Source organism: Francisella halioticida (assembly GCF_002211785.1).
Taxonomy (GTDB): Bacteria; Pseudomonadota; Gammaproteobacteria; order Francisellales; family Francisellaceae; genus Francisella; species Francisella halioticida.
In genome coordinates this window covers 920,034-1,035,376 of record NZ_CP022132.1, presented here as the reverse complement: position 1 = coordinate 1,035,376, position 115,343 = coordinate 920,034, and the positions used below count along the sequence as shown (strand labels likewise).

Sequence of the window (115,343 nt, the reverse complement as noted above, 5' to 3'; positions counted from 1 at the left end):
GTCTTTTATGACATTCCAACCATAGGCTTCAAATCTCTCAACCGTATTATCTGTAAACCATCCTTTAGTATCTCCATCTATAGAAATACTATTATCATCCCAAAATGCTATTAATTTATTTAAACCTAAAGTCCCTGCTAAAGAACACACTTCATGAGAGATTCCTTCCATTAAACAACCATCACCTAAAAACACATAGGTATGATGATCTATCACTTTAGTATCAAGTGCATTGTATCTTTTTGCTAAAAGTTTTTCTCCTAAAGCCATTCCAATAGCATTTGCTAAACCTTGACCTAATGGTCCAGTAGTAGTCTCAACACCAGCTGTATAACCATACTCTGGATGACCAGGAGTTTTTGAATTAAGTTGTCTAAAATCCTTGATATCATCAATCGACACATCATAACCAGATAGATGTAACAATGAGTATAAAAGCATAGAACCATGACCGTTCGAAAGCACGAATCTATCACGATTTATCCAATTTGGGTTTTTGGGATTATGTTTAAGGAATTTTGTCCATAGAACCGTAGCAATATCAGCCATACCCATAGGCATACCAGGGTGTCCTGACTTAGCTTTTAAAGTTGCATCAATAGACAAAAATCTTATAGCGTTTGAAATTTCTTGAGAAATAGATAAAGACATTATTGTTTGACCTTTTATTCGTGATTATTAAAATACAAAAACATAAGTTATTACGATAATACAGCAGAGACTTCCATAAAACAAGAAATCACGATAGAATATCTTCTAATCAAAGCTTATAATCTATAAAAATGAAAAGTAGTTTCTATAATAATAAATTATTTTTTTATATACGCTAAACAAAAAAGAGAATTAGAAAACTACAAAATAATAATTGATGATATTGGACAGGTTTCCGACCTAATAAATAATGAACATCATACATTCATGTGTAACTTTTCTTTCTTTGAGGAGAAAAAACACGCTTGTATTAAGTATGCCATTCATGGAGTAATAAAACTTATTTGCCAAAATACTTTGGAGCATTTTGATTATGATTTCAATGTATCAAATAGCATAATAATCGTCGAGGATGACAGATTAGCTGCTGATAGCTTAAATGATCCTTTTATATGCGAAAACTCAACTATTGATTTACGAGACATTATCAAAGAAGAAATTATCTTGGACCTACCTTTAGTGCCAAAAAAAATTCTAACACTTGTAAAAAAGTAAAAAAAGATCCATACTATAGCGGACAAGAAAATGTTACAAAAGAAAAAAAGAATCCTTTTGAGGTTCCTAAAAACTTTAAAACGTAGTTTTTCAATAAAAATAAATACAAAATAAGAGGTTATCTAAAATGGCTGTACAACAGGTTAAAAAAAGCAGATCAAGAAGAGACATGAGAAGATCTCACGATTCTTTAACAGCTTCTACTTTATCTACTGACAAATCAACAGGCGAGTTACACTTAAGACATCACGTGTCACCTAATGGCTTCTATAAAGGCAAAAAAGTTGTAGATACAAAATCAGAAGACTAATATTTCACAAATTACTTCATAATCCGTTTATTAGATTTAATATTTTAATAAGCAAGACTAACTATCTATATAGGAAATTTTACTTATCATGAGTTATAAAATATCTATAGATGCTATGGGTGGTGACAATGGTTTAAATACCACAATCCCTGCAGCTCTTGAAGCAGTAAAGAAAGATTCTAACCTACAAATTGTACTTGTTGGTGATCATCACAAAATTAAAAGAGCTTTAGACAGATACTCAAAGGTAAAAAGAATAAAACTGCCAGTTCTGCAAAGAGTGGCTATTCATCACGCTAGCGAGACTGTTGCTATGGGCGAGTCTCCGTCTATCGCGGTTAGAAAAAAGAAAGATTCATCAATGCGTGTAGCTATAAACCTTGTCAAAGATGATACAGTTGATGCTTGTGTTAGTGCTGGAAATACTGGTGCTTTAATGGCTACATCAAAATTTGTTTTAAAAACTGTAAATGGTGTTGATCGCCCTGCTATTGTATATGCTTTACCTGCATATAATAGAGAAACTAGACAATTAAGTAAAACTTATATGCTTGACCTTGGTGCTAATGTTGTTTGTTCGTCAGAGCAACTTTTCCAATTTGCAATAATGGGGTCAATATTAGCAGCCAGCTCAAAAGGAGTTACTGAACCTAAAGTTTCACTACTTAATATTGGTGAAGAAGAAATGAAAGGTTTAGACAATATCAAAAATGCTGCAAAACTATTACAAAACTGTGACTTCATTAACTACCAAGGTTACATTGAAGGTAAATATATTTTTGACGACTCCACAGATGTTATTGTTTGTGATGGTTTCGTTGGTAATGTATCTCTAAAAACTATGGAAGGTAGCTTAAGACTTATTGAATCACTAATTAAAAAGTCAATAAGAGAAACTTCTTGGCTAATGAAAGTTCCAGTAATAATGGCATTACCACTATTTAAAAAAATGAAAACTGGCATGAATCTAGATAGTTTTAATGGAGCTTCACTATTAGGATTAACAGGTATTGTTGTGAAAAGCCATGGCAGTGCAAGTGCAAATGCTTTTGAAACAGCAATTTATGAAGCAATCAAAGAAATCAAATATAACATCCCTAAAACAATTCAAGAATCCTTAGAAAAAGTTCTTTAATCTTTTTTTTCATGATACAATAATTTTTAAATCCCAAGTCGTTTTAAAATTGGCTTGAGATATTTTTTTTGTTATCAATCTAACTAAAGTAGGTATAACTATATAATGTTTTCACAAATACTAGGTACAGGAAGCTATTTACCTGAAAAAATCTTAACTAATGAGGATATAAGTAAATTTGTAGATACTTCAGATGAATGGATAAAGCAAAGAGTTGGAATAGAGAAGCGCCACTGCGCAAATGAAAAAGAAACAACTAGCTATATGGCTACTGAAGCGGCAAAAAAAGCTCTTGAGGCAGCCAACTTAGACGCTAATGAAATTGATACCATAATAGTTGCCACAAGTACTGCTGATTTTATAATGCCATCTACAGCATCTATTGTTCAACAGAATCTAAAAATAACAAATTTTAAGATTCGTTGTTTTGATGTTTCTGCAGCTTGTAGTGGGTTTGTTTATGCTCTTGACATTGCAAAACAATATATAGAAAGCTCTAGCTCAAAAAACATATTAGTAATTGGTGCAGAAAAGATGACACGTGTTTTAGATTGGAATGACCGTTCTACTTGCGTACTTTTCGGCGATGGAGCTGGAGCTGTAGTTCTTTCATCAAGCCAAGAAAAGAAAATCCTATCATCTTCATTATTTACAGATGGCTCCTGCTTGGATATGCTCAATGTTCCAAATAATCTTCCAAGTTCTAGAGGTCAAAACATTGATATTGACCCATATCTAATTATGGAAGGCAATAAAGTTTTTAAATTTGCCGTTTCTAGACTATCTTCTCTAGCTAATGAATTAATAAAAGAAGCTGGTATAGAATCTAATGATATTGATTGGCTAGTTCCACATCAAGCAAATTATAGAATATTGAATTCAACAGCAAAAAAAATCAATATGCCAATGTCTAAGGTTGTTACCACATTACAAGACCATGGTAATACTTCAGCAGCGTCTATACCTTTAGCTTTAGATCATGCTATAAAAAATAATCAAATTAAACCCGGAGATACAATAATTTCTGAAGCATTTGGTGCTGGATTTGTCTGGGGTGGGTTTATCGCAAAGATATAACCTAGCTAGCATCTAATAACTTTTGTTTAATAAGGAGATTTCATTATGTCAAAAATAGCTATAGTTTTTCCAGGTCAAGGTTCACAGAAGCTAGGAATGCTTCAGGATTACTATGATAAATTTGAAACTTTTAGAAACGCTATGAATGAAGCAAAACAATATCTTGGCTACAATATATGGAACATAATCCAAAACGATCAGGACACTTTAAATAAGACAGAGTTTACTCAGCCTGCCCTTCTTGCTACAAGTTACGCTATATTTAAAATTTTAAAAGAGCAAAAGCCTAGTCTTAATATAGAGTACTTTGCAGGACATAGTTTAGGTGAATACACAGCCCTTCTAGCTGCTGGGTGTATCTCATATAAAGATGCCTTGCAGCTTGTATCTACAAGAGGTAAGCTAATGCAGAGTGCTGTAACCAACAAAGACTGTGCAATGAGTGCTATATTAGGTCTTTCAAATGATGATGTAGTTCAGGCATGCCAAGAAGCTTCTGATATAGGTGTGGTTGAAGCCGCCAACTTTAACTCAACTGGTCAAGTGGTTATTTCAGGAGAGAAAACTGCAGTAGAAAAAGCCAATTTGATAGCTAAAGAAAAAGGTGCTAAACGTGCTCAAATTTTAGCAGTTAGTGTTCCTTCTCATTGCTCATTAATGAAAAATGCTGCTGATAAATTTGAAGCTGAATTAAACAAAGTAGAATTTAAAGAACCTTCTACGGCTGTTGTACAAAATTTTGATGCAAAATCACATAATAACCCATCAGAAATAAAATCAGCGGTTATTAAGCAATTATATAAGCCAGTATTATGGACTCACTCAATAAAAGAGCTCGTTAATCTTGGAGTTTCTGAAGTTATCGAATGTGGTCCAAATAAGCTACTGTGCGGACTTATAAAGAGAATAGATAAATCATTGACTATCAAAGATACAAACACAGTAGACAGTTTAGAAAACATTAAATAGGAGATATAAATGTCTTTAAATGAAAAAGTTGTATTAGTAACAGGCGCAAGTCGTGGAATTGGTTTTGAAGTTGCCAATACATTAGCAAGTAAAGGTGCTACTGTCATAGGAACAGCAACAACTCAAGCATCTGCAGAAAAGTTTGAAGAGTCTATGACAGAAAAAGGTTACAACGCTAAAGGTATGGTACTAAATATTTCTGATGCTGATAGCATCAAAAACCTTTTTGCTCAAGTTAAAACAGAAAATCTAACCATAGATGTATTAGTAAATAATGCTGGTATTACTCGTGATAATCTAATGATGAGAATGTCTGAAGATGAATGGAATGCTGTTATAAACACTAATCTTAGCTCTATTTTCCGTATGACAAAAGAGTGTATACGAGGAATGATGAAAAAAAGATGGGGAAGAATTATCTCTATAGGTTCTGTGGTTGCCTCAGCAGGTAATCCAGGACAAACAAACTACTGTGCAGCTAAAGCTGGTGTAATTGGTTTTTCAAAATCACTAGCTTATGAAGTTGCTAGTAGAAATATAACTGTCAATGTTGTAGCTCCAGGTTTTATCGTAACAGATATGACTGATAAGCTAACAGATGAGCAAAAATCATTTATTGCTACTAAAATACCATCCGGTCAAATGGGAACTCCTAAAGATATAGCTGCTACTGTAACTTTCTTAGCTTCAGAAGATGCAAGATATATCACAGGACAAACACTTCATATCAATGGTGGCATGTATATGGCTTAATTTTTGCAAATATATTGCAAAAATAGATAAAAAATAATATTATTAGGAATAAATGTAAATTTTTAATTTTTAAAACAAAAATAAGAAGGAAAAAAAGATGAGCGCGAACGAAGTATACGCTAAAGTAAACTCTATTATTGTTGAGCAACTAGGTGTTAAAGAAGAAGACCTTAAACCAGAAGCTTCTTTCATTGATGATTTAGGTGCAGATTCTCTAGATACAGTTGAATTAGTTATGGCTCTAGAAGAAGAATTTGATACTGAGATTCCTGACGAAGATGCTGAAAAAATCAGAACTGTTAAAGATGTTTACGACTATATTGATTCTAAAGTAAACTAATCTAAAATTATCCCATAGTCCGTACGGATTGTAATCCGTGCTTTTCTAAAAGTATATAAACAGGTTAATTTAAAAATTATGAAATCTAATCGTAGAGTAGTTGTTACTGGTCTTGGTATGGTAACACCTTTAGGAAATGATGTCCCTACGACTTGGGCTAATATTCTAGCTGGTAAAAGTGGTGTAGAAACTATAACTAGTTTTTATACTTTAGCACCGGATATTAGCGAGTTTAAAGTTAGATTTGCAGCAAGAATTAAAAATTTTGATGTAAATACACTTGTAGGAAAAAAAGATGCAAAAAGAGTAGATCCTTTCTGCTACTACGGTATCGCAGCGGCTAATGAAGCTTTAAAGGATGCTGGTATAGGTAAGGTATCTGAAGAAGACTCTTATAAATTTGGAGTTTGCGTTAGTTCTGGAATTGGTGGTATAGAAACCTTGGAAGGTACTAAGGCAACTATTGATAAAAAAGGTCCATCTAAAATCTCTCCTTTTTGCATACCATCATCTATTATAAACATGCTTTCTGGAATTATTTCTATAAATCATGGTCTAAGAGGTCCTAACGTACCAATAGTTACAGCATGTACTACCGGTACTCATAATATTGGTATGGCAGCTAGATTAATTGCTAGTGGTGATGCTGATGTTATGCTTGCAGGCGGTTCTGAAAAAGCAAGTAATGCTATTGGTATGGGTGGCTTTGCTGCTGCTAGAGCATTATCTACTAGAAACGATGATCCTCAAGGTGCATCTCGCCCATGGGACAAGGATAGAGATGGATTTGTTTTAGGTGATGGCTCTGGTGTTGTAGTATTAGAAGAATATGAAAAGGCTAAATCACGTGGTGCTAAAATCTACGCTGAAGTTGTTGGTTTTGGTATGTCTGCTGATGGATATCATATGACTATGCCATATGCTGCTGGGCAAGAAAGATGTGTACAAAATGCTCTAGCTGATGCTGATCTTGATAAAACTCCAGATGCTATTGACTATGTTAATGCTCATGGCACATCAACCCCTCTAGGAGATGTTCAGGAGAGTCAAGTTGTTGAGAAAACAATTGGTCAATATAGAAAAGATCTTGTAATGAGCTCTACTAAATCTATGACTGGACATTTACTTGGCGCAGCTGGTGCAATTGAATCTATATTTAGTGTATTAGCGATAAGAGACCAGATAGCTCCTCCTACAATTAACTTACAAAATCTAGATGACGGTTGTAATTTAGATTATGCTGCTAATGTTGCTAAGAAAATGAAAATAGACTACGTGCTAAATAATTCATTTGGTTTTGGTGGTACAAATGGTTCTGTAATTTTCAAAAAAATCTAATATTATTAGATTTAAATAGCATTTAAAATACTTAAAGCTACTTATTGTAGCTTTTTTTATACCCAGGAGAAAAAAATGCATATTCATATAATTAACTTAAATTATTTAGTAAGTGAGAGTGAAATAGCCAAAATCAGACCATCTCATAGAGATTTTTTAGATATAGGCTATAAAAAAGGCATACTTTTAGCATCAGGTCCAAAAATACCTAAGACTGGAGGTGTTATATTAGCATTAGGAGATATTGACGATATTAAAAAGTTTATTAAGAATGATCCTTTTTATATAAATAATATTGCCAAATATAGCTTTAGTAGTTTTGATGCAGTAAAACATATACCACAAATTAAGATTTAAGATACTTAAACATTATTTTTGCACATGCAATTATTTTTAGTAGATGTAAACCATCTTCTAATTTTAATAAATAACGTCATAAACCTTAGTTGTAGAAAATTATATGGACTTTCATCTATTCCAGATGTACTAAAAAAATAAAAATCATCTGATTTAAGAACATTCTTTCCTGGATCATTTTTGTAAAATCCATAAAATATAACCTTATTTCAAATGTAAAAGAGTTTCTATGACAGAATACTAAACAAGCCTCTTGCTAAAAATAATTGCATGTGCAAAAATAATGTTTTGATATCATCCATCCCAAAAACCATAATGGAAAATATAGTAAAGAATACAACACCTCTGAAAAATAAACTATTAATAACTTTAATCTGCTACCTCTGTTACTTTTATACAGCCAATGTTGTTTTAGTAACAGGATCTGTAATGCAACCGCTATCAAAATACTTTCATGATAGCGATATTGGCTTTGCATTTACTTTTATTAATGTTGCAATGTGGCTTTCTATATTAGTGATTGGCTTTTTAATGACTAATTTTTCTATAAAGCTACTACTTATAGCTGCTGTCGTGATCGGTGTTATATCATCATTAATCACAAACATACATCCTTCAATGTTTACATTAAAAATACTTTTAACAAGTGTGGGCATCACTGGAGGCTTATTAATGGCTATTGGTAGTTATATGATCGTTCGCATTTACAATGATCATAAAGTAAGAGCTATGAATGTGATATTTACAGACTTCTTCTTTAGTTTTGGTGGTGCCTTAACACCAATTTTTGCAGCATACTTAATAACAAAAAACTTTCAATGGTACACAATATATTCTATTTTGCAGATTACTGCAATTGTTATACTTATTCTAGCAATGTTAACTGATTTTACTATATTAAATAGACATAAAACAAATAAAAATTCTAAGTCAAGCTTAAGCTTTTTAACATGGAACTTTAGCCTTTACTGTATAGCTTTTGCTGCATTTTTATTTTTACTGGCTCAACTAACTATGACTAGTTATGCTCAAACTTATTTCCAAGAAATATTAGGTTGGGGAACTATTGATGCAAATAAACCACTATCATACTTCTGGATGGCCCAATGTGTCGGCCTATTTATAAGCCCTCTTATAACAAGAACCGTTCCTTTAAAATGTATTCTTCCAACATTTATGTTAATTGGGCTAGTTGCATTATCATGTATACTTTACATTCCTAATATAGATATAGTATTAAAGTCTGCTATAGTCTTTGGACTATTTAATTGCTACATTTATGCTGGATTATTAGCTTACGGGACTTTCCAAATAGAAAATGCTCCACCAACTTTAATTACAACAATTTTGCTTTTTGGTACAACAGGTACTGCCCTATCTACTACTACTGGTGCATTTATTAATAAATATTTTGGACTAACAAGCGTAATGCACGCTGTAGTGGCTTTCTATGTAATATCTTTCATACTTGTAGTATTAGCAGTTATATTTTCTAAAGAACAAAAAAAAGCTATCTAAGAAAGATCAATTATTAATTTTTCTAATAAGACATATTAATTCTTTTAGTTATATTTCCTTATAAATATAATATATAGTTATATAAAATTCTTAATAACTACAAAATATAATTATGAAAAACTACTTTACACAAAATATTATTTTTGGTGTGCTTCTGGTGGCAGCTCTTGCCGGTATAGCATACTTTATTGCTAAAATTCCAACGATAGAAAACCTTGGGATCAATAGGTATTGTTTTAGGTATGGCTTTAACACATACTCCAGCTGCTAAGGTAATTCATCAATGGAAAGAAGGTGTTATCTTTAGCGCTAAAAAAATACTTAGATTTTCCATTATTTTTTATGGTTTTAATTTAACTTTTCAACTTATTGCATCAGTAAGATTAGCGGGACTATCTGTATCTATAATCATGCTAGTTTCTACATTAATAATAGGTATTGCTTTAGGCACTAGAGTTTTTGATCTAGATAGAGATAGTTCTATTCTAGTTGCAGCTGGTAGTGCTGTATGTGGTGCTGCAGCTGTGCTAGCAACTGAAGGTACTTTAAAATCCGAACCATATAAAGCAGCTATGGCTGTTGGTACAGTTGTACTATTTGGTACAGCGGCAATGTTTCTGTACCCAATTCTTATGAAAGCTGGCATTTTAGGTCATATGAGCGACGCCCAATATGGTATATTTGCTGGAGGCTCTATACATGAAGTAGCCCAAGTTGTAGCTGCTGGCAGTGGAGTTAGCGCTCATGCTGAGGAAGTTGCCGTGACAGTTAAAATGATACGTGTAATGATGCTAGCTCCAATGCTAATTGTTATAGGAATATGGTTAGCAAAATCTGCAGCTAAAGCTACTGGGAAACTTGGAACTAAGCCAGAAAGAGGATCTATCAAAAAAATAATTCCATGGTTTGCTATAGGGTTTATTATCGTTGCTGGATTTAATTCTTTAGATCTTTTACCTGTAGCCACTGTAAATAGTATTAGACTCATTGATCAATTTTTTTTAGCTATGGCGATGACAACTTTAGGATTAGTAAATTTATCCAGGCTGGAATAAAACCTCTAGTGTTAGCTCTAATACTATTTGCATGGCTATTCTTTGGCGGTATAGCTATCACTTATGGCATAACTAGCATTATTTAACTAAAGCTATCCTCTTTTATTATTAAATAATGTATCATATAAAAAATAATTATCTTATAAAAACATCTACTATGAAACCCATTCTTAACGTTGTAACGACTATAGCAAGAAAAGCTGGAAAAATCATTCTTCAAGCTCAAAATGATCCTGATACCATAAAAATTTCAAAAAAAATTGATAACTCTATTGTATCAAATATTGATCTTGCAGTAGAAAATTTTATTATTGATAACATTAAAAAAGCTGGTTTTAATGATTATTTTATAACTGAAGAAAATGGTGAATTTGGTAATAAGGATAGCCGCTTTACTTGGATTATAGATCCAATTGATGGTACTAATAATTTTGTCCACGGATTACCACATTGTTGTATATCTATAGGTTTAAAGAAAGATAATGATATTGTTCTTGGAGTCATTTATAACCCTTTTTTAGACTTAATGTTCTGTGCTTATAAAGGTCAAGGAGCTCTTTTAAATGATAAGAAAATTCGCGTAGCACAAAGCAGAGACTTAACTGATACGCTTATATCAGCGTCACTTAAATATTCTCGCAAAATACTCAACGATAGCTATGTTGCTGAGATCATAAAATTACAACAAGTAATATCAGGATATAGATACTCCGGGAGTATTGCTATGGATATGGCATACTTAGCTGCTGGGTATATTGATGGTTTATGGGCTTGTGGTAATGTAAAAATTTGGGATTTAGCTGCTGGATATATTATTATGAAAGAAGCAGGTGCAATTGTCACAGATATTCATGGTACAAATAATCTCAGCTCAGGTTTAATAATCGCCGGTAATAAAAAAATTCAACCAAAACTTATTAAATTATTAGCCAAACATATTAAACAATAATGAATACTCGAGCTATAGCGGCTAAAGTTATTTTAGATATTTTAGATAAGAAGTACTCCCTCTTAACTATTGAGCATAAGTTATCAAGCTTAGATATATCTGATCAAGATAAATCTTTTGTTAAACTTTTATGCTATGAGTTTTTTAGAAACTATTTTTCTTTAGAAAAAGTTCTTAGCCTATATATATCAAAGAAAACTAAGCAAAAAGCTAAAATCTTGATAATGTTGGGTATTTTACAGCTTTTTGAGATTAATCAACCTCACTATGCAAGTATTAATGAAACAGTTTCAGCATGCCAAAAACTGAAAATTGTTTGGGCAAAAAAACTAGTTAACGGTGTTCTTAGAAAAATTCTTAGAAACATTGAAAACTTAAGCAAAGAATATAATAATTATAAAAAATTTGATATGCCTGATTGGCTTATTAATATGTTAAAACAACAGTATCCTAATAACTACTTAGATATTATACAAGCTAGCAACTCAAAAGCAGACATGTTTATTCGTCTTAATAATTCAAAGAATTCTGCTAAAGCTTTAAACTATTTTGATGAGAACAGTATTCACTATGAAGTTCAAAATGAAGTTAAAAATTCCTTCAAGCTTAAAAAACCAATATCTATAGAGAACAACTCATTTTTTCAAAAAGGTTACTTTACTATACAGGATATATCTGCTCAATATGCAGGTTGGATAATTGACCCTCAAAATGAAGATAAAATTCTAGATACCTGTGCTGCTCCTGGAGGAAAAACTTCACATATTTTGGAATTAGCTCCTAATGCAAATATTACAGCTATAGATATTTTAGATAAGCGACTAAAACTTCTTAGAGAAAATTTAAATAGAATATCTCATAAAAATAGTGTAAAAGTTATTAAGCAAGACTTGACAAAAAAATTTGCTGGGAAATTTAATAAAATAATACTTGATGCGCCCTGCTCAGCTCTAGGCACTATTAAAAGAAATCCTGATATTAAAGTATTACGCCGATTAGATGATGTAAATAATATTACAAATCTACAAGCTCAGATTTTACAAAATATCTGGGACAATAACTTAGAAAACAATGGTTACTTACTTTATATAACATGTTCATTTTTAAAGCAAGAAAACCAGAATCAAATAAAAAAATTCTTAGTGCAAAATAATAGTGCAAGTATCATTGATATAGATATACTTGAAGGCTACAAAAGCGAATATGGCTACCAAATATTACCTGGTATCCAAAAAGGAGATGGGTTTTACTATTGTCTGATTAAAAAGACTTCCTCTTTTTAGCAGCTATTTTTTCAGCAGCTTCTTTAGGAGAAACAGTTAGTTTTAATTTATTTAATTGATAAGCATTATCAAAGAAAATATCTTCTATTTTATCTTCGATAGCAAAACCTAAATTTGTGTAAAATGCTAAAGAATGCATATCGTTTGAATATACATAAGCTGTATCAACAGCATATTTTTCAAACAAGTATTTAACTGTAGTTTCACCAATACCTTTACCAAAAAAGCTTGGATATATTGGAGAAAAAAGAAGTTCTTTATCACGAATAGATGAAAACCCAACAACCTCATCATCTATAACCTGCACAAAAGATTTAACATTAGGGTTTCTAAAGTACTTTTCTTCGAGAACATCAACCTCTTTATTTATTTCACTAGTTGTCAGAAATTGACAAGTTTTAGATATACACTCTTCCCATATAATTAACATATCTTTAAAATCTTTTGGGGCCGCCTTTCTTATTTGCATTTTAATCCTTTAAATAGGTAGTTTTATAAAGTGTAACTTCGCATAATTCTACGGTAAAGTATTAAGGTTGTAAACTATTATTGTATATCTAAATAATATAATCACATTAAGAACTAGCTTAATTTTAATTAAATATTTTTTATTTAATAATTATCATCGACTATTGTAATACAGCAACCTTTATGCAAATCTTATGAATACATTTTATTTGCAAAAGTAAGAGAAAAGGAAAGTTATGCAATCATGGAAACCTCATCAAAAGCATACTGTTGCTGCAAGTTTTATTAGCTGGACTTTAGATGCCTTTGACTTTTTTATATTAGTTTTTCTATTTCATCGTATCTCAACCTACTTTAACACTAGTATTACAATAATATCTTTTACAGTAATGCTAACACTAATATGTAGACCAATAGGAGCTTTTATATTTGGTATACTTGCAGAAAAATATGGTCGTAAAAGAACTCTATTAATTAACGTTGCTAGCTACTCGATAATACAAATTATCTCTGCCTTCTCCCCTACTATTTCATTCTTTATGGTTACTAGACTCGTATATGGTATTGCTATGGGTGGAGTATGGGGTGTAGCATCAACACTAGCATTTGAGCAATCTCCTGTAAATGCTAGAGGAGCCATATCTGGACTATTCCAAGCAGGATATCCTTTTGGTTATCTATTAGCTTCTATAGTGTATGGTATCTTTATTAACTTTTTTGATTGGCAAGGTATGTTTATTTTAGCAGGTCTTATTCCTCTTATATTTTTGTTACCATACTTATATTTTAAAGTACCTGTTTCAGACGTATGGCTTAAACAAAAACAACAAAGACAGAATAAAAGTGTTGCTATTGATATTATCCATTCAATTAAGAATAATTGGAAAGTCTGCATCTTTATAGTAGTAATGATGGCTGTATTTAACTTCTTCTCTCATGGAACACAAGATTTATACCCTACATTTCTAACCATTCAACATCACCTAGATAGTACAACAGTTAGTATAATCGCCGTATGCTATAATATTTCATCAATTATTGGTGGTATATTCTTTGGTATATTCTCTCAGAAAATAGGCAGAAGAAATGCTATTTTAATAGCTGCTTTACTAGCATTACCAGTGATACCTCTTTGGGCATTTGCCGGAGCCTCTATTTGGTTTGGTTTAGGAGCGGTCTTAATGCAGTTCTTTGTTCAAGGCGCTTGGGGAATTGTTCCCACATACTTAAATGAGCTAACTCCTAAACAAGCTCAAACAACTTTACCAGGATTTGCTTACCAGCTAGGAAATGTTGTTGCTTCTATTAATGCTCCTCTTCAAGCAGTAATAGCTGCTCATTATAATGGTAACTATGGGATAGGACTAGCTTGGGTAGCTGGAATCGTAAGTATCGTTCTAGTAGCATTAATGTTAGTAGCTAGATTAATGCCTAATATTACTAATCCTAAAAATCTATCAACTATTTAGCTATAAAACTTTATTCATCACCTCATAAATAAATGATATATTTAATGGCAATATGCCTAGTCTTAAATTTTATAATAAAAGGTTAAATATGAAGAGTAACTACAATGTAGTAATTATTGGTGCAGGCATTATTGGATTATCTACAGCTTGGCAACTATTAAAAAAATACCCTTCATTAAAGGTTTGTATTCTAGAAAAAGAAAATAGTCTTGCAAAACATCAAAGTGGTCATAATAGTGGTGTAATTCATGCTGGCGTGTACTATACTCCTGGTAGTTTAAAAGCGAAGCTTTGCCTAGAAGGTTGTAGGTAAACTGTTTATTTGGATATTCCCCAAAATAAACTGTCCCTGTTATTCAATACCACTTTATAAAATATTTTTATTCCTTGCTTTTATGCAGCATCTAAAATACCAGAATATACTTCATCAGGAGTCATATATCCAATACTAGAATGTAGTCTTTCATTGTTGTAAATATCAATATATTTTTTGATACCTACTTTAGCCTCTTTCATAGTTATATATGATGCCGGATAAACATTTTCATATTTCAGTGTTCTCCAAAATCTCTCAATTGCAATATTATCTATAGATCTTCCTTTAGCATCCATAGATTTATTTATTTTATTATCAGATAATATTTTAATATGCTCTTTTGCTGTATATTGAGTTCCTTGATCAGAGTTAAAGATATCAGGTTTACCATATTTAAATAACGCTTCTTTTAACACACTAGTTGTTAGATGTGTATCCATAGTATTAGAAATCTTCCAAGCTAGTATTTTCTTGCTATGCCAATCTATTATGGCTGCTAAATATGCATACCCACATTCTAGTCTAATATACGTGATATCAGCACTCCATACCTTATTAGCTTTATCTATAACAACCTGATTCGTCTCATTTTTAAATACATTAAGTAAGTATGGATATTTCTTGTGTTGCTTATTAATGACAGTTCTCTTTTTTTTAGGATACAATGCCTTAATACCCATGAATTCCATAGCACTTTTGATTAGCTTCCTTCCAACTAGAAATCCTAATCTATTTAGCAACTTTACTAGCCTTCTCGTACCATAATATGGATGTTTAGTATGTATCAAATCTATTGCATTTAATAGTCTAATATCATCATTACTACTAAATTTTGATATTGGTGTATAATAGTACACACTCTTAGATACAGATAATAGTTTAAGCTGATTATTTAAAGATAATTCTAGCTTAGTATCTACAGAGTTTACTCTATCATTTGATGATACCAAGCTTTTTAGCTTTCCCATTAAAAAATCCCTCTCTACTATTACCTCGACTAGTTCTTTACTTGTTGCATCTTTATCTTTTCTAAGCTCATCTATTTCCTGCTTATACTCCTTAACAACAGAGCTTTTATCAAATGCTAAGCAAGCATTAGATAAAAATTGCTGCTTCCAATTGTGCACGTTTTTATGAAGTAAATCATACTTACTTGCTATCTCATTAACTGTCATATCGCCTTCTAGCAATTCTATAATTACTTTAGCTTTAAAATCAGCTGTATACGTTACTCTTTTTTTACTCATTTATCTATTTCCTAATTTATCTAGTTAAGTTTAACATCTAGGAATAAAAATCTTTCTAAAATCAGTAGCTTTTTCTGGGGACATTATATCTCATCTTGCCTCCTTTTCTTAACACCTAAGTGTCCCAAATAGGAGGGTATGATCAGTCTATTAAATATAAACTATAGTGAACAATAAATATTTAAAAAAATAAATAATATAGATACTCAGCGACACTTTCTGTATAATAAATCTCCATACTATGAAAAAATTATAAAATTTAAAAAAAATCAAAATATTATAATTTATTTAATTATAAATACAATCTTTTATCACCCTAAAATTTTATAACCTTATCAAAATTATCTAAAAGCTTAGCATTATGCGTAATAAAAATAACTGTCTTACTATTCATAAGCTCTAGTAGGTTTTTAAATACCAAGTTCTCAGTATTTTTATCTAGACCCTCTGTTGGTTCATCTAAGATAAGAATAGGTTTATCTTGTAAGAAAGCTCTAGCAAGAGCAAGACGTTTTTGTTGTCCTCCAGATAAATGCCTACCAAGCTCACCTGTCCATGTATCTAAACCTTTTGGTAATGACTCTAGATAATCTTTTAGCTGAACTTTTTCTAAAGCTGATTTAAGCTCTTCATCTGTTGCATCAGATTTAGCAAGTAATAAATTTTCTCTAATCGTTGTATTAAAAATATGTGGCGACTGGTTTATTATCGTCATTAAATTTCTTAACTGATCTTCACTAAATTCTTTAATATTTCTATTTCCAATAAAAATTTCTCCACTATTAGTATCCCAAAACCTCGCTAGTAGATTAATAATTGTCGACTTACCTCTACCAGTTGGAGCAAAAAAAGCAACTTTTTGATTCTCTATAATTTCTAAAGAAAAGTCTTTTAACACAGATTGCTCAGAAGTATAGCCAAAGCTAACATTTTTAAAATCAATATTAGACTGGTTAACATCTAACTCGGTATCTGAAAACTCAATATCTGGTTTTGCATCAGTAATATTTAAGATTCTTCTTGATGCAGATAAAGTTTTACCTAAATATTGATATGCTAGAGGTAAAGGCATAATTGACTCAAAAACAGCCATAATAGCAAGAAATATTAAAGCAATAAAAGCTCCGTTGATATATCCTTGTTGAGTTAGATTAACTGCAAATATAGTTACCATAACTACTGTTAAACCTAATGCTAAAGTCATCAGTGCACTACTAAAACCACTTATAATACTAATTTTTTCTTCTTGCTTGAGTAAGTTTGAATTTTGTTGTCTTATTTTTTCAAAATGTTTACCATCCAAATCAAATATTTTTAGCTCAGCAAGAGAGTTTACATGTTCTGTAATATTTGTTTTCAACTCTGCACTAATATTGTTAAGACTATATGATTTTTTCATAGCAAGGACACTACTAAATAAGGGAATAACAAAACCTATAAAGAGTAATGCTACAAAAGTTAATAAGGCTAATGTAAAACTAAAAAAACAGAATAATAGTGCTACGGTAACTGATGCCAAAATAAATACTATCGTTGGAGATAAAATACGCACATATAAATTATCTAAAGCAGCTATATCATTAACTAATCTTGTAAGTAAATCACCACTTTTATATTTATGTAAATGCGATGGGGCTAAAGGTTCTAATTTTTCATAAAACCAAACACGTATATCTGTTAAAATTCTAAAAGTAGCTTCATGAGTTAAGACTCTCTCGCCATATCTACTGACAATCCTACCCAGAGAAAAAGAGCGCACCCCAGCCGCTGGATAAAAATAATTAAATGATGTTGCTATAGCGTAGGTTGTTGTAGCTAGGTAACCAGTATACGAAATAAACCAGCCTGATAATGACATTAGTCCAATACCCATAAGTATTGCAGACCAAGCTAATAATGTACCTAATAGCATCCACTGAGCTTGATTTTTAAATAGTTTTATAAAAGGAATTAAATTTTTCATATTGTCACCTCATTCTTATAGAAATGATAAAAGTAGCTATTTTTATTGCTAACTAACTTATCAAAAGAACCTATTTCAGATATCTGCCCATTATTTAAAACAACTATTTTATCAACGCATTCTAAGAAATTTAATTTATGAGTTAGTATAATGACAGTCTTATCTTGCCAATTTTGTACTAATGAGCTAATAATTTTCTCTTCACTAGTTTTATCTAAGCTTGCTGTGGGTTCATCTAAAATCAAGATATCATGAGGTTTTAAGTAAGCTCTAGCTAAAGCAAGTCTTTGAGCTTGCCCTCCTGATACACCAATATTTTGCTCACCAACTTGTGTCAAAAAGCCTTTATCTAGTGAATCTATAAAATCTTTTAAATCAGTATCCATAGCTGCTTTATTAATATCATCATCTGTAGCGTTTATATTTGCTAATAATAAATTTTCTCTAATTGAACCTTTAAATAACGAAGAGTTTTGTCCAAGCCAAGATATATTTTTTAACCAAGATTTTTCCTCTATCTTATTAAGCTCCACATCATCGTTAATTAGAATGTTACCTTGATATTCTATAAAGCCAAGTAAAGTATTTATTAACGTAGTTTTACCAGCTCCACTAGCTCCTACTACTGCAACCTTTTCTCCCCTATTTATTTCTAGAGAAATATTATTAATTGCTATTTCATCTCCATATTTAACTGTTAAGTTTTGTAGATAAATACTATTGACCTTATCATTAAATATGGTATTCCTATCTATAGATGAAGGTCGCATCTCAAAGATCTTCGATATCTCCAAAGCAGCTCCAACAGCTTCAGCCTTTGCATGGTAATGAGTGCTTAATTCACGTAGTGGCATGAAAAATTCTGGTGCTAATAAAAGTACAAATAATGCCCCTTGAAGATTTAAGTTATGTAATGCCCACCAAATATTATTATCTGCTCCAGCATTTATAAAACCCATTCCTAAGTATATAGCTACCAAAGCAATTGAGGCTGCTGCAAAAAGCTCTAAGACAGCAGATGATAAAAAAGCTATCTTTAAAACTTTCATAGTCCGAACTCTATAAGTATCAGATGCCTCGTGGATTATTTGATTATGGGATTTATTTTTATTAAAAAGCTTTAATGTTGTAAGCCCTTTTAAAGTATCTAAGAAAGTCATACTCATTCTAGCGAGAGTTTTAAAATGTTTTTGATTTTCAGACTCTGCACCTAAACCAACAATTATCATAAAAAGAGGTATCAAAGGTGCGCATATTAATAAAATTATTCCGCAAACTATACTTTGTGGAAATATAAATACTAATATAGCTAAAGGCATAAGCCCTGAAAGAGTTATCTGAGGCAAAAATTTAGTTAAGAAACCTGTTAAACCCTCTACTTGCTCCATAGCACTGCTTATTACATTAGCATTTGAAGTTTTATTTAACTGTATTGGTCCAAGCTTATTTATATGCACAATAATATCTTCACGAATCTGCTTTTTAACAATTATTGCTGCTTTATAACTAACTATCTCCCTTAACCAGCTTAATCCTGCTCTAACAATAACAATCAAGACTATTCCAATGAAATAACTACTTAACTCCACTAAACTTGATTTTTGTAAATAAGCATCATATGAAATATGGGCCAATAAGTATAACTGACCAATTAGTAACATCCCACTTAAAAAGGCTATTGTTATTGTTAACTTAATCCATTTTTTAGCTGGAAGAGCAACATCTTTAAGCCAGCTTCTAGCTGATTTTTTATCTTCTTTTGAAGCTTCTGAAATCATTATAGGAAATTCTAAAAATTTTAACTTTTTAAATTATAGCATAACCAATAAGTAAACTTTATGTATAAGTATTACATAACCTTTTATAAATCTAGCAAATTTATAACTTTTATGGTAATTTTTCATATTGAAGCTATTAAAAATAAGTGAGGCAAAGATGAAAAAAAATACATACATCTAGTTGTATTAGGATTAATAAGCTTTCCTTTATTATCCCAAGCATACCAACAAAAAGTTTATACTGCTAACTCATCACTAGTGGATCCTACTCAAGCAAACCAAACTAGTCAGCTAGCTAACGATATTCAAGCTGAGGATGCAAAAGCTCAGCTTAATAAAGCTAATAGTCAAGTAAGTGGTGAAAATACAAACAGTTCTGTACAAGCGGCTCATGGAATGAGCTAATTGACTTTTAAAGGAGATATTCATGAAAAAATTATATATTAAACTAATAGCTTTAGCTTTTACAACGTTGCCTCTAGTAGCAAATGCATCACCAAATGAATCATACAATACTGGTGAAGCATTAGGTAATGCAATTAGTAATTCCCAAAACACCATGCAAGAATATTACAAAAACACTTCTGAGTCAGTCAAGTCAATGGCTAGTAAAACTAAAACAATTATACAAAATAAAGCCCATCAATCGTCAGCTTATATGAATCAAATTTCTAGTAAAATCAAAAATGAGTTTTCTAGAGCATCTGAGGCAGTAGTTAATAACTCAAATGAAGCTAAAGACTCAATTGTAGATAAAGCTAACCAAGCATCAGAATCTATAAATAAAACGACTAAAAATACACAGAATAAAATTAAAAATTTTAAAGAAGGCTTTGACAATGGAACAGACAAGAAAAGTAAACCTGCCCCATTCTAATTTAAAGTATTAAAATAAATAGTACTTTTATTATGAAAAAATATCTCAAAAAAATAATTGGAAAGTTAAATATACCTCTCATTATTTTATTGTTAATAGTAGGTTCATTGATTCTAGTATCTAACATAAAGAATGAAAAGGTAACCAAAGCAAAAAACAGCGTTAATTCAGCTGTAAATAACATCTCAAAAAAATTAAATAATGCTGCTCAAGATGATAATGGTGGCTCTGCTAAATAACTCTATCTAAATATAAAAATTGTTGGATTAACTTCAATCTTAGTAACCACCTTATAAAGAAGATGTATATTCCAATATATCATAGACAAACTAGAGGCTACTGCTAAACCATATACCCCGCCATAGATGGTAAAAATAATTCCAAATATAATATTAACAGCTAATGCCACATAAAAAGCAAAACATGTAGTTTTCTCAAAACCCGCCATGTTAAGTATTGTTGCAACACAACCAGAAAGGACATTTACAATTTGACCAACCATTAAAATACAAAATATGAAATATGAAACCACATATTCATCTCCATAAAGTAGAGTTATAGGGTAACCGCATATTATGAGTCCAACTATAGCAAATATAGATAAAATAAATATAATCTGAGTATAAGAGGTTATTCTTACTTGAAATTCTTCTCTAGAACAATTTTCATAATCATCTGCAATCTGTGATAAAACGTTCGAGTTAACTGCATTTAAGACGAAACTAACTAGTACGCCTAACTGTAAAGCTACTCCATACAATGCAACATTCGATGATGTTGATAAACCTTTAAGGATTAAAATATCAATTTGTGATAATAACAAAAGTCCCCATTGCATAAGAGCAAAAGACAGATTACTTCCTATCGGCTTTAGACTTTCAAAAGAGTATTTAGATGTTTGTAAAAGCCATACTGTTGTTATATAAACAGTCATAAAGATCATCATACAACCAACTAACATAGCTGTACTTGTTATATAAAAAAACATAAAAAATACTGTTAGAAACAACATAATTAATCTTAAGCCAAATTGCAACAAATTAGCAACAACAACAACTCTTTTTGCCACAAAAAAGGATTGAAATATATTTGCCATAAAAAATGGTACAGCAAATAAAAGCGCAAAATTTTCTACATAATTATAATCACTCTCTTGATGATTATAAAAAATAACAAGAATTACTATACAAATAATAAATGCAAAGCCTCTTTTAAAGTACCAGTTGTGTACTGAAAATGTTTCTTTATTCCTATCATAGCCTACTAAGTTTGATTTACCCCAGGTTCTAGCTAATATTCCACCGGCCCCCATCGTAGCAACAACAGCTAGAATTGTAGCAACTGTAACTCCAAAGATGTAGTATCCATAATCATTGACACCTAAGTGTCTAGCTAACAATATAGCTGTAATAAATGCACAGGCCTGACCCAAGGCTTGAACTACCATTGTTTGTAAAGATTTTGATAATATACGATTAGCAAGTACTTTTTTTATCAATGTTTCTTGGCTAAAAATTAATTTATTCAAAATTTTAACAGCAAATGTATCATAATATAAGAGTAATTTATTATTTAGAGTTATTAAATGTCTCTAAAGCTAAAGCTAATGATCCCTTAACACCAGTATTATCTCCAAAGGATGCTGGAACGATAAATTTTGACATATTTTTCAATGCTGGATAATCAAGATAGCCATTTAAATACTGTGCTACATTTTTGCGTATCATATCAAAAAGAATTGTTTTATGCATAACCCCACCTCCTAGAATTATTTTCTCAGGAGAAAACGCATATATATAGTTAACAAGAGCTTTTGCTAAATACTCTGCTTCAAATTGCCATGCAATATGATCATCTGGAAGCTTGCTAGCTGAACTAACTTGCCACCTTTTATTCAGTGCTGTACCAGATGCCAGTCCTTCAACACAATTACCATGAAATGGACAACAACCAGCATAATCATCATTTGGATTTTGTGATATAACTAAGTGACCAATCTCAGGATGCATCGCTCCTTGTACTAATTGATTATTACATATGATACCACCACCGACACCTGTACCTACTGTCAAGTATAAGAGATTATCTAAACCTTTAGCACATCCCCAGACATGCTCACAAATAGCTGCAGCATTCACATCGGTATTAAAACCGACTGGTCCTAAATAAACTGACCTTATAGCACTGACTATATCAAAATTTTGCCAAGCAATTTTAGGCGTATTTGTAATATAACCATAAGTTTCAGACTTAATATTAATATCAATTGGTCCAAAACATCCAACACCTACAGTATGTATATCATACTTACTTTGATAACCTTTTAAGATTTCTAAAACTTCAGCCATTGTTTGCTCAGGAGTTGTAGTATCTGTACGATGACGCTTTATAACATTACCATCTATGTCTCCAATAATTGTAAAAAACTTTGTACCCCCTGCTTCAATACCAGCTAAATGCATATTTAATCTCTTTGTCTAACAATATCTAATTTAGAAATAATATCATTATTAAAATAAGAATAGAATAAATCTAGCTCTAGAAATATTTACTAAGTTCTTTGAAATCATTCTTATAATAGTGCTTTCTTTTTAAAACTAAAGATTTTCTTTTAACCTTATAAACAATATAAAGAGAAATTAAAAGATATTTGATAATTTCAATATATAAAAATATAATAGTTAATATCTAGAGAGTTAATAAACATATAGTATAAATAAGCCATTAACATTATATAAATAGTTATTACAAATAAAAGCACTGTTATTTTTATTAGTTTAACAATACCAGGCTTTCTTATAATAGGCAATATAACCTATTTTTCCTTACCTAATTTAATAAGATCTAATAAAAACAATGAATTAATCTCATTATCAGTAAGAAAATTAATAAGATAAATACGTACAAAGATTTTTCGAATATCAGCGATATCAAATAAAAGTTTATATTTATAAGCTTTTATTTTTTTGACTGAACTTGGATTATTTTTATTTGAGCAATACTCAAATGTAACTTCAAGCTCATCATATCTATATTTATTAAAGCTATGTCTATCAAATCTTTCTTTAAAATAAGTCGATTTCAAAGCAATGGCAATAATTAGCGGTATTACTGCTGCTATTAATGTTACAAACATACTTATCATTTTTATTTAATAACTGAAATTCCACCCATATAATTTACAAGCGCCTCAGGAACCATAATAGAACCATCCTCTTGCTGATAATTTTCAATAACAGCTAATAAGGTCCTACCAACAGCTAAACCAGAGCCATTTAAAGTATGAACTAATTTGGGTTTTTTCATTGATGAATCTTTGTATCTAGCTTTCATTCTACGAGCTTGAAAATCACCACACCAACTACAAGAAGATATTTCTCTATAAGTATTTTGAGATGGTAACCAAACTTCTAAATCGTAAGTTTTCTTAGCACTAAAGCCCATATCACCAGTACACAACTTCATTACTCTATAAGGTAGATCTAGCTTTTGTAGAACTTTTTCAGCATGAGAAGTTAACAGTTCTAAGGATTCTTCACCTTTTTCTGGAATTGTTATATGAACTAGCTCAACTTTCTCAAACTGATGTTGTCGAATCATTCCTTTAGTATCTCTACCATAAGATCCTGCTTCACTTCTAAAACAAGGAGTATGAGCTGTATAATATTTTGGCAAAGATTCAGTATCTAATACTTCATCTCTAACTAAGTTTGTAACAGGAACTTCAGCTGTAGGTATCAAGCTATATTCAAAATCTCCTTCTAATTTAAAAAGATCCTCGGAGAATTTTGGTAACTGGCCTGTACCATACAAACTTTCATTATTCACCATATATGGTACATAAACTTCTTCATAGCCATGTTTCTCAGTATGCATATCAAGCATGAATTGAGCTAAAGCACGATGTAACTTAGCTATCTTGCTTTTTAAGACGACAAAACGACTACCTGTAATCTTTGCCCCCGCCTTAAAATCTATCATTTTAAGCATTTCACCAATATCAGCATGATCTTTTGCCTTAGCTTCAGGATGAAATTCACGTGGAGTTCCCCATCTTCTTACCTCTACATTCTCATCCTCATTCTTACCTACAGGTACATCGTCAGCCGGAATGTTTGACATACTTAATAAAACTTGATTAATATCCTCAAGCAGTATTTTTAAATCTTTTTCAACTATTTTGAGTTCTTCATTTATCTCATTAACTTTGGTAAAAACATCACTAGCATCTTCACCTTTTGCTTTTCTCTTACCAATCTCCTTTGAGATAGTATTTCTATCGGCTTGAAGTTCTTGGGTTCTTTCTTGTAACCGCTTTCTTTTCGCTTCTTTTGCCTCAAACTCTGAAACATCAAGTCTATAACCTCTTGTTGCGAGTTTCTCAGCTACCTCTTGTAAATTATCTTTAATATGTTTTGCATCAAGCATTTTGCATAAAATCCTTATTTTTCAAATTTAAAAATAGTTTTACCTGTCATTTCTTTAGGTTGAGGTATGTCCATTACATTGAGTATCGTTGGTGCAATATCAGAAAGTTTGCCATCTTTTATAGCTACTTCTGCTTCCTTATGACCTACATATACAAAAGGTACAAGGTTTGTTGTATGAGCAGTATAAGGCTTTTGAGTTTCTGGATTTAGCATCATATCTGCGTTACCATGATCAGCTGTGATAAACATATTACCATTATGCTCAAGTACTATATCTTTTAACTTGGCTAAGCACTGATCAAGATACTCTATTGCACGCATAGCGGCTTCATAATTTCCAGTATGCCCAACCATATCAGAGTTAGCATAATTACATATTATACAATCATATTTACTATTTTTTACAGCTTCAACCAAATTATCTGTAATTTCTGGTGCCGACATTTCTGGTTGTAAATCATATGTAGCTACTTTTGGAGATGGAATCAGAATTCTATCTTCACCTTCAAACTGATCTTCTTTACCACCGTTAAAAAAGAAAGTTACATGAGGATATTTTTCTGTTTCTGCTATTCTTAGCTGCGTTTTGTGATTTTTCATCAACACTTCACCAAGAGTATTAACTGGTTGATCTGGAAGAAATGCTACAGCACACTCAAGTTTAGAATCATATTCTGTAAGTGTTGTAAAATTAATATTTAAATATTTTGATCTTGGAAAATCATCAAAAGTCTTATCTACAAAAGCATGACTGATTTCTCTAGCTCTATCAGCTCTAAAATTCATAAAGATAACACTATCATTATCCTGAACTTTCACTAATTTATCGTCTTTTTTGATACAAGTAGGTATTACAAATTCATCAGATTGCTCACGAGCATACGATTGCTCTAATGCTTCTAAAGCATTGTTATATATAAATTCAGCTTTTGCATTTGCTATAGCATTATATGCTTTTTCTACTCTATCCCAACGATTATCTCGATCCATAGCGTAGTATCGTCCAGAAACACTAGCGATATATCCTAAATTTAAATCTTGCAATAGTTTATCGGCTTTTTTAATTGAGTCTTCTGCAGATCTAGGAGGTGTATCTCTACCATCTAAAAATGCATGTAAATATACCCTCTTCACACCTTTTTGCTTGGCAATTTTTATTATCTCAAATATATGCTCTTCATGAGAATGAACTCCTCCTGGAGAAAGTAACCCTATCAAATGCAAACTTGAGTCATTTTGTTTAACATTATCAATTGCCTGACAAATTACCTGATTTTCACCAAAAGTTTTATCTTCTATAGCTTTATCAATTTTTGTAAGCTCTTGATAAACAACTCTACCAGAACCTATATTTACATGCCCAACCTCAGAGTTCCCCATTTGCCCTCTAGGAAGACCTACTGATAAACTAGAGGCATCAATAAGTGTTTTGGGGAATTCTTGCCATATATTATCCCAAGTTGGAGTATTTGCATTTCTAATAGCATTGAAATAATCGCTCTCGCTATAGCCCCAGCCATCAAGAATTACGAGTAGAGTGGTTTGTTTCATAATTATCCTCAAAAAGTTTTAACTTTTGAAATCATTTTTATATACAGAGCTAATTATAACTTTATATTTAAAGTTTGTCTGCTTTGATATGAAAGTTTATGATATTTTTTTTTCAAGGACATACCTATAAAAAAATTAGAAAAAAATAAGGTTCTATATGTTTATGCTAAGACTTCTTCAATACTATTTAATCTTCGAATTTCTACTTGCTGATTGGGTATTATAATAGCTATAACCAACCCTATCACAGCAACTACTAGAAGAAGCAAACACAAGCCCACTGTTGGAGATAACCATCCCATAACAATAGTAGCTATCATTGGCGCAAAGCCTGATAAAGATGCTCCAAAACCAAAGCCTATAGAGCATCCTGTCGCACGGACTCTTGGCGGAAAGATTTCTGTATAATACGGTGTTTGATACTCCTTGGATTATAGAAGTCAGAGCGGCCATAGCTATAATCATGGCGGTAACCAATGCAACACTCTTAAATTGCATAAACATAACCATGGGCACACATAGTACCAATAATATTATATAACTAGCAATATGCGTTTTCTTACGCCCTATAATATCAGACAAGTATCCAGCCAAAGGCATAACAACACACATAATAACTATACTAATAGTATTTATCGCTAATGCTGTAGAGAGACTAAGGTTAAGCTCAGTCTCCATATAAGTTACCATATATGTTATGTCTAAGTAGTAAAGCACCATTGCCGTAGTTGATAGACAAATAATTAATGTTAAACGCCATGGATAATGTGTAAGTAACTGACGAATAGGTTCAACTTTAAAATTATTTTCAGTATTTTTCACTTTCTCATTCTCTTTTATAAAAAAATGAATCAATAGCAAGAAAAATCCCAAAGCAAAAGGAACACGCCAAGCATAATATTGCCAAGCCCCTGGCAAAAAGTTTAATGTTAAATAGCTAATACCAGATGCCAATAAAAATCCTACGACTGATGTTGCATATGCTACAGCTAAATTGAACCCTCTATATGATTGTTTTTCTTGCTCTGCTGTTAGAACCATTAAATTCCCAAACTGACCTCCAGCAGATAATCCTTGCAATACTCTCACTAGAACTAATAATACTGGTGCCCAATCCCTATGCTATTGTAGCCTGGTAAAAAAGCCATCATAATTGTTGGTATTGCCATAAAAATAATTGCAATATTCATCGCGTAGTGGCGACCTAATTTATCCCCTATTCTACCAAAAAATATTGAGCCAATAGGTCTTGCGACAAATCCTGCAGCAAATGCACCAAAAGTTGCAATTAAAGCAATCTAAGCATCTGTTTTTGGAAAAAATTGAGCTGCAATGATTGTTGAAAAATACCCGTATAAAGAGAAATCATACCATTCAATGATATTACCAAAAGAGTTTTTTAATGTACGAATAATTCGCTCAATCATAATAAAAGTTTTATACTCCTAATTCATATTATTTTAAAAAATTATCGTTTTATGATAACTAATAAGTGCTGTAAATTCAAACTACTGATTTTTAAAAATCTTCTACTTTAAGTTTATCATTTATGTGATCAAAGTTTTCTTATATAATATTTAGCAGCTTTATTATTACTTATATCAATTTCTATGAAAGAACCTATAAAAGAAAATAAATTACCAACGCTCAATCAGGGAAATACTCTAAATGTTTTAATAGATACTTTTTCTAAAGAATTAGCAAGAATAAAGTTTGAAGGAGACATTCATTCTGACTATGCGTCAAGAGTATCATCCTCTATGGACAATAGCATATATTTTGTTGTTCCTGAATTAGTAGTTTTCCCAAAAAATAAGAATGATGTTAATAGAGTTTTTGCTCTGGCAAGTAAAAAAGAATATCAAGAAATAAAATTCTCACCTCGTGGAGGAGGCACAGGCACATCAGGACACTCTTTATGTGCTGGAGTTATAATAGATTCAAGTCGCTACATGAATAATATTTTAGAGATAGATATTGAGAAAAAGTTTGTTAAAGTAGAACCTGGGGTTGTTTTGGATCAACTAAATAATGCTTTGGTAGATAGTGAATATTTTTTTGCTCCTAATCTATCACCTAGTAATAGAGCAACATTGGGAGGTATGGTAAATACTGATGCTTGCGGTAAAGGCTCAAGAATATATGGTCGAACTAGTCAACACATTCTAGAACTAGAATGTACACTTGTCAATGGACAGAAACTCATCACAAAAAAAATCAATTTAAAAGATATACAAAAAAATAACTTAAATGAAATTGAAAAAAACATCTATACAACTATCGTTGAGCAAATCGTAGATAAATATAACCTAATTGAAGAAAAATTACCTAAGCTAAGTAGATTCCTAACTGGCTATAATTTAGCAAAAACTTATGATAAAAACGCTAATGCTATTAACCTTAGCTCTTTAGTTTCTGGATCAGAAGGAACTCTTGCATTTGTTACAGAAATGACGCTTAAACTTACTAAAAAACCAAAATACAAAGCTTTATTTAGCATCTCATATGATAGTTTTAATAAAGCTCTAAAAGCTGCCAGAGATTTGCTACCATCAGACCCATCTGCCATAGAGACTATTGATAATAAGATCATCGAAATAGCAAAAAATGATGAAGTCTACCACAAGATAAAACACATGCTTGAAAAAAATACCTCTATGAACCTAGCAGCCGTAAATCTTGTAGAGTTTATTGCTGATTCTCAACATGAGTTAGATGCTAAAACTGCAAAGCTAGAAAGAACTTTATTAGACACACAGACTACCTTTCATCTAACGGAAAGTCCAACTGAGATGGATAGTCTATGGGAGCTACGTAAAAAAGGTGTAGGACTGCTTGGTGCAATGAAAGGTGATCGTAAACCAATCCCATTTATAGAAGATACTGCTGTAGCCCCTGAAAAACTAGCAGACTATATAACAGAACTAACAAAGCTACTAGATTCTTATGGTGTAAAATATGGTATGTTTGGTCATGTTGATGTCGGTTGTCTTCATGTACGTCCTGCTTTAGATATGAGCTCTCCTGAAGACTATAAAAAAGTTGCAAAAATTACAAAAAAAGTTAGTGATCTTGTAAAAAAATATGGCGGCATTTTATGTGCTGAGCATGGTCATGGTCATAGAAGTGAGCATCTAAAAGATTATTTTGGTGAAGAGCTTTATGAATCTTTAGGTCATATTAAGAAAGCTTTTGATCCTTATAATCAACTTAACCCAGGAAAGATAACTGTACCTAATGGTAGTAAAGATCAACTGGTAAAAGTTGATGGTCCCTTTAGAGGATATTCAGATGAACAGGTTCCAAAAGAAATGCGTCAACAGTTTTCTGGTGCGTACAATTGTAATGGTAACTCTCAATGCTTAAATTACAATCTAGATGCTGTTATCTGTCCTTCTGCTAAAGCAAGCAGAAACTGGCTATATTCACCTAAAGGAAGAGCTGCTGTTTTACGTGAATGGCTAAATCAGTTAGCTGCAAAAGGCTACTCTACTGTTGATAAAGATGAAAGCTTTGGTTATACAAAAGCTGAAGATTCTATTAATGATTTCTCACACCAGGTTTATGACTCTTTAGATAAATGCTTAGGTTGCAAAGCTTGCATTACAGCATGCCCTATAAAAGTTGATATTCCTACTATGAAATCACAGTTTCTAGCAAATTATCACTCAAAATATAAAAGACCTTCTCTAGACTACTTTATCAAACATAGTGAATCAGTTTTGAAGATAAACTTATATATGCCGAAAATCTTCAATGATATCTTTAACACACAATTTGTTAGGTCTGGCTTAGCAAATACTATTGGATTTGCTGATACCCCTTTAATAAGCTCTTTAAATTTAAGGTCCGAACTAAAACAAAGAAATGCTCCTGAGTTTAATATCAAAAAGTTAGAAAGCTTAACAATTGAACAAAGAAAGAAAACTGTCTGTATTGTCCAAGACATTTTCACATCATTATATGACACCCATATAGTACTAACTTTATATGATTTTTTAACAACTTTAGGATTTAAAGTTTATTTTGCCCCATTCAAAGTAAATGGTAAACCATCCCATGTTAAAGGTTTCTTAAAATACTTTAAGAAACAAGCTTTAAAAGCAACTAAACTTTATAATGAAATAGCTAAAACTAAAGTCGATATGATTGGTATTGACCCAGCTATGACTCTGGTATATCGTGATGAATATCGTAAAGTTTGTGGTGATCAAATAAGATTTAAAATAAGAATGTTTCAAGAATGGCTAGTTACAAAACTAGATTACCTCCCGAAAATGAATAATATGATAGATAATGAATTTAATTTATTTAATCATTGTACAGAAAAGTCCCTATCTGCGGATACAGCAACTCATTGGCAAGAAATATTCACTCACTTTGGCATAAAAACAAAAATTGCTAAGGTTGGCTGCTGTGGCATGTCTGGAAGCTTTGGCCATGAAACTAAGCATATAGATGACTCAAAACATATCTATAATTTAAGCTGGAAAGATAAAATAAAACAGGTCGGAATTAGAAACTCTATAGCAACAGGATTTTCTTGTAGATGCCAAGTTAAACGTATCGAAGGACACACAATTAAACATCCTATAGAAATTTTAGAATTAAATCGAAAAAAACAGCAAAAAGTATTGACACAAAAAATAGGATAAGTATAATAATCAACATTCATCGGGTTGTTAGCTCAGTCGGTAGAGCAGTTGGCTTTTAACCAATTGGTCACAGGTTCGAATCCTGTACAACCCACCATTTAATTCCACTCTTTTTCAATCCTAAATTTTGTAGAAAAATAGTTGATTAGAGCTTATCATTTTCACTTATAAATAATCTTTGCAAATTTTAATAAATAAAATCATAATTGAAGTATTAGCGCTTATATATTTATATAAAATGTCAAAAGAACAAAAAAAAGTTTTTTATAGTTTAATAATAGGAGTAATACTCTCTATTTTTATTATATTTGTTGGTTCAATTTGTGATTTTTTTCATCTTAAAAATACAGCCGATAAAATTTCAATTGCATTTAAAGTTTTGATTATCCCAGGAGTATTTTTAGTAATTGCTGTAGCTAGGCTTGCTAAATATCGGTTTTTTAGTGACCAAGATATAAATGGTAGTGGTTTAACAAACGGCTCTGAGAAAGCTAAGATTCTACAGGCTTTGATACAAAATACTCTAGAGCAACTTTGTATAGCTTTTATAGCATATACATCATGGGTAGCAATTATGCCACTGACTAGTTTGTCAACTATAGTCCTTGCAGCAATCACTTTTGCAATAGGAAGGAGCTTGTTTTTCTTGACTTATCATAAAGGAGCTGGTGCTAGAGCTTTAGGTTTTACTCTAACATTTTATCCTTCAGTAATAATGATAATCACAGTTATAGTTTATATGCTTATATAAATTAATGGTAAATATACAAAGATTTTAAATTGTTATTTAAGAAAAGAATAAGAATAAAAAGCAATCTAGCTAATTACTAATTAGCTATAGCAATTGCTTTTATTTTAACACGAACATTTTTTGGTAACCGAGTAACCTCAACACATGAACAAGCAGAAAAATTAGATCCAACCTAGGTTAAAAGATATGAATTCTAAATTAAAAATGGTACTACATCCGGACAATAAAGCCTAAGTAACTGATAAGTTATAGTGATTTAGATATACTAAGATTTTTTAACAAAAACTACTAAAGCTAATAAAACTATAATTAAGGCTGCAATTTTATATATAGTAACTTCTTCTCTAAGGAAATAGATAGCAAGAAAAAATGAAGAAACTGGCATGAGGTTAAGCGCCATATTACAGCCCTCAACTCCTACATTCTTCATAGCATAAATATAAATAATATAACTTATTCCTGAGACCCCTGCTCCTAGTACAAGAATACAAAAAATATTAACAGGTGAGTAAAATGCCGTTAAAGCAGAACTAAAGTCTTGACCAGTTAATGCTAGTATCAATGTAAAAAAAATAGCTGCAGATAAATCTTGTTGAAACATAGTTGTCACAGAGCCGTACTTTTTTGCAAGCTTTGCTCTTGCATGAGCTGTACTAGCAAAGCATAAAACACTTATAAAACAAAATAAATAGCCAATACTAGAACCTGTGATCTTATCACTTGGATTAAGAGTGAGAATAGCAACACCAACAAAGGCTCCAATAACAGCAAAAATTTGAATGAGTTTAAAACGACTATTAAAGAAAACACTCCCTATAATTAAAATAACCATAGGTATCAAACCTTGTATAATTCCATTTTCTGCTGCAGATATCCATTTAAGAGATAAAAATGAAAAAAAACTAAAAGCTCCTTGACCTACCACGCCACATATAACCGTCCATAAGAAATCTTTTTTATTATCAATTAACCTGTTGACACCATAATCTCTTATTTCAACTTTCTTATATCCTATTCTAAGAAGCGTGAAGAGTGTTATAATAGAAACAATATATCTTAGCCATACAAGTACTATTGAATTCATTGATTTAAGTAAAGGAATACCTGCAATCCAAGGAGCACCCCAAAGTAAACCTATAAAAACGGCTGCTGTCCACCCCAACAATATATGTCTTTTATGTTGCATTATAATTTACTACTCCTTTTAGCTATTTAATAATTTTCCATATCCAGGGCATTTTGCTTTAACATTGACAAGATTAAGGCAATGCCAATACATTACTGAATTACTTGTAATTACAGGAATATCAAATAGTCCCTCTATTTCCTTTATATAATCAAGGATACGAAGGTTTGTACATGGTATAAAAACTATATCTGCTTCTGATTGTGGTAGTATCTTTTTGAGTGATTGTATTACAGATAATTTTGAAACTTTTGTGATATCAGTATCTTTTTTAATGCCAAGAGACCCTAAAATAGCAATTTCAAAATCTGCAGCTATAAGCTGTTGATAGAGATTAAAGTTAACTTCTATTGGATAAGGAGATAGTACCGCTATTTTTTTTGCTTTAAAATAGTTAAATGCTGCTTTAACAGCAGTCCACGGATTAGTTGCAGGAATATTATTTCTATTTTTTGTAAGCAGATAAGCAATTTTGCTTTCTCCAATTATAATACTAGCTGAAGTACATCCAAAAGCCATAACATCCATAGTTAAGCCGCTAGCTATCAAATTAGAAGATGTCTCTATTTCTTTAGAAATATCATCCAGATCTTTGACAGTTAAGTGGCTACTATAAAAAACACGCGTACTAAAAACCATCGCTTGGCTATTTATTAGCTTTGCCCAATCTGTTTCAAGTGTATGGTCTGTACTAAGTTGTACTAATCCTATATGAACTTTATTTGGTCGTGATTGCACATCATAGTTTAAATTAATCTGATTTTTTTCAAAATCCTTAATATTATCTGTCACTTTCATATTAAATCTCCATCTGTTTTAAATGATGCAGATTTCTTCAGAAGCTCTACGACTTATCCACTTAGCGCCATCTGATGTTATAACTATATTTTCTTCATGGACCATTGCTTTACCAGGTGAGTAAACCATCCCAGGCTCTAAAGTTATAACCATACCTTCTTTTAAAATATTGTTATCGGTAGCTGTATGTGAAGGCCATTCGGTCAACTCTTTACCGAGCCCATGACCAAGCCTACCAACGTTATTACCTAACGCACCACCTTTTTTCATAACACCCCACATTGCATTATAAATGTCTGTAGTAGTAGCCCCAGGTTTTGCAGCATTAAATCCAGCTTCAGTTGCTTCAAATACACACCTATAAGCACTCTTTGTCTCTTCATCAGCATAACCAAAAGCAAAATTCCTATCAAAATCAGAATAATAACCATCGAACATAGCACCAGTATCTATAATAAGAACACTACCTTCTTCTATAATCTTATCCGTAGGTCCCATAATAATACTATCATACCCCCCAACACCAGAACCTGCTATTAGATATGGAACACTATCAGCACCTTCTAGAATCATATTCACTCTCATTTGGCGACATATATCTCGCTCTGTTTGGCCAACTTTAGCATGCAAGGGTAACTTATCAAATCCATGATTTGCAATTTGACAAGCTTTTTGAATTTTTTCAATTTCTAAAAATGATTTTATTGATCTAAGCTTATGTATTTCTAGTGAACAATCTTGAAATTTACGATTATTTTTTTCAGACAACTTTCTAAAATTATTAAATGGCATCCTAATGGTAGACTCTAAACCTAATAAAGCACCTATATTTCCATATCTAAGAGGTATCTTATTTATGCATTCACTTAGTAAAGATATTCCATCATCTTCTGGACATGGAGACGACCATGTGTATACCTTGTCAACCCAAGTTTCTTGTATTCCTGATAAACCTATTTCTGGAATGACTGCTATTGGTTTTCCATCTAGCGGTATTAATAAAAACCAAGGTCTAGTAGGACTTCTCCAAAATTGTGTGTCAAAACCAGTAAAGTAGCTAAAATTAGCTTCATTTGTGAATAAAACAATATCTAATAGAGATTCATGCATATGCTTTTGTAGCTTCTCAACTCTTTGTTCGAATTCTTTTGTAGGAAAGTTTCTTTGTAACATATCTATACCTCTTACTTTGTTTCATAACCTGTAAGTTTTTTATATAAAATAGGATCTGTAGCTCCTTCTGTACCAATAAGTAATATTTTACTATTAGAATCAATACCGAGCTCTACTAACATCTGTTTTCTATTATTAGCACCCATAAGTGCAGATACTCCAGGAACTGCAGATTCTCCAGCTTGAATATCATATTCATCAGCCATGTACTTCATCGCTGGAGCAATACTGTCCTCCGATATAGTTATAAACTTATCTGTTGCTAATTTAATAATTTCCCATGCCAATAACGAAACCTCTCCACATGCTAATCCAGCCATTAATGTTTCAAGCTCACCTTTAACTACTGTTGGTTCACCATTTATTGAGCTTAACTGTAAACAGTTAGCTTTTTCTGGTTCAATCATAATCAATTTTGGACAATTGCTACCCCATAATTGCCAAAAATAACCGCATACTGCAGATGCAAGTCCTCCAACACCTCCTTGCATTAAGATATGTGTCGGTACTTGTCTATCCAATTGTTCTACAATTTCAGCAAGCATAACACAATACCCTAAAGCTACATCTTTAGGGATATCCATATAGCCAGGGTAACTAGTATCAGAAACAATAATTCTATTATATTTTATTGCATCTTCAGCTGCCATTCTCACAGAATCATCGTAATTGCCCGTTATACGTATAACTTCTGCCCCATAACTGGCAATAGATTCTTCTCTACTTTTAGATACATTAGCATGTAGATATATTACACACTTACAATCAAACAACTGAGCGCCCCATGCTACACTACGACCATGGTTACCATCTGTAGCACAACTAACGGAAATATTTTTTATTTTATCTTTATACTTACCTGACAATAAGTCTTTCATTGAAACTTCTACAGCTTCTTCTTTTTCTAAATAATTGATTATCTGTTTAACTACAGCATATGCTCCACCTAGCGCTTTAAAACTACCCAAACCAAACCTTGTTGATTCATCTTTATACCATATTTTTTTCACACCCACTTCTTGAGCTAAGTTATCTAAGTTAAATAACTTAGTTTTATCATATTTAGGCCATTGTTTAATATCATCAGCTACTTTTTTAGCACTATTGATATTTAAAATAGCTTTTAAATTATCTGGATACACTCCCATATCTTTTTGTTTAATAGAGTTTGTAAAACATGACGTTATAATATCTTTCATAAATTATTCCTTCTCTTTGCTTTTTAGAGTTTGTTTTACCAAATTTATCCAATAGCTTGCCCCAGTTTCAATAATCTCATCATTAAAATCATACTGAGAATTATGTAACATTTTACAATGATTTCCCCAGGTTCCATTACCTATGAAAATATAAGCTCCTGGTTTAACTCTAGTCATACTTGAAAAGTCTTCAGATACTGTTAGAGCATCACAGTTTGGTTCAACCCTATCACTTCCTACCGTTGCTATAGCTGACTTTACAGCATTTATTGTTGCCTGCTCACTATTTACTGTGGGATAAAAATCTTTTGAATAGTTATATTTAAGTTTAGCGTTATGAGCAATACATATACCATTAGCTATCTCTTTAATTCTTTTACCTATCAGCTCTTGTACAGATTCAGAAAAAGTCCTACAGTCACCAGTAATTACAGCCTTACTCGCTATAACATTAGTGGTGCCATCTGTTTCAAAATTTGTGACAGAGACTACAGTAGGCTCTCTTGAATCGGTATTTCTTGAGACAATAGTTTGTAATGCCATAATAATCTCTGAGCCAATAACAATAGGATCAACACTCGCAGCAGGTTGTGATGAATGCCCGCCCTCTCCAATGATCTCAATTCTAAAAGATGACTCAGATGCCATTATTGATCCTGATTTAATTGCAAAATTACCTGCAGGCTTACCTGGAATATTATGCATTCCATACACATTATCTGCAGGAAACCTTTCAAATAAACCATCATCTATCATTGCCTGCGCACCTGTCCCTCTTTCCTCATCCGGCTGAAATATAAAATGTACGGTTCCATCAAAATCTGGATCCTTAACTAACTCTTTTGCTGCTACAAGCAGCATAGTAGTATGACCATCATGTCCACATGCATGCATAGCTCCATTATGCTTTGATTTATATATAAAAGCATTCTCTTCCTGAATAGGAATCGCGTCCATATCTGCTCTTAAAGCAATACTTCTATTAGATGTCCCATTTTTAAGTGATGCAACAATTCCTGATATGCCTATATTCTCGTATACTTCTAAACCAAAAGATTTTAATAATTTAGCAACTTTAGCAGACGTTATATGTAAATCAGTTCCAATCTCAGGATATTTATGTAAATCCTGGCGCCATAAAGAATATTTCTTTTGCATTTATAAAGCCTCTGTTATTCAAAATTTAAAAAGTTCCTAATCTTTTATATTCTTCTTTCCTATTGAGAAAATCAAGAACTATTCATAGCAGATACTTATATCCAATCTAAGCATATTTTGTAGTAACTTGAAAAATTAATTCTTGTCAACATAATCTATTAAGTATACACCGCGAAAATCTAAATATAGGAGTTATATCAAAGTATTTTTGAATAAATTTAGAGCTTTGAACTATAGATAATAGTTAAAATATAAAAGACTAAAATTATAAATAAAGGTAAGAATAGAAAATTGTATTTTATGTATATAGCTAATAATAATGGCTCTTTAAAAATTGATTCTACGATCAAACTGTAGAATAGCATTTCATATATTTAAATAAACTAACTATAAATATAAATTTATTAGTTTTACGTTGAAAAAAATAATATGGGATTGATAGTTAATTAGCTATTGCAATTGCTTCTATTTCAACACGTACATCTTTAGGAAGCCTAGCAATCTCGACACATGAACGGGCAGGAAAATTACCATTAAAAAAAGAACCATAGATCTCATCAATAACTTTAAATTCTGCCATATCTTTGATAAAGATAGTTGCTTTAATAACTTTATCTAGGCCTGAACCAGCTGCTTCTAATACAGCTTTTAAGTTTTGCATAACTTGCGTTGTTTGCTCTTTTATACACTCACCTGACATACTACCATCTGGCTTTAAACCAATCTGACCAGAAGTATAAACAAAAGCACCCACCTTTATAGCTTGCTCATATGAGCCTATTGCTTGGGGAGCATTTACTGTATTGATTTTTGTTTTTTCCATTTTATATATTCCTCGCTACTTTATATGTTGGATCAACTTCTTCAAAAATACAGTATGGGCCTGCATTTTTTAATATTTCACGACAATCTTCACTTAAATGTCGTAAAGTAACTTTTTTGCCTAAATCTAAATATTTTTTGGTTACAGTATCTATAGCTTCAGTCCCTGATACATCCATAACTCTAGAATTTGCAAAATCTAAGACAATATTATCAGGATCATGCTGTATATCAAACAAACTTAGGAATGAAGTTGTTGAACCAAAGAATAAAGGACCAAAAAATTCATACACCTTTGTACTATCTTCTTCACGATGAGTTCTACTTCTTACTTGGGAATTTTTCCAGGCAAATACTAATGCTGAGACAATCACACCAAAAATCACAGCTACAGCTAAGTCAGCATAAACTGTAATAACTGTTACAATGACCAATACAAGCTTATCAGAATTTGGCATATATCTAAGTCTATTGGTACTCTCCCAAGCAAAAGTATTTACACAAACCATAAACATAATACCTACTAATACTGCTAGAGGTATCAATGATATCCAATGAGATAGCACAACTACAAAACTGATCAGCAAAAGTGCCGCTGTTAATGATGATAAACGCCCTCTACCACCATTTGTAAAATTAATTATAGATTGACCAATCATTACACAGCCAGCCATACTACCAAAGAACCCACAAGTAATATTACCGACACCTTGTGCTACACATTCTTGATTTCCACTGCCTCTTTTACCATCCATTTCATCTAAAACTGATAATGTAAGTAAAGACTCTATAAGACCAACTAATGCAACTAATACAGAATATGGTAATACAATCCAGAAAGATGCCCATGTCAAATGAAAATCAGGAATGGCAAAAGTTGGAAAGCCTCCTGAAATATCTTGATATTGGCCAATATTCTCAACTGGCAATTTAAATGCTATAGCAACAATTGTTACAAATATGATAGCTACAAGACCAGATGGAACTTTATCAGTGATTTTAGGAACAAAATATACAATCCCCATAGTAACAATCACTAGTACATACATATATATATTAGCCCCTTCAAAAAACCTTAACTGTGCCATAGCAATAACAATGGCTAAACCATTAACAAAGCCATACATTGCAGGTTGAGGAACTAACCTAATAAACTTACCTAATTTAAACAAGCCTATGAGTATTTGCCATACTCCAGCCATAATAGTACATAACAAAATATACTGCAAAATATACATACTTGTTTGCTCTTTAGTCATACTATGCAAAACATCAGCAGGAATAATTGCATGAATATGTATACCTAAAGCAATTAGAACAACAGCAACAGAACCTGTAGCTCCAGAAATCATACCAGGTTTACCTCCTACTAGTGCTGTAATAAAACCAAGTATAAATGCAGTATATAGGCCGACTGTTGGCGAAACTCCCGCCAAAAGAGAAAAGCCTATAGCCTCAGGTACTAGTGCAACAGCAACGACTATACCAGATAGCACATCACTTTTTATGTTCCTACCTATAAAGGTATTTTTATAATCTAACAATTTACTTCCTATAGTTTATTATTTAGCTAAAGTTTAGGGCTATAAAGATATCATAAAAGTAGTTAGTATTTAAGTGGAATAAAATTTCACTTGGATTAGTAATTGTATTTTTGTAAACAAATAGCTGCTACGACAACCATAAAAATTAAAAGTGGCTATATACTTAAAACATCAAAAAGCTTTCTTCTTTAAATAAATTCTCTTTAGATATATTTAAATAATGTGTTAATGATAAAATACCCCCTATAGCTGAACCCATTCTAACATTCCCAAAAAAGGAAACATAAATCAATAAGAATGTTCTGCTTTTACAACTTCTAAATTTACTTTTGCTGTTTGTATATCAAGTTTAGTTCTATCTAAATATGGCTGTCTTTTACCTTTTGATAGGTTACTTTATATTGCTTCTGATGTTTGATGTAAAATTTATTTGATTTTAAAGGAGCTTCACTTTTCGATAAATCCAATACAAATAATTACTGACCTACCTTAATATACTGCTCTTCTTTGGCTTCTAAATTTAGAAGTTACCTACTCTCCTCTAAGGATATATCCTACTATTAAAGCTATGGCTATAACCTTCCGTTTATCAAACATTTCCATTTTAATTAAGAGAATATTTTTAAATTATAATTTAAATCATATAGCTATTGCTATTTCTAGCAAATTACGTAATTATTTGAGAATTAAAGAGTAAATAATTCAAAGTCCATGCTAAAAAAAATAATCGTTTTAACTATACTAGCTTGTAGTATAAATTTCGCTATCGCTGATGTTGTTAATATTTATGCTCATAGAGGATTACGTCCATTAGCTCCAGAAAATACTCTTCCAGCATATACTGAAGCCATGCGTGTTGGTATTGATGTGGTTGATATGGACATCAATATGACTAAAGATAAAGTTCTTGTGGTAGCCCATAATCAAACTCTAAACCCCGACTTAACTAAAGATAAAAATGGAAACTGGATAACAAAATCAATTCCTATAAAAGATTTAACTTTAGCTCAGTTGAAGCAATATACTGTCGGCTATATAAAACCAAACACCCCAACTGCAAAAATGTATCCAAATCATGTTGGAATGCCTGGTGTACATATGCCTACATTACAACAAGTAATAACTTATGTTAAATCAAATGTTGGTAGTAGAGTCCGTTTACAGATAGAGATAAAAACAAACCCTTATAATCCTAAAGTGAGTTCGTCAGCTCAGGAAATGGCAGAAGCACTAAATAAGGTTTTAGTGAAAAACCACATCTCTAGCAGTGTCGAAGTACAATCTTTTGAATGGCAAGCATTAGTGGATCTTCAAAAACTAAATCCCAAAGTTCAAACGGCTTATCTAACGGATCATACAACTGACCCTATGAATACCCAACAAGCAAAAGCAATGACAAATTACCAAAAATGGACAGCACCTCTTAACCCTAAAGATTTTAATTATGACTATCCTTTAATGGTTAAAAAATTAGGTGGGACTTTTTGGGAACCTTATGAAAAAGATCTAACAAAAGCAAATCTTGATGAAGCCCATAAATTAGGTATCAAAGTTGTCACATGGGGATGGACTGAAAAAGAAGGTACTGATTTCAACTATAATGTAGTAAGCAAACTTATAGATTGGAGAGTTGATGGTATTATAACTGATAGACCTGATATTTTAAGAGGTCTTGAGACAGCAAAGGGTCTTGATCTGCCACCAGCTTATCCAAATATACCTTTTCCTAAAAATATCTAAGATAGATTACTCTAAAACTTTTTATTCTAGACAATAAGTTTCTATTGATCAATACTCAAAGTTAAACTAAACTATTTTAATACTTAATTAGTAATTATGACTCCAAAACATGGACTTCTTAAAACCTGCAAAAGCTTTACCTTTACTAGCTAAAGAGCAAATACAAAAATCATACCCCCACTGGCGACTAAGAATGTTTCTGGTTGCCTATATTGGCTATTTTACTTACTACTTTGGTAGGAGTAGTTTTGATGTATCTAAACAATACATAACCACATTATCTCCCGATGAATTAGGATTTATAGGCGCTGGTTTAGGTATTGCTTATGGTATCAGTAAGTTTCTCATGGGTAATATCTCAGATAGGAGTAATGCTAAAGTATTCTTAGCTATTGGACTATTTATTACAGGTTTTATTAATTTACTATTACCTAGCTTTCTTTCTTTAGGCGTACTTGCTATGTTTATAGCAATGTTCCTAAATGGATGGGCTCAAGGTATGGGCTGGCCAGCTTGTGCGCGTATTATGACTCATTGGTTTTGTGCTAATGAACGTGGTACAAAAATGGGGATTTGGAATACTGCTCATAATGTAGGTGCTGGATGCTTAGCAATTGTTGTAGTTCCTATTGGATTATTTTTATTTAATGGTGACTGGCATGGGCTTTTTTATGTTGCAGGTGCATTATGTATATCGATAGGAATTCTAATATTAATCTTTGGAGCTGATACCCCACAATCTTTAGGTTTACCTGCTATAGAAGTCTACAAAGGGTATACTACGGCCGAAGAGCATCATGAAAAAGAATTTTTAGCCAAAGAAATATTCTTTAAATATGTTCTAAATAATAAATGGGTTTGGTTAATTGCAACTGCAAATGCTTTTGTATACTGTGCTAGATATGGTCTTGGAAGTTGGGCTCCGTATTACCTGGTTCATGTAAAGCATCTATCAACATCTGATGGACTCATAGCTTATGCCATGTTTGAGCTACCTGCAATTCCAGGAACTATAATAATTGGTTGGCTAACTGATAGATTTTTTGGTAGTCGTAGAGCACCAATGAGTGTAATCTGTATGATCTTATTTATTTGTGCATTACTTGTATATTGGTATAGTAGTACTCCTGTTATTCTTTGGGCATCATTATCTGCAATGGGAATATTAATATATGGTCCGGTCGCCTTAATTGGAATACTAGCATTAGACCTTGTACCTAAAAAAGCAGGTGGGACAGCTGCTGGATTTACAGGGTTATTTGGTTATTTCTTAGGTACTGTTGGTGCTCAAGCGGTAATTGGCGTTATTGCTACATTTTTAGGTTGGAATGCTGTATTTGTCTTTTTATTAAGTGCTTGTGTTATTGCTATAGTTCTTTTAGCAATATGTTGGAATCTTGGTTATAATAAAAATTCTACAGGCTAAACTTATAAAACTAATGATTTTCAATAACATATTAAAGCTGCTAATAATTTTTATAATTACTATCTCATCGAGATCATACTCTTTAAGTTCTTCAGAAATAAATAGTGCCTTTAATAAAGCAATAAAAATCAATCATCTTAATTCTGCTTTAATCGGTGTTAAAATTATAAATTTAAGTGATGGCAAAACCATATACGCTAAGAATGCTGATAAAAACTTTATCCCAGCAAGTAATACCAAACTTGTAACAGCAACTGCGGCTTTACTATTTTTAGATAAAGATTTTAGATACCAAACTAAACTTTATTATGATAAATCCCAAAACCATACTATAAATAATCTATATATAGTTTTTTCTGGCGATCCTAGTTTTACTATTCAAGATTTACAAAAGCTGATAAAAGCTTTAAAAACTACTAAGGTAACTAAAATTAATCATATATATTTTGTTAATAGTTTTTTTGTAGGTCGTGATACCTCAATAAATGAAAGTCAATCTAGTTCAGTATTTTCTTATGGTGCACCAAGCTCAATATATAATCTTAATGAAAACTCTATAACTTTAAAATTCATACCTAAAAAGCATTTTTTTGAAGTTACACAGCTATCTGGAGAACCCTTAAATTTCAAAAATGAGCTTTTTACAGCTAATAAACAGCAACTAAAAATATGTCAATTTAATGGATATTATCAGTATGATAAGCTAGTTCTTTCAGGATGTTTACCTGAAAATAATTACACCTTTGATTTTGCAATTCAAAATCCAGAACTAGTGATGAAAAAAGCTGTGCTGCAGCAACTCTCTAAGCTCAGAATAGACACTGCTAACAACAACATAACTATTATCAAAAAACTTCCAAATAATGTAATTTTATTAAATAAACATAATTCTGCTAAATTAGCAGTATTATTAAAACACATGTTAGTTGTCTCAGATAATTTATATGCTCAATCAATACTAAGAACTATAGGTTATTATTATAATGGTGCTGGTAGTATTACATCAGGAAAAAATGCTGCTCTTGAAATATTAAAAAATAAACTAAAACTAAACGTAGATAGTATACAGCTAGAAGATGGTGCTGGTATATCAGAAAACGACTTACTAAGTCCTAGTTTTCTTGTAAATTTACTTTATAAAATGACTTTAAATAAAAATTATAAACTATTTAAAAACATGCTTCCAATATATGGTAAAATCGGCACACTAAAGAACTTTAAAGGTGATAAACTTAAAGGCAAAGTTTTTGCAAAAACAGGAACACAAACTACAGCTATAGCACTATCTGGATACTTAATAAAAGATAATAATTGGTACGTCTTTTCAATACTAATCAACTCATTAAAAGAATCTCAAAAATCTCAAGCTCATAACTTAGAGAAAGAATTACTGGAAAAGCTTAGCTTAAACTAGTTCTAATAATTATTTAGTCAATATTCAACCTAAACAAACTGATCATACCCTCCTATTTGGGACACTTAGGTATTAAGAAAAGGAGACAAGATGAGATATACAAAAGAGTTTAAAGATGAAGCTGTTAAATTATGTTTACAACCAGATGCAAATAGACGAGAAATAGCAGATAATTTAGGGGTTAAATATAAAACCATTTGCAGTTGGATATCCAAAGCCATGTCAAACCCTCAGAAAGAAATAAAGATAGATTATAAAACGCAGTACCAGTAACTATCTTTTGAAAATACTGATTTGAAGAAAAAACTCAAACAGGCAGAAACAGAGCGTGAAATACCAAAAAAGTCAGCAGCGTACTTTGCAAAGCAAAATCTGTAAGGTACGCCTTTATTAAGGAGCATTATAAAGTTATGCCAGTAACAACACTATGTAAATCTTTGAATGTGAGCACATCTTCATATTACAGATGGATTCATAAACCTATAGGTAAAAGGCAATGCTGAACTAGATGATGCTATTTTAATGAACATAAATCTAGATATGGAAGTGTTAGGATATACAAAGAGCTTAAAGATATGGGTTGGAAAGTTACTAAAAAACGTATGAAATTACTTGGTTTACATGCTAAAGCGGCTCGTAAGCATAAGAAAACTACAGATTCTAACCACAACAAACATGTTTATGATAATTTATTAGAACAAAACTTCACTGCTTTATCTGTAAATCATAGGTGGGTTACAGATATAACTTATGTACCTACACAAGAGGGGTGGCTGTATCTTTGTGTGATTATAGATTTATTCTCAAGATCAGTTATTGGTTGGGCAATGGATTCTAGGATGAAAGCGGATTTAGTTTGTAATGCTTTAAATATGGCATTATTTAGAAGAAATTTTCCTAGTGGTGTGATTATACACTCTGATAAAGGGTCACAGTACTGTAGCAAACAATATCAAGACATTATTAAAGAATACTGGCTACTATCAAGTATGAGCTCTAAAGGATGCTGTTACGATAATGCTGCTTGTGAAAGTTTCTTTGGAACTTTAAAAGTAGAGTTAGTACATGATGAAAGCTATAAAACTAGAGAAGAAGCTAAACTATCAATATTTGAATATATTGAAGCTTACTATAATACAAAAAGGAGACATTCTACAATAAATTATATGACTCCATATCAATTTGAATATATAATGGAAAATGAAGTAGTAAACTGTCACAAATTGACGGGGTAGATCAAACTTAGCTTCTAAACTATTATTTATAAGCTTAATAATCTGAGCCTCAGATAACTTCAAAGCTTGAGCTAACTGTTTATAGTTTTCGTTAATGTAACCTCCAAAATATGCTGGATCATCCGAATTAATGGTTACTTTAACACCTTTATCTAAAAGCTTAGCTGCTGGATGAGTCGATAAATCACTCGCAACTTTTAAACATCGATTTGATAATAGACACATTGTTAAAGCTATATCGTTTTTTATAATTCTTTGTATTAATGTCTTATCATTTAAAATAGTATTACCATGATCTATTCTATCAATACCTAAAATATCTATAGCTTCCCAAATATATTCTACTGGCCCTTCCTCTCCAGCATGAGCAACTAAATATAGGCCTTCTTTTTTCGCTTGCTCAAAGACTCTTTTGAATTTAGATAGAGGATTTCCTAATTTACTACTATCCAAGCCTATACCTATAAAATTTTCACGAAAATCCATTATTTCTTCAAAAGAGCGTAAAGCATGATCTTCTGATAAATGACATAAAAAGCACACTATTATACTAGCTTTTATAGCAAAATCTTTTTTTGCCTGTTTAATAGCATGTGTTACATTATCTTGGTTTGCCCTTACTAAATAAGCATAAGTCAACTCATAGAAATCTTGCTCCGTTATTAATACAGCCATACCTTGATAATACAAATCCAAAAAACCTTGAAGATTATTAAAGCAATATGCTTTTTTAATTTCATCTATAGAGCCATACTTAAGATTTACCTTATTCCTTTGTGCTAGTTCAAACATCATCTGAGGTTCTAGTGTACCCTCTATATGTAGATGTAGTTCTGCCTTAGGCATTTTTAAGAAATTATTATGTAACATACTTTATATTAAATTTAATATTCCAATGGCTTAAATATTATTATACAAAAATCATTTTCTTAAAGACTTAGTAAATTATGTATAAGAAATATTTATTATATATATAACCAATTACTATTTGACTCAAATTATTAGATTAAATAGAATCGATTTATAGACTTAGTTTATTTTAAATATTTACTAGCCTTAATGTAACAAGCATGAAACACATCTAAATTTTATTAGATAATTTATTGCTTATAACCTAAATAAAAAAGGAAATGGTCATGATAAAAAAAATTGTCACTGCTGTAGGAATGTCAGGTGTGTTATTATCTGGTGATAGTGCTTTTGCAGAAAATAAAGGTAGTCTATCTCCTCAGAGTGTAAATCTATCCCCTTTGCGTAACTTAAATACTATAGATACTCCAATGGGTAAAGATTATAGCTATCGTGAATCTTTTAAAAAGCTTAATACAGAGCAATTAAAGAAAGATATGCAAGAACTTCTAACCCAGTCACAAGATTGGTGGCCTGCTGACTTTGGTAATTATGGACCTTTTTTTATTAGATTATCTTGGCACGATGCTGGCACATATAGAATATCAGATGGTCGGGGAGGTGCTAATCGTGGCCAACAAAGATTCTCACCTTTAAATAGCTGGCCAGATAATGTAAATCTAGATAAGGCTAGACAACTACTCTGGCCAATCAAGCAGAAGTATGGAAATGCCGTCTCTTGGTCAGATTTGATTGTTTTGGCTGGTACAGTTTCTTTAGAATCTATGGGAATGAAACCTATTGGTTTTGCATTTGGTAGAGAGGATGACTGGCAAGGTGATAATACTAACTGGGGATTATCTCCAGAAGAATTATCTAGTAATGTCAAAGATGGCAAACTAGTTAAACCTTTTTCTGCCACAGAAATGGGGTTAATTTATGTAAATCCACAAGGTCCTGATGGTGAACCAGACGTCAAGAAAGCTGGAAATGCAATTCGTCAAGCATTTAGTGGTATGGGTATGACAGATAAAGAAACTGTTGCTTTAATTGCAGGTGGACATACATTTGGTAAAACTCATGGTGCAGTTCCTGCTAAAGATGTCTCAAAAGCTATGGGTCCAGCCCCAGAAAAAGCTCCTATTGAACAACAAGGTTTTGGTTGGCATAACATTTATGGCACTGGAAAAGGTGATGATGCTATGGGTAGTGGTCTTGAAGGCTCTTGGACTTCGACACCTACATACTGGAACCATGATTTCTTAAATAACCTATATAATTTAGATTACGAAAAAACGTTATCTCCTGCTGGCGCTTATCAATGGGTTGCAACAAATGCTAAACCTGAAAATATGGTTCCTGACGCCCATAAACCAGGTGTCAAACATAAACCTATAATGTTTACTACTGATCTTGCATTAAAAGAAGATCCTAAGTTCAATAAATACGCTCAAGAATTCTATACAAATCCAGAAGAGTTTAAAGAAGAGTTTGCTAAAGCATGGTTTAAATTAACTCATAGAGATATGGGTCCTAAATCTCGATATATGGGTCCTTGGATTCCTAAGCAAAACTTTATCTGGCAAGATCCTATTCCTAAGGCTAACTACAAGCAAGTGTCAATTCAAGATATTGCTCAACTTAAGCAAGATATTATAAACTCTGGATTAACTAATCAACAACTTATAAAAACTGCTTGGGACTCTGCTTCTACATATCGCAAAACTGATTATAGAGGTGGATCTAACGGTGCTAGAATTGCTTTAGATCCAGAAAAAGATTGGCAAATGAATGAACCTGCTAAACTTGAAATTGTTATTATTAAACTTAAAGAAATCCAAGCTAACTTTGATAATAGTAAAAAAGACGGTACTAAAATTTCTCTAGCTGATTTAATAGTATTAGGTGGTAATGTAGGAGTTGAACAAGCTGCTAAGCTAGCTGGTTATACTATGGAAATACCTTTTGTACCTGGTAGAACAGATGCTACACAAGCACAAACTGATATAGCATCATTTAATCATCTAAAAACTAAAGCTGATGGTTTCATAAACTATACGAATGGCAGTATAGCTACTAATGAACTACCTCAAGCATTAGTAGAAAAAGCAAGTATGCTTGATCTAAATATCCCAGAGATAACAGTCTTAATTGGTGGTATGCGTACTTTAAATGTAAACTATGATGATTCTCAGGAAGGTGTCTTTACAGCAACTCCAGGCCAGCTTAACAATAACTTCTTTGTAAACTTGTTAAATATGTCTACAGAGTGGAAAAAATCTGATAAAAATAATGGAGAATACATTGGCATAGATAGAAAAACTGGTAAGCAAAAATGGACTGCTTCTCCTGTAGATTTAATCTTTGGCTCAAACTCGGAGCTTAAAGCGGTAGCTCAAGTTTATGCTGAAAATGGCAATGAACAAAAATTTGTAAATGATTTTGCTAAAGCTTGGCATAAAGTTATGATGCTTGGCAGATTTAATGTTCAAAAGTAACCTTAATAAATAATATCTACTCTCACATACTATTTTCTGACATTCTAAAAATATCATTATATTTGTTAATGAGAATCTAGAAAAGTTGATTTAAATAAAACAATTACTATACTTTTGTATTAGTCCGCTAGATATCCTTCTTTTTCTAGCATCTACTACTAAAGCATTTTCTCTTAAAAAGACTGTTGATTTAATATCTCAAAATTTTCATATAAGATTTATAAAATAGATAAATACGATGGGCTTAACGCCTAACATCATGTCTAGCAGCTTCTTCAATATGTCTTGGAGCACAAGAGCTTAAAACAATCATACTTACAAATACTAAGGGCAAAATTTTTCTAAACATCTACTACTTTCCTTATTGAATAATTCTAATAAAACATTTGCTGTCTTTAAACCTAATCACGATACTTATTTAAAACTAATAACTAAAATCTTTATATCAATTAGTTATTGTTCTAAAGATCCAAAAGAGGTTATTGATATTCCTAAAAAACAGCATCTAATAAATATTTTTTCATTTTCTATATTTTTAATCTTTAAAAATACAGTTCTTGTTAGATTGTATATAAAAAAAAGATTAACTCTATTATCTAAAATTAACCCTCACCATCAAATTTTAATAAAACAGTCAATTATAAGCCTCGATTTTAAACTCATGAAAATAGCTAACACTACCAATAATACTTAAGAAAAGTTAATTTGATGTTTATACATCCAGATAAAACAAATAACATAGTTTTCCGATAAATTTTAAATAGTTACAACAGAGCTGATTTTTTTAAAATCCCATATCTAAATCTAAACTGTCCCTGTTATTCAATACCACTTTATAAAATATTTTTATTCCTTGCTTTTATGCAGCATCTAAAATACCAGAATATACTTCATCAGGAGTCATATATCCAATACTAGAATGTAGTCTTTCATTGTTGTAAATATCAATATATTCTTTGATACCTACTTTAGCCTCTTTCATAGTTATATATGATGCCGGATAAACATTTTCATATTTCAGTGTTCTCCAAAATCTCTCAATTGCAATATTATCTATAGATCTTCCTTTAGCATCCATAGATTTATTTATTTTATTATCAGATAATATTTTAATATGCTCTTTTGCTGTATATTGAGTTCCTTGATCAGAGTTAAAGATATCAGGTTTACCATATTTAAATAACGCTTCTTTTAACACACTAGTTGTTAGATGTGTATCCATAGTATTAGAAATCTTCCAAGCTAGTATTTTCTTGCTATGCCAATCTATTATGGCTGCTAAATATGCATACCCACATTCTAGTCTAATATACGTGATATCAGCACTCCATACCTTATTAGCTTTATCTATAACAACCTGATTCGTCTCATTTTTAAATACATTAAGTAAGTATGGATATTTCTTGTGTTGCTTATTAATGACAGTTGTCTTTTTTTTAGGATACAATGCCTTAATACCCATGAATTCCATAGCACTTTTGATTAGCTTCCTTCCAGCTAGAAATCCTAATCTATTTAGCAACTTTACTAGCCTTCTCGTACCATAATATGGATGTTTAGTATGTATCAAATCTATTGCATTTAATAGTTTAATATCATCATTACTACTAAATTTTGATATTGGTGTATAATAGTACACACTCTTAGATACAGATAATAGTTTAAGCTGATTATTTAAAGATAATTCTAGCTTAGTATCTACAGAGTTTACTCTATCATTTGATGATACCAAGCTTTTTAGCTTTCCCATTAAAAAATCCCTCTCTACTATTACCTCGACTAGTTTTTTACTTGTTGCATCTTTATCTTTTCTAAGCTCATCTATTTCCTGCTTATACTCCTTAACAACAGAGCTTTTATCAAATGCTAAGCAAGCATTAGATAAAAATTACTGCTTCCAATTGTGCACGTTTTTAGGAAGTAAATCATACTTACTTGCTATCTCATTAACTGTCATATCGCCTTCTAGCAATTCTATAATTACTTTAGCTTTAAAATCAGCTGTATACGTTACTCTTTTTTTACTCATTTATCTATTTCCTAATTTATATAGTTAACTTTAACATCTAGGAATAAAAATCTTTCTAAAATCAGTAGCTTTTTCTGGGGACATTATAGAGGGTTTAGTGGTCCTGCTCCAGAGCCTGAACTATTAATTCACTGGATTCAACACGGCATATTTTATCCTAGATTTACAATTCATTCATGGAATGATGATAAATCAGTAAATACATCCCTGGATGTATCCAGAAGCTTTAGAAACTATACAAAAGGCTTTTGATTTACGTAATGAGATAGTTCCATATATTTATCAACTATGCTATCAGGCTCATAAAAGTGCTAAGCCCATTATAAAGCCAACTTTTTATGATTTTGAATCAGATACTAAAACCCTCCAAGAAAATCCTGACTTTATGATTGGTGACTTACTGATAGCAAATATTTTAGAAAAACATCAAAGAGTTCGAGAAATCTATTTACCAGAAAGCACTAATTGGTATGACTACTATACCGGAGAAGTTTACGAAGGTGGAAGAACGATTAATTTAAATGTTAATATACAAAGCATTCCTATCTTTGTTAGAGAGGGAAGTGTAATTGTTATCAATAAATCAAAAGCCCAATTTAATGATTTTGAGCAAGATTTAGTGTACAAGGTTTATCCTTCTTTAAAAGATGAAGTAACACAGCATCAAATATATTTAGACGATGGTGAAACTATGGAATATTTAAACAATAAAAGTGGTGTTTTACATATTCAACTTACAAATAAAAATGCTAAACTGTATGCTAGTTGGCAGTATGAGGGTCATGAAAATTTCAAAATTACTCAACCTCAAATAATCAATATAAACAAGGATTTAGAATATAATGCTTAATCTTCAAAAATTACAAAATTGTAGTTTACCAAGCTATAATCGTGACGATTTAAAACAAGGTATGTTACACATAGGTATAGGAGCATTTCATAGAGCTCATCAAGTATTTTATATTGATAAGTTACTTAATACAGGTAACCAAGATGCTTTAAATTGGGGTTATGTAAGTGGTACTATTAGAACTAATCAAAAATTAATAGATGCTCTAAGAGCAGATAACTGCCTATATACACTATCAGCGAATGATGAGGCTGAAACTAAAAATACTGTGATAGGAGCATTAAAAGATGTTTATTTTGCTGGTAATGGCCAGTCTCAAAACTTAATTGCTAAAATTTCAGACCCGAATATAAAGATAATCACTTACACAATAACAGAGAAAGGTTATTATGTTGATTTATCAACTCAAAAGTTAGACTTTGAAAATCCTGATATAATCTATGATTTAGATAATATTAAAACTCCAAAAACTGCCATAGGAATCACAGTTGCAGGGTTATATAAGCGCTGGCAAGAAAATTCTGAAGCTATTACTCTACTAAGTTGTGACAATATGCCAAATAATGGCAAGATTCTAAGAAAAGCTATTCTTGAATTTGTAAACAAGCTAGATAATGAACTAAGCTCATGGATATCCAAGAATGTAAGCTTTCCTAGCTCTATGGTAGATAGAATCGTTCCCGCTGTTACACAACAGACAATAGAAAATATTGAGAATATTATTGGCCAAAAAGATATTTCTGCTGTAGCAACTGAAGAGTTTTCTCAATGGGTAATTGAAGATGATTTTGCAAATAACCGCCCTGCTCTAGAAAAAGCTGGTGTTGAATTTGTTAAAGATATTGAGCCTTTTGAAAAATTAAAATTAACTATGTTAAATGGTAGCCATAGTTTGATAGCTTACATTGGAGCTTACGCAGGCTTAAAGACAGTAGATGAAGTTATATCTAAACCTGAATTTTATAATTTTATTAGAAAATATATGTTAGAAATTACTGCACCTATAGTAGATGGTTTACCACAAGAGGTCTCAACTTCAACCTATGCTGATAAACTTCTACATAGATTTGCCAATCCTCACCTAAAACATAAAACTGAACAAATAGCTATGGATGGCTCTAAAAAGATTCCTCAAAGGTGGTTAGGATCTTTAGAGTATCTTTCAGAAAATCATCAAAATTATGATATTTTGGCATTAGGCTTAGCTGGATGGATATTATTCTGTAGTGGTAAGGATCAGTATGGAAAAGCTTTAGAAATTAATGATCCACTACAAAATGATTACAGGGCAATATATCAAAATAACAATGAATATAAAAATATAGTTAATAGCTTTTTATCATTAAAAAGTATATTTCCTGATAAAATTGCAATAAATAAAAAATTAGAAGAAAAAATAGTATTTTTTATTAATGATATTAATAAAGATGGTGTTATAAAAACTCTTACTAAACTAGGAGAATAAGATGATAGAATCATGGCGTTGGTTTGGTCCAAATGACCCTGTATGTATTGAAGATATTATGCAAACTGGAGTTACTGATATTGTAACAGCCCTACACCATATACCTAATGGTAAAGTATGGACTGTAGAAGAGATTCAAAAAAGACAAACTGAAGTTGAGAACTCTGCTAAGCTTGGAAAAACAAACTTAACTTGGTCAGTTGTAGAAAGTATTCCTGTACATGAAGATATTAAAAAAGGTAAATCTATACGTGATGAATATATTGATATATATTGCCAAAATATTCGTAATTTAGCTAAATGTGGTATTAAATTAATTATTTATAATTTTATGCCTGTATTAGACTGGACTCGTACAGATCTTGGTAAACAAACTTCTAAAGGTGCAAAAACTTTATCTTTTGATGAGATTGCATTTGCAGCTTTTGATATTCATATTTTAAAAAGACAAAATGCTGCAAAAGATTATAAGACTAATGTGATTTCTCAAGCAAAAGAATATTTTAAGGGTATGTCTGATGCTGAAGTAGAAAAACTTACAAGCAATATGATTGCAGGCTTACCGGGTGCTGAGGAAAGCTTTTCATTAGAACAATTCCAGGTAGCTCTTGATGAATATAAAAATATCAATCAAGCAAAATTGCGTGAAAATCTAATCTATTTTCTTAAAAAAATAATACCGGTGGCTGAAGAAGTCAGAGCTAAATTAGCTATACATCCTGATGATCCGCCATTTGAACTATTTGGCTTACCTAGAATTATTAGCACTATTGAAGATTATGATTGGCTATTTAAAAATATACCATCTATGGCTAATGGCATAACATTCTGTGCTGGTTCATTAGGCTCAAGATGGGATAATAATCTCCCCCTTATGGCTAAAAAAATTGGTAGACGTATATACTTTACACATTTAAGAAATGTTGCTCTTAATCCAGATAATCGTAGTTTTTATGAAGCTGAGCATCTATGTGGAAATACAGACATGTATGCTTTAATAAAAGAAATTCTAAAAATAGAAAAAGATTCACAACCAATATATATGCGCCCAGATCATGGACAGCAAATGCTTTCAGACTTAGATAAAAAAACTAATCCAGGATATTCATGTATTGGTCGTATGAAGGGTCTTGCTGAGGTTCGTGGTGTTGCATATGCTGTTAAAAGAGAACTAGAAAATGAGTCAAAATAAACTTTTAGCTATTGGAGAGTGTATGCTTGAGATTAGCGGTCAAATCCAGCTAGGCTCTCAAGCTAAGCTAAACTTTGGTGGTGATGTTTTAAATACAGCATTATATTATGCAAGGCTAGATGGCGAAGTTTCTTTTCTTACAGCTTTAGGAGATGATAATTTTTCCAATCAAATGATATCTCATTGGAATACTGAGAATATTGACACATCAAAGATCTTAAAAATAAAGGAGAGAGTTCCTGGTTTATATGCTATCCAAACAGATAACCAAGGCGAAAGAAGTTTTTACTATTGGCGAGAGCAAGCTCCTATTAAAGATCTTTTTTATCATTTAGCAACAAAAGATTTAAACCAATATGATCAAGAGCACAAATACCTATACTTTTCTGGTATATCTCTTTCTAGGTGGGATGATAAACAACTAGAAATATTTGCTAATTGGCTAAAAGCTTTTAGAAACTCAGGTAATGATAAAGAAATTATTTTTGATTTAAATTATCGTCCAAAATGTTGGCAATCTAAAGAGCAAACAAGAGTATATTTAAATAGAATCTTGAAATATGTGACTATAGTTCTAACAACATTTGATGATGAAGAACTTCTTTTTAATGCCTCTAACTATCAACAAACTCTTAATAGATATAATAGTTTTAATATTCCTATAGTTGTCATAAAACATGGTACGAACCCTACTGTACTACAATACCGAAATCAAATTAGCTTAATAAAAGCTAAAAAAATAGTCACTCCTGTAGATACAACTGCAGCTGGAGATAGTTTTAATGCAGCTTTTCTAGCAGCTTTTGCTAATGATATAAGTTTAAAAGCAAGTATTAATTTTGCCCAAATTTTTGCTGCTGAAATCATACAACATCAGGGTGCAATAATTGATAAAAAAGATACAGATAAGTATATAAATAAGTTAAAGGAGCTAACAAATGCCAACATGTGAGTTACTTAAAAATAATCCCCTAATACCAGTAGTTTCTGCAGACACTATTGAACAAGCGAAATCTATTTTAAAAAAAGTAAGAGAAAAAAAATTTAACATAGTTGAATTTACTCTTAGAACTCCTAACTCTTTAAGTATTATTGAAGAAGTAATTAAGTATAATAATGATTTGATTATAGGTATAGGGACTATAACAAATATAGAACTATTTAGAAAAGCAAGATTTCTTGAGGCTGACTTTTACGTTTCTCCTGGTAGTAATAATGAGTTGCTAAATTTTGCTCGTGAACACAATCTTAAGTATTTACCAGGTGCTATAACGCCTTTTGAAATTATGACGGCAATGAGCTATGGTTTTAATACAATTAAGTTTTTTCCAGCAGAAACATTTGGTGGCATTAAGGTTTTAAAAAATTATAACTCAGTATTCCCTAATGTAAAATTCTGTGCAACTGGAGGAATTAACTCCCAAAACCAACAAGAATATTTAGATCAAGAGAATATTATTGCAATAGGAAGTTCATCGTTAATATTAAAGGAGAAAACATATGTTAAGCGATAACGTATTAATGCCTGTAGATAAACAAACAAGGGATTTAGCTCTTGAAATTTATCAACATATCAAAAACCTGCCAATAATCAGTCCTCATGGTCATACTGATCCTATATGGTTTGATGAAAATAAGCATTTTGAAAATCCAGTCGAACTTCTTATAAAACCTGATCATTATATTTTTAGAATGTTTTATTCTCAAGGCTTAAGGTTAGAGGATTTTGGTATCACAAGAAAAGATAGTAAAGATGTTGAAACAGATCCTAAAAAAATATGGCAGAAAGTTGCAGAAAATTGGTATTTATTTAGAGGTACCCAAGTTGGTTTATGGTTTGATGCTCAGTTAAAAAATGTATTTAATTATAACAAATCATTTACTCCTGAAACCGCCGATGAACTATATGAGCATATTGATAATTGTTTAAAACAAAAGGAATTCCTCCCACGTGAAATATGTAATAGATTTAATATAAAAGCCATTGCAACTACTGATGATGTTGCTGATGATTTAGTTCATCATAAAAATATTGCTAATTCAGATTTTAAATGCCAGGTAATACCTACATTTCGCCCAGATAGTGTTACAAAGCCAGAGCTACACCCAGTACATAAAAATATAAAAAAACTAGCTAAAAAACTTAATACAAAAATTGACTCATATGATGATTTTATTAAGGTTTTAGCAGAAAGACGTGAATTCTTTAAAACAAATGGCGCTACTGCTTCTGATCATGGTGTTACAGTTCCAAACACTTATGATTTAGATAAAACTGAGCGTCGTAACTTATTTAAAAAAGTAGTTTCCAATACTGCTACAATTACAGAAAAACAAGTATTTAGTGGTCAAATGCTTACAGAAATGGCAAAAATGGCCACAGATGATGGACTTGTTATGCAAATTCACGCAGGAGTATTTAGGAATCATAATACAAGAATTCAAAGAAAATTTGGTAATGATAAAGGTTGTGATATTCCACTTAAATGTGACTATGTAAATGGTTTATACCCTCTTCTAAGCAAAGTAGGAAATAATCGAAATTTTAAAACTGTATTATTTACTATGGATGAATCAACTTATTCACGTGAATTAGCCCCTTTAGCAGGACACTATCCTAGTGTTTTCTTAGGTCCGCCATGGTGGTTTAATGATTCCGCTGAAGGAATGAAAAGATTCCGCCATGCTGTAACAGAAACTGCAGGCTTTTATAACTGTTCAGGATTTATAGATGATACACGTGCCCTACTTTCTATACCAGTTAGACATGATATTGCTAGGCGTATTGATGCAGTATACCTAGCTGAGATGGTTCTTTTAGGTAGAATATCTAAAACTGATGCTTTAGATATTGCTTATGATTTAACTTACACTCAATCTATTAAAATATTTAATATAAATATTACAGAGAAATAATAAAATGCAATCTCAACAAAAATCAGCTAAGGTATATGTAATTATAATCGTTGCTGTAGCAGCAATAGGTGGATTATTATTTGGCTTTGATACATCTATTATTGCTGGTGCAACACCCTTTGTCCAGAAAGAATTTTCAGCCGAGCACTGGCAGTTAGAGCTAGTTGTTAGCTTCTGCGTTTTAGGTGCATTCTTTGGTGCTCTTATAAGTGGTTACTTTACAGATAAATTTGGACGCAAAAAAGCTATGATTGCTACAAGTTTGCTTTTTATAGTTGGAACTTTAATAGCATCGTTAGCCCCAAATATAGAAACTTTGATATTTGGTAGATTTATGCTTGGTGCAGCTATAGGTATTGCTTCATACGCAGCTCCTTTATTTATTGCAGAAGTTGCTCCAGCATCTAAAAGAGGTTCTTTAGTACTTTGGAATGGAGCATTTCTTACTGGTGGACAAGTTATAGCCTTTCTTGTTGATTACTATTTTACTAGTAATGGTAGTTGGCGTGCTATGGTAGCAACAGGATTAATTCCAGCTATCATGTTATTTATAGGAATGTGTTTTATGCCTTACTCACCTAAATGGCTATTTTCTAAAGGTAGGAAACATGAAGCCTATGAGACTTTAGCTAAGATTCGAGAAACTGAACATGATATTACAGAAGAGTTATCTGCTATTAAAAATAACTTAGAAAACTCCAATAGACTAAAATTTTCAGCAATTTTTTGCAAAAAAGTTCGTCCTGTTCTTTATATAGGTTTAGTGCTTGGTATATTCCAACAGTTCTTTGGTATAAATACTGTTATGTATTATGGTCCATACATCATGTTAAATATTGGTTTCCACGGAGCTGAAACTAAAATTCTAATGACATTGTCTCTAGGTATTGTAAATTTTGTTGCAACAATAATTACTATTATATATATTGATAGATTAGGTAGAAGAAAATTTTTACTAATTGGATCTGCCATGGCAGCACTAAGTTTATTTAGCATGATCTATTTACTAAACAATGTTACAAGTGGGGCTACTGCTATACTGGCTCTAACGTGTTTATTAGTATATATTGTCGGTTACTGTATAAGTGTAGGATCTCTTTTCTGGTTAATCATATCAGAAATCTTCCCATTAAATGTAAGAGCATCTGCTATGAGCTTTGTTGCATCTATTCAATGGTTAGCTAATTTTGTAGTTGCTGCAACATTCTTAACTATATTGACAAGCTTAGGTATTTCGTTTACTTTTGGGATATATGCTTGTATCGCAGCTTTAGCTTTTGTTATTACATACTTCTTTGTTCCAGAGACTAAAGGCATACATCTTGAAACTATTGAAAATAATCTTAATAAAGGTGTTCCTACAAGATATTTAGGCAAAGATGATTATAGTTTTACAAATTAATTTTAAAGGAGAAATATTGTGTCTCAAACAGCTGAAAATACATTTGGTGAATTTCGTAACTATACTGACAGTAAGTTTCAAGATCGAGTAGAGAGAACTTATAGAGAAATGCATATCAATCAAAATCCTGATTATGTTGCTCAAATGAAACAAAAATACTTTAAGCTTGAGCTTGGAAACATGGATGTCTATGAGGTATTTAAACTTCTTGAAAATGTTCATGATGAAAGTGATCCAGATAATGATCTACCACAAATAGAACATGCTTATCAAACAGCCGAAGCATGTCAAAATAAATTTTTAAAAAATAATACTGAGATTAGAGATAATGCATTAATTAGATCTTTATTTAGAGATCATGAATGGCAAAGTATTCCTAAAGTTTGGCAAGATTTTTATTCTGAAAAACAAAGTTTAAATCACTTATATGGTCATATTAAAGACTGGTCCTGGTTTCCACTAGTTGGTTTTGTACATGACTTAGGTAAAATCATGACTTTACCAGAATATGGAGAATTACCTCAATGGTCAACCGTTGGTGATACATACCCCGTTGCTTGTCCTTTTGCTAGTGCAAATGTTTTTTCTCATAAAGAATTTATTAAAAATTCTAAAAACTATGATAAATATGATTCACAATCAGAAACTGATTATGGAAAATATAAAAAAGAATGTGGTTTTGATAATGTTAATATGAGCTTTGGCCATGATGAATACGTTTATAAAGTTTTTGAACAAGGTAGTGACATACCTTATGAAGGATTATATCTTCTTCGTTATCATTCTTTTTATCCATGGCACACACCCCAAACAGGTGGATTAGCATATCAAGAACTTGCTAATGAAAAAGACTGGTTACTGCTTCCTTTATTAAAAGCTTTCCAAAAAGCAGATTTGTATTCAAAACTACCTGAACTACCTCCTAAAGAAGTTCTAGAGAAAAAATATAAGAATCTTTTAGATAAATGGGTTCCTAAAAAGAAAATAAATTGGTGATTTCAAAGCTTACCTCACAAATTCTTAATCTATAAAAATAACGATATATTGAAAATTCTAAAAGAATTAGTAAAAATATGCCTACCAATTACTCAAAAATATTGAGTATAAGGTTTTGGATGAGGTAAATAAGAAACCTTAGTACTATAAAATCAACCCCTAAATAGTTAGGTAAGATTACAAATATATAACTGTATAAATAGGTTTAATAACTAGATATTTTCTTTATTTTCACATAAAATTATTCAATTAAATTTAGTAAATAAATTATATACTTGGAATCAAATATCTAAATGAGTGAATATAACTTTAGTCAAATAGAACAAAAATCTCAAAATTACTGGCGTGAAAATAATTCTTTTAAAGCTGTAAAAAATAAAAATAAAGAAAAATTCTATTGTTTATCAATGCTACCATATCCAAGTGGTACCTTACATATGGGCCATGTAAGAAACTATACTATCGGTGATGTTATCGCCCGTTATCAAAAAATGCAAGGTAAAAATGTCCTTCATCCAATGGGGTGGGATGCTTTTGGTCTACCTGCAGAAAATGCTGCTATTAAGCATAAGAGATCTCCCGCAGAATGGACAAAAAGCAATATTGCTCATATGAGAAAACAGCTTGATTCTTTAGGTTTTAGTTTTGACTGGTCAAGAGAAATTGCTACCTGTGATGAAGATTACTATAAATGGGAGCAATGGTTTTTTATCCAACTTTATAAAAAGGGGTTAGCGTATCGTAAGAACTCAATAGTAAACTGGGATCCAGTAGATCAGACGGTTTTAGCTAATGAACAAGTTATAGATGGTAGAGGTTGGAGATCTGGAGCTTTAGTTGAGAAAAAAGACATACCCCAGTGGTTTTTAAAGATTACTGATTATGCCAATGAACTTTTAAAAGATATATCTAAACTAGATAATTGGCCAGATGCTGTAAAGACTATGCAAACAAATTGGATTGGTAAATCAAAAGGAATAACAGTTAAATTTAAGATTAAAAGTTCTAATCAAGATATTGAGGTCTTTACAACTCGTCCTGATACTTTAATGGGAGTAAGCTATCTTGGTATAGCTCCTGAGCACCCTCTTGCTTTAGCAGAAGCAGAAACGAATCCTAAGTTAGCAAATTTTATTAAAGAGTGTAAGAAATCTTCAACAATGGAAGCCGATTTAGCTACACAAGAGAAAAAAGGCTTTAAAACAGCTATAAAAGTAATTCATCCAATCTCTAATGAAATAATAGATGTTTGGGTAGCAAATTTTGTACTTATGGGCTATGGATCAGGTGCTGTAATGGCTGTTCCTGCCCATGATCAAAGAGATTGGGAATTTGCACAAAAATATGATATTGCTTTAAAACAAGTTATTGATTCTAATGATAAAAAATTAAAAGTTGATCTAGAGAAAGAGGCTTTTACAGAAAAAGGTATTTTAATAAACTCTGATGAGTTTAATGGCTTGAATTTCAAAAAAGCTTATCAAGCAATAAAAAAATATCTTCTTGATAATAGCAAAGGGGTTGAGACAACAAACTTCAGAATCCATGATTGGGGTATTTCCCGCCAAAGATACTGGGGTTGTCCTATTCCAATGATTCATTGTGATAATTGTGGTGTAGTTCCTGAAGAAGAAGAGAATCTACCTGTTAAATTGCCTACAGATGTAACTCTTACAGAAGCTGGATCTCCATTAAAAGATATGCCCGGTTTCTTAAATGTTAAATGTCCTAAATGTGGTTCTCAAGCAAAAAGAGAGACTGATACTTTTGATACTTTTTTTGAGTCCTCGTGGTATTATGCAAGATATGCCTGCCCTACTGCTACTAAGATGCTAAGTGAAGAAGCAAACTACTGGTTACCTGTAGATAAGTACATTGGTGGTATTGAGCATGCGATTATGCATTTATTATACTCAAGATTTTTTTATAAATTGATGCGTGATGAAGGCTTAATAACTTCTGATGAACCTTTTAGTAACTTACTTACTCAAGGTATGGTTCTCAAAGATGGCGCAAAAATGTCAAAATCTAAAGGTAATACAGTTGATCCCCAAGAATTAATAGATATGTATGGTGCTGATACTGTAAGACTATTCAGTATGTTTGCAGCACCTCCTGAACAATCTCTAGAGTGGTCAGAAACAGGAGTTGAAGGGGCTAATAAATTTTTACGTAAAGTATTTAATTATGCTCAACAAAACAAAGATGCATTATCAAAAAAAATAAGTATTGATATAAATAAATTAGTAAAAGAAGATAAAAAAACTCGTTTTGAAATATATTCAAACTTAAAGCAAGCTATTTTTGATTTTGATAAAAGTCAATTTAATACTGTAGTTTCTGCTTGTATGAAAATTCTAAATACTCTAAATAACTATGATAACCTTTGTGATGGTGTTAAAACTGAAGGATATAGTATTTTACTAAGAGTATTAGCCCCATTTACTCCGCATATTTGCCACTATTTATGGCAAAATCTTAATTTAGGTGATAATATTTTACATACGGAGTTTCCTATAGTTGATAAAAAAGCTTTAGTTAAAGATGAGTTTTTATTGGTTGTTCAAATAAATGGTAAGCTAAAAGCGAAATTAGAATTAGATGCATCATTAATTAGAACAGAAATTGAAAATTATGTTTTAGAAGATGAGCATGTTAAAGCATTTATTGAATGTAAACAAATTATTAAAATAATTTATATACCACAAAAACTTATAAATATAGTAGTTAAATAAAGAGATTTGAAAATGAGAAAGTATATAATTTTAATATTCGTTTTTTTACTAGGTTCATGTGGCTTCCTCCATCCTCGAGGAGTTGTTAGTGCTACAAGCACAGATGCTGGAAATTTTAGCAGTTTAGTTGGTACAAAATTTTATATTGAGAGTAATAACCATAACTCTATTTCTAACAATATCAAAAGGAATTTAAAAGCATATAAAGCTATAATAGTAAATGATGATAAGAATGCAGATTATATAGTAAATATACAAGATGTTAAAGAGGATACAAAACTAACAAGTGTAGTAGGTGGAGCATCAAATAATACTTACCAACTATATTATAGAGTTACATATAATGTTGTCAAACCTAATAACAAAACTCCTGTTATACCAGATAATACAATTGATGCACAACAGTTCTGGCAATCAAACTCTGGTACTCAATTAGCTCAAAACTATCAAGCTGATAGGATATTCAACTATCTTCAAACAAATACAGTACCAAGAATTGTTACTCAGATTGCAGCATTATTACCGAGTAAAACCCCTAATAAGTTATCACAAAAACACACAGCCTAAAATTTAATATATTAGTAAATCTAATATATTTAGAATATGAATTTAACTATAAGGAAACCTTAATATGTATCAATTAAAAGATTTCTATGCCAATATGCTTAATAAATATAGTGGGCTTGCTGGAATATTAAGTTTTTTAACAATCTTTTTAATAATACTGTTTTGTGCATGGATCATTAATAAAATTCTTAAGAAATATATAGTAACAATTGTAAATAAATTTGTAATAAAGCTTGGTCCTGATTTAGGAGAAGTATTAATAAAATATAAAGTTTTTAACAGGCTATCACATATTGGACCTGGACTACTCATTTATTTAGCTATAAACATTTGCACTAATTCTGAGCATGTCTGGACAATCAATTTAGTTAATACTATTCAGTTAATTGCACAAATATATATAACTTTAACTATAATTTTATTTTGTATATCTTTTGTAGATGCTATTTTTAATTATTTTCAAAAACTTCCTTATTTTAAGCAACATTCTTTAAAAAGCTATGCTCAAGTAATCAAAATAATACTATATTTTGTGGCTTTTATATTAATAGTTTCACAACTACTAAATAAATCTCCTATTGCTTTTTTAACAGGTTTAGGTGCTTTATCAGCAGTGTTAATGTTAGTTTTTAAAGATACAATACTAGGTTTTGTGTCAAATATTCAAGTCGCTGCTCTTGATTTAGTAAGAGTTGGTGATTGGATTACTATTCCATCTGCAAGTGTTGATGGAGATGTTATGGAAGTTTCTGTTAATACTGTAAAAATACGTAATTTTGATAAAACAATATCTACAATTCCAACATATACGCTTATTAATAATAGTGTTCAAAACTGGCGAGGAATGGTTGAAACTGGTGGACGTAGAATTAAACGTTCTGTGAATATTGATATTGATACTATTAAATTTTGTAATGAAGAAATGCTAGAAACTCTAACAAAAGAACCTCTTTTACAAGATTTTATTGCTAGTAAGAAAAATGAAAAATTAACAAATATAACTTTATTTAGAGTATATATTGAAAATTACTTGCGTAACCATCCAAAAATACATACTGGCTTAACTTTTTTAATTAGAGAGCTACAACCTAGTGAAATAGGTTTACCAGTTGAGTTATATATTTTCACAAATGATACAAACTGGGTAAATTATGAAAATATTCAGGCAAATATTTTTGATTATATATTTGCTAGTTTACATATCTTCGATTTAAAGGCTTTCCAAGCAATTACAGGAAGAATTTTTAAATAAATTTAATTTAAAAGGAAATTTTGTTTAATGCAGTTAAAATATTTTACAACTTTTATAGTATTGTTTATATTAAATACATCATTATGTTTTGCAGTAAATGTACCGATTGAGATGTTTGATTTATCTAAATATTCACAGAATGCTCATTATTATATCTCAAAATCTGAGGACGGTTATAATAAACCTTTATTAACTAAATCCCAACAAGATAAACTTCTTAAAAAATTAATCTCTCATTCAGTAGGAAAAGATTCTCCATGGTCAGAATCATTTTATAAACAATATAGGCAACAAAATAGCCTAAAAGAATGGCTTACTAATCAAATTAATAATATCAATAATAGTAAATTGCCTGATGATGAGAAAATTTATAAAGAAAACTTTAGACTTTTTACTAGCCATGAATATCAAAACATTATTAAAAATATAAATTTTGATGACATAAATAATTCAAATAAATATAACAATAATAATAAAGCTATAATTACAAGAACAACAATAGGATATTCTGCCCCTTATGATAAGCCATTATTTTTAAATTTTACACTTCCTGGACAGGGATACCCTTTTAGTAATATTAATGTTTCATCATTAAATATTGGTGAGGCTGTATATATTATCTCAACCTCAAAAGATAAAAAATGGTATTTGATCCTCAGTTCTTCTTTTTGTGCTTGGGTAAAATCAAACAGCATCTCCAAAATTTCAAGTAGTCAGGTAAAAGTTTGGAAAAGTTCTTTTATAAAAAGTAGACTTTCTATTAGACGTTTTGAGACACCAGTATTTAATCTAGATAATGAATTTATAAAAAATACATACCCTGGAACAATATTACCAGTACTAGCTAATGATAAAAATTACTATAGAGTATTGCTTCCTACTCAAACAAAAACAAATGATTTAGCTTTTATAGATGGAAAAGTAATCAAGCATGATGCTACAGAAATACCAATATTAACAACTCCTAGAAACTTCGTTAAAATAATTAGAGAGACTCAAGGTTATCCTTATGGCTGGGGTAATCAATATTTTTATAATGACTGCTCATCTGAATTAAGAGCTATATACCAAGCTTTTGGAATATGGCTACCAAGAAATTCTAAAGGTCAACTTAAAGCATACAATTTCATAAACCTTGACCAAAAAACTCCTGAAGAACGTACAAAAGTATTATTAACAAAATCACGACCATTTTTAGATTTCATATACATAAAAGGTCATGTCATGCTATATATAGGTAAAACTTCTAATCCCTATAATCCAAAACAAATAGTCCCTGCAACTTATCAGCAAGTTTGGGGATTAAAAGATAAAGATAATACTAAAAGATCTGTGATAGGTGAGTCAATTTTTTTACCATTATTGGAAAAATACCCTGAAGACCCTTCTTTAGAAAGTGAACTAAAAAAACAAATTTTTAGAGTTGTACAAATATCATAAATTAGCACTTAGGAAGTGTTACACCTTCTTGGCCTTGATATTTCCCGCCTTTATCAGCGTATGATGTCTCACACTGTTCATCTGATTGGAAAAATAACATTTGAGCAACGCCCTCATTAGCATATATTTTAGCTGGTAAAGGAGTCGTATTTGAAAATTCTAATGTTACATAACCTTCCCACTCAGGTTCAAGAGGTGTCACATTTACAATAATTCCACATCTAGCATAAGTTGACTTACCTAAACATACAACTAAAACGTCCCTAGGAATTTTAAACTTTTCAACAGTCCGCGCAAGAGCAAATGAATTAGGGGGAATAATACAAACATCACCTTTAAAATCAACAAAGTTCTTATCATCAAAATGTTTAGGATCTACTATTGAAGAGTTAATATTTGTGAAAATTTTAAATTCATCTGCACAACGGACATCATAACCGTAACTTGATGTACCATAAGAAACTATTCTCTCATTATTAGCAAGCTTAACTTGTCCAGCCTCAAAGGGTTCTATCATTGCATGGCCTTGGGACATTTTTTTTATCCATTTATCTGATTTTATAGACATTTCTTCTCTCTTAATTTTCTAATTTAACACCAATAGAGTCCAAACTACTTGCTTTAGGTAGCTTCTCAATTTCATTTAACATATTTTCTGCTACTGTCATGTAGCTTGTATTAATATTATCATCTTTGCTTAGGCTTACATAAGGTTTACCATGATCAGCATTTTCACGAATATCTTTATGCAAAGGTAAATTACCAAGAAATTCAATATTGTTCTTACCACATAGTAAGTGTGCGCCATCTTCACCAAAAATATGTTCACTATTACCGCACTTTGGACAAATATAATAGCTCATATTTTCTATAACTCCTAATGTCTTAATACTAACCTTCTCAAACATTGCTATAGCTCGTCTAGCATCTATCAAAGATAAATCTTGTGGAGTGGTTACAATTACAGCTCCTGTTACAGGCATATTTTTAGAAATTGTAAGCTGGATATCACCTGTTCCTGGTGGTAAATCTAGAAATAAATAATCTATCTCACCCCAGTTAGTATCATTTAAAAGTTGCATCAATGCTCGAGAAACTATTGGTCCTCGCCAAATAACGGCAGACTCAGAATCTATAAGATTCCCTATAGAAATCATTTTAACCCCATAACGCTCAAGAGGAATAATTTTTTTCTTATCTGTTGTTTGAGGATTTTCTTTTAAATTTAAAAGTGTTGGTTGACTTGGACCGTAAATATCTGCATCCAAGATTCCTACTTTAGCTCCCATTTTTGCGAAACCTACTGCTAAATTTGCTGTAACTGTTGACTTACCTACTCCACCTTTACCAGATGCTATTAAAATTATATTTTTAATATTTGGTAAGAGTTTTTGCCCTTTCTGGACTACCCTTTTAATTACTTTTTTCATAAAAAACTAGCTTTTAAATTTTAATTATTATAATGTTTGATTTGAATTTAATTATACTTGATTAAATATGCTTAAAAAAGATGATTTTAAAACCATTTTGCTTACTAGTATAGGTGGAATGCTAGAGTTTTATGACTTTGTTATCTTTAGCTTTTTTGCTATAACGCTAGGAGAACATTTTTTTACAGCTCAAGGTTCACAAGCATTATCTGCATTATCTGCATTTACAGTTTTTGCAGTAGGATATTTTGCTAGACCTTTGGGAGGAATATTTTTTGGTCATATAGGTGATAGATATGGACGAAAAAAATCTTTTTTATTAACCATATTTTAATGGGGGCAAGTTCAATTTTAATAGCACTACTTCCTTCTTACAAAACTATTGGAATAACAACAACTCTTTTATTTGTAATATTTCGTATAATTCAAGGAGCTGCTATAGGAGGAGAGATTCCTAGTGCTGTAGTTTTTGTTAAAGAATCATTAATAAAGCATGGTGGTATAGCGGCTATAGTTAGTTATTTCTTCAGAAAAAAAATTAATGAAACGGCTATATTTTTAAACCAAGAAAAATATCATAAAATACCGCTATTAAAACTTTTACAGACAGAAAAAAGACAGGTAATCCGTGCTATATCAGCAATTTCAATCTTAGCTATAGTAATTGGATTTTTCTCTCTTTTCTTAACTACATACTTTACTCTTAATAAAACAGCGAACAGTTCTAATTTAATATTACTAAATCTATTTATATTTTCTATAATATGTATACCAGCAGATTATTTAGTAGATAAATTTGGTGCTTATATAATACTTATAATAGGTGCTATAGGCCTATTAGTATCTGGTAGTGTCTTTTATTATGCTATAGTGAATCACTCTAGTTATTTAATGGTAGCTATACTAATTAATAGTATTTTTATGGGATTAATAGTTGGTGTAGCAACAAATTATGCAAGTATGCTATTTAGTTCTGGTGTTCGAGCTAGTGGCTTAGGGTTTAGCTATAATTATTTTTAATGGTGCTTTTCTTGCTATAGCTAGCTTTGGCATTGCTAAAGGGATTATGCTTACACCATTGTATTTAATCTTAGTGGTGATAATTATTTCTTTGCTTGTTTTAATCCTTACTAATAAATCATGCAAGAACATTTCTATATAGATCTACTAGCAATATGTTAAAATTTAGTTACTAGCTTCAAATATTATAAAAATATGGATAATTTTCTATCTGGATTAATATACGTACTAGAAGCAAACTTTATTCTATTTATTTGCCAAATTTTTACTATATTTGTAGTTTTAAAACTTATCGTAGATAAAAATGAGCTTCTAATATTATAGCTTGGCTTTTAGCAATACTATTTATTCCTTATATTGCAATACCTTTTTTCTTTATATTTCAACGTAAAGATAGACGTAGGTTTTGGCAGAAAAAAACTATAAATATAAATAGCTCATCCGCTTTTGAAAAAAATTGTTAACTAATAATTATTGTCAAGAGTTGCCTAAAAATGTTATTAACACTTTTTTGAACCTTGACTTGCCAACACTTAGTATGTACAACCATTTTGAAATATATACTGATGGTGTTAAATCTTTTGAAGCATTCATGAAAGCAATCAATTCTGCAACAAAAAGTATATATATTCAAACTTATATACTTAAAAATGATACTACTTCCAGATTAGTTATAAATGCACTAGAAAAAAAAGCTGCAGAAGGCATAGAAGTAAAAATGATGATTAATTCTCTTGGCTCATTCCACGTTTATTTACACAATAAAAAAATATTTCGAGATTTACGTATTTTAGGTGCAGAGATAGTATTTTTTATGCCAATACTTACGAACCCTTTACGTAATTATATTAATTATAGAAATCATCGTAAAATTTTTATCTTTGATAACAGTTTAGTTATAGTTTCTGGAATAAGTGTGTATTTATTCAACTTCGATGAAATGTTATAAACTGTCCCTGTTATTCAATACCACTTTATAAAATATTTTTATTCCTTGCTTTTATGCAGCATCTAAAATACCAGAATATACTTCATCATGAGTCATATATCCAATACTAGAATGTAGTCTTTCATTGTTGTAAATATCAATATATTCTTTGATACCTACTTTAGCCTCTTTCATAGTTATATATGATGCCGGATAAACATTTTCATATTTCAGTGTTCTCCAAAATCTCTCAATTGCAATATTATCTATAGATCTTCCTTTAGCATCCATAGATATATTTATTTTATTATCAGATATTATTTTAATATGCTCTTTTGCTGTATATTGAGTTCCTTGATCAGAGTTAAAGATATCAGGTTTACCATATTTAAATAACGCTTCTTTTAACACACTAGTTGTTAGATGTGTATCCATAGTATTAGAAATCTTCCAAGCTAGTATTTTCTTGCTATGCCAATCTATTATGGCTGCTAAATATGCATACCCACATTCTAGTCTAATATACGTGATATCAGCACTCCATACCTTATTAGCTTTATCTATAACAACCTGATTCGTCTCATTTTTAAATACATTAAGTAAGTATGGATATTTCTTGTGTTGCTTATTAATGACAGTTGTCTTTTTTTTAGGATACAATGCCTTAATACCCATGAATTCCATAGCACTTTTGATTAGCTTTCTTCCAACTAGAAATCCTAATCTATTTAGCAACTTTACTAGCCTTCTCGTACCATAATATGGATGTTTAGTATGTATCAAATCTATTGCATTTAATAGTTTAATATCATCATTACTACTAAATTTTGATATTGGTGTATAATAGTACACACTCTTAGATACAGATAATAGTTTAAGCTGATTATTTAAAGATAATTCTAGCTTAGTATCTACAGAGTTTACTCTATCATTTGATGATACCAAGCTTTTTAGCTTTCCCATTAAAAAATCCCTCTCTACTATTACCTCGATTAGTTCTTTACTTGTTGCATCTTTATCTTTTCTAAGCTCATCTATTTCCTGCTTATACTCCTTAACAACAGAGCTTTTATCAAATGCTAAGCAAGCATTAGATAAAAATTGCTGCTTCCAATTATGCACGTTTTTAGGAAGTAAATCATACTTACTTGCTATCTCATTAACTGTCATATCGCCTTCTAGCAATTCTATAATTACTTTAGCTTTAAAATCAGCTGTATACGTTACTCTTTTTTTACTCATTTATCTATTTCCTAATTTATCTAGTTAAGTTTAACATCTAGGAATAAAAATCTTTCTAAAATCAGTAGCTTTTTCTGGGGACATTATATATGAGATAGGCTTTTATTTTTCTTGCCATAATTTATAAAAAAATAATAAACATTCTATATCTTCTTAGAATTTTATATAGTTATAAATTATTAGAATTGCTAATTGTTTTTTGAGATTAGCTGAATATCTTTTTTAATAATCTCTTCAATTACTTCATCATTTAAGGTATGATCCAGATTCTTAATTAGGTTCACTTTACCCCAAGTACTCTCAAAAAACTTATTATCAACAATAGTATCGTTTTCTGTAAGAGTAACTCTAATATTTTCATTGAATTTACCTAGATTACCATTCATAAGTAATAGAAAATATGCTCCAAGCATCTTTTTAAGTCTAGCTTTTCTGAGCACACGCATTGTTTTATGATGAATAAAAAATGGCGTAATTAAATGTAACTTTTCATACAACTCTTCATCTATCAATGATGATATTCCTGCAGACATAGAGATCGCATAAACCAAGTCATAGTTCTTACAACTTATTTTATACTTATTTATAATTCGCTTTAGCTTTCTTTTGACAAAGACTGGACGTCCTAAAGCTACAGTAGTCACCTTAACTTTTATACCATTAACATCGACATGTACAACAGAGTCACCTTTACTATAATAACCTCTAATTATAATAATATTTAATATATCTTTTACATTCACGGTATTATTCATTAAGCTTTTTCAATAAGTTCTATTTGATAACCATCCGGATCCTTTATAAAGGCTATAATCTGAGTTCCTCCTTTTAAAGGACCAGCTTCACGAGTCACAATACCTCCTTTCGCTTTAACAGCATCACAAGCTTTACAGACATCTTCTACTTGCATACATAAATGTCCAAAAGCATTACCTTGATCATATTTATGATCACCCCAGTTATATGTTAGCTCTAAAACTGTATCACTAGTAATATCACCATAGCCTAGAAACACTAGAGTATATTTATACTCAGAATTATCCATTTTCTTTTGTACATTCATACCTAGTATATTCGTATAAAAATCTACAGATTTATCTAAATCCTTAACTCTTAACATTACATGAGCAAAGCGCATGCTGTCACCCCCAAATATAAATTTGTCATTAATAAATACTTTTGTTATATTATAGCAGATTTTAGATCCCCTGTTCGTAACTATCCAGGGTAAACAAAACTAAAGGTAAAAACAAATGGGCAATTTTGATATTTTAATCTTATTTACATTTATAGATTTCTTTATATTATTTCTATCTTATAAACTCTTTGGCAAAAAAGGACTGTATATATTTATTGTTATCAGCGTTATAGCAGCAAATATACAGGTTAATAAAGGCATTGGGTATGATATCGCTGGATTTCATATAATTGCAACCCTAGGCAATGTAATGTTTGGTGGTATTTTCACTGCTAATGACTTACTTAATGAAAAATATGGTAAGCAAGAAGCTAGAAAAGCAGTACTCAAATCAATATTTTTTGGTTTATCATTTGTACTTTTAATGTTTATAGCAACCCTATTTAATGCTATTAACGACTCTTTTTACAAAGAAACAAATCAAGCCTTTAATTTATTTTTCTCAATTAATGGTGGTGCATTAAAGGCTGTAATAATTAGCAATTGTGTTTACTTAATATCCCAACTTTTTGATGTACTTATTTATTCAAAAATAAAGAGCTATAGTTCAGATATAAAGTGGTTATGGCTTCGCAACACAGGTTCAACCTTAATCTCTCAAATACTTGATACAACTCTTATAACATATGGATTTGCCTTGGCTGGAATTTTACCTATAAAAAATGCTTTCGAAATAATTATTTCAACATTAATTATAAAATACATAATAGCTCTTATAAATGCTCCTTTATTTTATATTTTAGCTTTTACAAAACCTAAAGAATCATAAGTATTAAAATTACAACAATAACTATTAGATAAACCCAATCCTGTATTTTATTAGAAACTATACGTGATAGTTTGACACCAATTGATACACCTATAAAAGAACCAATTAGATTACTAATAGCTACAGGTAAATAAATATAACCTAAACAATAACTAGGTAAATTTGAATCACCATAACCAACTATAATATATGAAATTGCTCCAAAAAGTGCTAAAAAAGGTATTAAAACCGACGAAATTGCTGCTGCTGATGTAAGTTTATAGTTACGCTCTCTCAAGAAAGGGACAATAATTATGCCTCCTCCAATACCTAATACAACCGAAACAAAACCTGTTATCAAACCATAAATATACAATAGTTTAGATGATGGCTTATTTTCACTACGATTGCTTTCACTAACTTTAGATTTTAGGTTACTTAACATTTTTAATATCAATTTAATAATTGAATATATCAAAAATATAATAAATAAAATCTTTAATAAAACACTAGAAAGATAACTAGCAATAGCAGCACCTAAAATAGTTCCTATGATTAGTCCTAACTTTAATTTTAGAGCAACATTCCAAATTATATTATTTGCTTTATGATGGACATATGTTGTTTTTAATGAAGTAAATAGCATGACGAATAAAGAAGTTGCAACAGCAATATGCATAGAGTTAGATGTAAATATTGGTTCGTAAACAGAAATATACATTGCAACAGCTGGGACTAATATAATACCCCCACCAAAACCAAATAATACTGATAAAATACCTGCCAAAACACCTACAATAACAAAACAAAAAATAACAGAAATCATTATACTTAAATCAACCTTAATTTAGTTAAACCATAGAAAACCCCATCATGGTAATTCGCCTTAGTTATTAAATTAGCTTTCTCTTTTAACCTATCAGAAGCATTTTCCATAGCTACTGCCACATCAACCTTATCAAACATTTCTAAATCATTATTACCATCACCAAATGCGTACGTCTCATACTCATCTAAACTAAGGTTTTCAATAATTTTATTTATACCATCAGCTTTTGTGTGCCCAGCTAAATAACAATCAACATAACCATTTTCATTATGTGGAGCTATGACATAATTATCCCCTAAAGTATGCTGTAATGCAACAGTATCAACATTTTTTCCTAAAACTAAAGCATTATAAATTGTTACATTATATAAATTATGGGTTAAAACAATCTTATCTTTGTTGACAATTACATTATTATAGAAATAACTAAGGTCTTCTGACTCTAAATTATTTACATAAGCAAATTCACCTTCAAAGAGCCAATCATGATTATGTTTCTCACAAAACTTTAAAACACTATCTATAGCACTCTGAGGAAAAAGTTTCTCATAAACTAGTTTATTAGCTATGCTTACAACAGAGCCATTTGCTGTAATAAAACCATCCATAGGTAAATCCAACACCGCTTCAGGAATAAACCCCTGAGTACGTCCAGTAGCTATAAATGTTTTATAACCTTTCTCCCTTAAAGCTTTTATAGCTTGAATATTTTTATCAGAAACAAAAAGTTTACCTTTTTTCTCATGCACTAAAGTTCCATCAATATCAAAAAAGAACGCTTTTTTTTTCATTATACTTCCTTAATAAATAAACATTGCATCACCATAACTAAAAAACCTATATTTTTTAATTATCGCATGCTCATATGCTTTCATAATTTTTTGTTTATCTGCAAATGCACTGACTAACATAATCAAGGTTGATTTTGGTAAATGAAAGTTTGTAACCATAGCATCCACTATATTAAACTTTTTACCCGGATATAGAAAAATATCCGTCTCCCCTTGATAAGACTTAATTTTCCCATTTTGCCCAGCCGTCTCAAGCGAGCGTACAGAAGTTGTGCCTATAGCTATCACTCTACCACCATTTACTTTTGTTTGGCGAACTTTCTCACAAACATCTTCTGGCACGGATATAACTTCTGAATGCATTTTATGATTATTAACATCATCAACTTGAACAGGCTTAAAAGTTCCAGAACCTACATGTAGAGTAACATAAGCTATATCAACACCTTTATCTTTTATTTGTTGCATCAACTCTTCTGAGAAATGCAAACCTGCAGTTGGGGCGGCAACAGAGCCAAGATCTTTAGCATAGACAGTCTGATATCTCTCAGCATCAAACTCTTCATCTTCACGTTTCATATATGGAGGCAATGGGATATGTCCAAACTCATTCATTAGCCTATAAATATCTTTATTACCTACTAACTCAAGCAGATACATTCCACCATCTTTTTCTAGTACTTTTGCTAAAGTATCTTGTACATATATTTCACTACCAATAGCCGGTGAGCGATTTGCTTTTATATGAGTTTCAAAAACTTTAGGAGATTTTATCTTCTCTATCAAATATTCTAATTTTGCACCTGTAGCTTTCTTCCCATACAAACGAGCTAACATCACTCTACTATTGTTAAAAATAAGTAAATCTTTTGATGTAATGAAATCAAGAAAATCAGTAAATTTATGATCTGCTATTTGGCCTGTTTGCTTATTTAACTTTAACAATTTACTAGCATCTCTATTTTCTAGAGGATAACTAGCAATCAATTCTTCTAATAATTTATAATCAAAATCATCTGTTTTCATATTATGAAAAATAATATCTTTAATAAAGTAGCTACATATTAATATAATGTCCCCAGAAAAAGCTACTGATTTTAGAAAGATTTTTATTCCTAGATGTTTATCTTAACTAGATAAATTAGGAAATAGATAAATGAGTAAAAAAAGAGTAACGTATACAGCTGATTTTAAAGCTAAAGTAATTATAGAATTGCTAGAAGGCGATATGACAGTTAATGAGATAGCAAGTAAGTATGATTTACTTTCTAAAAACGTGCATAATTGGAAGCAGCAATTTTTATCTAATGCTTGCTTAGCATTTGATAAAAGCTCTATTGTTAAGGAGTATAAGCAGGAAATAGATGAGCTTAGAAAAGATAAAGATGCAACAAGTAAAAAACTAGTCGAGGTAATAGTAGAGAGGGATTTTTTAATGGGAAAGCTAAAAAGCTTGGTATCATCAAATGATAGAGTAAACTCTGTAGATACTAAGCTAGAATTATCTTTAAATAATCAGCTTAAACTATTATCTGTATCTAAGAGTGTGTACTATTATACACCAATATCAAAATTTAGTAGTAATGATGATATTAAACTATTAAATGCAATAGATTTGATACATACTAAACATCCATATTATGGTACGAGAAGGCTAGTAAAGTTGCTAAATAGATTAGGATTTCTAGTTGGAAGGAAGCTAATCAAAAGTGCTATGGAATTCATGGGTATTAAGGCATTGTATCCTAAAAAAAAGACAACTGTCATTAATAAGCAAGACAAGAAATATCCATACTTACTTAATGTATTTAAAAATGAGACGAATCAGGTTGTTATAGATAAAGCTAATAAGGTATGGAGTGCTGATATCACGTATATTAGACTAGAATGTGGGTATGCATATTTAGTAGCCATAATAGATTGGCATAGCAAGAAAATACTAGCTTGGAAGATTTCTAATACTATGGATACACATCTAACAACTAGTGTGTTAAAAGAAGCGTTATTTAAATATGGTAAACCTGATATCTTTAACTCTGATCAAGGAACTCAATATACAGCAAAAGAGCATATTAAAATATTATCTGATAATAAAATAAATAAATCTATGGATGCTAAAGGAAGATCTATAGATAATATTGCAATTGAGAGATTTTGGAGAACACTGAAATATGAAAATGTTTATCCGGCATCATATATAACTATGAAAGAGGCTAAAGTAGGTATCAAAGAATATATTGATATTTACAACAATGAAAGACTACATTCTAGTATTGGATATATGACTCCTGATGAAGTATATTCTGGTATTTTAGATGCTGCATAAAAGCAAGGAATAAAAATATTTTATAAAGTGGTATTGAATAACAGGGACAGTTTATAACATTTCATCGAAGTTGAATAAATATACACTTATTCCAGAAACTATAACTAAAGCCTAAAAAATAATAATAATTTTCTATCTTCTTAGCATTTCTTCTAAATACTCAAAATGTTAGTATAATTAGACCGCAGCTAATTTAATAACTAAAGCAGTGATAAAAAAAATATTTATAGTAGCCATTTCTTTATTTATTGTACTTTCAATTTCCTTTGCTTCTAATCATATAAATAATGGATATATACCAAAAAATCAAACTATAAACATTGATAGTATTATAGGTTCTCCCCCTACTACGGATTCATTAGCTTTTTCAAGCGATAAGGCTATATCTGAAACAGTATTTAGCCAGAATAAAAATACTGATAGTTATAAAACAACGATCCATGATGCTTCAACTGATAAAGACATACATATTGCTGATTTCAGTAAAATTTTTGGTCAAGAAATTAGCAAAGATAAAACTCCAGCAATATATAGGTTGCTAAGAAAATCAACCACTGATGTATCTAACATAAAACAATCAGTTAAAGAAAAATATAAAAGAGTAAGACCTTTTGTATTTTTTAATAGAAAACCTTGTGATTCTAATGAAGATCCAACAAGTTACTCATATCCTTCTGGTCACTCTTCTAGAGCATGGACTTATGCCATGATACTATCAGAGCTTAAGCCGCAAGTTGCTGAGCAGCTCTTTGCCTTAGCAAATAGAAAATCTAAAAGTAGAGTTAATTGTGGTGCGCATTGGGAGAGTGATGTTAAAGCAGCAAGAACAGTAGCCCTTATAAATTTCGCTGTTTTAAATGGAAATGAAAAATTTTTAGAAGATCTAAAGAAAGCAAAAAAAGAGATTGATCAGTAGAATCTATTTTACAAAGCTTGCTTAACTATCAAACTTTTAACGATACTATTTTTATCAACAAACTCAAACACAATCCTACGAGCTTTTTTAATATAATCATTTTCGCTGGCAAAGACTTCTTTAAAGCCTTTCATTAGAGCTATCATTTTTTTATTATCAAGTCTTCTTTCGCGCTGGTACTTATCAAGAGTTGAAATATGACCAATTAAACGCCCTTTTGCAAAAGCTCCACTTATAATTTTAGTAAGAGCTATTACATCTTTAAAGCCAATGTTCACGCCTTGTCCAGCTAAAGGATGGATAGTATGAGCAGCATCACCAACTAGCACAACATTATCTTGAATATAGGATTTTGCATGACGCTGAATTAGTTCAAAGCTAAATCTTTTTGATAAAAGTTTTACATTTCCAAGAGTATTATCAATTGCTTTTGTTAGCTCTTGCTCAAACCTATCATCAGCTAAGCTCATCAAAAAATTAGCATAATCAGTTTTTACAGACCAAACTATAGATGCTTTATTGGTATTTTCTAATGGTAAAAATGCTAATACGCCCTTATCATAAAATCTCTGATATGCCGTCTGTTGATGTTCTTTCTCAAGCTCAAGTGTAGCAACTATAGCTGTATGTTTGTATGATTTAACTTTAGTTTCAAAATTGAAATAATCACGAATAAAAGAGTTAGCACCATCAGCACCAACTATTAAGCTAGCTTCAACAAGCTTATCAGCTAAGACAATTTTCTCAGTATTGCCATTTTTTTGAATTTTTTCAATTTTTTGATTAGCAAAAATCTCAATACTAGTATCATTAATCCTTTCAATTAGAGCTTGAGTTATTACATCATTTTCAACAATACATCCCAAACTATACTCAGCTATTTCCTCTGCTGTAATATTAATGCTCTCACTAATTAAATCATCCCATACCTGCATTTGATAATACGGTGATATACGATTATTTCTAATCTTACTCCAAACACCTAGTTCTTGTAATAACCTCTTTGAAGTATGGTTAATTGCACTGACTCTTGTTTCTACTCTATTTGTTGAACCTAAAGGCTTTTGATTAATATCTCTCACTTCAATAATAGTAACTTGTAAGCCATTTTGGTGTAATGCTAAAGCTAAGCTAAGCCCAACCATACCACCACCAACAATCACAACATCTTTTTGAATAGTTTTAATGCTCATCTTCAATCACATTCCTCATCAAAGTTGAACTCTTTGTAAGTTTTCCCATCATTATTCTTGATAAAGCTTTCTTTACTAATTTACTTCTTTGTAACAGATGTAACCCTACATTCCTACTCGTAACCAGCTTACGATCATTTGAGACAAACCATTTCACAAAACCATGTGTTATATTAATTGTTCTATCATGATCAGGCTTTCTAACTTTCTCGAACTCGGCTAAAACACGACTAACAGAATCTGGAGAAAAATTACTTTTAGCAATTAAATCATGCAAAAATCCGATATCTCTAATACTTAGATTCATACCTTGACCAGATACTGGATGTAAGAAATGTAATGCATTGCCAAAAAACAATACATTATTTTTATATACCTCATTTGATTGAATAAGATATAAAGAGAAAACTATAGGTTTTGTAGCGACTTTAATTTGTCCTAATCTATAGCCAAATCTATCTTGAACTAGCTCTTGAAACTCTTTTTCATCTAGATCTAGTTTTGCTTTTGAATCTTCTCGATCAACAGTCAAAACACACCCCATAGTAGTTCTTGACTTAGGAAGCATCGCAAGTACTCCATCAGTCATAAACCTTTCAAAAGCAGTATTTTCATTATCTAAATCAGTTTGAGCATCAAAGACAATCGCATCTTGTTTATAATCACTGATTTGAGCATCTACATTGAGCATTTTACGCATACTTGAGTTTGCACCATCACAAGCGATAATTAGCTTTGCTTTTATAGTTCTTTTTCTGCTTTGTTGCTTGACAACTAGAGAGTATTTCTCATTTTCTTTTTGTAAATCGATAACATTTGTTTCAAAAGATTTTATAATATTAGAATTAGCTGATACCTCCTGTAATGCTATAGCCAAAAGCTCTTGCATCGGAGCAATAGCCCCTAAAAATGGTAAATTCTCATCTTTGGAAAAAATCTCAGCTCTTCCATACCTACCTTTATCTGAAATATGAACTTTTTTAATGGCCTGTGTAGTGCTCGCAACCTTATCCCACAAACCAAGAGTATTTAAAAATGCTATTGATGAATAAGATACTGCAATACTTCTATTATCATTTTTAACCTGTAGCTGATCTTTTTCGATATGGATAATCTTACAACCAGTTTTTGCAAGTGCTAGGGACGCTAGTAAACCTACTATACCTCCACCGACTATTGCAATATCGTATTTAGTATTCATTTTAAATCTCAAACTTTTTCGCTATCGATAAGTAGGACAGCAACTTTTGTATACTCAAGTAATTCCATAAAATCATCTTCACAACTTTCATCTTGCTCTAAGGAATCATAATCCATATATGATATTTGCATTAGATCATGTATAGCTTCTTTGACTTCTTTAGCTTTTGAGTTCTCAAAATCTAAACCAAATAAACCAACTCCAGATAAGAAGCCTTTTATCCAGTAAGTAAGAGCCTCTGCTCTATAGCTTAATAACTCATTGTCTTCAGGAATGAATAAATCAAAACTTAAACCCTTCTCATCAAACTGAGATTTAGTATAGTCATATAACTTTTTCATAGTTTTTAATGCTGAAGCTGAAACCAAGTCTCCCTCTTCAATAGTTTTTGTCATCAAAGAGTCAGACCATGCAGTAAATTTAACCTCTGCTCCAAAACTAAACAATGCACAAAGCAAACCATGAGCCTCAGAAGCTGAGCTCAAAGCCTGCATTACTTTTAAGGCCTCTTTAACATCTTCAAAATTAGGTTTTTCATTTTTCATAGAAATTTGTTTTTTTAATATTATGTATTGTTAATTATTTTACTTTATCTAAATAATTAGTTATAGGTATTTTTTGTCAGATTAGCCAAAGAAATTATAAATTATTCTAAATTGATCGAATAGATCAGCAAAATCAATATTGATTCACAGCAAGATTTCATGATAGGGTATATCTGTATATAAGAAACTTATTTAGAACATCAAAAACCCTATATACTAAATAGTATTAGTCGAAGACAGAACATCATGAGTTTACGCGTGGATGAATGAACTTTCCTAATCTTGCATTACAATTTTTGTAGTGGCTTTGCCGGCATAAGTACCACGGATTTGCCCGTGGGTATCTATATAATTGTAATCATGTAAAAACTCTACTTTTAAGAATTTGGATAAAAGTTTTATGGGCTTTCTATTTAAAGAAGATAATATATTGTTAGGCTGTTCATTAGCACTAATTAGTGCATTGTTTTTAGCACTTATGGGATACTTTACAACTCTTGTTCAAGATAGTGGTATATCAAATAGCCTAATTATTGCATATAGATTCATTTTTGGAATTATAATGCTCTCTCCATTTATGTTTTTAAAAAAAGATTTTAGCTTCAAGGCAAAAAAAGTACATATAATTTTTATAAGATCTCTCGCCGGATTTATATCAATGTTTCTATTTCTTTTTGCACTAAACTATTTACCACTAGCGAACTCTATGCTGCTGCTTAATACAGCGCCGTTATTCACTCCTATTATCATCTATTTTTAACTGGAGTAAAAACAAACAAGTATGTATTAATATCTATAATATTTAGTTTTATCGGATTCTTGATTATAATTCATCCAACGTCATCCAGCTATAATATATGGGCATACATTATAGGGATATTTTCCGGATTCTTTTCCTCCCTTGCTAGCACATTATTAAGATTGGTTGGTAAACAAAATAAACCTAAGTAAATAATGTTTTATTATTTTTTATTTACCGCAGTTTTAGGTTTAACTGTTGGAATATCCTCAATTAAGGAGTTAACTTCATATGAACTTATCATGGCTCTATTAATGGCACTTACTGGATTAATATATCAATTTAGTCTTACATACTCACTCAAATTAATACAAATAAGGATAGTATCTCCTATTATGTTATTTTCAGTAGTTTTTTCAGCTATTATGGACTGGTTCCTAAAATTAACGCCTATTGGACTGCCTTTTATCATTGGAGCTATAATAATGGCATTAGGAATTATTGGTGTTATAAGATTTAATAAGTAGTATATTTTTATATATACTTTAGGATATTGAAGCTAACAAGGTATAATACTATAAATTCATCATATTTTATTATATATTAGTTTTAAACTGTCCCTGTTATTCAATACCACTTTATAAAATATTTTTATTCCTTGCTTTTATGCAGCATCTAAAATACCAGAATATACTTCATCAGGAGTCATATATCCAATACTAGAATGTAGTCTTTCATTGTTGTAAATATCAATATATTCTTTGATACCTACTTTAGCCTCTTTCATAGTTATATATGATGCCGGATAAACATTTTCATATTTCAGTGTTCTCCAAAATCTCTCAATTGCAATATTATCTATAGATCTTCCTTTAGCATCCATAGATATATTTATTTTATTATCAGATAATATTTTAATATGCTCTTTTGCTGTATATTGAGTTCCTTGATCAGAGTTAAAGATATCAGGTTTACCATATTTAAATAACGCTTCTTTTAACACACTAGTTGTTAGATGTGTATCCATAGTATTAGAAATCTTCCAAGCTAGTGTTTTCTTGCTATGCCAATCTATTATGGCTACTAAATATGCATACCCACATTCTACGTGATATCAGCACTCCATACCTTATTAGCTTTATCTATAACAACCTGATTCGTCTCATTTTTAAATACATTAAGTAAGTATGGATATTTCTTGTGTTGCTTATTAATGACAGTTGTCTTTTTTTTAGGATACAATGCCTTAATACCCATGAATTCCATAGCACTTTTGATTAGCTTCCTTCCAACTAGAAATCCTAATCTATTTAGCAACTTTACTAGACTTCTCGTACCATAATATGGATGTTTAGTATGTATCAAATCTATTGCATTTAATAGTTTAATATCATCATTACTACTAAATTTTGATATTGGTGTATAATAGTAACACTCTTAGATACAGATAATAGTTTAAGCTGATTATTTAAAGATAATTCTAGCTTAGTATCTACAGAGTTTACTCTATCATTTGATGATACCAAGCTTTTTAGCTTTCCCATTAAAAAATCCCTCTCTACTATTACCTCGACTAGTTTTTTACTTGTTGCATCTTTATCTTTTCTAAGCTCATCTATTTCCTGCTTATACTCCTTAACAACAGAGCTTTTATCAAATGCTAAGCAAGCATTAGATAAAAATTGCTGCTTCCAATTATGCACGTTTTTAGGAAGTAAATCATACTTACTTGCTATCTCATTAACTGTCATATCGCCTTCTAGCAATTATATAATTACTTTAGCTTTAAAATCAGCTGTATACGTTACTCTTTTTTTACTCATTTATCTATTTCCTAATTTATCTAGTTAAATTTAACATCTAGGAATAAAAATCTTTCTAAAATCAGTAGCTTTTTCTGGGGACATTATATTTTAATAAGCTATCTCGATGTATAGCAATATCATTACCTTTTGCAATACATACCTTGAACATGTTTATTTTCTATTAAATTTAATTCTTTAAGAGTAGGTTCTATAGAAAACTATAATAAATACTCAAAGAAAACTAACTATATATATTTATCAATTTCTCAAAATTAAAGTCAAAAGATAAGTTCTTAAACTTAAAAAAAAGAATTTTAAGATTGATAATTTGGTGGCTCTTTTGTAATTGTGACATTATGAACGTGAGATTCATTAAATCCAGCACCAGTAATTTGCACAAATGTTGGCTCTGCGCGCATAGTTTGAATATCTTTTGATCCAGTATAACCCATACTAGACTTTAACCCGCCAACCAGTTGGTGAATAACTGCAGAGAGTAAACCTTTATAAGGTACTCTTCCTTCTACACCTTCTGGAACAAATTTTTTAGCATCAGTATTACTTTGAAAGTATCTATCTGAAGATCCTTGCTCCATAGCAGCAAGAGATCCCATGCCACGATATGATTTATAAGAGCGACCTTTGAAAAGTTCTACCTCTCCAGGAGACTCTTCTGTACCAGCAAAAAGTCCACCAACCATAACAACAGATGCTCCAGCAACAATAGCTTTTGCAATATCACCGGAGAATCTAATTCCACCATCCGCAATAACCGGAACTCCTGTACCTTCTAAAGCTTCTGCAACATTAGATATTGCTGAGATCTGTGGCACTCCAACACCTGCAATAATCCTTGTAGTACATATAGAACCAGGCCCTATACCAACTTTAACCGCATCTGCCCCAACTTCGACTAAATCTTTGGCTGCTTCTGCTGTCGCTATATTACCACCTATCACCTGTATATCTGGATATGTTTGTTTAACCCATTTAACCATATAAAGTACACCCTGTGAATGTCCATGAGCAGTATCAACAACTACAATATCAATTCCTTCGGAAGCTAGGGCGGCAACACGCTCTCTAGTGTCAGAAGCAGTACCCACAGCAGCACCAACTCTTAGGCGACCTAAAGAGTCCTTACAGGCATTAGGTTTGTTTTGTGATCTTTCAATGTCTTTTGTTGTTATTAATCCAACTAATTCACCCAAATCATTTACAACTAAAAGTTTTTCAATTTTGTGCTTATGCAAACTTTTTTTAATAGACCCTTGTGATGCATCTTCTGAAACTGTAACAAGTTTCTCCCTAGGAGTCATTATGGAACTTACTGGCTCATCTAAATCTTTAGCAAATCTAAAGTCACGTCTTGTAACAATGCCTATTGTATGATTATTTTGATCTACAACTGGAAATCCAGAAAAGTTATGCTCTCTTGCTAATTGCATTATTTCTTTGATTGAGCTTTCTGGCTTAACTGTAATAGGATCTATTACCATACCATTCTCAAATCTTTTTACTTTCTTAACCTCCTGAGCTTGGGCTTCTATAGACATATTTTTATGAATAATACCAATTCCTCCTTCTTGAGCTATAGAAATAGCCAGACGAGACTCTGTAACAGTATCCATTGCTGCTGATACTAGAGGGATATTTAGTTTAATATCTCTAGTTATATTTGTTTTCAAATCAACCTGATGAGGTAAAACATTTGAATATCTAGGTGAAAGCAACACATCATCAAAAGTTATTGCTTCTTGAGTAATTCTTAACATTATTGATCTCCGTAATTAAAATCTAGAGTTTGAATTTAATTACAGAGGAATTTTATCACATAAGAAAAAATATACTAGAGAAAAGTAAATATTATTTATTAAAATATCCTACTTAGCTTGAGATAGTAAATAATGAATTAATAAAGGTACTGGTCTACCTGTAGCCTTACAATTAATAAAATCCCCCATTGCAGAACCTGCTATATCAAGATGCGCCCATTCATAATCCTCTGTGAATTTTGATAGGAATAAACCTGCACATATTGATCCCGCTGCCCTATCACGGTTAGCATGATCTATATCAGCGACTTTACTATCTAGTTTTTTAAGATAAGGTTTGTGTAAAGGCAATCTCCATACAAGATCATTAGATGCATTAGCAGCCTGCTGTAAACTATTTGCTAGCTTATCACTATTTGCCATTAATCCTGAGAAAGCATCTCCTAAAGCAATTATCATAGCACCAGTTAAAGTAGCCATATTTATAACAGCTTTTGGCTTGTACTTACCAATATAAGTAAGAGTATCACATAACACCAGCCTACCTTCAGCATCAGTATTACTTACCTCAACTGTTATACCTTTCATACTTTTAAGTACGTCACCAGGTCTATAAGACCTAGCATCAACAGCATTCTCAGCAAGTCCCATTACACCAACCACATTAATTGGTAAGTTAAGCATAGCTACAGCTTTCATAATACCCATTACAGCTGCTGCACCGCCCATATCCATTTTCATAGTGCTCATGCCCGCTGCTGGCTTAATACATATACCGCCATTATCAAAGACTAAACCTTTACCCACTAAAACTATTGGATCTTCGCCTTTTTCACCACCATTATGCTCCATGCAAACAGTATAGTTAGACATGTCAGAACCTCTACCCACAGCCAAGGCACAACCCATACCTAATTCAGCCATAGCATCTTGATCTAAGTACTCTAAGTTAAATGTTTCATATTGGGATGTAAGCTCTCTAGCCTCATTTAACATATAATCTGTATTACAAATATTTGCAGGCAAATTCTGTAAATCTTTTGCATAGTTTTGACCACAAGCAATAACTGAACCAATTTTAACAGCTTCATCAATATCTTGTTCTCCAGAATAAACTAATTCAACATGTTCTAAAGAATAGTTTTCTTTTTTTGATTTTAACTGATCAAAAACATAAGTTTCTGATATAAACGCTCTTATTGTATCTAGTGTAAATTGCTTAACATCGCCACTTTCAAATGCGTAATCAATATTTACAGAAACTTCTTTTATATCTAGTTTCTTTAATAGTTCTGTAGCTTTTGATATTATTTTGTCATATTCAGAGAACAAGAAATCTTGTCTTAAACCAAGGCCCAAAAGAATAACTGTTTTATCTGTATGCAATAATGGCAGAACATCCCCAGAAGTTGCCTTAAAAACTTTTCTATCTAATAAGGACTTAGAGTTTGGACATATTGTCCCTTCAATAAGTTTTTGAAGATTTTCTTGTGCTACTATCAACACCTCAGCAGATGTTGCTGCCTTACTATTTACTACCAGTTTCATTTACGCTCCATTTTTTAATTTTAAAACATATTTTAAAAACATAATAACAAAAAAACATAGCTAAAACATTAAAATTTAAGTGCGGCTAATTGTTAACTACTGACTTTTGTTTCTAAAAAATATAAAATTAGTCCTAGTTTAATTTTTTATTATGAAATAGAGCTAAGTTTTGATTCTAGAAAAATACTACAATAGAGATATAGTTAATACTTTTACATCTATAACTTTATTTATAATATCAATTGTATCTGCTAATCTTCTTATTAGGCTTTTCCATGAAGCTTATTCAAGAGGTCTAGGGATAGATTCGATAATAAAATTTGTTATTTTGACATTACCAGAGAATGTAAGTCTCATAGCTCCAATAGCTATGTTTCTAGCAATTATCATTTGTTTTGGTAAATATTTCTCAAATAATGAAATGTTTGTGACTCTTGCAGGTGGTGTAACATGGATGGAAATAGTTAAAAACACACTTAAACCTGCTGGAGCCTTAACTATTCTAACTTTAATAACAACAATGTATCTAAATCCTCTTTCAAAACAAACTTTAGATATATATGAATCATCTCTATCAGCGCAGGCACTTTTATCATCAGTAACTGATGATAAAATTATAAAAATCCCAGATGGAAGAGTCCTATATATAAAAAATAAATCAGGCAATAACTTACACAATGTGTTTCTATATCAAAAAACTTTAAAAGATAATGAATATAAAGTCATAACAGCACCTAATGCACAAATATATTCTAATAAAAAAGCCGCTTATGTAGATTTTAAAAATGTAAATATCTACACAAGAGACCCTCAGAGCTTTGAATCAAGCTACGGTAAAGCTGATAAAGCTATTTATACAATATACGATAACACTATTAGAGATTTTAACCATAAAATAGTCGATAGATATTATATGCATTCTTTAATAGAGAATTTTGACAATAAAGAAATTGGAACTGCATGTAGAGGAGAATTTTTCTCACGTATAAATAACTCCATAGCTGTACTAGTAGCCTCTTTAATCGCTCTTGCTCTTTGTCGTCTAAGACCAAGACAAAATAAATATGCTAAGCTACTACCAGCAGTTATAGTATTAGCCATATATTTATGCACAAATATGTTCATCAATACCTGTATGGCTAATGGCTCTGTACCTGTCTGGATAGGTGCCTGGCTACCTCACATAGTGTTTGTAGTGCTTGCTATTAGAGCTATTAGAAAACAAAATGGATCGTCTAGAAAAGGATAAATAATGTTATTAAATCGTATAGACCGTTATATTTTTAAAACTGTATTTGGTAGTTTTTTAATAGTTGCAATAATATTTTGTATCCTTTTCTTTATATTTACATACCTTGCTCAGGTAAGTAATAATGATGGCAATGCAAGTAACTTTGAATTGATTATTAACACCTTTTATCAATTACCTGGGATACTGTATACACTACTACCTGCATGTGCCATGGTCGGTGCTCTCATGGGACTTAGTTTACTTGCTAATCATTCGGAGATAATTATTCTTAGAGCATCTGGACGCTCAACATTTCAAATAGCTAAGGGTGTTGTCTTAGTTGGTATAATTGGTTCTTTAGTTACGATGGTTTTTGGTGGATATATAGCACCTGTACTTCAAAAGATATCAGATACCAATACAGTTGCATATAATACCCATGACCTATGGTTCAAAACTGAAGATGGTTTAATGAATATTTCAAACATTAATCCCCAAGAGAAAAAAGCTCACGGTATCAGAAAATTTATTGTAAAAGATAATAAAATTACGCAAATACGCTATGCAAAAACTGCAAGATACATTAATGATACTGTCGCTGATGTCTACAACATAAGCAAAGTTACATTTCCCACTAAAGATGGACAAAAGCATATTGATGTAGAAAGTGGTATTAATAAAACAAACTGGTCAAACCCTATACCTATATCAGTAGCTCAAGTGATTACTATTAATGATGATGATTATTTAAACTTTACTCAATTGAGTAAGTATATGTTTTCACGAGGTCAAACTAACGATACAGCAATAGCTTTGAAATTTTGGCAAGAAATCTTTCAACCATTATCATTGATGGTTTTAATATTATTATCAGTGCCACTAAGCATTGGTTCAACTAGATCTTCAACACTAATACTTAAATTAATTCTTGGTGCATTTTTTGGTTTTGCATTTTTCATTATTAATCAGATTTTTGGACCTATTGCTTTAATATTACATATTCCTCCTATATTTGGAGCTGCAGGACCAACAGTAGTAGCTTTAATATTACTAATTTATTTATTTATAAAATCAAAAGAAACTTAATTAACATATGAACATATTTAAATATTCACTAAATAACGACCTAAATATATACATAAAAAAAGACTCTAGAGCTCCAGTAGTTTTATCACAGATATGGTATAAAGTAGGCTCAACATATGAGCCTCAAAAGCTTACTGGCATATCACATATGTTAGAGCATATGATGTTCAAAGGCACTAATAAATATTCAAAAGATGACTTAAATAGCATAGTAGAAAATAATGGTGGTATTCAAAATGCTTTTACGAGCTTTGATTATACTGCTTATTACCAATTTTGGCATAAAAAAAACCTTGAATTAAGCCTATCTATCGAATCTTCACGTATGGCAAATTTACTATTTGATGAGAATGAATTTACTCCAGAAAGGAAAGTTGTTTTAGAAGAACGTAATTTACGAGTTGATGATAAAGCTTTTAGTTATGCTTTTGAGCAGTTTATGAAACTTGCTTATCAAAATAGCTCGCGCCATACACCTATTATTGGCTGGCGAGAAGATATTGAAAACTACACCCTTAGTAACCTTAAAAATTGGTATCAACAACACTATGCTCCTAATAATTCAAGCATAGTTTTAGTTGGTGATATTAATGAAGATTCAGCTATTGCTATGGTAAAAGACTATTTTAGTAATATCCCTAAGTCAAACTTTGAAGATCATAATAAAGAACCCAGTCTAATAAACATTGGCTATAGACATTTACAAATTAAAAAATCTCCAAATGATACCTCAGTAGCAGTATTAGGATATATAACTCCATCGCTAACAACCAATTATCAAAAAAATGACCCTTTTGCACTGATGATTTTAAGCAGTATTCTTGGTAGCGCTGATGCGTCAATATTACAGCAAAAGCTAGTACGTGAAGAAAACTTATGCTGCCATATAGATAGTGAATACTCACCTTTTATAAAAGGTGAAGATATCTTTATTATTACTGCTATTGCAAATCACGACCAAGACCTTGATCATATTCAAGAGAAAATAGAAAAAACTATAAATGGTCTAAAAATGACTGGTATATCTCAAGAGCAATTAAATAGAGCTAAAGTTACTATAAAAGCCGATAAAGTATTTTCTATGGACTCATTAGAGACTCAGGCTAACCTTATTGGTTCACTAGCTAGTATAAATCTTGATGTTGATTATTATAAATATTTAGAAAAACTTTATGATGTAACAATTCAAGATGTCAACCGAGTTCTTGATAAATACCTCAATAAAGAAAATCTTACATCTTTACACTTACTAAGAGATTAAAACATGATCCAAAAATTTAATATTGACAATACACCAGTATATTTTCAAGAATCACAAATTTTACCAATGCTTGACATACAGATAAATTTCCGTGCCGGATCAGCATTTGATGGTAAATTAAATGGGCTAGCAGATCTTGCTGTAAGTATGTTTGCGACAAAAACACAGACTTCTAATGAGCAACAACTCATCAATAAGATAACTGATATAGGTGTATCGATACATGCTGAAACAACTAAAGAATTTTTTAATATCAAAATTCGTTTACTAAATGATGCTAACATTATTGATAAAACTATCAAGATTCTTCATGAAATATTTACAACTCCAGATTTTGATCAAAATATATTAGATAGAGAAAAAATACAGACCTTAACTCATATTAATTATTTAAACCAGCAACCTAACTATTTAGCATCTTTAGAATTTTCAAGAAACATTTTTGCTAATAATCCTTATAGCCACCCCGTTATTGGTTATGAAAATAGCGTTAAAGATATAAGTTCTAAGGATATAGCTGACTTTTTTAACAAATATACATGTGCAAGCAATGCTAACATTTGTATTGTTGGTGCCGTTAGATCAATACAAGCAAAAGATATTTCACAACAAATTTTAGACTCATTACCTAAAGGTACTAAAAATACTGCAATATTTAATCAACAAGAAAATAATACAAAAGTTATTAAAAATACTTTCAACAGCAAGCAAACATCTATACTAATGGGGCACCAATTACTACTAAACATACAAGATCCTTTATATTTTCCAGTGAAACTTGGTAATGAAATACTCGGTGGTAGTGGTCTAAATTCTCTACTATTTAACAAAGTCCGTGAGGAATTAGGTCTGGTATATAATATTAGTAGCGATGTAAATCTTAATCCAGATTATGGTAGCTTTGTAATTTCAGCTCAAACTAGTAACCCAAAACTTGCCCTAGACACTATAGATGATGTTTATAGTAACTTCATTAAAAATACTATAGATGACGAAACCATCAAAAATTCTAAAAAGCATATAGAAGGTACACATTTGCTTAGTTCTGTGAAAAATAGTTCTAAATTAAATATGCTATCATCTATTGCAAACAAAGATCTTCCTTTAGATTTTTTTGATACCTATGTTGAGAACATAAATAATGTAACAGCTACACAAATACATAACTCATTCTTACAAATCCAACAAAATAACTTTATAACTGTAATGGTTGGAGATGTCTAGCAGTGAAAACAAACACTATTCGTGTAATTTCTGGCAAATATAAAAATCGCAGATTAAAATTCCCTAATATTAATGGTCTACGCCCTACTTCAGATCAGCTTAAAGAAACTATATTTAACTGGCTTGCCCCTTATATACATGGTAGTGTTTGTATTGATGCTTTTGCTGGTAGTGGCAGCTTAGGTATTGAAAGCTTATCAAGAGGCGCTGCCAGAGCTATTTTTTATGAGCTTAATTTTAAGGCATTACAACAAATAAAAGAGAACCTAAAAACTCTTGATATAAAAGATTTTCAAATATATAAAATAGATAGTATAAAAGCTCTTGCAAGCTTAAATACACAAAATTCTCAAACAATTATATTTCTAGACCCTCCTTTTAATAAAAATATAATACCAAAAGCACTAGATTCAATAGCAAAAAATAAGCTTATACCCAAAGGCTCTATTATATATATTGAGACTAAAAAACAAGCTAAGTACCCACTAGATGGCTTTGATATTCTAAAAGAAAAAAATACTAGCAATATTATGGCTAAACTTTTATATAAAAATAAAATACCGTAAGATATAATCAAGTGTAGTGCCTTTTTCTTAACCTTTATATCTATGCAGATAACTATAAAGCAACTAAAAGTATTTGTAGAGGTTGCAAAAAAGAACTCTATTAGTGAAGGTGCAAAACATTGCTTTATATCTCAGTCTGCTGCTAGTATTAGCTTAAGTCAATTAGAAAAGATCCTCAAAATAAAACTCTTTGATCGTAATAAAAATGGCTTAAGCCTTAATAGCAATGGTAAAGCCTTATTCAAAAAAGCTATTGAAATCATAAAAAATCTAATGAATTTAAACTGTTTAAAACATCTACTGAGAATTTATAAGGAGATATATTAGTGGCAGCAAATACACTTATCGCAACTTATGTTCTGCCAAAATTGCTTTATAAATTTCAGATGAAATACCAAAATATAAAAGTAAATATTATTATTTTTGCTATTATTTGTAGTCTTGTGTTTATCCTTATTGAAAAAATTAAAGTAAAAAATAATAAGCTACATTTTAATAAAAATTTATGGCTTTTCTTTCATCTTATTTAAATAGCTATCATAGCATTTTTCTATGAAGCACATTCTGAAAAATTTGGACTTTTAAGTATCTTAATTAGCCTGTTTATACTTTCGCTTATAGCTTATTTATACGCTAAAAACTCAAGTCTTTGTTTGGATAAAATTGAAGAAAACTATCATTATTTAACAAAATGATTTAATTTCTAAAAATAATCTCTAAAATATAGCCATAATTAAACTATTGGAGATAGCAATGTATCATGTTGGAATTACAGGACCTTTAATTTTTACGATAATGTTTCTTTTAGGAATAGTTGCTGAAAGCATGACTGGTGTTATATCTTCTTCTAGAAGAAATATGGATGCTTTTGGTGTCGTTGCTATTGCTCTAACAACAGCTCTAGGTGGTGGTGTCGTAAGAGATGTATTATTAGGCAACTTACCAGTAACTATTATATTAAATCCTCATTATATAGTTATATGTTTATTTTTCTCTATAATTGCGATATTCACTCAAAAATATGTAAATAAATTTTATAAAATATTTCTAATACTTGACTCTATAGGTCTTATAGCTTTTGCATATATTGGTAGTAGCATAGCTTATCATGTATGTACTACCGTATTTGAAATGCATTTTTTTAGTGTATTAATTGTTGGTATTGTTATTGCCATTATTAATGGTGTCGCTGGAGGTATTATGCGCGATATGATTTGTAATGACATTCCAGTTGCATTTACATCTGAATTGTATGCCTCTGTAGCAGCAATAGTTGGAGGAATGAATATCATTTTTATATATTTAAATATAAACTTATATATAAGTGCAGTAATAATAATAGGTATAGGCTTAACTACAAGAATAATGTCTATAGTCTATAAATGGAAACTACCTATTGTTTAAAAAAATAAATAAACTATGAAACTTATTATAAAATTTTTAATACTTCTTTTAATCTTACCTTTTTCCGGAATGCAGGACAAAAAATAGTTAATGGAATACCCATTAATACATTAAAAGGTTCTTACTATGAAATGGGGAAAGAAATATGGTGAACTAATGCGTCCTCAAATGCTAAACTCACTGAAAATTATTGAAGACTATTATATAACATAAAAGGGATTATCCTATAATGATTTAGTCAAACAAGCAAATCAGCTATATGATAGATTCCCTAATAATTATAAGTCTATGGTTAAAGGTGCTGCTAATGGAGCTAAAATAAGCTTAGATGATGAAATTATCCTAAATGGTATGGAAACTCTTGTAGCTATAAAAACAGATAAGTCAATTTTAAAAAATGGTTGTGCATTTGCATCTATTTCTCAAAAAAATAGTTATTCCAGTAATAGAATAATCCTTAGAAATTACGACTATTACAATAAACCTTTTAATAAAATTTGTAAGCTTTAAAGTATTACCACTTTTAACTTTAACAACGGATACCCCGTAGCTATTATAGCGATGCCTGGACAACTATACTTTCCCTCTTGTATTAATAAAAATGGCTTGTTTATCGAATTAAATAATGGTTCTTTCTCAGGAGGTTCTGAAGTAAACCCTAATAGAGAAACTATATAATACCCCATGAAATTTTAACAACAATTTTGAGAATTTAGTTCCTAAAGTAGCTAAACTATAAATGAGCAATTTAGGATAAATGTAAATGAGTAATAAGAGAAAAATATATACCGTTGAATTTAAGACTAAAGTTGTCTTGGAAGTATTGGGGAAAGATCAAACAATCACACAGTTATCAGTAAAATATAATATTACGCACAAAAACATAAATAATTGAAAAACAGCCTTTTTAGAAAATGCTGAGTTGGTAATGGATCCATCCAAATCAGTATCACAATATAAAAAAGACAATGCAAAGCTTCAAACCAAGATAGATCAGTATTCTAAGAAGGTTGGACAACTAACAATTGAGAAGGAATTTCTTGAGGTAAAGCTCGTAAGCTTGGGATTATCTGATAGAAAAGCGATGATTGATCCTAAGCATAAATTATCTGTTGTAAAACAAAGTTGCTTATTAGAAGTTTCTAGAGCTGGTTTATATTACAAGCCTGTGGTTAACGAACATAAAGAAGAAGTAAAAGCAAAGCTTATACAGATACATGAGGAGATTCCCTACTACGGCTATATAAAAGCTCATAAGCAATTAATAGAAGATGAGTTTAGCATCTGTGAGAACACAGTACAAAAGTATCGTAAAGAGTTAGGCATCAAAGCTATATTAGCGGTGAAAAAACCAAACTTAAACTTATCTGAACCTAACAAAGAGCATGCTATTTATAGTTACAAACTAAAAGGTTTAAGCATATTGAGACCTAATCAAGTTTGGTCTACAGATATTACATATATTAAGACTGATGCTGGCACAGTTTATATGGCAGCTATTATTGATTGGTACTCTAAGGCTGTACTAAGTTGGGAGATATCCAACACTATGGATAGTAGTTTAGTTATGAAAGTTTTAAATGAAGCTCTGTATAAATATGGAGTACCAGAAATATTTAACACTGATCAAGGTAGCCAGTACACATCTAACATTCATATCCAAACATTATTAGATAAAAAAATTACTATATCTATGGATGGTAAAGGTAGAGCAACTGATAACATTTGCATCGAAAGATTTTGGAGAAGTGCTAAATGTGAGAGATTTTATTTAAATCAATATCCTGGCATTGTTGAACTAAGAAACGATGTGGATGATTATATAGATTTTTATAATAATAGAAGATTTCATGAGTCTATCAATTATAAAAAACCTATGGAATTTTATTACGATAACTTATTGGAAAAACGGGCGGCTTAGATGGGAACTAAATAATTGAAAATATTGTTTAATTTATTGGGGTAGTATACTATGCTTATACAAATACGTGATGCATTAAGAACATCTAAAAACTTAAAACAGCTAAATAATAGATTTAAAGCAGCCCAATCAGACTTTTCTCTGATAATTAATGCTGGGAATAATCATAACGTTCTTTCTTATGAATATTCTTCAACAAAAGGCCATAAAAAAGATAATATAAAACCAAACTTAAACTTTGTTGTAACAAATAATTTCCTAAGTCCAGAATGGGGAGATTTAATACCCAAACCAAATGCAAACAGCATGGATTTAAGCGTAACAAGAAAGGAAAATCTTGAGAAACTTATAAATAGCTACCAAACTATAAATATTCCTACAGCTGAAAAGATAATGGATAAAAAAGTAAAAAATGGTGGCGCAAAAAATATCTATACGATTTATCAAATAATATATGATACTAAAACAAAAAACTTATATTTAAATTTAGAAGATAACAAAGGTTGGCGCAAAATTCCTTTTAAAGATATGTTCTAAACACCACTATGAAAACGAAACTCATTATCTGAAGATAATATAAGCTCTTTTTCTACTTCACCTATTCGTTTTATATCTTTACCTATGTCTTTTGATGAATACTTCTCAGCAAAGCTCAAATAAATAGTGAAATGTCTTTTTTCAGACTCTAGTAAACCATTATAAAACCTTTGTAGCTCATGATCTAAATATGGTGCGATCTTCGCAAATCTTTCACATGATCTAGCTTCAATATAAGCTCCTATTATTAAGGCATCTATAAACCGTCCTTCTTTATCAGTACGAGCTGTTTTTATAAGTTGACTAGCATATCTTGATGCTGAAATAGCTTTATATTCAATATTACGTCTTTTTAAAATTTGCATAACTTGCTCAAAATGGACAAGTTCTTCTCGAGCTATCTTAGACATTCTAATAACTAAATCATATTTGTCAGGATGTCTATAAATATATGTCATAGCTGATGATGATGCTTTCATCTCACAATGAGCATGGTCTATAAGCATCAACTCAACATTATCTAGAGCATTTTTGATCCATTGATCAGGAGTCTTACATAATAAAAAGTTCTCTATTGTCGCAAAATTAGCGTATTGTATTTTTGTCATTTATAGTTTAAATACCCCTAATAAGAAAATACTCGATATTATATACATAAAATAGTTAAAAATGTGGTTTTTGTGTTAAAGTACTTTTGGATTAGCTTAGTGTAATGAATTGTAGGTAGTACCTAACTATTAGCAAAAATTAACGTACTAAAACTATCAATAAATATACAAAGAGGAACTCTATATTTTTATAGTATTTATGTATAAATCAATAGCTAAAGGAACTTAACAAACTTGTAATATTAAATAAAAATAGTGTAAACTAAACATCCTTTTTGACAAAAGACAGACTGATGATTAAAAAAGAAAAAAAGTTTAAGCTTATTTCAAAAGCGATAGAAGCATTCCACAATGCTTATGCTCCATACTCAAATTTCAAAGTTGGCTCAGCTCTACTTATGAAAAATGGCAAAATAATCCTAGGAGCAAATATTGAGAATTGTGCATATGGCTCATCAAATTGTGCTGAACGCTCAGCACTTTTTAGTGCATATAGTCAAGGTTATATTAAAGAAGATATTCTTATGATAGCAGTTGTAACAGATACACCAAAAGCTTCTACTCCTTGTGGAGTTTGTCGTCAAGTGATAGCAGAGTTAATGGATAAATATTGTCCCATCATTTTATCAAACTTAGATCAGTTAGATATTAGAGAAACCAATATCAAGAAATTACTTCCTGACAGTTTTGTTTTATCATAATTTCTTTGTTTAAAATGTTGATTAAAACAATATAATTCCTAATATCTTCTACCCCATATAAAACTATTTTTATCTAATTTTACTTTTTTTTATTTACATAATGTAAACACATCATATATAGTTTTAATTAGTTCAGATATATTAATTAAAAGATATGAAAATTTTTCGGCACCTTTATGCACAAGTTTTATTAGGGATATTTATAGGAATTTTACTTGGTATATTTACACCAAATATTGCTGTAGCCCTTAAACCCTTTGCTGATGTCTTTGTTAAACTTATTAAGTTAATGATAGCACCTATAATATTTCTAAATTTAGTTTCAGGCATTGCAGCAATGAGAGATCTAAAAACTGTAGGAAAAATCGGTGGGATTGCATTACTTTATTTTTTTGCTATGACGATAGTTGCTCTAATAATTGGAATGATTACAGCTAATATGCTTCATCCTGGACTTGGACTAAATATTGATCCAAACTCCTTAGATGCAAGTGCTGCAAAATCATATATAGGAAATGTTGAGCATGTCGGAAATATTAAAGACTTTTTTATGAATATTATTCCACATACATTTGTCGGTGCTTTTACCGATGGCGATATATTACAAGTTCTTTTTGTCTCAATATTATTTGCTGTTGGGCTTGTTTTATATGGTGATGAAAGTAAACCCATACTTCGCGGTATACAGAATCTTTCAAAGGTCTTTTTCAAAATTATCCACGTTATTATGCACTATTCTCCAATCGCTGCTTGTGCCGCTATTGGTTATACAATAGGAACATATGGAGCGAATACATTACTAATGTTTACTCGGTTTACTGCTATGTTTTTATGTTACTTGTTTTTTATTTTTAATTGTTTTTTTAGGCACTATACTCAAACTATATTGCGGAATTAGTATTTTTAAACTCTTAGCCTATATAAAAACAGAAATATTTATTGTTTTAGGAACATCATCATCTGAAACAGTACTGCCAAACCTTATGGAAAAATTAGAGAATCTAGGATGTAATAAGTCAGTTGTTGGACTTGTAATACCCACTGGATACTCATTTAACCTTGATGGTACAGCTATCTATCTATCTTTAGCTGTAATATTTATAGCTCAAGCACTTGGTATTGATCTTACATTAAGCCAACAAATATTTATGTTACTAATTATGGTCATTAGCTCAAAAGGTGCAGCTGGTGTTACAGGTAGTGGATTTATTATACTAGCTAGTACTCTTAGTGCTCTTGGAGTTGTGCCTGTAGCTGGAATTGTAATTATCTTAGGAATAGATAGATTTATGTCTGAAGGCAGAGCAATTACAAACATGATTGGTAACTCAGTAGGTACAATAATTATATCTAAATGGCAAAATCAGCTAGATATTGATAAATTAAGAAAAGAGCTAAATTATTAAAATATATTTATTTAAATAGTTTCTAGATCAACGCCCTTAGTTTCAATACCAAATTTTTTCGTCACTATAGCACCTAAAATAGAAGTAATTACTAGTATAATCAATAGCATATCAACCCCTATAGCTGATATTAATATAGGAAATAAAAATACCGCTACAATAGCACCAATTTTTGCAAAAGATGCTGCAAAACCTGCTCCTTTTCCTCTTGCATGAGTAGGAAACACTTCCCCAGCTATTACATAAGTCTGGGCATTTGGGCCAATATTTGTCATAAATTGAAAAATAATAAATCCTAAAAATATTAGTATGATATTATCACCTGTCATGTGACCAGCCATTGCAGTAGCTAAGCCAACAGCACAACCAATAAATCCAAATATTTGTAATTTTACTCGCCCTAAATAATCAGATAAAAATATTGCAAAAACAATTCCTAAAAAGAAAAATATATCAATAAATGCCGAACCTTTTGCAGCTAATATCTCATTACTAATAACATCATTCACAGATTTAACATCCACTTTTGAACCTATTGTTATTGTTAATATTAACGGTAAAAACACCCCTATACCATAAGTCCCTAGATCTTGTATAAACCATGGTAACGATGCAAAAATTGTTTGTTTCCTATATTTTGTAAATAATGATTTATACGAACTACCTCTTTCTATTTCTGTAATAGCATCAGGATCTTTTTTCTTTATTCTAATAACTTTAGGATACTTTGGTCGTCTATTTAACAAAAAACCTAATGCTCTTTCTGCTTTTTTATATTCACCTTTGGTTACTAAAAAATGTGGGCTTTTTGGAATAAAAAACCTTCCAACAACTACAAAAATTGCTGGAATAATAGCTATCGAATACATAATTTTCCAAGCATTAACAGATGGTGATTCAACTAAAACAAGCCAACCTATAAGAGTACCACAAAGAGCCCCAACTGCCTGAAAAGCAAAAGCACCTAAAACTAGTTTGCCTCTATTTCTACTAGGGATAGTCTCAGATATCATTAAATGAGCAGTTGGATAATCACACCCTAAAGCTATACCAGCTATTAACAGCATAATAAATAAAACTATAAAGCTACTCGATAGACATATACCTATAATACATATCATAAATATAATCATTTCTACAATAAACATATTTTTTCTACCATATTTATCAGCTAGACTTCCAAGTAAAGATGCACCAATAAGTATCCCAACCAAAGTAGCTGAACCTATTAACCCTTTTTCTATATTGCTAAGTTGAAAATCATAAGCTATTAAGTGTAAGGCAATACCTGTCATAAAGACGATCATTCCTTCAAAGAATTTACCAGCAGTAGCTAATAACCAAATAAACCACTGCATGCTAGAAAGAGGAATGAGTTTAACCTTAGTGCCATCAGGCCACACGGGCTCTTCATCTAAATATTGTTGAACTGATTTTTTTTTAATTCTTGATGTAAAACTGGCTTCTTCAGGGCTTTCTTCTTTATTCATCATTACCTCTTACTATTTTCCTTCTTGCTAAATATAGCAATAAAATCAATTTTAAAACATAGCTTTTTCAAAAATAAAAATGTTTTATATAATACTGCTAATTTTTTTAACTACTAGAATCTAATTGCTTTTGCTTGATCAAAATAACTATATACTTTATTACCTATATTTAGCTCTTTAATAGAGATTTCAGACTTATAATTAGATTTATTAGGAACTATTACTTTTCCTTCAGGGTTCTCAGCACTTTGAATTGTTAAATTATTAACTGTTTTCGTACTGATCTGATATGGCTTAATAGTATAATTAACATTTTGTCCCTTCAATGCCTCATACAAAATTCTACCATCAGTATGATGTAAATAAAAACCTAAGATATGTGCAATAGTAGGAGCTAAGTCAACATTCCCTGTAGGTATCTCATCGGTAAACTTTGATTTAAAACTTGGGCCATACGCAACCATAGTATTATGTACATCTATAGGACTAAATGAGCCGTGCATGCCTCTGTCGCTACCATCACTATTAAATTCCGTACCTGCATAACCTTTAATTCTAGCAAAGGAATTAAAATTACTACCAACTATAATATCTGGATTTCTTTTTGATTTATTTTCTAAATGAACTAAACTCATAGGAAAAGTTCCAGAAATACTTCCATAACGCCTACCATCAACAAATATTACGCCAAACTCTTGTCTTGATTGTAAAAACTTAACTAGCTTTTCTATTAGAAGTTTATTATGACTTGGAACATACAAATATGTACTACCTCCATTTGCTGCCACAATTACACTATCTTCTGGAAGCTTGTGTGGAAGCTTATACGATGGAGTTGTATATTTGATTCCTAAATTAGCATGTCTATGACCGTTAGTATCAAATTCTTTTACAGCTCCTCCACATATTTTACCCGTTGTATCATATTTAGTTGGATACACGTGCTTTTTATCTCTTGTAATGCCCGATAAAACAGGATCATACTGACATCCTGAGCCATCAAAAGCTTTAAATCCTGCTCTAGTAAGTAGACCTGCGGGTCTAAAATCTCCAGATACTGAAAAACCATTAGTTTCATCAAACGAACCAACAGTTTTAGTTTTCTCGTTTATATTTCTCAAAGGAAAATCTTCTAAAGAGCCTGATACATTACTATGTGCATGATCTGACACTATTATTAAATCTGTCTTTTTCCATAAATGTTGTTTCTTTAACTTAGTAATTAACAAACCTAATAGATAATCTTGGTTTTTAAGAGCATCATAATATGCTGTTGATCCAACACCATAGTTATGTTCTGTAGTATCAGGATTACGTAACCATACAACACTTAGCTGTGGTTTAGCATATGGCATTACCTCATTTAGATAATTTTTCATAAGATATGTATTATCTTTACTATACGGTGAAGTAATACCTGCGATAGGATCAGATGTAACACCATCTTTCAAAGTAGCTACTTTACCATATCCAGTTGGGTTTGCATCACCCTTTAAATCAAAATCTTTATAAGCATACTTTGTATCAAGAGGTAGTGTATATCCTTTATTATTTAGATATTTTGCAAAAGCTTCTGGAAATACGTGCTTCTCATCAAAGATAACTCCTCCAGAAGTATAATCTTGCATAAATGCAGCTCCTGACTTACCAACAGCTGCTGTCTTTATACCATTTTTTTGGGCTTGTTGAAATAGTGTTGTAACCTCTAACAAAGGTTCTTTGGGTACATTATTTAGATCTTGTAAAATTTTGTAGTCCTCCGTAAAAACAGGAGCTTTAAAGTCAACTTTTTGATCAGTAGAATCAACACCTATGGCTTTTGGTTGCCATAATGTATTACCATAGAAACCTGTTTCTCCTGCAAAATCACCTGTTGCAAAACTTGATGCATTCATCATTGTAAATGTTGGATAGCTAGAGTGATTATCATTAAACCAAACACCTTTTTGAGTAAGACTATATAAGTTTGGTGTTATATTCGGTGATATTGAATCTGGACGTAAACCATCCCACACAAAGATAATAACATTAGGCTTATTATCAGCTTTACTTTCTGTTAAGCCTAATCTACCTGGTGTTGCCAAACAAGTAGACGTTATTGATAGAGTTAAAATACCTATCTTTATTATTTTTCTCACTGTTTATCTCCTATAGTTTAAATAAGTCTTTTTCAACAACTAGTCTGATCTACCCCGTCAATTTGTGACAGTTTACTACTTCATTTTCCATTATATATTCAAATTGATATGGAGTCATATAATTTATTGTAGAATGTCTCCTTTTTGTATTATAGTAAGCTTCAATATATTCAAATATTGATAGTTTAGCTTCTTCTCTAGTTTTATAGCTTTCATCATGTACTAACTCTACTTTTAAAGTTCCAAAGAAACTTTCACAAGCAGCATTATCGTAACAGCATCCTTTAGAGCTCATACTTGATAGTAGCCAGTGTTCTTTAATAATGTCTTGATATTGTTTGCTACAGTACTGTGACCCTTTATCAGAGTGTATAATCACACCACTAGGAAAATTTCTTCTAAAGAATGCCATATTTAAAGCATTACAAACTAAATCCGCTTTCATCCTAGAATCCATTGCCCAACCAATAACTGATCTTGAGAATAAATCTATAATCACACAAAGATACAGCCACCCCTCTTGTGTAGGTACATAAGTTATATCTGTAACCCACCTATGATTTACAGATAAAGCAGTGAAGTTTTGTTCTAATAAATTATCATAAACATGTTTGTTGTGGTTAGAATCTGTAGCTTTCTTATGCTTACGAGCCGCTTTAGCATGTAAACCAAGTAATTTCATACGTTTAGATACTCTAGGTTGAGTAACTTTCCAACCCATATCTAAACTGTCCATGTTATTCAATACCACTTTATAAAATATTTTTATTCCTTGCTTTTATGCAGCATCTAAAATACCAGAATATACTTCATCAGGAGTCATATATCCAATACTAGAATGTAGTCTTTCATTGTTGTAAATATCAATATATTCTTTGATACCTACTTTAGCCTCTTTCATAGTTATATATGATGCCGGATAAACATTTTCATATTTCAGTGTTCTCCAAAATCTCTCAATTGCAATATTATCTATAGATCTTCCTTTAGCATCCATAGATATATTTATTTTATTATCAGATAATATTTTAATATGCTCTTTTGCTGTATATTGAGTTCCTTGATCAGAGTTAAAGATATCAGGTTTACCATATTTAAATAACGCTTCTTTTAACACACTAGTTGTTAGATGTGTATCCATAGTATTAGAAATCTTCCAAGCTAGTGTTTTCTTGCTATGCCAATCTATTATGGCTACTAAATATGCATACCCACATTCTAGTCTAATATACGTGATATCAGCACTCCATACCTTATTAGCTTTATCTATAACAACCTGATTCGTCTCATTTTTAAATACATTAAGTAAGTATGGATATTTCTTGTGTTGCTTATTAATGACAGTTGTCTTTTTTTTAGGATACAATGCCTTAATACCCATGAATTCCATAGCACTTTTGATTAGCTTCCTTCCAACTAGAAATCCTAATCTATTTAGCAACTTTACTAGCCTTCTCGTACCATAATATGGATGTTTAGTATGTATCAAATCTATTGCATTTAATAGTTTAATATCATCATTACTACTAAATTTTGATATTGGTGTATAATAGTACACACTCTTAGATACAGATAATAGTTTAAGCTGATTATTTAAAGATAATTCTAGCTTAGTATCTACAGAGTTTACTCTATCATTTGATGATACCAAGCTTTTTAGCTTTCCCATTAAAAAATCCCTCTCTACTATTACCTCGACTAGTTTTTTACTTGTTGCATCTTTATCTTTTCTAAGCTCATCTATTTCCTGCTTATACTCCTTAACAATAGAGCTTTTATCAAATGCTAAGCAAGCATTAGATAAAAATTGCTGCTTCCAATTGTGCACGTTTTTAGGAAGTAAATCATACTTACTTGCTATCTCATTAACTGTCATATCGCCTTCTAGCAATTCTATAATTACTTTAGCTTTAAAATCAGCTGTATACGTTACTCTTTTTTTACTCATTTATCTATTTCCTAATTTATCTAGTTAACTTTAACATCTAGGAATAAAAATCTTTCTAAAATCAGTAGCTTTTTCTGGGGACATTATAGTCTTGATAAGATCTAAATATTTAAAAAAAATCGCTCGTAGAACTTTTCATCTAAAGATAAATTATTTGGATGTGAACCTGATAATCCTTGTGGAACTTTAAGACCATGCTGACTATAGAACTCTATCCAATATTGTGAAACTGTAAAATCACTTTCAGAAATATAATTAAGTTTATGTTGAGTAAAATATTTTTGCTTACTTACTAAATTAAAAACTTCATGAATTAGTTCTGAACAGTACAGTTTTTTTTCTATATTTGGTAAAAATAATTTGTTATAGCCAAAGCCTATAAACTCTTCTGCCTGTGAAATAATTTTATCTAAGAAATTTTGATCTTCATTCACACGTGCTACAAGAACCTTTTTATTTGAATATTTTGATATATCTGTCCTAATAACACCATTAATATCTATTGCTTCAACAAGCTCTCTATAACCCATATATAACACACAATGATAGTAACTATGTTGATCATATCCCATTGATAATTCAGAAATATTCTTTTCAGAACTATCTGAAATAAATATGACATCACCTTTCTTCAGGTTTTTAATATTCATAATAGATCTTTTAATTTCTCTTCATCTATAACCTCAACACCTAAGTCCTGCGCTTTTGTAAGCTTACTGCCAGCATTATCACCATAAATAACCATATCTGTTTTTTTAGAAACACTTGAGGTAACTTTTGCTCCGATTGATTTTAAGAAATGAGTAAGCTCAGTTCGATTATAACTTTCAAAAGTTCCCGTAATAACTACAGTCTTACCGGCAAAATTATCATTATTTATTTGTTCGACTTTCTCTGGATTTTGTATATTGACACCAATACTTAGAAGATTGTCAACTATATTTATATTTAATGAATCTTGCCAAAAAGAAACTATATTATTAGCCATAATTTCACCAATATCACTAATTTCCACTAATTCTTCAATAGTTGAGTTTTTAAAGTTTTCTAAACTATCAAAATGATTTGTCAAAGCCTCTGATGAAACTTCACCAATATCTTTGATCCCAATAGAGAAAATAAATCTCGCTAAACTTGGAGCTTTACTTTTAACAATAGAATCTAAAACATTTTGTGATGATTTATTACCCATTCTCTCAAGATTAATCAATTGCTCAAAGTTAAGCTTATATATATCAGCCGGATACTTAATTAAATCTGCAATAACTAATTGTTCTATTAGTTTTGCCCCTAACTTATCTATATCCATTGCTTTACGTGATACAAAATGTTTCAGACGCTCTGTAGTTTGTGCTTGGCAATGCCATCCACCAGTACAACGATAAATAGCTTGGTCATTAACATTTTCAATAGAAGAGCTACATATTGGACAACATAATGGCATCTCTACTACTTGCGAATCTAATTTGCGATATTGTGGTAATGATTTGACAACCTCAGGAATAACATCTCCAGCTCTACGTACTATTACCCTATCACCTATACGAATATCTTTGCGCACGATCTCATTGAGATTATGCAATGTAGCATTTGAAACTATGACTCCACCAACAGCCACTGGCTTAAGTCTAGCTACAGGAGTAATAGCACCTGTTCTACCTACCTGGAACTCAACATTTAAAACTTCAGATTCAACCTCTTCTGCAGGGAACTTATAAGCAATAGCCCACTTTGGTCCTCTAGCAGTATAACCAATAGCATCTTGTAATTTAATATTATTTACTTTAAAAACTAAGCCATCAATATCATAAGCTAAATCAGCACGCTGATGACTCATTTTATGATGATATTCTTCAAGTTCAGCAAAGTTTTTTGCTAAGAACATATTATCACTGATAGTAAAGCCAAAACCTTTTAACTGATTCATCAAATCAAATTGTGTTTCTGGATGGATAAAATCATTTGAAAAATAACCTATCCCATAGCTGTATAATTTTAAAGGACGCTTTGCTACAACTTTAGAATCTAACATCCTAATACTACCAGCTGCGGCATTTCGTGGATTTGCAAAAGTTTTACTTTCACTAACTTGCATATATCCATTAAGAGCCAAGAAGCTTTGTTTATCCAAAATAATCTCACCACGGACTTCTAATTCTTCGGGAGGGTTTACTGTATTAAGTTTAAGCGGGATATTTCTAATAGTTTTAACATTCTTTGAAACCTTTTCACCTTGAATACCATCACCACGCGTCACAGCATAGTCAAATTCACCATTTTTATAAAAAATACTAATTGCTAAACCATCCATTTTAGGTTCACATTCAAGCTTAACATCATACTCAATTTTTTCATAAAAATCTTTAAGCTCATCAAGACTAAAAACATTGGCTAAGGAAGTCATTTTCTTTTTATGCTTTATAGTTTCAAAACCTGACAAAACCTCTCCACCAACTCGATCAAGCACTGAGTTTACTGGTTTAAACTGAGGATTATCATCAACTAAATCTTGAAGCAACTTAAAGAGCTTATCATAATTAGAATCAGAAATTATAGGTTTATCTAACGTATGATAAAGGTAACTTTGTTGATTAAGAAAGTCTGCTAGTTTATCTATGTTTAGTTTTAGTCCTGCCTGATTAAGGTCACTATAATTTATAGAAAAAAAATCATTAACATCCATATTAACAAGAATGGTTTATAAGTTATTTTATAAGAGATATTTTATACTATTTAATTACTTTGCATAAGTTAAAACCCAATCAAATTTCATAATGTTTTAAAGCTAAGATATACTATAAAAACCACCTTAATTACTCTTAAAAATATTGCTAACAGCCTCATCATATGATATAAAGTTAAATTGCAAAAATAAGACTGTATACATAACTGAAGTAACAGTACTTGTGATTAGCATTGGTATTGACCTAATTTCATAGGCAATAATAATTTAAAAATTTAACAAAAAAACGGACTTGATTTATGCAACAGGTACCCAAATATGTCATTGTCGGCGACGGCAATGTAGCATCTCATATGTGCTACTATTTTGAGTGTTTAAAACTTGATTTTAAACACTGGTCGCGCAAAGAAGAAGTAACTAAATTAGACAGCTTATTAGATAAAACAACTCATGTTTTAGTCTTAATCAAAGATGATCAAATAGAAAATTTCATAAATGATAAGCTTTTTGATAGATTAGATTTTTTAATCATCATTCACTTCTCTGGCGCGCTGAATATTGGAAGTGCAATTGGAGCTCACCCGCTCCAAAGTTTTCCTGACAAATCTTTATACTCCTTTGAAGAGTACAAATCTATCCCATTTATTATAGATAATAAAGATATAGAGTTTAGTAAACTCTTACCTGGATTGCCTAACCATGATTTCTCGATAGATAAACAGTCGAAACCTTATTATCATGCTATGTGTATTCTAGCAAATAATGTAACAACACTAATATGGAAAAAGTTTTGCTCTGAAATGGAGTCTCGTTTTAATATTGATAAAATTCATCTAATTCCCTATTTAGAAAAAACATTTAAAAATATCAAAGAAAACCATAATTCATTATCTGGACCAATTGCACGAGGCGATCTTATCACACTACAAAAAGATCTCGATGCTTTGGTAAATGATAATTTTTATGATTTTTTTAAAACTATAGTGAATCAATTCTCAATTAAGGACAAAATATGAAATCAGTTTTAAGTTTCAAAAAAGCTAAAGTTAATCAACAAAAAATATCTGTGATTACTTGCTATGATTACTCTTTTGCAAATATTATAAATCGTACTAATATAGACTGTATCCTTGTCGGTGATAGTGGTGGTATGGCTTTACTTGGTAAAGAAAACACTACCTATACTACTTTAGCAGATATGCAATTTATGACAAAAGCTGTATCTCGAGGAGCTAAGGATAAACTTATAATTGCTGATTTACCTTTTATGAGCTATCGTCAATCACTTGAGGTAACAATGCAATCTGTAGCAACTTTAATACAGTCAGGAGCACATGCTGTTAAATTAGAAGGATGTACTGGTAATCTAGATACAATTAAACATATTGTTGCTTCTGGAATTCCTGTAATAGCCCATATAGGTCTAGCCCCACAATTTATAAACGGATTAGGAGGATATAAAATTCAAGGTAAAACTGAAGATGCTGCTAAAACACTAATTAATGAAGCAAAACAACTACAAGAAGCCGGCTGCTTTGCAATAGTATTAGAATGTATACCTGATAAAGTTGCTAAACAAATCACACTATCTTTAAATATCCCAACAATAGGTATAGGTGCAGGTTCAAGTACTGATGGACAAGTTATTGTTCTACAAGATATGTTAGGAATGAATATGGATTTCCAGCCTAAGTTTGTAAAAAAATATGCAGATTTATCGCAGCTTTTATTAAAAGCGATAAATACCTATTCTGAAGAAACAAAAGCTGGCATTTTTCCAAGTAAGGAACATTCTTATGATTATAGCTAGCAACATTCAGAAATTTCAGTCAGTACGATCTAGTTTTGCACAGGATAAAAAAGTTGGTTTCGTTCCTACTATGGGGACTCTACATAGTGGACATATTAGCTTAATTAAAAAAGCTCAACTAGAAAATGATTTAGTTATAGTTAGTATTTTTGTAAATCCAACACAGTTTAATAGTAAGTATGATTTTCAAACTTATCCTAATCACTTACAACAAGATATAGAAATACTAGAATCTTTAAGAGTAGATATATTATTTAATCCAAATCAAAAAGATATATATCCAGATGGCGACTCTCTTAAAATACAACCTAATGTTGAAATAGCTAGTATTTTAGAAGGAAAAGCTCGCCCTGGGCATTTTAGTGGTATGTTAACTGTTATTCTAAAGCTTTTACAAATAACTAAACCAAATAATATATATTTTGGTGAAAAAGATTATCAGCAACTAATATTAGTTAAGCAACTTGTTAAAGATTTTTTTATTGATACCAAAGTAATAGGTTGCCCTACAACTAGAGAAGATTTTGGCTTACCTCTTAGCTCTAGAAATAAGAACTTAACGAACTCTAATACTCAGATCACTAAAGAGATTTACAACATCCTTAAACAAGATAATTTTTCTGACTTAAAAAGCCTTAGTAACAAAATCGGGGCTACTGAAGCAAAATTAGAATATATAAAAGAAATGGATAAAAGAATATTTCTGGCATTTTATGTTGGAAAAGTACGTTTAATTGACAATTTTTTAAAAAAAACAGGACCATCATGCTAATTTCAGTATTAAAATCAAAAATTTCATATGCTACAGTAACAGGTAAAGATCTATTTTATGTTGGAAGCATAACTATAGATAGCGAGATAATGAAACAAGCCAACATTATAGAAAATGAGAAAGTTCAGGTAGTTAACTTAAATAATGGCGAACGTTTAGAAACATATGTAATAAAAGGACAAGCTAACAGTAAAACTATTGCTCTAAATGGTCCAGCTGCTAGAAAATGTGAAATAGGAGACCAACTTTTTATAATCTCATATGCACAGATTAATCCTAGTAAAGAAAGCCTAAAGCCTAATTTAGTTGATCTAAAACACGGAGAATGAAATATGATAGCATGCATTGATATCGGAAATACACATATATTTGGTGGAGTCTTTATAGGGGATGAAATTAAATATAATTTCAGATACCCTTCAACCACTCCATGTACCTCTGATACTTTAGGTATATTTTTACTTTCATTCTTTGAAAGAAAAAAATTAGATATCGAAGATATTGAGGCTGTTGTACTTTCATCAGTAGTACCTCATTTAGAGTATTCTGTTAACTCTGCATGCAAAAAATATTTAGGTATTACTCCTCTTGAGCTTAAACCTGGTATAAAAACAGGATTAAAACTTAGTATTAAAAACCCTCTAGATCTAGGTGCAGATCGTGTTGCCAACTCAGTTGCAGCGATATCTCATTTTCCATCAAAAAACATCATCATTGTCGACTTTGGAACTGCTACAACTATTTGTGCTATCTCAGAAAATAAATCATATATTGGTGGAGCAATCTTACCAGGAATTAGTTTATCAATGGATAGTTTATCAAGAAAAACAGCAAAGCTCTCTAATGTTACAATATCAAAACCTGACTCAGCCTTAGGTAAAACTACAATATCGCAGATCCAATCTGGTTTAGTATATGGTCAACTAGGAGCTATCAAAGAAATAATTAGTCGAATATCTAAAGAAAATTTTTCTGATACTCCTCCAGTATTAATAGGTACTGGAGGCTATGCTCATCTGTTCGAAAGTGAAAGGTATTTTGATATTATTATTCCTGATTTATTACTTCATGGTTTAAAAATAATTAATAAAATGAATAGATAATATAAGTCTGTCTATTTTATAGTTATTTAATGGTTTATTGGAAATTTAAATATAAAAAATGATCTACCCCGTCAATTTGGAACAGTTTACTACTTCATTTTCCATTATATATTCAAATTGATATGGAGTCATATAATTTATTGTAGAATGTCTCCTTTTTGTATTATAGTAAGCTTCAATATATTCAAATATTGATAGTTTAGCTTCTTCTCTAGTTTTATAGCTTTCATCATGTACTAACTCTACTTTTAAAGTTCCAAAGAAACTTTCACAAGCAGCATTATCGTAACAGCATCCTTTAGAGCTCATACTTGATAGTAGCCAGTGTTCTTTAATAATGTCTTGATATTGTTTGCTACAGTACTGTGACCCTTTATCAGAGTGTATAATCACACCACTAGGAAAATTTCTTCTAAATAATGCCATATTTAAAGCATTACAAACTAAATCCGCTTTCATCCTAGAATCCATTGCCCAACCAATAACTGATCTTGAGAATAAATCTATAATCACACAAAGATACAGCCACCCCTCTTGTGTAGGTACATAAGTTATATCTGTAACCCACCTATGATTTACAGATAAAGCAGTGAAGTTTTGTTCTAATAAATTATCATAAACATGTTTGTTGTGGTTAGAATCTGTAGTTTTCTTATGCTTACGAGCCGCTTTAGCATGTAAACCAAGTAATTTCATACGTTTAGATACTCTAGGTTGAGTAACTTTCCAACCCATATCTTTAAGCTCTTTGTATATCCTAACACTTCCATATCTAGATTTATGTTCATTAAAATAGCATCATCTAGTTCAGCATCATTATATTGCCTTTTATCTATAGGTTTATGAATCCATCTGTAATATGAAGATGTGCTCACATTCAAAGATTTACATAGTGTTGTTACTGGCATAACTTTATAATGCTCCTTAATAAAGGCGTACCTTACAGATTTTGCTTTGCAAAGTACGCTGCTGACTTTTTTAGTATTTCACGCTCTGTTTCTGCCTGTTTGAGTTTTTTCTTCAAATCAGTATTTTCAAAAGATAGTTGCTGGTACTGCGTTTTATAATCTATCTTTATTTCTTTCTGAGGGTTTGACATGGCTTTGGATATCCAACTGCAAATGGTTTTATATTTAACCCCTAAGTTATCTGCTATTTCTCGTCTATTTGCATCTGGTTGTAAACATAATTTAACAGCTTCATCTTTAAACTCTTTTGTATATCTCATCTTGTCTCCTTTTCTTAACACCTAAGTGTCCCAAATAGGAGGGTATGATCAAAACACTTAAATAGAAACAGTGTCTGTCAGATTGAATTTGAGCTATTACAATTCTATAAATTATTAATTAACCAAACTCAAAAGAAGTGATGCCATAAATTTCATTGACTGGTAATTGTGGTTGATCATATAAATACATACGCCCTGTTTCAATATAATGTCCCCAGAAAAAGCTACTGATTTTAGAAAGATTTTTATTCCTAGATGTTAAAGTTAACTAGATAAATTAGGAAATAGATAAATGAGTAAAAAAAGAGTAACGTATACAGCTGATTTTAAAGCTAAAGTAATTATAGAATTGCTAGAAGGCGATATGACAGTTAATGAGATAGCAAGTAAGTATGATTTACTTCCTAAAAACGTGCATAATTGGAAGCAGCAATTTTTATCTAATGCTTGCTTAGCATTTGATAAAAGCTCTGTTGTTAAGGAGTATAAGCAGGAAATAGATGAGCTTAGAAAAGATAAAGATGCAACAAGTAAAAAACTAGTCGAGGTAATAGTAGAGAGGGATTTTTTAATGGGAAAGCTAAAAAGCTTGGTATCATCAAATGATAGAGTAAACTCTGTAGATACTAAGCTAGAATTATCTTTAAATAATCAGCTTAAACTATTATCTGTATCTAAGAGTGTTACTATTATACACCAATATCAAAATTTAGTAGTAATGATGATATTAAACTATTAAATGCAATAGATTTGATACATACTAAACATCCATATTATGGTACGAGAAGTCTAGTAAAGTTGCTAAATAGATTAGGATTTCTAGTTGGAAGGAAGCTAATCAAAAGTGCTATGGAATTCATGGGTATTAAGGCATTGTATCCTAAAAAAAAGACAACTGTCATTAATAAGCAACACAAGAAATATCCATACTTACTTAATGTATTTAAAAATGAGACGAATCAGGTTGTTATAGATAAAGCTAATAAGGTATGGAGTGCTGATATCACGTATATTAGACTAGAATGTGGGTATGCATATTTAGTAGCCATAATAGATTGGCATAGCAAGAAAACACTAGCTTGGAAGATTTCTAATACTATGGATACACATCTAACAACTAGTGTGTTAAAAGAAGCGTTATTTAAATATGGTAAACCTGATATCTTTAACTCTGATCAAGGAACTCAATATACAGCAAAAGAGCATATTAAAATATTATCTGATAATAAAATAAATATATCTATGGATACTAAAGGAAGATCTATAGATAATATTGCAATTGAGAGATTTTGGAGAACACTGAAATATGAAAATGTTTATCCGGCATCATATATAACTATGAAAGAGGCTAAAGTAGGTATCAAAGAATATATTGATATTTACAACAATGAAAGACTACATTCTAGTATTGGATATATGACTCCTGATGAAGTATATTCTGGTATTTTAGATGCTGCATAAAAGCAAGGAATAAAAATATTTTATAAAGTGGTATTGAATAACATGGACAGTTTATTAATCTAAAAATTACTAATCAATTTCTAGATATATACTGTCATTTATTCTATAATTAATTGCATATTATGTAAACTATTCTTTTAAAGTTAAGGCCAATAAAACTATGCGTATAATACTTCTTGGAGCTCCTGGTGCTGGCAAAGGGACTCAAGCAAAGATAATTGAACAAAAATATAATATTGCTCATATCTCTACAGGTGATATAATTAGGGAAACTATTAAATCAGGAAGTCAACTTGGTAATGAATTAAAAAAAATACTAGATGCTGGTCAGCTAGTCTCAGATGAATTTATTATAAAAATTGTCAAAGATAGAGTATCTAAAGAAGACTGTAAAAATGGTTTCTTACTAGATGGAGTCCCTCGTACTATATCTCAAGCTGAACAATTAGATAAGCTGGGTATAAATATAGATTACATAGTTGAGGTTGATATTGATAATAAACTTCTAATAGAAAGAATCACAGGTAGAAGAGTGCATCCTGTATCAGGTAGAACTTACCACATAAAATTCAACCCTCCAAAGGTTATGGATAAAGATGATGTGACTGGTGAACCATTAGTAATTCGCACTGATGATAACGAAGATACCGTAAGGGAAAGACTTTCTATATACTACCAGCAAACTGCCAAGCTAATTGACTTTTATAAAAACTTCTCCTCAAACAATACTAAAATTCCTAAATATATTAAAGTTAATGGGGCTCAAGCAGTTGAAGAAGTATCTCAAAATATTTTTAATAATATAGATTAATCCTACCATTTAATTTGAACATTCTAAAAGCAACTCTATAAAAGATGTATATTTTATTGCTCCATAATAAGATAGCCCTATTTGACAGCTTTTATTAAAACTAACTCCTATTTCACAACCATCTACTTGATCCTTTAGTGAATTTAAACTAGCTTTATTTAATTCAGGAGTTGTAAAACCTTTATCTCCAGCAAAACCACAACAATATATTCTTTCAGGAATTATAATCTCATCACAACATTTATTTAAAGCATCAACATATTTGTTATCTATGTTTTGCTTTTTAGTTGAACAATCTATATGTAAAGCAATTTTTTTGAATTTTCTCTCTAAATCTAATTTTTTTAAATTATCTAATATTAAATCATGAATATTTAATATTTTAACATCATGATCTTTAACAAAATTTGCACAAGAGCTATTATCGGTCACAACATAATCATAACAATCAAAATCTATACTATTTTTTAAAAATTCTTGTGATGCTTGTTGCTGCTTATGATTTACTTGAGAATGATACATTTGTCCGCAACACAGTTTGTTTATTTCATTAGGATAGCTAACATCAAAACCAAGATTCTCTAAAAGTATTTGACTTGGATATTTTTCATAATTATTATCTCCCGCAAAAATTCTATTTGGACATGATGGTAAAAGTAACACTTTTTCATTACTCAAAGATTGAGAGTCAGTAAATTTAGACTTCTGGGCTTCAGGCATAGTTTCTAAATATATAGGTATAGATTTAAACTTACCATGAAGACTTTCTGTTAGTCTTTGTAGATTTTTCTTACCAAAAATATTGCCTGCTAGATTACCTAACTTAACTTTTTGTTTTGCAACATTTATTTGCCTAGCATGATCTAATATTTTATCATTATGCTTTTTTTTACCAAGAATGAAAGTACCCGTATCTATATCTACAGGACAACAAGTTTTACAAAGACTAGTTGTTGCACAAGTCTGGATACCATAATATTGATAATCTTTAAGCCATTGCTCTTTTTGCTCTCTCTCTAATGTTTCTATTTTTCTTGCTACGGTATTTCTTTGCCTAGGTGTCAAAGTTAAGTTTCTCGATGGACACACCGGTTCACAAAAACCACACTCCATACACTTATCTATCTGACTATCAACACTATTTAATTTTTTAAGATTCTTCGTGTGTAAGTTTTTATTTTTTGTTAATTTAACATCAGGATTTAAAATGTTTTTCGGATCAAATAAGCTTTTAATTTGCCACATAATATCCAAGCATTTCTCACCCCACTCAACTATTGCAAATGGAGAAATGTTTCTGCCGCTACCATGTTCTGCTTTCAAAGAACCATTATACTTTTTAGCAACTAAACTTGTTAGTTCATGCATAAATTCATCATACTCTAAAACTTCATTTTTATTATTGAAATTTGGAGTAAGAACAAAATGAATATTACCTGCTAAAACATGACCAAAAATAGCTGCATTTAAGTAATTATATTTCACAAATATTTTTTTTACATCTTTAATAAGATTCACAAGATCTGGAATATTTACAGCTATATCTTCAATTAAAACACTACTACCTTTTGGTCTTTGCCCAGCTATTGTTGGTAATACACCATTTCTAGCTTTCCATAAAGTTTGTATTTCATTTTCATCTTTCCTAAAACCTACTTGATGAACAATATCTGTTTGTTTTATATAGCCATTTACTTTAGCTAACTTTAATTCTAAAGTTTGATAATCTTCCTCAGCAAACTCAACCATAATTGCTGCTATATTTTTATCATCTAGAGAAATCAGAAACGGCTGTAAATCTGCAACATCTGAAACTGATTTTAATGATAAATAATCCAAAAGCTCAACAGATGAAGGGTTAAGTGGAGCAATCTTTATTGTTAAATTTATAAGCTCATCAAGTTGTCCATAAATAAGATTTAACGCTTTTTGCTTATATTCAGGAACAGTATTTAAAGTAACACTACTAACAAACCCCAAGGTTCCTTCAGAGCCAATTATAAGTCGCTCAATAATCTTTATAGGATCATCAAAGTCTA

At 30.9% G+C, this 115,343-nt stretch carries 115 protein-coding genes, 1 tRNA gene and 5 pseudogenes (2 of these 121 cut by a window edge); 70 read left to right on the top strand and 51 right to left on the bottom strand.

From position 1 onward, the window contains the following. Positions 1–651: the start of a transketolase gene (gene tkt, locus CDV26_RS05565; protein ID WP_088772438.1), read on the bottom strand. Its footprint begins 1,341 nt before the window's first position; the window shows 651 of its 1,992 coding nt (coding positions 1–651); it begins with the start codon at positions 649–651; its stop codon lies off the left edge, out of view. Between the two features lie 147 nt (positions 652–798). Between tkt and CDV26_RS13835 the strand changes: the two are divergent. The 13 genes and pseudogenes from CDV26_RS13835 (at position 799) to rsmB (ending at position 12,290) form a co-directional block, all read left to right on the top strand. Then, positions 799–1,292, top strand: a pseudogene (locus tag CDV26_RS13835) (YceD family protein). A 41-nt stretch (positions 1,293–1,333) separates the two neighbouring features. Beyond that, positions 1,334–1,516 (top strand): 50S ribosomal protein L32, encoded by a 183-nt coding sequence (rpmF, locus tag CDV26_RS05555; RefSeq protein ID WP_088772437.1) that lies wholly within the window; start codon positions 1,334–1,336, stop codon positions 1,514–1,516. 88 nt (positions 1,517–1,604) lie between these two features. Further along, positions 1,605–2,651 carry a phosphate acyltransferase PlsX gene (gene plsX / locus CDV26_RS05550; protein WP_088772436.1) on the top strand — a complete coding sequence of 349 codons (1,047 nt, stop codon included), beginning with the start codon at positions 1,605–1,607 and terminating at the stop codon, positions 2,649–2,651. Positions 2,652–2,756: 105 nt separating this feature from the next. Continuing rightward, on the top strand, positions 2,757–3,728 hold the full coding sequence (locus CDV26_RS05545; protein ID WP_088772435.1) for a beta-ketoacyl-ACP synthase III: 972 nt from the start codon (positions 2,757–2,759) through the stop codon (positions 3,726–3,728). A 45-nt stretch (positions 3,729–3,773) separates the two neighbouring features. Then, entirely contained in the window at positions 3,774–4,697 is a 924-nt protein-coding gene (fabD, locus tag CDV26_RS05540) for an ACP S-malonyltransferase (RefSeq protein ID WP_088772434.1), read from the top strand. A gap of 9 nt (positions 4,698–4,706) precedes the next feature. Next, the gene (fabG, locus tag CDV26_RS05535) at positions 4,707–5,450 is read left to right on the top strand and encodes a 3-oxoacyl-ACP reductase FabG (protein ID WP_088772433.1); all 744 of its coding nucleotides are present in this window, start codon (positions 4,707–4,709) and stop codon (positions 5,448–5,450) included. Positions 5,451–5,547: 97 nt separating this feature from the next. Beyond that, the gene (gene acpP / locus CDV26_RS05530) at positions 5,548–5,790 is read left to right on the top strand and encodes an acyl carrier protein (protein WP_004287370.1); all 243 of its coding nucleotides are present in this window, start codon (positions 5,548–5,550) and stop codon (positions 5,788–5,790) included. A gap of 78 nt (positions 5,791–5,868) precedes the next feature. Then, positions 5,869–7,128 (top strand): beta-ketoacyl-ACP synthase II, encoded by a 1,260-nt coding sequence (gene fabF, locus CDV26_RS05525; protein WP_088772432.1) that lies wholly within the window; start codon positions 5,869–5,871, stop codon positions 7,126–7,128. A gap of 75 nt (positions 7,129–7,203) precedes the next feature. Beyond that, positions 7,204–7,485 (top strand): YciI family protein, encoded by a 282-nt coding sequence (locus CDV26_RS05520; RefSeq protein ID WP_088772431.1) that lies wholly within the window; start codon positions 7,204–7,206, stop codon positions 7,483–7,485. Positions 7,486–7,800: 315 nt separating this feature from the next. Further along, the gene (tsgA, locus tag CDV26_RS05515) at positions 7,801–9,003 is read left to right on the top strand and encodes an MFS transporter TsgA (RefSeq protein ID WP_088773462.1); all 1,203 of its coding nucleotides are present in this window, start codon (positions 7,801–7,803) and stop codon (positions 9,001–9,003) included. A gap of 112 nt (positions 9,004–9,115) precedes the next feature. Further along, positions 9,116–10,144: pseudogene (locus CDV26_RS05510) on the top strand (YeiH family protein). A 71-nt stretch (positions 10,145–10,215) separates the two neighbouring features. Next, positions 10,216–11,007: an inositol monophosphatase family protein gene (locus CDV26_RS05505; protein ID WP_088773461.1), complete on the top strand. Its 792-nt coding sequence runs from the start codon at positions 10,216–10,218 to the stop codon at positions 11,005–11,007. Next, on the top strand, positions 11,007–12,290 hold the full coding sequence (gene rsmB / locus CDV26_RS05500) for a 16S rRNA (cytosine(967)-C(5))-methyltransferase RsmB (RefSeq protein ID WP_088772430.1): 1,284 nt from the start codon (positions 11,007–11,009) through the stop codon (positions 12,288–12,290). The genes CDV26_RS05505 and rsmB overlap by 1 nt, the downstream gene beginning before the upstream one ends. Here rsmB and CDV26_RS05495 read toward each other — a convergent pair. Continuing rightward, a complete protein-coding gene (locus CDV26_RS05495; RefSeq protein ID WP_088772429.1) occupies positions 12,268–12,759 on the bottom strand; it encodes a GNAT family N-acetyltransferase in 492 nt (163 codons plus the stop codon). The genes rsmB and CDV26_RS05495 overlap by 23 nt on opposite strands. A gap of 235 nt (positions 12,760–12,994) precedes the next feature. Between CDV26_RS05495 and CDV26_RS05490 the strand changes: the two genes are divergently transcribed. Beyond that, the gene (locus CDV26_RS05490) at positions 12,995–14,227 is read left to right on the top strand and encodes an MFS transporter (protein WP_088772428.1); all 1,233 of its coding nucleotides are present in this window, start codon (positions 12,995–12,997) and stop codon (positions 14,225–14,227) included. A gap of 88 nt (positions 14,228–14,315) precedes the next feature. Continuing rightward, the gene (locus CDV26_RS05485; protein WP_245806521.1) at positions 14,316–14,540 is read left to right on the top strand and encodes an FAD-dependent oxidoreductase; all 225 of its coding nucleotides are present in this window, start codon (positions 14,316–14,318) and stop codon (positions 14,538–14,540) included. An 80-nt stretch (positions 14,541–14,620) separates the two neighbouring features. Here the strand turns inward: CDV26_RS05485 and CDV26_RS05480 are convergent, their stop codons facing one another. The 3 genes from CDV26_RS05480 to cydD form a co-directional block, all read right to left on the bottom strand. Then, positions 14,621–15,790, bottom strand: coding sequence for an IS3 family transposase (locus CDV26_RS05480; RefSeq protein WP_088772426.1), 1,170 nt, complete (start codon positions 15,788–15,790; stop codon positions 14,621–14,623). Between the two features lie 316 nt (positions 15,791–16,106). After that, positions 16,107–17,753 (bottom strand): heme ABC transporter ATP-binding protein/permease CydC, encoded by a 1,647-nt coding sequence (gene cydC / locus CDV26_RS05475; protein WP_088772425.1) that lies wholly within the window; start codon positions 17,751–17,753, stop codon positions 16,107–16,109. Then, complete coding sequence (gene cydD / locus CDV26_RS05470; RefSeq protein WP_088772424.1) at positions 17,750–19,531, bottom strand: heme ABC transporter permease/ATP-binding protein CydD; 1,782 nt, start codon at positions 19,529–19,531, stop codon at positions 17,750–17,752. Before cydD ends, cydC begins: the two co-directional genes overlap by 4 nt. Positions 19,532–19,789: 258 nt before the next feature. Here cydD and CDV26_RS12080 point away from each other — a divergent pair, with 258 nt between their 5' ends. Genes CDV26_RS12080 through CDV26_RS05460 form a run of 3 tightly spaced genes read left to right on the top strand, consistent with a single transcriptional unit; the run spans position 19,790 to position 20,647 of the window. Then, positions 19,790–19,936 carry a hypothetical protein gene (locus CDV26_RS12080; protein WP_157671480.1) on the top strand — a complete coding sequence of 49 codons (147 nt, stop codon included), beginning with the start codon at positions 19,790–19,792 and terminating at the stop codon, positions 19,934–19,936. A 22-nt stretch (positions 19,937–19,958) separates the two neighbouring features. Further along, positions 19,959–20,408 carry a hypothetical protein gene (locus CDV26_RS05465; protein ID WP_088772423.1) on the top strand — a complete coding sequence of 150 codons (450 nt, stop codon included), beginning with the start codon at positions 19,959–19,961 and terminating at the stop codon, positions 20,406–20,408. 32 nt (positions 20,409–20,440) lie between these two features. Beyond that, entirely contained in the window at positions 20,441–20,647 is a 207-nt protein-coding gene (locus CDV26_RS05460; RefSeq protein WP_088772422.1) for a hypothetical protein, read from the top strand. Positions 20,648–20,649: 2 nt separating this feature from the next. On the opposite strand, the gene CDV26_RS05455 is transcribed toward CDV26_RS05460, so the two are convergent. From CDV26_RS05455 to CDV26_RS13980, 7 genes are all read right to left on the bottom strand, one after another. Further along, on the bottom strand, positions 20,650–21,906 hold the full coding sequence (locus CDV26_RS05455; protein ID WP_088773460.1) for a lipopolysaccharide biosynthesis protein: 1,257 nt from the start codon (positions 21,904–21,906) through the stop codon (positions 20,650–20,652). A 70-nt stretch (positions 21,907–21,976) separates the two neighbouring features. Continuing rightward, entirely contained in the window at positions 21,977–22,870 is an 894-nt protein-coding gene (locus tag CDV26_RS05450; RefSeq protein WP_088772421.1) for an ROK family protein, read from the bottom strand. A 353-nt stretch (positions 22,871–23,223) separates the two neighbouring features. Next, positions 23,224–23,553 carry a hypothetical protein gene (locus CDV26_RS05445; protein WP_088772420.1) on the bottom strand — a complete coding sequence of 110 codons (330 nt, stop codon included), beginning with the start codon at positions 23,551–23,553 and terminating at the stop codon, positions 23,224–23,226. Between the two features lie 2 nt (positions 23,554–23,555). Further along, a complete protein-coding gene (serS, locus tag CDV26_RS05440; protein ID WP_088772419.1) occupies positions 23,556–24,836 on the bottom strand; it encodes a serine--tRNA ligase in 1,281 nt (426 codons plus the stop codon). Between the two features lie 14 nt (positions 24,837–24,850). Further along, entirely contained in the window at positions 24,851–26,389 is a 1,539-nt protein-coding gene (gpmI, locus tag CDV26_RS05435; protein WP_088772418.1) for a 2,3-bisphosphoglycerate-independent phosphoglycerate mutase, read from the bottom strand. A 183-nt stretch (positions 26,390–26,572) separates the two neighbouring features. Next, positions 26,573–27,478, bottom strand: a complete 906-nt coding sequence (locus tag CDV26_RS05430; protein WP_088772417.1) for an MFS transporter — start codon at positions 27,476–27,478, stop codon at positions 26,573–26,575. Positions 27,479–27,483: 5 nt separating this feature from the next. Next, positions 27,484–27,609: a hypothetical protein gene (locus tag CDV26_RS13980; RefSeq protein ID WP_420809897.1), complete on the bottom strand. Its 126-nt coding sequence runs from the start codon at positions 27,607–27,609 to the stop codon at positions 27,484–27,486. A 402-nt stretch (positions 27,610–28,011) separates the two neighbouring features. Here CDV26_RS13980 and CDV26_RS05425 point away from each other — a divergent pair, with 402 nt between their 5' ends. From CDV26_RS05425 to CDV26_RS05415, 3 genes are all read left to right on the top strand, one after another. Next, positions 28,012–31,044: an FAD-binding and (Fe-S)-binding domain-containing protein gene (locus tag CDV26_RS05425; protein WP_088773459.1), complete on the top strand. Its 3,033-nt coding sequence runs from the start codon at positions 28,012–28,014 to the stop codon at positions 31,042–31,044. A 21-nt stretch (positions 31,045–31,065) separates the two neighbouring features. After that, positions 31,066–31,141: transfer RNA gene (locus CDV26_RS05420), tRNA-Lys, on the top strand. A 141-nt stretch (positions 31,142–31,282) separates the two neighbouring features. Beyond that, entirely contained in the window at positions 31,283–31,795 is a 513-nt protein-coding gene (locus CDV26_RS05415) for an MAPEG family protein (protein ID WP_088772416.1), read from the top strand. A 76-nt stretch (positions 31,796–31,871) separates the two neighbouring features. Here the strand turns inward: CDV26_RS05415 and CDV26_RS13040 are convergent. The 8 genes and pseudogenes from CDV26_RS13040 to CDV26_RS05380 all read right to left on the bottom strand — a co-directional run. Then, a pseudogene (locus CDV26_RS13040) lies at positions 31,872–31,958 on the bottom strand (RidA family protein); the annotation flags it as partial. Between the two features lie 102 nt (positions 31,959–32,060). Continuing rightward, positions 32,061–32,981, bottom strand: a complete 921-nt coding sequence (locus CDV26_RS05410; protein ID WP_088772415.1) for a DMT family transporter — start codon at positions 32,979–32,981, stop codon at positions 32,061–32,063. An 18-nt stretch (positions 32,982–32,999) separates the two neighbouring features. Beyond that, complete coding sequence (locus tag CDV26_RS05405; RefSeq protein ID WP_088772414.1) at positions 33,000–33,779, bottom strand: maleate cis-trans isomerase family protein; 780 nt, start codon at positions 33,777–33,779, stop codon at positions 33,000–33,002. A gap of 18 nt (positions 33,780–33,797) precedes the next feature. Further along, positions 33,798–34,952, bottom strand: a complete 1,155-nt coding sequence (locus CDV26_RS05400; RefSeq protein WP_088772413.1) for a M24 family metallopeptidase — start codon at positions 34,950–34,952, stop codon at positions 33,798–33,800. 11 nt (positions 34,953–34,963) lie between these two features. Continuing rightward, a complete protein-coding gene (locus tag CDV26_RS05395) occupies positions 34,964–36,151 on the bottom strand; it encodes a diaminopropionate ammonia-lyase (RefSeq protein WP_088772412.1) in 1,188 nt (395 codons plus the stop codon). Between the two features lie 3 nt (positions 36,152–36,154). Further along, positions 36,155–37,309 (bottom strand): M20 aminoacylase family protein, encoded by a 1,155-nt coding sequence (locus CDV26_RS05390; protein WP_088772411.1) that lies wholly within the window; start codon positions 37,307–37,309, stop codon positions 36,155–36,157. A 442-nt stretch (positions 37,310–37,751) separates the two neighbouring features. Next, positions 37,752–38,132, bottom strand: coding sequence for a RidA family protein (locus CDV26_RS05385; protein ID WP_088772410.1), 381 nt, complete (start codon positions 38,130–38,132; stop codon positions 37,752–37,754). Between the two features lies 1 nt (position 38,133). Next, positions 38,134–39,675 carry a SulP family inorganic anion transporter gene (locus CDV26_RS05380; protein ID WP_088772409.1) on the bottom strand — a complete coding sequence of 514 codons (1,542 nt, stop codon included), beginning with the start codon at positions 39,673–39,675 and terminating at the stop codon, positions 38,134–38,136. A gap of 711 nt (positions 39,676–40,386) precedes the next feature. Between CDV26_RS05380 and CDV26_RS05375 the strand changes: the two genes are divergently transcribed. From CDV26_RS05375 to CDV26_RS13035, 5 genes and pseudogenes are all read left to right on the top strand, one after another. Beyond that, positions 40,387–41,415, top strand: a complete 1,029-nt coding sequence (locus tag CDV26_RS05375) for a glycerophosphodiester phosphodiesterase (protein WP_088772408.1) — start codon at positions 40,387–40,389, stop codon at positions 41,413–41,415. A 109-nt stretch (positions 41,416–41,524) separates the two neighbouring features. Beyond that, positions 41,525–42,841, top strand: a complete 1,317-nt coding sequence (locus tag CDV26_RS05370) for an MFS transporter (protein ID WP_088772407.1) — start codon at positions 41,525–41,527, stop codon at positions 42,839–42,841. Between the two features lie 13 nt (positions 42,842–42,854). Then, positions 42,855–44,255, top strand: coding sequence for a D-alanyl-D-alanine carboxypeptidase/D-alanyl-D-alanine endopeptidase (dacB, locus tag CDV26_RS05365; protein WP_088773458.1), 1,401 nt, complete (start codon positions 42,855–42,857; stop codon positions 44,253–44,255). 90 nt (positions 44,256–44,345) lie between these two features. Then, a complete protein-coding gene (locus tag CDV26_RS05360) occupies positions 44,346–44,528 on the top strand; it encodes a transposase (protein ID WP_088772035.1) in 183 nt (60 codons plus the stop codon). Positions 44,529–44,830: 302 nt separating this feature from the next. Further along, a pseudogene (locus CDV26_RS13035) lies at positions 44,831–45,382 on the top strand (IS3 family transposase); the annotation flags it as partial. Here CDV26_RS13035 and CDV26_RS05350 read toward each other — a convergent pair. Continuing rightward, a complete protein-coding gene (locus tag CDV26_RS05350; protein WP_088772405.1) occupies positions 45,359–46,360 on the bottom strand; it encodes an adenosine deaminase family protein in 1,002 nt (333 codons plus the stop codon). The pseudogene CDV26_RS13035 and the gene CDV26_RS05350 overlap by 24 nt on opposite strands. 266 nt (positions 46,361–46,626) lie before the next feature. On the opposite strand from CDV26_RS05350, the gene katG reads away from it, so the two are divergent. After that, positions 46,627–48,837 (top strand): catalase/peroxidase HPI, encoded by a 2,211-nt coding sequence (katG, locus tag CDV26_RS05345; protein WP_088772404.1) that lies wholly within the window; start codon positions 46,627–46,629, stop codon positions 48,835–48,837. Between the two features lie 859 nt (positions 48,838–49,696). On the opposite strand, the gene CDV26_RS05335 is transcribed toward katG, so the two are convergent. Next, entirely contained in the window at positions 49,697–50,662 is a 966-nt protein-coding gene (locus CDV26_RS05335; protein WP_245806556.1) for an IS3 family transposase, read from the bottom strand. 63 nt (positions 50,663–50,725) lie between these two features. Next, positions 50,726–50,866, bottom strand: coding sequence for a transposase (locus CDV26_RS13030; RefSeq protein ID WP_088772134.1), 141 nt, complete (start codon positions 50,864–50,866; stop codon positions 50,726–50,728). A gap of 60 nt (positions 50,867–50,926) precedes the next feature. Between CDV26_RS13030 and CDV26_RS13830 the strand changes: the two genes are divergently transcribed. From CDV26_RS13830 to CDV26_RS05270, 13 genes are all read left to right on the top strand, one after another. Then, a complete protein-coding gene (locus tag CDV26_RS13830) occupies positions 50,927–51,118 on the top strand; it encodes a TIM-barrel domain-containing protein (protein ID WP_338029171.1) in 192 nt (63 codons plus the stop codon). After that, positions 51,078–51,716 carry a TIM-barrel domain-containing protein gene (locus tag CDV26_RS05325; protein WP_245806520.1) on the top strand — a complete coding sequence of 213 codons (639 nt, stop codon included), beginning with the start codon at positions 51,078–51,080 and terminating at the stop codon, positions 51,714–51,716. Before CDV26_RS13830 ends, CDV26_RS05325 begins: the two co-directional genes overlap by 41 nt. After that, positions 51,709–53,181, top strand: coding sequence for a mannitol dehydrogenase family protein (locus CDV26_RS05320; protein WP_088772402.1), 1,473 nt, complete (start codon positions 51,709–51,711; stop codon positions 53,179–53,181). Before CDV26_RS05325 ends, CDV26_RS05320 begins: the two co-directional genes overlap by 8 nt. A 1-nt stretch (position 53,182) precedes the next feature. Next, on the top strand, positions 53,183–54,373 hold the full coding sequence (gene uxuA / locus CDV26_RS05315) for a mannonate dehydratase (RefSeq protein WP_088772401.1): 1,191 nt from the start codon (positions 53,183–53,185) through the stop codon (positions 54,371–54,373). After that, on the top strand, positions 54,360–55,325 hold the full coding sequence (locus CDV26_RS05310) for a sugar kinase (RefSeq protein WP_088772400.1): 966 nt from the start codon (positions 54,360–54,362) through the stop codon (positions 55,323–55,325). Before uxuA ends, CDV26_RS05310 begins: the two co-directional genes overlap by 14 nt. Continuing rightward, on the top strand, positions 55,312–55,887 hold the full coding sequence (gene eda / locus CDV26_RS05305) for a bifunctional 4-hydroxy-2-oxoglutarate aldolase/2-dehydro-3-deoxy-phosphogluconate aldolase (protein ID WP_088772399.1): 576 nt from the start codon (positions 55,312–55,314) through the stop codon (positions 55,885–55,887). Before CDV26_RS05310 ends, eda begins: the two co-directional genes overlap by 14 nt. Next, positions 55,874–57,289, top strand: coding sequence for a glucuronate isomerase (gene uxaC / locus CDV26_RS05300; RefSeq protein ID WP_088772398.1), 1,416 nt, complete (start codon positions 55,874–55,876; stop codon positions 57,287–57,289). The genes eda and uxaC overlap by 14 nt, the downstream gene beginning before the upstream one ends. Positions 57,290–57,293: 4 nt before the next feature. Beyond that, a complete protein-coding gene (locus CDV26_RS05295; RefSeq protein ID WP_088772397.1) occupies positions 57,294–58,691 on the top strand; it encodes a sugar porter family MFS transporter in 1,398 nt (465 codons plus the stop codon). An 18-nt stretch (positions 58,692–58,709) separates the two neighbouring features. After that, a complete protein-coding gene (locus CDV26_RS05290) occupies positions 58,710–59,687 on the top strand; it encodes an inositol oxygenase family protein (protein ID WP_088772396.1) in 978 nt (325 codons plus the stop codon). Positions 59,688–59,980: 293 nt separating this feature from the next. After that, complete coding sequence (leuS, locus tag CDV26_RS05285; protein ID WP_088772395.1) at positions 59,981–62,422, top strand: leucine--tRNA ligase; 2,442 nt, start codon at positions 59,981–59,983, stop codon at positions 62,420–62,422. Between the two features lie 6 nt (positions 62,423–62,428). Continuing rightward, positions 62,429–62,989 carry an LPS assembly lipoprotein LptE gene (locus CDV26_RS05280; protein ID WP_169709717.1) on the top strand — a complete coding sequence of 187 codons (561 nt, stop codon included), beginning with the start codon at positions 62,429–62,431 and terminating at the stop codon, positions 62,987–62,989. Positions 62,990–63,053: 64 nt separating this feature from the next. Beyond that, the gene (locus CDV26_RS05275) at positions 63,054–64,241 is read left to right on the top strand and encodes a mechanosensitive ion channel family protein (RefSeq protein WP_088772393.1); all 1,188 of its coding nucleotides are present in this window, start codon (positions 63,054–63,056) and stop codon (positions 64,239–64,241) included. 27 nt (positions 64,242–64,268) lie between these two features. Continuing rightward, on the top strand, positions 64,269–65,681 hold the full coding sequence (locus CDV26_RS05270) for an SH3 domain-containing protein (RefSeq protein ID WP_088772392.1): 1,413 nt from the start codon (positions 64,269–64,271) through the stop codon (positions 65,679–65,681). Position 65,682: 1 nt separating this feature from the next. On the opposite strand, the gene dcd is transcribed toward CDV26_RS05270, so the two are convergent. Together dcd and CDV26_RS05260 are read right to left on the bottom strand one after the other, a co-directional pair. Beyond that, positions 65,683–66,249, bottom strand: coding sequence for a dCTP deaminase (dcd, locus tag CDV26_RS05265; protein WP_088772391.1), 567 nt, complete (start codon positions 66,247–66,249; stop codon positions 65,683–65,685). 10 nt (positions 66,250–66,259) lie between these two features. Beyond that, entirely contained in the window at positions 66,260–67,111 is an 852-nt protein-coding gene (locus tag CDV26_RS05260) for an Mrp/NBP35 family ATP-binding protein (RefSeq protein ID WP_088771659.1), read from the bottom strand. Between the two features lie 67 nt (positions 67,112–67,178). Between CDV26_RS05260 and CDV26_RS13025 the strand changes: the two genes are divergently transcribed. The 3 genes and pseudogenes from CDV26_RS13025 to CDV26_RS05250 form a co-directional block, all read left to right on the top strand. Beyond that, positions 67,179–67,445: an MFS transporter gene (locus tag CDV26_RS13025; protein ID WP_245806519.1), complete on the top strand. Its 267-nt coding sequence runs from the start codon at positions 67,179–67,181 to the stop codon at positions 67,443–67,445. Continuing rightward, positions 67,445–68,131: an MFS transporter gene (locus CDV26_RS13020; protein WP_245806518.1), complete on the top strand. Its 687-nt coding sequence runs from the start codon at positions 67,445–67,447 to the stop codon at positions 68,129–68,131. Before CDV26_RS13025 ends, CDV26_RS13020 begins: the two co-directional genes overlap by 1 nt. Before the next feature lie 195 nt (positions 68,132–68,326). After that, positions 68,327–69,050 (top strand): annotated as a pseudogene (locus tag CDV26_RS05250) (phospholipase D-like domain-containing protein); the annotation flags it as partial. A gap of 81 nt (positions 69,051–69,131) precedes the next feature. Here the strand turns inward: CDV26_RS05250 and CDV26_RS05245 are convergent. The 3 genes from CDV26_RS05245 to gloA all read right to left on the bottom strand — a co-directional run bounded on the left by CDV26_RS05245 (position 69,132) and on the right by gloA (position 71,439). Beyond that, complete coding sequence (locus CDV26_RS05245) at positions 69,132–70,301, bottom strand: IS3 family transposase (RefSeq protein ID WP_088772390.1); 1,170 nt, start codon at positions 70,299–70,301, stop codon at positions 69,132–69,134. Positions 70,302–70,489: 188 nt separating this feature from the next. Further along, positions 70,490–71,044, bottom strand: coding sequence for a hypothetical protein (locus CDV26_RS05240; RefSeq protein ID WP_088773456.1), 555 nt, complete (start codon positions 71,042–71,044; stop codon positions 70,490–70,492). A gap of 11 nt (positions 71,045–71,055) precedes the next feature. Beyond that, positions 71,056–71,439 (bottom strand): lactoylglutathione lyase, encoded by a 384-nt coding sequence (gene gloA, locus CDV26_RS05235; RefSeq protein ID WP_088772389.1) that lies wholly within the window; start codon positions 71,437–71,439, stop codon positions 71,056–71,058. Between the two features lie 115 nt (positions 71,440–71,554). Here gloA and CDV26_RS05230 point away from each other — a divergent pair, with 115 nt between their 5' ends. Beyond that, positions 71,555–72,268, top strand: coding sequence for a queuosine precursor transporter (locus CDV26_RS05230; protein ID WP_088772388.1), 714 nt, complete (start codon positions 71,555–71,557; stop codon positions 72,266–72,268). Here CDV26_RS05230 and CDV26_RS05225 read toward each other — a convergent pair. The 3 genes from CDV26_RS05225 to queA are packed head-to-tail and all read right to left on the bottom strand — an operon-like array spanning position 72,255 to position 74,893. Further along, positions 72,255–73,073, bottom strand: a complete 819-nt coding sequence (locus tag CDV26_RS05225) for a sulfite exporter TauE/SafE family protein (protein ID WP_088772387.1) — start codon at positions 73,071–73,073, stop codon at positions 72,255–72,257. The two genes, CDV26_RS05230 and CDV26_RS05225, sit on opposite strands and share 14 nt — an antisense overlap. 5 nt (positions 73,074–73,078) lie before the next feature. Continuing rightward, entirely contained in the window at positions 73,079–73,867 is a 789-nt protein-coding gene (locus CDV26_RS05220; protein WP_088772386.1) for a Cof-type HAD-IIB family hydrolase, read from the bottom strand. Positions 73,868–73,876: 9 nt separating this feature from the next. After that, positions 73,877–74,893: a tRNA preQ1(34) S-adenosylmethionine ribosyltransferase-isomerase QueA gene (queA, locus tag CDV26_RS05215; RefSeq protein WP_088772385.1), complete on the bottom strand. Its 1,017-nt coding sequence runs from the start codon at positions 74,891–74,893 to the stop codon at positions 73,877–73,879. Between the two features lie 130 nt (positions 74,894–75,023). Between queA and CDV26_RS05210 the strand changes: the two genes are divergently transcribed. Further along, positions 75,024–76,193 (top strand): IS3 family transposase, encoded by a 1,170-nt coding sequence (locus CDV26_RS05210; protein WP_088772384.1) that lies wholly within the window; start codon positions 75,024–75,026, stop codon positions 76,191–76,193. A gap of 208 nt (positions 76,194–76,401) precedes the next feature. Continuing rightward, complete coding sequence (locus CDV26_RS05205) at positions 76,402–77,109, top strand: acid phosphatase (protein ID WP_245806517.1); 708 nt, start codon at positions 76,402–76,404, stop codon at positions 77,107–77,109. Between the two features lie 8 nt (positions 77,110–77,117). On the opposite strand, the gene CDV26_RS05200 is transcribed toward CDV26_RS05205, so the two are convergent. From CDV26_RS05200 to CDV26_RS05190, 3 genes are read right to left on the bottom strand one after another with little or no spacing between them, the layout of a single operon-like run. Then, positions 77,118–78,302, bottom strand: a complete 1,185-nt coding sequence (locus CDV26_RS05200) for an FAD-dependent oxidoreductase (RefSeq protein ID WP_088772383.1) — start codon at positions 78,300–78,302, stop codon at positions 77,118–77,120. After that, positions 78,292–79,503, bottom strand: coding sequence for an FAD-dependent monooxygenase (locus CDV26_RS05195; protein WP_088772382.1), 1,212 nt, complete (start codon positions 79,501–79,503; stop codon positions 78,292–78,294). Before CDV26_RS05195 ends, CDV26_RS05200 begins: the two co-directional genes overlap by 11 nt. Positions 79,504–79,511: 8 nt before the next feature. Further along, positions 79,512–80,048, bottom strand: coding sequence for a UPF0149 family protein (locus CDV26_RS05190; RefSeq protein ID WP_088772381.1), 537 nt, complete (start codon positions 80,046–80,048; stop codon positions 79,512–79,514). 400 nt (positions 80,049–80,448) lie between these two features. Between CDV26_RS05190 and CDV26_RS13975 the strand changes: the two genes are divergently transcribed. Next, complete coding sequence (locus tag CDV26_RS13975) at positions 80,449–80,808, top strand: DMT family transporter (RefSeq protein ID WP_088772380.1); 360 nt, start codon at positions 80,449–80,451, stop codon at positions 80,806–80,808. 643 nt (positions 80,809–81,451) lie between these two features. Here CDV26_RS13975 and CDV26_RS13015 read toward each other — a convergent pair. The 5 genes from CDV26_RS13015 to CDV26_RS05160 all read right to left on the bottom strand — a co-directional run bounded on the left by CDV26_RS13015 (position 81,452) and on the right by CDV26_RS05160 (position 85,915). After that, complete coding sequence (locus tag CDV26_RS13015; RefSeq protein ID WP_245806555.1) at positions 81,452–81,862, bottom strand: integrase core domain-containing protein; 411 nt, start codon at positions 81,860–81,862, stop codon at positions 81,452–81,454. Positions 81,863–81,891: 29 nt separating this feature from the next. Further along, the gene (locus tag CDV26_RS13010) at positions 81,892–82,152 is read right to left on the bottom strand and encodes an IS3 family transposase (protein ID WP_245806516.1); all 261 of its coding nucleotides are present in this window, start codon (positions 82,150–82,152) and stop codon (positions 81,892–81,894) included. 11 nt (positions 82,153–82,163) lie between these two features. Further along, positions 82,164–82,538: a hypothetical protein gene (locus CDV26_RS13005; RefSeq protein ID WP_245806515.1), complete on the bottom strand. Its 375-nt coding sequence runs from the start codon at positions 82,536–82,538 to the stop codon at positions 82,164–82,166. 368 nt (positions 82,539–82,906) lie between these two features. Beyond that, positions 82,907–84,367 carry an IMP dehydrogenase gene (guaB, locus tag CDV26_RS05165; RefSeq protein ID WP_088772378.1) on the bottom strand — a complete coding sequence of 487 codons (1,461 nt, stop codon included), beginning with the start codon at positions 84,365–84,367 and terminating at the stop codon, positions 82,907–82,909. Between the two features lie 108 nt (positions 84,368–84,475). Further along, positions 84,476–85,915, bottom strand: coding sequence for a leucyl aminopeptidase (locus tag CDV26_RS05160; RefSeq protein WP_088772377.1), 1,440 nt, complete (start codon positions 85,913–85,915; stop codon positions 84,476–84,478). Between the two features lie 169 nt (positions 85,916–86,084). On the opposite strand from CDV26_RS05160, the gene lptF reads away from it, so the two are divergent. The 9 genes from lptF (at position 86,085) to CDV26_RS05115 (ending at position 93,197) form a co-directional block, all read left to right on the top strand. Continuing rightward, positions 86,085–87,164, top strand: coding sequence for an LPS export ABC transporter permease LptF (lptF, locus tag CDV26_RS05155; RefSeq protein WP_088772376.1), 1,080 nt, complete (start codon positions 86,085–86,087; stop codon positions 87,162–87,164). 3 nt (positions 87,165–87,167) lie between these two features. Then, complete coding sequence (gene lptG, locus CDV26_RS05150; protein ID WP_088772375.1) at positions 87,168–88,232, top strand: LPS export ABC transporter permease LptG; 1,065 nt, start codon at positions 87,168–87,170, stop codon at positions 88,230–88,232. Between the two features lie 7 nt (positions 88,233–88,239). Continuing rightward, positions 88,240–89,493: a M16 family metallopeptidase gene (locus CDV26_RS05145; protein ID WP_088772374.1), complete on the top strand. Its 1,254-nt coding sequence runs from the start codon at positions 88,240–88,242 to the stop codon at positions 89,491–89,493. Between the two features lie 3 nt (positions 89,494–89,496). Beyond that, positions 89,497–90,717, top strand: a complete 1,221-nt coding sequence (locus tag CDV26_RS05140) for a M16 family metallopeptidase (protein ID WP_088772373.1) — start codon at positions 89,497–89,499, stop codon at positions 90,715–90,717. 2 nt (positions 90,718–90,719) lie between these two features. Next, positions 90,720–91,283, top strand: coding sequence for a 16S rRNA (guanine(966)-N(2))-methyltransferase RsmD (gene rsmD, locus CDV26_RS05135; protein ID WP_088772372.1), 564 nt, complete (start codon positions 90,720–90,722; stop codon positions 91,281–91,283). Between the two features lie 42 nt (positions 91,284–91,325). After that, positions 91,326–91,610, top strand: coding sequence for a helix-turn-helix domain-containing protein (locus CDV26_RS05130; protein WP_088772371.1), 285 nt, complete (start codon positions 91,326–91,328; stop codon positions 91,608–91,610). Continuing rightward, positions 91,610–91,813 carry a hypothetical protein gene (locus tag CDV26_RS05125; RefSeq protein WP_088772370.1) on the top strand — a complete coding sequence of 68 codons (204 nt, stop codon included), beginning with the start codon at positions 91,610–91,612 and terminating at the stop codon, positions 91,811–91,813. The genes CDV26_RS05130 and CDV26_RS05125 overlap by 1 nt, the downstream gene beginning before the upstream one ends. A 223-nt stretch (positions 91,814–92,036) precedes the next feature. After that, positions 92,037–92,687, top strand: coding sequence for a trimeric intracellular cation channel family protein (locus tag CDV26_RS05120; protein WP_088772369.1), 651 nt, complete (start codon positions 92,037–92,039; stop codon positions 92,685–92,687). A gap of 288 nt (positions 92,688–92,975) precedes the next feature. Beyond that, entirely contained in the window at positions 92,976–93,197 is a 222-nt protein-coding gene (locus CDV26_RS05115; RefSeq protein WP_088772368.1) for a hypothetical protein, read from the top strand. On the opposite strand, the gene CDV26_RS05110 is transcribed toward CDV26_RS05115, so the two are convergent. Continuing rightward, complete coding sequence (locus CDV26_RS05110; RefSeq protein ID WP_088772367.1) at positions 93,194–93,373, bottom strand: hypothetical protein; 180 nt, start codon at positions 93,371–93,373, stop codon at positions 93,194–93,196. The genes CDV26_RS05115 and CDV26_RS05110 overlap by 4 nt on opposite strands. Positions 93,374–93,450: 77 nt before the next feature. Between CDV26_RS05110 and CDV26_RS13555 the strand changes: the two genes are divergently transcribed. From CDV26_RS13555 to CDV26_RS05100, 3 genes are read left to right on the top strand one after another with little or no spacing between them, the layout of a single operon-like run. Continuing rightward, positions 93,451–93,582 (top strand): transposase, encoded by a 132-nt coding sequence (locus CDV26_RS13555; RefSeq protein ID WP_169709702.1) that lies wholly within the window; start codon positions 93,451–93,453, stop codon positions 93,580–93,582. Between the two features lie 33 nt (positions 93,583–93,615). Further along, a complete protein-coding gene (locus CDV26_RS05105; protein WP_088772366.1) occupies positions 93,616–94,608 on the top strand; it encodes an IS3 family transposase in 993 nt (330 codons plus the stop codon). A gap of 51 nt (positions 94,609–94,659) precedes the next feature. Beyond that, the gene (locus tag CDV26_RS05100; RefSeq protein WP_088772365.1) at positions 94,660–95,145 is read left to right on the top strand and encodes a hypothetical protein; all 486 of its coding nucleotides are present in this window, start codon (positions 94,660–94,662) and stop codon (positions 95,143–95,145) included. Here the strand turns inward: CDV26_RS05100 and CDV26_RS05095 are convergent. After that, positions 95,142–95,753: a MiaE family protein gene (locus tag CDV26_RS05095; protein ID WP_088772364.1), complete on the bottom strand. Its 612-nt coding sequence runs from the start codon at positions 95,751–95,753 to the stop codon at positions 95,142–95,144. The two genes, CDV26_RS05100 and CDV26_RS05095, sit on opposite strands and share 4 nt — an antisense overlap. Positions 95,754–96,046: 293 nt before the next feature. Between CDV26_RS05095 and cdd the strand changes: the two genes are divergently transcribed. The 3 genes from cdd (at position 96,047) to CDV26_RS14120 (ending at position 97,860) form a co-directional block, all read left to right on the top strand. Continuing rightward, entirely contained in the window at positions 96,047–96,454 is a 408-nt protein-coding gene (gene cdd / locus CDV26_RS05090) for a cytidine deaminase (RefSeq protein WP_088772363.1), read from the top strand. A 154-nt stretch (positions 96,455–96,608) separates the two neighbouring features. Next, positions 96,609–97,352 (top strand): cation:dicarboxylate symporter family transporter, encoded by a 744-nt coding sequence (locus tag CDV26_RS14125; protein WP_276328727.1) that lies wholly within the window; start codon positions 96,609–96,611, stop codon positions 97,350–97,352. Next, complete coding sequence (locus CDV26_RS14120; RefSeq protein ID WP_338029170.1) at positions 97,273–97,860, top strand: cation:dicarboxylate symporter family transporter; 588 nt, start codon at positions 97,273–97,275, stop codon at positions 97,858–97,860. Before CDV26_RS14125 ends, CDV26_RS14120 begins: the two co-directional genes overlap by 80 nt. Before the next feature lie 11 nt (positions 97,861–97,871). Here CDV26_RS14120 and CDV26_RS05080 read toward each other — a convergent pair whose 3' ends face one another. The 6 genes from CDV26_RS05080 to ligA form a co-directional block, all read right to left on the bottom strand. Next, entirely contained in the window at positions 97,872–99,350 is a 1,479-nt protein-coding gene (locus tag CDV26_RS05080) for an MFS transporter (RefSeq protein ID WP_088772362.1), read from the bottom strand. A 113-nt stretch (positions 99,351–99,463) separates the two neighbouring features. Next, positions 99,464–101,488, bottom strand: coding sequence for an alkaline phosphatase family protein (locus CDV26_RS05075; protein WP_088772361.1), 2,025 nt, complete (start codon positions 101,486–101,488; stop codon positions 99,464–99,466). A gap of 49 nt (positions 101,489–101,537) precedes the next feature. After that, positions 101,538–102,209 carry an IS3 family transposase gene (locus CDV26_RS05070; RefSeq protein WP_157671476.1) on the bottom strand — a complete coding sequence of 224 codons (672 nt, stop codon included), beginning with the start codon at positions 102,207–102,209 and terminating at the stop codon, positions 101,538–101,540. A 57-nt stretch (positions 102,210–102,266) separates the two neighbouring features. Beyond that, the gene (locus tag CDV26_RS05065) at positions 102,267–103,436 is read right to left on the bottom strand and encodes an IS3 family transposase (RefSeq protein WP_088772359.1); all 1,170 of its coding nucleotides are present in this window, start codon (positions 103,434–103,436) and stop codon (positions 102,267–102,269) included. A gap of 101 nt (positions 103,437–103,537) precedes the next feature. Next, positions 103,538–104,086, bottom strand: a complete 549-nt coding sequence (locus CDV26_RS05060; protein WP_088772358.1) for a YiiX/YebB-like N1pC/P60 family cysteine hydrolase — start codon at positions 104,084–104,086, stop codon at positions 103,538–103,540. Beyond that, positions 104,083–106,119: an NAD-dependent DNA ligase LigA gene (ligA, locus tag CDV26_RS05055; protein WP_088772357.1), complete on the bottom strand. Its 2,037-nt coding sequence runs from the start codon at positions 106,117–106,119 to the stop codon at positions 104,083–104,085. Before ligA ends, CDV26_RS05060 begins: the two co-directional genes overlap by 4 nt. Positions 106,120–106,418: 299 nt before the next feature. Between ligA and CDV26_RS05050 the strand changes: the two genes are divergently transcribed. Genes CDV26_RS05050 through CDV26_RS05030 form a run of 5 tightly spaced genes read left to right on the top strand, consistent with a single transcriptional unit; the run spans position 106,419 to position 109,804 of the window. Further along, positions 106,419–107,135, top strand: coding sequence for a DUF2520 domain-containing protein (locus CDV26_RS05050; RefSeq protein ID WP_088772356.1), 717 nt, complete (start codon positions 106,419–106,421; stop codon positions 107,133–107,135). Beyond that, entirely contained in the window at positions 107,132–107,929 is a 798-nt protein-coding gene (panB, locus tag CDV26_RS05045; protein ID WP_088772355.1) for a 3-methyl-2-oxobutanoate hydroxymethyltransferase, read from the top strand. Before CDV26_RS05050 ends, panB begins: the two co-directional genes overlap by 4 nt. Next, complete coding sequence (panC, locus tag CDV26_RS05040) at positions 107,916–108,701, top strand: pantoate--beta-alanine ligase (RefSeq protein WP_088772354.1); 786 nt, start codon at positions 107,916–107,918, stop codon at positions 108,699–108,701. The genes panB and panC overlap by 14 nt, the downstream gene beginning before the upstream one ends. Further along, positions 108,695–109,030 (top strand): aspartate 1-decarboxylase, encoded by a 336-nt coding sequence (gene panD / locus CDV26_RS05035; protein ID WP_088772353.1) that lies wholly within the window; start codon positions 108,695–108,697, stop codon positions 109,028–109,030. Before panC ends, panD begins: the two co-directional genes overlap by 7 nt. A 3-nt stretch (positions 109,031–109,033) precedes the next feature. After that, positions 109,034–109,804 (top strand): type III pantothenate kinase, encoded by a 771-nt coding sequence (locus CDV26_RS05030; RefSeq protein WP_088772352.1) that lies wholly within the window; start codon positions 109,034–109,036, stop codon positions 109,802–109,804. A gap of 63 nt (positions 109,805–109,867) precedes the next feature. On the opposite strand, the gene CDV26_RS05025 is transcribed toward CDV26_RS05030, so the two are convergent. From CDV26_RS05025 to CDV26_RS05020, 3 genes are read right to left on the bottom strand one after another with little or no spacing between them, the layout of a single operon-like run. Beyond that, positions 109,868–110,539 (bottom strand): IS3 family transposase, encoded by a 672-nt coding sequence (locus tag CDV26_RS05025; protein WP_088773454.1) that lies wholly within the window; start codon positions 110,537–110,539, stop codon positions 109,868–109,870. Further along, positions 110,497–110,712, bottom strand: coding sequence for a hypothetical protein (locus tag CDV26_RS12065; protein WP_157671307.1), 216 nt, complete (start codon positions 110,710–110,712; stop codon positions 110,497–110,499). The genes CDV26_RS05025 and CDV26_RS12065 overlap by 43 nt, the downstream gene beginning before the upstream one ends. 32 nt (positions 110,713–110,744) lie before the next feature. Continuing rightward, positions 110,745–111,053, bottom strand: coding sequence for a transposase (locus CDV26_RS05020; protein ID WP_157671249.1), 309 nt, complete (start codon positions 111,051–111,053; stop codon positions 110,745–110,747). Positions 111,054–111,324: 271 nt separating this feature from the next. On the opposite strand from CDV26_RS05020, the gene CDV26_RS13000 reads away from it, so the two are divergent. The 3 genes from CDV26_RS13000 to adk all read left to right on the top strand — a co-directional run bounded on the left by CDV26_RS13000 (position 111,325) and on the right by adk (position 113,304). Then, positions 111,325–111,771, top strand: coding sequence for a transposase (locus CDV26_RS13000; RefSeq protein ID WP_245806430.1), 447 nt, complete (start codon positions 111,325–111,327; stop codon positions 111,769–111,771). Beyond that, positions 111,732–112,493, top strand: coding sequence for an IS3 family transposase (locus CDV26_RS12995; protein WP_338029169.1), 762 nt, complete (start codon positions 111,732–111,734; stop codon positions 112,491–112,493). The genes CDV26_RS13000 and CDV26_RS12995 overlap by 40 nt, the downstream gene beginning before the upstream one ends. A 160-nt stretch (positions 112,494–112,653) precedes the next feature. Continuing rightward, entirely contained in the window at positions 112,654–113,304 is a 651-nt protein-coding gene (adk, locus tag CDV26_RS05005; protein ID WP_088772351.1) for an adenylate kinase, read from the top strand. Between the two features lie 9 nt (positions 113,305–113,313). On the opposite strand, the gene CDV26_RS05000 is transcribed toward adk, so the two are convergent. After that, positions 113,314–115,343, bottom strand: the 3' portion of a protein-coding gene (locus tag CDV26_RS05000) for an FAD-binding and (Fe-S)-binding domain-containing protein (RefSeq protein ID WP_088773453.1). Its footprint extends 691 nt past the window's final position; only the last 2,030 of its 2,721 coding nucleotides appear in the window; the start codon falls outside the window, past its right edge; it ends in the stop codon at positions 113,314–113,316.

Bases quoted from the DNA above. Each gene is read 5' to 3' on its own strand.
- CDV26_RS05200 (WP_088772383.1), bottom strand. From the start codon at position 78,302: ATGAGCATTAAAACTATTCAAAAAGATGTTGTGATTGTTGGTGGTGGT.
- CDV26_RS05295 (WP_088772397.1), top strand. From the start codon at position 57,294: ATGCAATCTCAACAAAAATCAGCTAAGGTATATGTAATTATAATCGTT.
- CDV26_RS05385 (WP_088772410.1), bottom strand. From the start codon at position 38,132: ATGGAAAAAACAAAAATCAATACAGTAAATGCTCCCCAAGCAATAGGC.
- CDV26_RS05270 (WP_088772392.1), top strand. From the start codon at position 64,269: ATGCAGTTAAAATATTTTACAACTTTTATAGTATTGTTTATATTAAAT.
- CDV26_RS05060 (WP_088772358.1), bottom strand. From the start codon at position 104,086: ATGAATATTAAAAACCTGAAGAAAGGTGATGTCATATTTATTTCAGAT.
- acpP (WP_004287370.1), top strand. From the start codon at position 5,548: ATGAGCGCGAACGAAGTATACGCTAAAGTAAACTCTATTATTGTTGAG.
- CDV26_RS05220 (WP_088772386.1), bottom strand. From the start codon at position 73,867: ATGAAAAAAAAAGCGTTCTTTTTTGATATTGATGGAACTTTAGTGCAT.
- guaB (WP_088772378.1), bottom strand. From the start codon at position 84,367: ATGTTAAGAATTACTCAAGAAGCAATAACTTTTGATGATGTGTTGCTT.
- CDV26_RS13025 (WP_245806519.1), top strand. From the start codon at position 67,179: ATGCTTAAAAAAGATGATTTTAAAACCATTTTGCTTACTAGTATAGGT.
- CDV26_RS05370 (WP_088772407.1), top strand. From the start codon at position 41,525: ATGGACTTCTTAAAACCTGCAAAAGCTTTACCTTTACTAGCTAAAGAG.
- CDV26_RS05405 (WP_088772414.1), bottom strand. From the start codon at position 33,779: ATGAAAGTGACAGATAATATTAAGGATTTTGAAAAAAATCAGATTAAT.
- CDV26_RS05195 (WP_088772382.1), bottom strand. From the start codon at position 79,503: ATGAATACTAAATACGATATTGCAATAGTCGGTGGAGGTATAGTAGGT.
- lptG (WP_088772375.1), top strand. From the start codon at position 87,168: ATGTTATTAAATCGTATAGACCGTTATATTTTTAAAACTGTATTTGGT.
- CDV26_RS05410 (WP_088772415.1), bottom strand. From the start codon at position 32,981: ATGCAACATAAAAGACATATATTGTTGGGGTGGACAGCAGCCGTTTTT.
- uxaC (WP_088772398.1), top strand. From the start codon at position 55,874: ATGTTAAGCGATAACGTATTAATGCCTGTAGATAAACAAACAAGGGAT.
- CDV26_RS05485 (WP_245806521.1), top strand. From the start codon at position 14,316: ATGAAGAGTAACTACAATGTAGTAATTATTGGTGCAGGCATTATTGGA.
- CDV26_RS13555 (WP_169709702.1), top strand. From the start codon at position 93,451: ATGAGTAATAAGAGAAAAATATATACCGTTGAATTTAAGACTAAAGTT.
- CDV26_RS05095 (WP_088772364.1), bottom strand. From the start codon at position 95,753: ATGACAAAAATACAATACGCTAATTTTGCGACAATAGAGAACTTTTTA.
- ligA (WP_088772357.1), bottom strand. From the start codon at position 106,119: ATGGATGTTAATGATTTTTTTTCTATAAATTATAGTGACCTTAATCAG.
- cydC (WP_088772425.1), bottom strand. From the start codon at position 17,753: ATGAAAAATTTAATTCCTTTTATAAAACTATTTAAAAATCAAGCTCAG.
- CDV26_RS05350 (WP_088772405.1), bottom strand. From the start codon at position 46,360: ATGTTACATAATAATTTCTTAAAAATGCCTAAGGCAGAACTACATCTA.
- katG (WP_088772404.1), top strand. From the start codon at position 46,627: ATGATAAAAAAAATTGTCACTGCTGTAGGAATGTCAGGTGTGTTATTA.
- CDV26_RS05065 (WP_088772359.1), bottom strand. From the start codon at position 103,436: ATGAGTAAAAAAAGAGTAACGTATACAGCTGATTTTAAAGCTAAAGTA.
- CDV26_RS12065 (WP_157671307.1), bottom strand. From the start codon at position 110,712: ATGCCAGTAACAACACTATGTAAATCTTTGAATGTGAGCACATCTTCA.
- CDV26_RS05210 (WP_088772384.1), top strand. From the start codon at position 75,024: ATGAGTAAAAAAAGAGTAACGTATACAGCTGATTTTAAAGCTAAAGTA.
- eda (WP_088772399.1), top strand. From the start codon at position 55,312: ATGCCAACATGTGAGTTACTTAAAAATAATCCCCTAATACCAGTAGTT.
- CDV26_RS05415 (WP_088772416.1), top strand. From the start codon at position 31,283: ATGTCAAAAGAACAAAAAAAAGTTTTTTATAGTTTAATAATAGGAGTA.
- panD (WP_088772353.1), top strand. From the start codon at position 108,695: ATGCTAATTTCAGTATTAAAATCAAAAATTTCATATGCTACAGTAACA.
- CDV26_RS05160 (WP_088772377.1), bottom strand. From the start codon at position 85,915: ATGAAACTGGTAGTAAATAGTAAGGCAGCAACATCTGCTGAGGTGTTG.
- CDV26_RS05395 (WP_088772412.1), bottom strand. From the start codon at position 36,151: ATGAAAGATATTATAACGTCATGTTTTACAAACTCTATTAAACAAAAA.
- CDV26_RS05480 (WP_088772426.1), bottom strand. From the start codon at position 15,790: ATGAGTAAAAAAAGAGTAACGTATACAGCTGATTTTAAAGCTAAAGTA.
- panC (WP_088772354.1), top strand. From the start codon at position 107,916: ATGATTATAGCTAGCAACATTCAGAAATTTCAGTCAGTACGATCTAGT.
- CDV26_RS05100 (WP_088772365.1), top strand. From the start codon at position 94,660: ATGCTTATACAAATACGTGATGCATTAAGAACATCTAAAAACTTAAAA.
- dcd (WP_088772391.1), bottom strand. From the start codon at position 66,249: ATGTCTATAAAATCAGATAAATGGATAAAAAAAATGTCCCAAGGCCAT.
- CDV26_RS05145 (WP_088772374.1), top strand. From the start codon at position 88,240: ATGAACATATTTAAATATTCACTAAATAACGACCTAAATATATACATA.
- CDV26_RS05050 (WP_088772356.1), top strand. From the start codon at position 106,419: ATGCAACAGGTACCCAAATATGTCATTGTCGGCGACGGCAATGTAGCA.
- CDV26_RS05495 (WP_088772429.1), bottom strand. From the start codon at position 12,759: ATGCAAATAAGAAAGGCGGCCCCAAAAGATTTTAAAGATATGTTAATT.
- CDV26_RS05130 (WP_088772371.1), top strand. From the start codon at position 91,326: ATGCAGATAACTATAAAGCAACTAAAAGTATTTGTAGAGGTTGCAAAA.
- CDV26_RS05030 (WP_088772352.1), top strand. From the start codon at position 109,034: ATGATAGCATGCATTGATATCGGAAATACACATATATTTGGTGGAGTC.
- CDV26_RS05080 (WP_088772362.1), bottom strand. From the start codon at position 99,350: ATGAATAAAGAAGAAAGCCCTGAAGAAGCCAGTTTTACATCAAGAATT.
- panB (WP_088772355.1), top strand. From the start codon at position 107,132: ATGAAATCAGTTTTAAGTTTCAAAAAAGCTAAAGTTAATCAACAAAAA.
- rsmB (WP_088772430.1), top strand. From the start codon at position 11,007: ATGAATACTCGAGCTATAGCGGCTAAAGTTATTTTAGATATTTTAGAT.
- CDV26_RS13005 (WP_245806515.1), bottom strand. From the start codon at position 82,538: ATGACAGTTAATGAGATAGCAAGTAAGTATGATTTACTTCCTAAAAAC.
- CDV26_RS05140 (WP_088772373.1), top strand. From the start codon at position 89,497: ATGATCCAAAAATTTAATATTGACAATACACCAGTATATTTTCAAGAA.
- fabF (WP_088772432.1), top strand. From the start codon at position 5,869: ATGAAATCTAATCGTAGAGTAGTTGTTACTGGTCTTGGTATGGTAACA.
- CDV26_RS05465 (WP_088772423.1), top strand. From the start codon at position 19,959: ATGAAAAAATTATATATTAAACTAATAGCTTTAGCTTTTACAACGTTG.
- CDV26_RS05320 (WP_088772402.1), top strand. From the start codon at position 51,709: ATGCTTAATCTTCAAAAATTACAAAATTGTAGTTTACCAAGCTATAAT.
- gloA (WP_088772389.1), bottom strand. From the start codon at position 71,439: ATGCGCTTTGCTCATGTAATGTTAAGAGTTAAGGATTTAGATAAATCT.
- CDV26_RS05230 (WP_088772388.1), top strand. From the start codon at position 71,555: ATGGGCAATTTTGATATTTTAATCTTATTTACATTTATAGATTTCTTT.
- cdd (WP_088772363.1), top strand. From the start codon at position 96,047: ATGATTAAAAAAGAAAAAAAGTTTAAGCTTATTTCAAAAGCGATAGAA.
- queA (WP_088772385.1), bottom strand. From the start codon at position 74,893: ATGAAAACAGATGATTTTGATTATAAATTATTAGAAGAATTGATTGCT.
- CDV26_RS13000 (WP_245806430.1), top strand. From the start codon at position 111,325: ATGAGTAAAAAAAGAGTAACGTATACAGCTGATTTTAAAGCTAAAGTA.
- cydD (WP_088772424.1), bottom strand. From the start codon at position 19,531: ATGATTTCAGAAGCTTCAAAAGAAGATAAAAAATCAGCTAGAAGCTGG.
- fabG (WP_088772433.1), top strand. From the start codon at position 4,707: ATGTCTTTAAATGAAAAAGTTGTATTAGTAACAGGCGCAAGTCGTGGA.
- CDV26_RS05545 (WP_088772435.1), top strand. From the start codon at position 2,757: ATGTTTTCACAAATACTAGGTACAGGAAGCTATTTACCTGAAAAAATC.
- CDV26_RS05120 (WP_088772369.1), top strand. From the start codon at position 92,037: ATGTATCATGTTGGAATTACAGGACCTTTAATTTTTACGATAATGTTT.
- adk (WP_088772351.1), top strand. From the start codon at position 112,654: ATGCGTATAATACTTCTTGGAGCTCCTGGTGCTGGCAAAGGGACTCAA.
- dacB (WP_088773458.1), top strand. From the start codon at position 42,855: ATGATTTTCAATAACATATTAAAGCTGCTAATAATTTTTATAATTACT.
- CDV26_RS05110 (WP_088772367.1), bottom strand. From the start codon at position 93,373: ATGGGGTATTATATAGTTTCTCTATTAGGGTTTACTTCAGAACCTCCT.
- CDV26_RS13020 (WP_245806518.1), top strand. From the start codon at position 67,445: ATGGGGGCAAGTTCAATTTTAATAGCACTACTTCCTTCTTACAAAACT.
- gpmI (WP_088772418.1), bottom strand. From the start codon at position 26,389: ATGAAACAAACCACTCTACTCGTAATTCTTGATGGCTGGGGCTATAGC.
- rpmF (WP_088772437.1), top strand. From the start codon at position 1,334: ATGGCTGTACAACAGGTTAAAAAAAGCAGATCAAGAAGAGACATGAGA.
- CDV26_RS05275 (WP_088772393.1), top strand. From the start codon at position 63,054: ATGTATCAATTAAAAGATTTCTATGCCAATATGCTTAATAAATATAGT.
- serS (WP_088772419.1), bottom strand. From the start codon at position 24,836: ATGCTTGATGCAAAACATATTAAAGATAATTTACAAGAGGTAGCTGAG.
- CDV26_RS05520 (WP_088772431.1), top strand. From the start codon at position 7,204: ATGCATATTCATATAATTAACTTAAATTATTTAGTAAGTGAGAGTGAA.
- CDV26_RS05310 (WP_088772400.1), top strand. From the start codon at position 54,360: ATGAGTCAAAATAAACTTTTAGCTATTGGAGAGTGTATGCTTGAGATT.
- fabD (WP_088772434.1), top strand. From the start codon at position 3,774: ATGTCAAAAATAGCTATAGTTTTTCCAGGTCAAGGTTCACAGAAGCTA.
- CDV26_RS05450 (WP_088772421.1), bottom strand. From the start codon at position 22,870: ATGCATTTAGCTGGTATTGAAGCAGGGGGTACAAAGTTTTTTACAATT.
- CDV26_RS05105 (WP_088772366.1), top strand. From the start codon at position 93,616: ATGGATCCATCCAAATCAGTATCACAATATAAAAAAGACAATGCAAAG.
- CDV26_RS05115 (WP_088772368.1), top strand. From the start codon at position 92,976: ATGGTTAAAGGTGCTGCTAATGGAGCTAAAATAAGCTTAGATGATGAA.
- CDV26_RS05445 (WP_088772420.1), bottom strand. From the start codon at position 23,553: ATGATAAGTATGTTTGTAACATTAATAGCAGCAGTAATACCGCTAATT.
- CDV26_RS05070 (WP_157671476.1), bottom strand. From the start codon at position 102,209: ATGGGTTGGAAAGTTACTCAACCTAGAGTATCTAAACGTATGAAATTA.
- CDV26_RS13030 (WP_088772134.1), bottom strand. From the start codon at position 50,866: ATGAGTAAAAAAAGAGTAACGTATACAGCTGATTTTAAAGCTAAAGTA.
- CDV26_RS05375 (WP_088772408.1), top strand. From the start codon at position 40,387: ATGCTAAAAAAAATAATCGTTTTAACTATACTAGCTTGTAGTATAAAT.
- CDV26_RS13975 (WP_088772380.1), top strand. From the start codon at position 80,449: ATGGGCTTTCTATTTAAAGAAGATAATATATTGTTAGGCTGTTCATTA.
- CDV26_RS05190 (WP_088772381.1), bottom strand. From the start codon at position 80,048: ATGAAAAATGAAAAACCTAATTTTGAAGATGTTAAAGAGGCCTTAAAA.
- CDV26_RS05505 (WP_088773461.1), top strand. From the start codon at position 10,216: ATGAAACCCATTCTTAACGTTGTAACGACTATAGCAAGAAAAGCTGGA.
- CDV26_RS05460 (WP_088772422.1), top strand. From the start codon at position 20,441: ATGAAAAAATATCTCAAAAAAATAATTGGAAAGTTAAATATACCTCTC.
- tsgA (WP_088773462.1), top strand. From the start codon at position 7,801: ATGGAAAATATAGTAAAGAATACAACACCTCTGAAAAATAAACTATTA.
- CDV26_RS05025 (WP_088773454.1), bottom strand. From the start codon at position 110,539: ATGGGTTGGAAAGTTACTCAACCTAGAGTATCTAAACGTATGAAATTA.
- plsX (WP_088772436.1), top strand. From the start codon at position 1,605: ATGAGTTATAAAATATCTATAGATGCTATGGGTGGTGACAATGGTTTA.
- CDV26_RS05225 (WP_088772387.1), bottom strand. From the start codon at position 73,073: ATGATTTCTGTTATTTTTTGTTTTGTTATTGTAGGTGTTTTGGCAGGT.
- CDV26_RS05360 (WP_088772035.1), top strand. From the start codon at position 44,346: ATGAGATATACAAAAGAGTTTAAAGATGAAGCTGTTAAATTATGTTTA.
- CDV26_RS05390 (WP_088772411.1), bottom strand. From the start codon at position 37,309: ATGCAAAAGAAATATTCTTTATGGCGCCAGGATTTACATAAATATCCT.
- CDV26_RS05400 (WP_088772413.1), bottom strand. From the start codon at position 34,952: ATGTTACAAAGAAACTTTCCTACAAAAGAATTCGAACAAAGAGTTGAG.
- CDV26_RS14125 (WP_276328727.1), top strand. From the start codon at position 96,609: ATGAAAATTTTTCGGCACCTTTATGCACAAGTTTTATTAGGGATATTT.
- leuS (WP_088772395.1), top strand. From the start codon at position 59,981: ATGAGTGAATATAACTTTAGTCAAATAGAACAAAAATCTCAAAATTAC.
- CDV26_RS05260 (WP_088771659.1), bottom strand. From the start codon at position 67,111: ATGAAAAAAGTAATTAAAAGGGTAGTCCAGAAAGGGCAAAAACTCTTA.
- uxuA (WP_088772401.1), top strand. From the start codon at position 53,183: ATGATAGAATCATGGCGTTGGTTTGGTCCAAATGACCCTGTATGTATT.
- CDV26_RS05325 (WP_245806520.1), top strand. From the start codon at position 51,078: ATGTATCCAGAAGCTTTAGAAACTATACAAAAGGCTTTTGATTTACGT.
- CDV26_RS05490 (WP_088772428.1), top strand. From the start codon at position 12,995: ATGCAATCATGGAAACCTCATCAAAAGCATACTGTTGCTGCAAGTTTT.
- CDV26_RS05245 (WP_088772390.1), bottom strand. From the start codon at position 70,301: ATGAGTAAAAAAAGAGTAACGTATACAGCTGATTTTAAAGCTAAAGTA.